The organism is Paenibacillus sp. 2RAB27, assembly GCF_052115445.1.
Lineage (GTDB): Bacteria > Bacillota > Bacilli > Paenibacillales > NBRC-103111 > Paenibacillus_E.
Genome location: NZ_JBFRGR010000003.1, coordinates 1 through 115,343, shown reverse-complemented (window position 1 = coordinate 115,343; position 115,343 = coordinate 1). Strand labels below are relative to the sequence as shown.

Genomic DNA, 115,343 nt, shown 5'->3' with positions numbered 1-115,343 from the left:
CGTGGCCCGAGCCAATGGATACGCTGTAAACGAGGTGAGTATGAGATTGATCAATGTTCCTAAAACGGTTACATATATCGATACTCCGATACTTCTAATCATGGTGTCTGTTGAAAAAATGTATTTATACGCGCTAAACGTAAATTTGGTAGGTATCAAGAGCAATCCGCCTTTGACAACCTCTGAAGGGGCTGCAAAGGATACCGAAACAATATAGACAAACGGTATAATCGTAATCAAGGAAACAAGAGTTAGTAAGGCATAGTTAACCCAATCAAATATTTTATTGCTTAATGTATTGTCATTCGTTGGCATTTGATTACACCTCCTAGTAAACGCCTTCTTCGCCAAACTTCTTCGCTAGCTTGTTCGCACCGAGGACAAGTATCAGCCCCACTAACGATTTGAACAAACCAACTGCAGCACTGTAACTATATTGCGCCTGTGTCAAACCCTTCATATACACATAGGTATCGAACACTTCGCCCACTTCACGGTTCATCGAGTTCAACATCAGGAAGATATGTTCAAAGCCTGTATCCAGGAAACTTCCCAAACGTAGAATAAACAGGATTACAATCGTACTGCGGATCGCAGGTATCGTAATATGCCAGAGTTGACGCCAGCGACCAGCCCCATCCATCCGAGCAGCCTCATATAATTGCAAGTCGACCCSAGACAAAGCAGCTAAGAAGATAATCGTCCCCCAACCTGCCTCTTTCCAAATCGATTGCGCAATAATCATGGGTCTAAACCATTCTTCGCTTAGCATAAAAGGGATTTTCTCAATCCCGAATTGTGCCAGCAACTCATTAACGACGCCACCCTCTGTCGTAAATAACACATAAAATATACCTACAGCAACTACCCACGAAATGAAATGCGGTAAATAGAGCAATGTTTGGACGATTCGTTTGAACATCTCTCTTCGCGCTTCATTAATCATAAGAGCTAATAGGATCGGAAGTGGAAAAAAGAAGACTAAATTATAGATAGCTAACAACAAAGTATTTCGAAATAGTGACCAGAATTGGGGCTCCATAAAAAATCGTTCAAAATGTTTAAAGCCAACCCATGGACTGTTTATAAATCCGGTAAAAGGCTTGTAGTCCTGAAACGCCATGACCAGACCAAGCATCGGAACATATTTGAATACGACAAAATATAAGATCCCGGGAAACAAAAGTAGATACATCCATCGATCTCTTAAGAGATCTCGCACTAGCTGTGATCGTTTAAATGAGCTTAATCGAGCTCTTTGCATTTGTGCTTCCAAGGGTTGCGGCACTCGACTTCCTCCTGACTGGTATGTGTTTGGCTTCCCTCGTATCATAAGTTATGAAATGAATATCAGGCTATCGTACTCATTTAACTTCTTTTACTCAACCTTGAAAACCCTTACATGACGGGCGTTTAGCGGATGTGTAACCTTCAAGTAATCATTCTTTGCTGTCATCGTAATGATTTAGCTTTTAGCTTCATTCCGTTATTGCACAAAAAAGCCCAGTAAATTAACTATCTAATTTACTGGGCTTCGTTATGAACTTTTCCGGTAGTATAGCATTAATTATGTGAAGTTCTCCTTCATTTCTCTACTCATTCAAATCCCGAAGTCGATTGTTTTTCTGCTGTACCGTTCTCATTAGATCCACGTTAACATCCTTATCCTCAGCGAAGCTGATGAGTGCGTTAACATCCTTCGGCAGGCATTTGCCGCCATAACCGCGATTATCCTCATAGACAAATGTATGACTTCGCCCGATTCGAGGGTCCTCGAGCCAAACTTCACGCAATTCATTGTAATCAATGCCGTAAGCACCAGCGATATCATAAAACTCATTGCAAAATGACACCTTCAGCGCAAGGAAGCAATTCTCCATGTACTTCGCCATTTCCGCTGTACGAGCATCTGTCAACCGTATTCTCACTTCCGCGTTATACACCTGCTGATACGCACGTACCACAAGGCTAGCATCGGCAGATGCGCCGCCCAGTGTAAGCCATGTACGGTGACGCAAGTCCGCGAAGTGGTGATCCACGGTTTCACCGTAATATTCAGGCTGGAAAACGATTCTCTTCCCTGTTCGTTCCTTCATCTCATCCGTGAAGCCAACTGGTACAGTAGAACGAATAACAATCACTTCAGATGTCAGCCATACAATAACTTCTTCCACAATAGATGTATCGCATTTACCATTCGGAAGCGAGGGTGTCGGAACACAAACGAACACCATGTCACAAGCGTTCACCTCATCTTGGCTGCCCATCTGTAGAGGTCCATCATATATAACAGCCTTGGGAAATAAAGCATGAATCGCTTTGCCTACATGGCCATATCCAACAATTCCTATCTTCATCGTTATCCTCGCTCCTCATGTTGATAATCAATTAACAGTCGTATCTCCTATGTATTACGCGGCCACTTTATCTTCTTGGATCTGTTGCTGTTCCTGACGCTTCTTCTGAACAGCTAGAAGAATGAATACTAAGAAGTAATATCCCCAGTAACCTACGAACTCTTCCAGCGAAGGATTCTGCGTATAACCAAGGAAAGCTTTAAAGAAAATACCGACTTGGCCGTTAATAAGCGGCTCTTTCCCATAATCACGCAGATATTGTACACCGTCAATAGGATGTTCTGGCATAAAGGCTGTAATATTGTAAATTTCACCTATCTGGTGACCAGCTGTTCGATATAGGCTGCCAATAATCCCTAAATCCTGCATAATCCCAATCGCCTGAACAAACAGTCCAGCCGAAATCATCATGAGGAAGACAGCAGTTATCCGGAAGAACGTACTTAAACGAATCTTCTTGGTCCCTTTGAAAAAGAGAAGTCCCACCACTGCGGCTAGCACCAGACCGAATAAAGCTCCCCAGCTTTCAAGCGCTTTCTGAATGTCGCCACCCGTAATAGCAGCGAAGAAGAATACCGTCTCCACGCCTTCACGCACAACAACCAAGAAGGAATGAACAACCATATTAATAGCGCCGCCAATGGTCAATATATGAGCAACCTTGCTCTGAACCTTGCCTTGCATCTCACTGCTTTGTTTGCCCATGAACATAATCATATGTGTCAATAAACCAGATGAGACGAGCATAATCCCGATCTTCAAATAATTCTGACTACCCATACTTGCAAAACCAGTTAATAAAACCTGGAAGGCAAGAGCCAAGCCGTAACTGACAACTATGGCGAAAAACACGCCAACCCATACCCATTTATGCCAATGGATCGCATCAATTCGAGTCAAATAAGTAAGGATGACACCTACAATGAGAATGGCTTCCAGTGCTTCGCGAAACGTAATGAGAAATGCCTGTAAATCCATGATCTGCCTCCTGTTCTCTTTCCTTGCACTGAACATTGAAAAACACTTGTGCTTTTACAGCACAAGTGTCTCCCTTCCGAACGAGATGATTAACGAAGAACGATGATCTCACCATTTTGATAGAATACGCCATAACTGAACAACTCAGCTACTGCACGCAATGGGATGAATGAACTCCCGTTTTGAAGAACAACCGGCTGATCCAATTTAACTTTCTCGTTTACTTTACCATTCTCAACAACTTGATCGGAACCAGCTTTGATTTCTGTTTTCTTGCCATCTTTCGTGATCACGATCGTTTGCGTTGCTTCAACCCATTCAACTTGCGCATTAATCGCTTGTGCAATAACTCGAACCGGCACTAACGTACGGCCGCTTTCTTGATTAACGAACGGAGCATTCTCAGCTGTGAAAGCAGCGCCATTTACTTTATATCCTTTGTCATTCACTTTTAAGCTGGAACCATCTTTGTCAACGAGGAATTTTACGATATCAAAGATTGCTGCGTTCGTAGCGGCTGCATCGGATTTATCAACAGCTTCATTTAATTTCGTAGCCGCAACACTTGCAGCTGCAAATTTCTCTTTACCCAAGAACACTTCTTGGCTAGCAAGGAACATCGTACCTTCAGCAACATATCCGCGTGCACCTTGCAGGTCACCAGCTTCTTGTTTAACTAGAATTTGGTTAAGATATTCAGATACTTTACCGATCATCGTACGTTGAAGGGCATCGCCGATTTCAGCTTGTTTGATTTTGCTAGCATCACCTGAAGCGAATGCATTCTTCACGAAGTCAGCATCAGCAGGGCTTCCACCTTTGAGGTATGTATAAACAGGCATGTAGAGGAAGTAACCTTCTGTGATTGCTTTGGATTGGTCAGCTGCCGCAGCCAAACCAACATTTTCAGCATATGTATATGTTGCAAGCGCGTAGTTTTTGATCAATGTTTTGTCAAGAATTTGACGGTGGAAGTTAAAGTCATTCACGTTGTTGTCTTTGATATCTTTTTGGATTAGCTCAATTGTTGCTTTCAAAAGTGGTACCATGTTCAAGTTATACTTCGTATCACGTTTTACAACGTTAGCTTGCAGAGCACCTTCATAAATTTGAACGACTTTATCGAAAGCAGCCGTCGCTCCAGCGATGTCGCCTTTCGTCAATGCAGGACGTACTTGGTTGCTCATCAAATCACGAAGTGCGAAGAAGTAATACCATTGCAAACCTTTATCGATTGCTTCATTCGCTGGACCTACTGGCAAGTCACCTTTAATGGCAGCATCCAAAATAAGCAAGATGTTAGCATCCATTTTAGGATCATCTGCTTTGATGTTGACATCCAGACGTTTAACATCGGTTTGGAATTTATCTACATATAATTTCTTAATATCAGCAAGAACGGCTTTATCGGTTTTATCTGTGAAGAGTGCTTTAATATCCGTGAAAGATTTAAGGCTAGCGGAGATCGTTTGATCTTCTTTGATTTGGAATTTCGTTTCTGCAAAAGCAACGGATGAAACAGTAACAACACTAGATAGAGCGATTGAAGCACTTAATACGACAGATAGAAATTTACGCATGATAATTTTCTCCTCTATTCATCTCAATTTTTAGGTTGACCTAACGGTTAAATCCACTTTCTTTTGCGAGCAAACCATACGGCCCCGCCCAGTATAACGATAACTCCACCAATCACGGACACGCTGACCCACGGATTCGTTTTGTCTGTGCGTTGCATAGGTGCATGAGCGGCTGCTTCTTTCGCAGGCTCAGCTTTCACAGCTGTGCTAGCTGTCTCCGTAGCTTTAGCAGGTGCTTCTACTGTTGCAGTAGGATTAGCAGCTTCGGTAGTCGGTGTTGGACTTGGACTCGCTGATGCTGATGCAGACGGTTCAGGAGAACTTGTCGCAACTGTTGCCGTTGCGTCTGGTGCCTTCGTCTCTGCTGGTTTGGCATCCGTTGTTGCAGCAGGCTGTTCTTGCTTAGGGCTAACTTCCGCCTTCACAACGGGGTCTGTCTTTGTCGTCTCTACCGGCTTGACAGTAGGCGTCGGTGTACTTGTGGCAACTGGTGCTGGTGCACTGTAAGCTTTATAAGGAAATAGCGGCTTTACCTTACCAAAAATAAAATCAACCTTTTCCTTAAATACAGCAGGCTGCACGGGTTTCTTCCCAACGCCGAACAATCCTGGATTACCCAGTGCTTCCAAAGCAGCATCAAATGCTTTATCAATTTCCGCTTTACCTGATCCCATGTAAGGCTCTAGGGAATCATAGGTTGCCTTGGCCTTAGCCAACAGAAGTTTTGCTTCCGCATAGTCAGAAATACCTTGCCCAGCATAGGTAAAGCGACGATCTAAGTTCATAACCAGGACAGCTTTGAAATTAGCAATGACTAATTTATTATCCTTCGCCTGGAAATTTGCATCTAATGTCTTACCGACCTCTTCACCAAAGTGTGCTACAAGTTCTGCTCTTCGCTCTTTGTAGGCACCTTCGGCTGCTCCCCAATCATTCGCACCCTCGCCAATACTGGTTTGCACCAGTTTAAAGGTTTCTGCTACATCTTCGGTATTCGCATCACCATAAGAGTAGGCCAGCGCGGAAGTCGGCAGGATTAATAATGCCGCAAACACAAGAGTCAATCCGGCTAGTAGCCATCTTTTCATAACTTCACCTCTGCAATGAATTTGATTCTCAATGTCATTGATAATGATAATCATTGTCCATTTTTATGTCAACCTTTATTTTACAATTTGATCACACATTGTTCATCGTCCGTTCATAGTGGTAACTAACGAACCCATTCAAATAAAGTCACGTGTCCATAGGCAGGGTCAAACAACGTATCGGATGTAAACTCGGCAATCTGTTTTAAATGCGATTCCACCGATTTCCCTTGAGCCGCAAAACCTTGCACAACATGATCGGTTAGAAAAACGCGTCGTTCCGAATTGGCTCCTGCCAATGATTGAAAATACCCATACGTATAGATGCGCTCATGTTCGTAATCTGCTTGTAAGTACTGTAGGACTCTCGTTTCTTCCCATGTAAATAGAATGAGTGGCTCATGCAAGCTACTCAGATAGTCATGCAGCTGATAAATCGCTGGTTCGTCCAAAGCCTGCCTTTTTAATAGCTGCGAGCCATAGAAAACCTGTACGACAATGAGACTAATGAAGAGCGTGTATAGTAACTTTGGTGCTAGTCTCAACAGACGCGACTTAGGATCTGAGGCCTTCACAGCATCTGCCGTTCGAATGATGTAGACAAACAGGAGGCATAAAATTGGCGAAACCACTGGAACAATATGTCGAGGCTTTTCGATATTTTGACCTATTAACGCCCATACGGAATAAAGAACAGCACAACCGACCAACCAAAGTAAGTAATTCCTGTTCTCTTTATTAAGATGCCCTGTCGATGCGGCGAATCCTCGCACGATCAACGTTATGACAGCCAAAATCGCGAGACTCATACCAATAAGAATGGAACCACCGAAAAGGGCAGAACCTAGCAAATTTTGCCCGAATAGCAGGATGATTCGTTCCCCCATGGGCATCGGCGTTGAGATCACGCCACCGCCCCACTCAGAGAAATGCCCCTCTACAAAAGCTAGGGACAACTTCCAGAAGCCAGCCACATTTCCTTCCGAAAGTACCAAGCCAGCTACCCAAATCAATTGAAACAGCCCTGCTGCTAGAGCTGAACCTCCTACTCGGAGCCATCTCCTCCAACGGGTAGCCCCCTGCTGCCAAAGCGAATACCAGAGGGGAACTAAGGCTAAACCGTAAGGAAAGAAAGATAGGCGTATCCCCATTAAGAAGCTGAACATCAGCAGCGCTAGCCCGTGACGCAGCACAGCGTGCGGACGATCCAACGCAAAGCGGATACTCCAAAGAAACCACCACAGCATGGCCATGCCTGCGCATTCCGACATGGGACGCGAGGACATGAGCCAAATGTAGGGGCTGCTTAAAACGAGTGCGGGCAGCAAAAGGCTCCTGATGCCGCTGCCCGTCAGACGATGTGCTAATAAAAACATAGGAATCGCGGAGCTTAATGCCGCTAAGGTATTGAAGACGGATAAGGCTATAGCGGGATTATTCATCCATTGGTTAATAAACCAACCACCCAGAATAAAGTAGGGATATCCAGGAAAATGAGGCTGCATGGCCAGTAAATCATACCGATGCAATGCGAGTGTGAAGTCCACCTCGTCCCATGTGCGCACATAAGGACTCGCATATAGCAGACTAAGGCAGATCACACTAGCTATAACCACAGCTGCAAAAAGCGCCATTACTAACGCGTTACGTGTCATAAGCTCGGTTCATCTCGATGCATTTGGACAGTGGCCTTGCGCTTGCGGGAGACAGGACGTCTCATTTCTTTGTAAATCGCCGGAATTACGGAAGACACATACTGTCTGAACTTGATGAAGGATTGACCCTTGGTCCGTACTTGGTACGATATCGGAATCTCCTCTAAACGGTAGCCCTGACGAACCAGATTAATCGTGAGCACCTGGGCGTAATTGTAGTCATGGATAATGACGGCGTTCTCCATGGCATCGCGTGAGAATCCACGCATCCCTGACTGGCCGTCATAAATCCATCTGCGTAGTAAAATCGCCTGCAGCAGGGTAAAGGTATAGTTGCCTAAGCGGCGATGCAACTTCATCCCTTGAATGTGGCCTTTGAAGCGTGAGCCAAAGGTGTAGTCGGCGCGCCCGCTGATAATGGGCGCAAGGACGTCCGGGATTTGCTCCGGCGGATACTCATTATCCGCATCAATCATGATGCCAATGTCGCCGCCGAGCAGGCAGCATTGCTTCAGCCCTTCGCGAACGGCTGCGCCGAGCCCCTGATTGTGCGGAAACGACACAATGTGGTCGGCCCCCGCTTCGCGCGCAACTTGGACGGTGAGGTCCTTAGACCCGTCGTCGATTACGAGTACTTCCACCTCATACTGCGGGTGGAAATCTCTCGGAACGCGGGCAATGACCCCGCTGATATTCTCTTCTTCATTATGTGCAGGCATGAAAACGATGATTTTTTTCTTAGTCATGATGTTTAATAGCCTCCGTTAGAACAGGTCCACGACTATGGCTTGGGAAGGGTGCTCCCAGCAAATAAGCCAGCGTCGGCGCCATAGAGACGAGTGAATGCTTCTCATCAATGCGACGGCCTGCTTCGATGGTTGGACCGTGCAGGAAGAAAGGCACATAACGCTCGCCTTCGTCGAGATGCCCATGTCCGCCAATGCCGTCTGCTTGTCCGTGATCGGCACAGATGATCAGTGTTGTATTCGCCATCATACCGCGCTCTTCGAGCCAACCGACGAACTCTTCAATAAGTTGGTCCGCTTCGGCAATCTTTTGCGTGTAATCATCGTAGAGAACACCTCGGCTGTGACCTGTTTGGTCAACTCCAATTAATTGGGCAACGAGTAGGTCAGGATTTTGCTCTGCCATAATCTTCTTCGCTCGCTCAATGATATTACGATCGGCAACATCGTTGTGCATGACAGCCGTCACACTCTCCACATCGTCTCCCATGGAGTCAATCAAGTGTGCAATGCCCAGCAAGCGACCTTTTTTGCCCACTTTACGCAGGGAATCGAAAATACTCTCAACCCGAATACCCAGCCTCCACACCATATTGGAGCGAATCCCATGCTCACGTGGATATGTACCTGTAAACATCGAGGAGAAGCATACAACGGTACGCGCTGGATATACGGTTTCCATTTGCGCATACTCGGTTCCTTCTGCTCGCAGTTTCTTCATAAATGGGGCATTCGCTTCCTCAAAGCGTTCTTTGCGCATGCCATCCACAACGATAACGATCACCTTCTGGTTCAATGCTTTACCGCCTGCTTGTACAGGGCTTGAATCACGTGTATACGTTGGAATTTCTGATGGCTTCCAGTCGAATAAGTTACGGTGCAGAATAAAACTGTAGATCAACAAACCGCCTGCAAATAGCAGCCCTGTACCCACATCAGCCGAAACATCCGCCTCGAATTGACCATAATAATGACTCCATACAAACAGCAACAGCAGAAACTTAGGCATCTGCTCCTGCGCATTGCCGCTTGTAGAGTCACTATTTTTCAGGACAAGCTTCCAGAAGCGTGTGAAATTCCACCAGGTCGTTCCAATTCGCAAATGGTAGTAAAACGTGCCCCAGAAATATATCGTAAAGAAATAAAACACCCCTAACGCCAGCACATATAGAGTTAGTTCATTTCGTTCCCAAATAAGAAGTGCGGCAATAAGTGGCAACCATAAATAATTGCGTAAAAAGAGCGGAAAATCGAAGCAATAATATAGTACAAATAGAGGCATGGTTATCACTAGCCCTAGACCCGCCGCGCTCCAAAAGCTAGAATCAGACCATACACCGATATGGTACAGCAGAAAAACGCCGACAACGAAAATTGGTGTAAACGGTTTCCCCTCATTCAATAGGTTCCAACAGCGGGCTGCAACAATCTCAAAAGATGATGCCTTTTTCATATTAATCTTCCTTCCGCACTTTGTTATAGGATTGTGATTTCGTTTGACTTGTGACTCGGCTAATCCAAGCTTTCATTTCTCGAAAGTGCAGCGGCATCCGTAACAAAGAATAGCCACCTAACGCATAGGCAAATAGAAATTTAAACGTATGTGACAATAGCGCCGCTCGATAAGCGTCTTTCCCATCCACACCCAATAAGGCAAGTGAGCCGCTCATCGTACTTTCATAGGTGCCAATGCCCCCTGGTGTAATATGAAAAATTTGCCCAGCAATCGTCATGCTATTGGCCCATACGAGCGAAATGCTTCCTAATTGCACATTAATAATTTGGGAGACTGCGAGAATGACTCCCGCTTCTAGTACCCAACTGAATGTGATGAAGCCCAGAATGGCGAGCCCTTTGCCCGAAAGCATTTTAAGATGAAAATAGGCAGAATGTTTGACGACAAATGGGAATTTGCGAATCACAGGTAAATAATGAGCCGTTGCGAGAATCGCTGTGCCAGAGGCCAGCAGCGTCACCCACATCCAAGAAGAAGGCAGACCCATGCGGACGATACCAATGCCTCCAATGACCGCCAGCACAAGCATATCCAGCAGGCGCATAACCGCTACGGAATGGAGTGCATCCTCCCATGACTTTCCGCCATTTTTCATTAATAGACCGGTTCGAACCCCATCTCCCACCTTGATCGGCAGCACATGGTTTACGAGCAAACTGTAGCTAATCGCATGAAAATAGACCGCGAATTTGACATCTTGTCCCGCGTAAATTCGCCAAGCTGCCGCTTTGAGAAGAAAGGAAACTAGGTATGCAATTACCATAAAGACCAACCACTTGGGCCGGTGGAAGAGCAGCCCTACATCGCGAATCCATTCCTTTGAATCGAACCATTGCCATGTGATAACAATGGAACAAACGACCAGAAAGATCGCTATAGATTGGATCATTCGTTTCTTTGTCAGCATATTTGTTGAGACCTTCTTTGGAATGAAGTTAAATACAAGCATGAGAATGAGAATCATGGTCAGTATAGGTGGTTTACACCTTTACGTCAATCGAAGATTTACCAGAATGCATAAAAAAACCTAAGGGCAGCAATCCCTCAGGTTTCTTGTGCTGTCTATTTTATCCAAAACAGTAACTACTTATCTTCCCTCGTGAAAAACCTTTAATTGCAGCTGTTCCGAAAACACTAACTTATAGATGAGGACACTTAACAGTATGCTAGTAATTGCTGCGGAGCCGGTAAAGGAGAATACGATTAAAATTTGATAACGCACAGCTTCCACTGGCTCAGCACCTGCCACGATCATACCTGTCATCATCCCTGGAAGCTGAACAAGTCCTACTGTCTTCATGCCGTCAATGGTCGGGATCATACTGAACTTAACCGCTCGTTTCCTTACGTCTTGCAGTGCCTGTCCTGCGGAAGCTCCAAGTGACAATAGCGCCTCAATCTCGCCTTTGGACGCAAGAACTTCTCTCTTAAGTTGAGTAATAAACAAGCCCGATACGATCATAGCATTTCCGATGGTCATGCCACTTAGCGGTATGATGTATTGCGGTGTGGCTTCAATGAGATGCAGCCCCAGAAGCATACCCATCATTAGAATCTCCACCGTCATGATCGACAAGGCGATTCGCCATAGAATGCCAGGCATGCCACCGCCGCGTTTGGCCGCATTCCAGGAGGCTACAGAAATCATAAGCGTAATAATGAGCATCAAGTACACAACATGCTGCGATTGAAAAATGTAATGCAGCACATATCCAATAAATAATAATTGCAGAGTCGATCGTATCGTGCCAATTGCGATCTCTTTTTCTAATCCAAGCTTCTGCCAAAATGATATCAACATCGTTGCGAGTATGAATAATAAGGTAAAGCTAAGTGATAACATCGTCATAATTGAACCTCTTCTTTAGTTAACCCTATAAATTTTCTCGCTGCCTCTGTAGATGGCTCGCTAAAGAAAAGCGCTGTTGGCGCATCTTCAAGTATCGTATTGCTTGACATAAACCATACACGTTCACTCGTACGCACCGCTTGTTCAAGCTCATGCGTGACCCCTATCAGGGTAGTTCCTTCTTTCTCATGCCACTTCTGTAGTAATTGCTCGACAGCCCTTGTATTCATCGCATCTAAGGAAGATGTCACTTCATCTAAAAGCAGTACTGATGGGCGCAGTAGCATAGATCTAATTAAAGCAATCCGCTGCATTTCTCCACCAGATAATTCACGGGCATTCTTTTGAAGATCCAACTCGCTCAGTCCCGATGTCTCTAGCAATTCATCAGCTAGCTTCCTTTCATATGACTTGCCATGCAATCGGCTTGCTGTACGTAAATTGTCCTCAACGCTCCCAGGCAGCATGACCGCTTGCTGAGCAACATAGCAAATTCGTTTCCGCCAGTTTCGTGCCCCAACCTCTTGATAGGAGGCTCCCTCCAATAGCATCATTCCTTCATCTGGTGAGCTCAGTAAGGCCAAGATACGTAGAAGTGTACTTTTCCCTTGCCCTGATGAACCGATAAGGGCGATACGTTCCGCTTGCTGAATCTTTACTGTAATACCCGAAAATAGGTAAGGAGATTTGGGATTATCCTGATTATATGAAAGCTTGGCTAACTTATTTAGTTCAAACATAATGGGTATCCTTTCAGGTCCGATGAGATCTTCACTCATTGTAGCACTTGCTCCAATTGGGTCAATACATGAAAGAGAAAGGAGAACCAACCGTTTCACTTGATGAGAAAACGGGAAAAACAAAAAAACAGTTCAATCATGGTGGTATCTGACCATAATTGACTGTTCCATGTGGGGAGCGTTTATCTTATTTTAAATGCAATCCTTCTCTATTCTCATACGCGATATGATCCAAGTTAATTATGCTTGTACCTTCTATTTTTGCGTTTGCATCCATTTCAACAGCATCTGACGGATTGGGATATTGGGTACCATCATGTTTCAGTTGAACGTAGTGGGAGGCAACCCCACCGCCAGACACTTGAAGTATGAGATTATTCCATCCATTCGTTTGTTCCGTACTTACGATAATTGGATTGCGGATTAAGGTAAACTTTTGAAGAAATTTAAAAGTATGATCTTCCTGTTGGAAAAGTAAACCGGTATCTCCGCCCGACCCACTGGTATAAGGTCCAGTCAATTGAACGAATACCTCCTCATTCCCATCGCCATTTAAATCAATATGATTATAGTAGTATTGGGTTTCTTTCGCGTCCTTATCATCCATTTTAAGCGTCGCCATGATCGCCTTTTCCAAATCTGCGTTTTTAACCATTTCAGGTTTCAGCACGTGGAGCCCGTTATTTTTTTGTGCTTGTGATTTGTCAATATATACCGTGTTCGTTTCGCTGTCCCATTCCACCGTTTTACCTAGTGCCTCTGAAATTGCTCTAACCGGGAAATATGTCGTGCCATCCACGTTGAATGGCTCTATGGCGGCGCCTGATTCATCTACCAAATTCAGACTTTTATCTCCCACATTTATTGTTGAATCTCATTTCTCTTTCCTCCTGTAAGTGCTATCTGTATGTTTTATAGAATTTAGACGGACAAGCTCGCATTATGGTTCAATAGGAAAGTTAGGATTGACAGGGATTTCTTTCGATGATACGGTCGGAGAAATGCGTAAGAAGTTAAGGAGGATGTACATGTTTAACGGAAAAATGAAGGCTGTTACATTCAGCTACGATGACGGTGTGACCCAAGATATACGTTTGATTCAAATCTTTAATAAGTACGGACTTAAAGCAACTTTTAATCTTAACTCAGAACTCCTCGGATTGGACAACACCCTTATCAGGGAAGGACAAACCGTTAATCATACCAAAATTCATAGAGATCAAGTAAGAGAAGTTTACCACGGACATGAAGTCGCAGCGCACACCTTAACTCACCCACTTCTTACTCAATTGGATGAAACCGAGATCGTGAAGCAGGTGGTAGAAGATTGTAGAAATTTGGAGGCAATCGTGGGCTATGATGTGGTTGGCATGGCCTACCCAGGTGGGGGCGTGAACAACAATGATTACGTTGCGAATGTCATAAGAAACCAAACAGCCCTTCAATACGCAAGAACAACAACGTCTACCTATCATTTTGACCTGCAAGACAACCTATTTAGATTTAATCCAACCGTTTATCACCATCAACAATGGGAGCAAATGGAGAAGCTTGCTGAAACTTTTATTGCCTTAAAGCCTGATAAGCCGCAAATTTTTTATATATGGGGACATAGTTATGAATTCGATATCCATGATTCATGGGATAAATTCGAACAGTTTTGTCAACGAATAAGCGGACATGATGATACATTTTATGGTACGAACCGCGAGGTTATCTTGCCAGATTACATGAGATAATCGCCCATGCTGGGTGCACAAAAACACAAGCGAGGGCGGCTTACCTTGCGCACAATATTTGTGCGCTAGCGCGCGACGGCCGACGGGGCGGCTTCACTTGCGCACAATATTTGTGCGCTAGCGCGCGATGGCCGACGGGGCCGCTTCACTTGCGCACAATATTTGTGCGCTAGCGCGCGACGGCCGACGGGGCCGCTTCTCTTGCGCACAATATTTGTGCGCTAGCGTGCGATGGCCGACGGGGCCGCTTCACTTGCGCACAATATTTGTGCGCTAGCGCGCGATGGCCGACGGGGCCGCTTCACTTGCGCACAATATTTGTGCGCTAGCGCGTGACGGCCGACGGGGCCGCTTCACTTGCGCACAATATTTGTGCGCTAGCGCGCGATGGCCGACGGGCCTGCTTCTCTTGCGCACAATATTTGTGCGCTAGCGCGCGATGGCCGACGGGGCTGCTTCACTTGCGCACAACATTTGTGCGCTAGCGCGCGATGGCCGACGGGGCTGCTTCACTTGCGCACAATATTTGTGCGCTAGCGCGCGATGGCCGACRGGGCCGCTTCACTTGCGCACAATATTTGTGCGCTAGCGCGCGATGGCCGACGGGGCCGCTTCACTTGCGCACAATATTTGTGCGCTAGCGCGCGAYGGCCGACGGGGCCGCTTCACTTGCGCACAACATTTGTGCGCTAGCGCGCGACGGCCGACGGGGCCGCTTCACTTGCGCACAATATTTGTGCGCTAACGCGCGATGGCCGACGCCATAGGCTAGAGATAAAAAAAGACGGAAGAAAGGGCACGCCATACCGCCCTTTCTTCCGTCTTCTCCTTTGCTTATATGATCACAACTTTTCAGAAATTATTTCTTCTTAATGCTGTTATACCAGTCAGTTTCATATTTGATTCTTTCTGTACCGGCTTGTGCTCTCCATTGCTTCACATACGTATCGAAGTAATCGAGCGGTTGTTTGCCCAGCATGATCTGAGCGGCTGCTTCTTGGAAAAGCGTACCGCTAAATTCCAATTCAGGCTTTGCGGGTAATTTTGTAGGAGGGAGACCCGCTACAATACTCTTCATTCCTTCTGCAGCGGCGACTTTATAAGCCGCATCCATTTTGTCGGCTGCTTCCTTGCTGCCCAATTGAATTTCCAGGAAGTCTCTGTTGTAGGCGACTAGATTGAAGGTACTCGGACGCCAAAGTGCCGTTTTGTCATCTGTATCCTTTTTGATATCATAGGAAATTTTGCCGCCATCCTTCTTGTACGTTACGTTTGGTATCCCAAAATTAACAAACTCTTGACCTTCCTGACTAACGAGCCAATCCAACATTTTCACAATCGCAGCTGGATCTTTCGCGGCTTTGGTGACCATGAACGACTTATTAGATGCACGAACTGAAGTACCAGAACTTTCTACACCCGGCGCTTTCGGAGTTTGAATTGCAATCACATTCGCTCCTATACCCGGAAGAGACTTGTTCAATTTGTCCTGCCAATCCCAAGCAAGCGAAGGTGTGTGCACCCAAGCACCAACCAAGTTATTCTGGATCTTCTGCTCCCAGACATTCCGTTTGTTTGTCAGAAACTCGCTGTCAATCAGCTTCTCTTCAACCAATGTTCGGAAAAATCCAAGCGCTTGCTTCATATTAGGACTAATAACCGATGGCACTACCTCGCCATTAACTAATACACGGTTGAAAGCATCCACACCGAACATGGTCATCACATTGTCAACCCAGCTGAACTTTTCACGACCCGAGATCGGCATCTCATCTTTTTTGCCRTTGCCATTCGGATCCTTATCACGGAATGCCCGCAGCATCGTCAACAATTCATCAGGCGTTTGGGGCGGGGTGGCAATACCAACCTTATCCATCCAGTCTTTACGGACATATAGAACATTATTTCCTAGCTGTCCTTCTGGAATCGCCATGATTTTCCCACCCGTTGTGACTTCGTCCCAAGCGGCTTGCGATATCGCCTTTTTCAGATTGGGGCCGTATTTATCAATATAATCGTTTAATGGGATAATCTGTTCATTTTGCAATAATTCATAATTAATGCCCCAACCTCCGACGACATCAGGGATATCACCGCTGGCAAAATTAATTCTAACCTGCTCCCCATACTGCCCATGCGGAAGGAATACCCAATCCAGATCCGTATTCGACTTTTGAGCCAGGTATTTCATCGTAGGGTCATCCATCGACTTCCCACCTGGAATCGGCTGGTTAACATCGCTTGCGAACACGCGGATTTTGACTGGTGCTGCTGGTGTTGCAGGCGCTTGCGAAGCGCTTGTTTGCGTACTTGTTTGACTCGGCGTTGCGCTAGAACTACTGCCCTCATTACCCGAAGAACATGCAGTGAGAAGCACGATTGTAGACAACGTTAGGCAAACCGTACTGCCCCATTTCTTTTTGAAACTCATATTCTTACCCTCCCTAGGTTTTCTTTCTTAATGATCTATAAAGGCATATGCCTGAATATTCAGTTATTCTTTGACAGAACCTAGCAACGCACCTTTAACAAAATGCTTCTGCAAAAAAGGATATATCAGTACAACGGGCACGGTGGCTAATACAATCGTGGCCATTTGAATGGCGACCGGAGAGAGCTTGATGCCGCCTTCTGCAGCCGCCCCCGCTGTCGAGTCCGAATCTCCATTAGCAATCAGCGAGTATAGGTACATTTGCAGCGTTTGTTTGTTGCGATCATTTATAAACAGGAGCGGACCAAAATAGTTATTCCAATGGCCCACGGCATAAAACAACAGAAGCGTCATGACAATCGGCATCGACAAGGGTACGACGATACGCCATACCATGCCGTATTCGCTCATGCCATCCACACGCGCTGCATCGAATAGATCATCGGGAACCGTACGAAAAAACGTAATACATAAAATCATATTAAAGGCACTAATGGCACCCGGCAGGATGAGAGCCCATATGGAATTTAACAGAAATAAGTTTTTCACAAGCAAATACGACGGTATGATCGGGGCATTAAAAATCATCGTAAAGATGATTAACAGCATAAAATACTTTCTTCCTTTTAAATCCATCTTGGACAACGGATAAGCCGTAATCATCGTGAATACCATATTGACCAAGGTACCTATCACTACGATTTGGACAGTCATCCATCCTGCCTTCCAGAAGGTGCTATTATTCGCGACTAGCTTGAAATTAGCAAGGGTCGCTTCTACCGGCCATAATAGGACTCTATTATGAACAAGAGCGTTCGAGGAACTGAACGAGCCTGCGATAACGTAAAGGATCGGGAGCATGGCTGTAACTGTAATCAGGATGAGAAAACTAACGTTAGAGAAATCGAAAACTTTTTCACCGAATGATTTTCTAATTTTCATATACGACCACCTAGAATAACCCTTCCCCAGAAACTTTTTTACTGATTCGATTTGCCGTGATTAAAAGAGCGAATCCGATGACCGATTTAAACAGCCCTATCGCGGTTGTGATGCTGTACTGACCCCCTAAGATACCTTGCCGATAGGCATAAGTATCCAACACTTCACCTACCCTGATCGTAGTTGGGTTTAAGAATAAATACACTTGCTCGAAGCCAACATCCAGCACGTGGCCAATTTTGAGCAGCAGTAGAATAACAATAGCAGGCAAAAGTCCTGGAAATGTGACATGCACGAACTGCTTCCATCGTCCTGCCCCATCAATTCTCGCTGCCTCATAATAGGAAGGACTGTTCCCTGCCAAGGCTGCCAAGAAGATGATTGTACTCCACCCCATCTCCTTCCAGATGCCAGAACTGATAAGCAAAGTGCGGAAATATTCCGGCATTTGCAGGAAACTGATTGGCTCATGTCCTAGCGATGTCCACACCAGGTTAACTAAACCTGTCTGACTAGAGAACATCATATAAACTAAGCCGTAAACGATTGTCCAGGATAAAAAGTGAGGCAAGTAAAGCAACGTTTGAACCATGCGTTTAAGCGCGAGATGTCTCAGTTCATTCAACAAACAAGCGAGTATTATTGGAGCAGGAAACGAAAATATAATTTGATAAAAACTTAAGATGATCGTATTAGCAATTAGTCGCTTGAATTGTGGATACGTCACTAGCTGCTCGAACCATTGAAATCCAACCCAATCACTCTTAAGGAATCCTTTGTAAATATTGTAATCCTGGAACGCAATGACACTTCCGAGCAATGGAATGTATTTAAATATAACAAAATACAAAATTCCCGGCAGCAGCATAAGGTACAACGGATGATTTCTCCTTAGATATCGGGAAAGCGATGACTTAACAACACCCGTGGAAACATCTAACGCTTCTGTAAGTAAGGCCTCATGCTTTGGTATTGGCAGCAACTTATTGTTCAATCCAATCCATTCCTTTCACTATCTATCTGAATTTATTATAAGGGACTGGAAACTTACCTCATACCGGATAAGCTTTCGTTTATACCTGACGATATTCGGGAGATTGGGCAAAAAAAACACACCGTTCGGTGTGTGGGATAATGATGAATTATGATTCCATTCGCTTTTTGTAATCAAGCGGATTCAAACCGAAATGTTTTTTGAATAATTTCGTGAAATAGTCGACGTCTTCGTAGCCGACACGATTTGCGATTTCGTACACTTTTAATTGGGAGTTCAGCAAGAAGTCACGCGAATGATTCATCCGTTCCACCACGATAAATTGCCAAACGGTCATGTCCGTTTCCTGCTTTGAATAAGGTGCACATATACGTTTTATTGTGCGAAACGAAGTCGGCCAAATCCTGTAAATTGATTTTTTCTCCGTAATGTCCCCGAATATATTGTTTCATCATGTCTACAACCTTACTCGACTGATTATCACGGATGCCGCGCATGACGGACATCAAGCTATTAGCACCCTCTTCCAGCCTTCTAACTGCGCATAAGCGAAAATAACTGCGAATAGCATGAAGGCGCAGCAAATGCTCCCCAAGCCCCAAGTCCTTCCCCTCATCCAGCTCCAGTCGAAGCTTGTCTTTCGCCATCTCTTCAATGACAGTTTGCAGCCATAGATTGGAAAGTACATTTAATAAATAGTAGTTGCCTGCCACCCATCCTTCCAGTAACTCAAGCGTTTCGACAATGAGCAACGGCATCATGTCACTCCGCAGCGTTTGGATATGCTCGATCCATCGTTCCATCCACGATCGGTTCACCGGCAGTTTGCGCAGTATCAATTGGGCAGCCTCGTGATTTCGTTCCTGTATAATGCGATCCGTCGCCGAGCTCAAAGACTCATTAAAGGCTCGTGGATCAATCGGTTTTAAAATATAGTCCAGTGCAAAGAGCTTGATACTGCGTTGTGCATATTGAAAATCATCATAACTGGAAACGACCATGCATTTCATCCACGGATAAAGCCGATTGATTTGTTCAATCAATTCTAATCCATCCATAGCTGGCATTCGGATATCCGTGATACACAAATCCGCGTAATTTTCCTCCAGCCATTCCAACGCCTTAACGCCGTTTGAAGCCGTTCCCGACACGACCGTTGTATCGTTATAGCCTGATACATATTTAGACAAACTGCTGCAGATTAACATGGAATCATCTACAATAAGCACGCGAATCATGTTATAACCCCCTCTAAGGATCGATACGGAAAACGAATAATAATACGCGTCCCGCCTTCTGGCAATAATGGCTCGACAGAAACGCCTGTTTCCGGCTCCATATAAAACATTTTCAACCGATAGTGAACGTTCAGTACACCAATTCGGGAAAAACGCATATAGTCTTGCTCCTTCTCCCCCATGCCCAAAGCCTGCTGAATCGTATTCAGCCTTTCCTCGGAAAATCCGATCCCGTTGTCCTCAATGACGATTTGGACATATCGATCTTTCCAACGTGTTGTCGAAATCCGAATCAGCAAACGATCCCCTGTCACTTCATAAGCATGTTTCACACTGTTTTCAACGAATGGTTGGATAATGGCTTTAAGACATTGCGCATCCTCTACGGAACTATCTTGTTCAAGACTTAACGATATATTGTCACCGTACAAAATACGAATGATAAAAAAGTAATTTTTTAAGTGGTCAAACTCATCCTTTACTGTAACAATGGTTTGCTGATAATTAGACGTGTACCGCAGCATGTTAGACAAGGCAATCGTCGTCTGTTGAATATCGGGTTGTTCGGCCAAATGAGCCATAGAATTGATCGATTCCAGTGCGTTATATAAAAAATGGGAATTAATTTGTGATTGCAGGGCAGACAATACAGCATGCTGCTGGACAAGACGGGTCTCAGCGAGCTGAATAATGGCGTTTTCTATGCGATCTAGAAGTAAATTATAGGCTGATGCAAGCTCGGCCACTTCATCGGTCCCGCTCACCTGAGCACGGACATCGAATTGATCCAATTTCGTCATTTTGATCGTTCTGCGCAGTTGTTTCAGTCTTCGAGTTATGGAATGAGAGGTTAAATACGCAAGAATGGAAGCAATCAACAGCCCCCCAATTGTAAGCGTTATCGTCAAATGACGAATATTAGATATACTTTTAGCCAAATCTCCGTAAGGTACAATAACAATCACTTTCCAGTCGGTACCTGTGATCGTTTGATAAACGATCATTTGTTTCGATTTGGCGCTGTAATAGGAACCAGAGAGGTTGGAACTGATATTCGTAAAAATGCCCGGATCCAGCTTTGTATTGATTTGCCCAGGGTCGGGATAGGACACAATCGTTCCAAATTGATCAACAATCATGCCAAGCCCGTGCTCGCCCAGCTGTATTTCATTTAATATTTCTTGTGTAGCCAGAAGGGAAATATCAATCGCCAAGTAACCGTTTTGTTCGGCAAAACGAAACTTTTGCGCATACGTTAAAATAGGGATGCTCTTCGACCTTCCCGCTTTATCGGTATACTTGTCGTCCATACCATAATAGCGTGAAAACTTCCCTGTCAGCTCCATACTACCCAGCCATGATTCATTCTTCATCGAATAGTAAGGTGCCAGAATCGATTCCCACATGTATTCGTTACGATATGTGCTCTCGTTCCCATTCTCGTTATACAACTTGATGGACAAGGTCTCTGGATGATAGGTGGTGAAGGGGGTAATCCATGTTTTTTCTATTTTTTGGTAGCTATCAAAGAGGCCATATGGATCATCAGGTCCTGTCTTTAACCAATCCTGAAACTCCCTGCTTCCGCTAATTGTGCGAAAGAACTGTTCATTATCCCTGATATATCGGCTCAAGTTCAGGTTCGCTTGCTTCAGAATCTGATTACTGAAACGCACCACATCATTATCGATCGCCTCTGAGCTTTTAATGAAGCTGAATGTGCTGACCCCGGTTACCGTTATAAAAATAGTGGCAAAGATAATTAGAATAAGCTTCCATTCCAATGAACTCCGGATCGCTTGAATCATGCTCATTTCCTCCTCGGACAGATGTCTGCGCTTTCAGACTCCTATTTCAAGGTTTATGTTACCAAATATAACCTTCGATCACCAGATTTTTGTTCCCACCTACAACGACAAAAAAAAGAGAAGTCATGTAACTGACCTCTCTTAGCTTCTGACTGAATCGTCTTTTTGAATGACATTCTCTCTATAACTTTTACCCCAATCGAACATCATCTGCAGTAAAGGCATCAGACTTTGCCCATACCCAGTCAGGGAATATTCCACTTTAGGAGGATTCTCCGCGTATACTTCACGACAAATAAGAAGGTCCTCTTCCAGCTCGCGAAGTTGATTCGTTAACATTTTCTGAGTAATGCCGGGGATGAGCCGCTTTAACTCTCCGAAGCGCTTCGTCCCTTCCAATCCCAGATGCCACATAATGATTAACTTCCACTTTCCTCCGATAACGGCCAGTGTAAGTTCTTTCTCACAATTAATATCCTGTAAATTAATGCGTTCTTTGACTTCTAGTGCCACTTTGTCACGGCCTCCTCTCTACATACTCATTATACAGTAGTTAGGAAGAAGCCTTCTACCTCATGATATTATTCTAAATTTGCATGATTTTCATACATCCTGCTCGTATCCATCTCTAGCATTTGCATGAGGCTTACGATCACTACATCGTAAAATAAAAGCAGCGTTTGCTCATATAAACTCCCCATAGGCTGTATGGAAACATCGGCATCAATTTGATCTTTGCGAGCTCCAGTCAGCGTAATCGTATGATTCGCTGTTCGCCCGATGGTCGAGTGTGCAGTCAGCGTAATCAAGACAACCTCCGCATGAAGCGAAGCGGATTTATTGGCAAAGGCGACTAGCGGGGTAGTCTCCCCTGAGCCTGAGCCAATAACGAGTAGATCGCCGGCTTTTATCGCAGGTGTAACCGTCTCGCCAACAACATAGACGGGAATACCCAGCTGCATAAGTCTCATGGCAAAAGCACGCCCCATTAGTCCCGATCTTCCCGCTCCCGCTACAAAAACCCTGTTCGCTTGGATGATCCGCTCGGCAAGCCCTGTAACTTCATCTTCATTAATTTGCTGAAATGCTTGATAAACCTCAGCTGCTACCTTTGATGACCCTGCCGTTTTAGAAGGAATCATGAACTCACCTTGCCGCTTGCACCAGCCGCTGCATTTCCGCAGCCGCTGCTTGTCGATTTTCTTGCCCCGTAATTCCCCCTCCGACAATGACCAAGTCAGGTCTTGCAGCCAATACCTCGGGGAGCGTGTGCAGCTTAATTCCTCCGGCGATAGCCGTTTTAGCCTGTTTAACCACTCGCTTAATTGTGGCTAAGTCTTCTAACGAGTTCTTTCCAGCCGCTTGGTGATCGTAACCGGAATGAACGCAAATATAATCTACGCCTAGTGCATCAATTTCTTGTGCTCGTTTGGCCATATCGGGCACATTGATCATGTCGACCATAATCTTGGTTCCCTGCTTTCTTGCTTCAGCGACGGCTCCGCTGATCGTCGTATCATCTGAAACGCCCAGCACCGTAATGATGTCGGCTCCCGCTTCAGATGCCTTCATGACTTCATAACCGCCAGCATCCATAATTTTGAGATCTGCCAGTACTTTGACATGAGGATAGGCGGCTTTCAATTCTTTGACAGCTCGTAAACCTTCATTAATAATAACTGGTGTACCAATTTCCACGACATCTACATAGGCTGCTACTTCATTTACAATCTCTTTCGCGCCTTGAATATCTACTAAATCTAGTGCCAATTGCAGTTCCATCTAGAATCTCTCCCTCTATTTGCAATTCTGGTGAATGCCATAGACCCATTGTAGGGCCATGCCGCTCATCAGAAAAGTAGGCACTTCAATGTGCGTAGTTACTTGAAAGTAACTAGATGCGAGGGAATTCGTGCAGATGAAAGTGATTTTTCTTACATAGATGTAGTTTTGTATGAAGATTAAAAAGGCTGTCTCAAAGTCAATTTATGACTTTTCGGAGACAGCCTTTTTCTCGTTATTCACCGATGAGTAAACCTGCTCCCCGCAAACTAACTGGATTTTCTCCATCTAAACATGAATCGACAGTCCAGTGGCTGTCTCACCTGCCGCAACTTCGGCCACGCCGATTATATATTAAGCTATTAATTTCAATCCTACTGCAGCACTGAGCACCATCGCGATGAACACAATTCGCTTCCAATTCTTAGATTCCCCATAGAACAACATCCCTACGACTGCACCTCCAACCGTCCCAATCCCAGTCCAGACCGCGTAAGAGGTACCCATTGGCAAGCTTTTCATCGCTTGGCTTAGAAATCCAAAACTCATAACAATACCTACGATGAAAATAGCAAAGCTACGAATATTCTTCGCTTTATTTATTTGATTCATTCCTACGACACCTACAACTTCAAACATCCCTGCAAAAACGAGAAAAAACCAACCCATTAGACTGCAGCTCCTTTCTCACCGCTTGTCACAAATTTCAATCCAAACACACCGGATAATAGAAGTAGAATTAGGAATACTTTAAGTAACTGGAATGGCTCTCCGAAAAATAGCATTTCCACGATGACCGTTCCCGCTGTCCCCATGCCTGTAAAGACGGCATATACGGTTCCCACCGGCAGTTTGGTAGACGCACTAATAACGAGATGAAATGAAATATACATAGCAATGACCGTAGCGATCCATGTCCATGTCGTATCCGAATGTTTTAATCCTGTCACCCATATCACTTCAAAAATGACACCAACAAAAATATAGATCCAATAACGATTCATGTGTATAACCCTCCTACTGCTTACTTTACTTTTTGATACCACGCCAAAAGACGAACCAGGAAGATTCAATCCTTTTCATCGACCGAGCACAACCTCCAAATAGTAATTCCACAAACATGCCATCTAATACCGCAGAGAAAGCAACTGTGGCCGTATCGCTGCTAACTTCAGGGCTAATGGTCCCATTGTGCAAAGCTTGATCAAATAGCGGCATTATCATGGTTTCAATCGTGTCTATATAGTCGTAACCTTGCTTAACGATCTCATCATAGAGATGGGACGGTGGGAAAAACGCCACCCGCAAGAAAAATTTCGTATTATCATCCTGTTCATAACGATCTTGATATTGAATCAGAAACTCATAAAGTAGTTGATCTATTGAAAGATGCTTGTTGTTGTCGAGATACGTATGAACAAAATGCAATTCTTTCGCCAACACCTCATCAAACAGCGCAAGAAATAATTCATCTTTGCCTTTAAAATGCGTGTAAATGGATTGTTTTTTGATCCCTACATCCGTAGCAATATCTGCAAGCGATGCACCTTCATAGCCATTTTTAGCGAAATGAGTGCGCGCTACTTCTTTGATCCGTGTTGCCGTCATATCATCATTCCTTCCGAACGTTCGTCAGGATAATGATAGCACGTTATCTTTCGGAKGGCAACCTGCGAATCGTTGTACATACATAAGAACCAATATACGAAGCGCTGTCACCTGCAAAAAAGCATCATCATCAGCTTGTTCGCATGCTTTTCCAATTATTGAATACATATGTAAGTATTCGATAACCAGGAGGACACACGTCATGTCACAACATGGGCAATCGTTCATGAAAGGAACGTTCGTCTTGTCTGTCGCTGCTTTCATCAACCGTATTCTCGGTTTTATCAGCGGCATGTATATCGCTCGCGTACTGGGCGCAGAGGGAATCGGCATCTTGATGATGGCTCATCCGCTCGTCCCGCTCGTCATTACGATTACGGAGCTTGGATTGCCGGTGGCCATTTCCAAATTGGTCGCAGAGGCCAACGCTCGTGGCGAACGGATGAAAGTGAGGCGCATCTTGCATGTCTCACTTGCTGTCACAGGCTTCTTGAGTGTAGCGCTCACGACCATATCGTTATTCGGATCGGAGTGGATTGCATCCATTCTGCTAAGCGACCAACGCGCGTATTACGCGATGCTGGCCATTACGCCGATCGCGCCGATTGTCGCTGTTTCCGCTGTTTTAAAAGGCTATTTCCGTGGTATGCAGCAAATGAAAACCATTGCCGCTTCCGATGTACTGGAGCATACTGTTCAAATTGCTTGCGTACTCGCGCTAGTCCACCTCTTGCTCCCTTATGGCGTCGCTTATGCGGCTGCCGGAGCGATGGCTGCCTCTGTCGTCAGCGAAGCGATCAGCCTCCTATTTCTGGTGGCAAGCTATAAGCTTTACGGCGAATCGAAGATGGCTGGCGAGACTTGGGCAAGCCACTTGAAACAAGGAAGAAGCACGCTCGGCGAACTGCTTCAGATCGGATTGCCGACGACCGGTCACGGTGTGATTCATTCGTTGTACAGCACCTTCCAACCGCTGCTTATTACGACCAGCCTGGCACTGGCCGGCATCGGCACGGCGTTAGCCACGAAGCAATTCGGGATGTTGGCTGGCTATGCGTTTCCGCTGCTGTTCATGCCAAGCTTTATCACGCAGTCCTTGTCCACCGCGCTCATTCCTGCAATTGGCGAGGCCGCGGCGAACAAGAACAGTCTGCTCATCCATGAGCGGATGAATCAAGCGATGATCTTGGGACTCCTGATCGGCGCCCCAGCGACTGTTATCTTGTACGTGTGGGCAACTCCACTAACGACACTTGTCTATCATGCGCCGGAAGCAGGCGTGCTACTACAAATACTGGCACCTATGTTTTTCCTGCATTATTTCGACGCGCCACTTCATGCGATTCTACTTGGGCTCGGCCGCGCGAAAGCTACCCTGTGGAATTATGTCATAGCCACCTTATTCAAGAGTGTCGCGATCTTCGTGTTTGGCAGCCAATATGGGATTATTGGCGTTGCTTACGGTATCGGTATCGGTATTGTGATACAAACATTGTTGAACTTCTTTTCCATCTCAAGCTCGATCGGATTTTATTGGAGTATTCGTCCCTATGTCAAGGTTGCGATCTCCATGATACTGATGATGCTTTGCGGAAACTGGACCTATCACTATTTTGTCAGCAATGGTATGCCACAATTATGGTGCGTGATCACTTCCATCGTCTGTTCCCTGTTTCTCTATTTCGCCACACTCGTACTTACGGGTACATTGAGTCGGAAAAGTGCGCGGCACCGATTTTCGTTTCCCTGGTAAGTTTGTCAAGAAAAACAACTCTGCCTATAAACATATTAATGTGATTAACAAACGACACAAAGCCCTGGGATTCATTCCCTAGGGCTTCGTTTTTCATCTAGCGCAAAGATACCGCAATTCTTTTCTTAACTACCTTAACAAATATATACCGAACAAGCGGCCCCACAATAATGAGTTGGAGAGGAAAAGCGAAAATAAAATTTTTAAAGACTAGAGTAAAGTAACTCTCCAGCAATGAATCTCCATGCAAGCTATCAGAAAAATAAGCATTTCCCAATCCATATAAGGACATACAGAGAACCATTCCACTCACCATGAAAAATGCTAAGAAGAGAATCACAAACACCTTTTTAGATTTGTCATAGGGTATTGATAACGCCAATTTTTTGGCCACAGGACCAACAACAAATAATTCCAATAAGGTTGCAATAATAAAAATTTGAACAAGTTGAATGAAAATCTCCGACACTGATAGGCTCCCCATCAAGCCGTGTGTAAATAGATTATACATTGTCATAAATACAACCATTCCAAAGCACATCATCAATCCAAAATAAAATTCTTCTTTCTTCGTTGTTGGCAAGTTCTATCATCCTTTCTTTTTCCTTGTTAGTATAGCGGCTGCAGGACCCTCTTCATAAGTGAACAGTCTGTGAATTTTTGGGGTTCCACGGGTTTATTAGTACACTGCCGTTAAAGGATGAATGTGTTAATGGGGGAGATATAGCCACCATATCCTGTGAAACATTTTAACTGGAAAAGATACCGCTATTTACGCGAAATTTCCTTAAAAACTCGAATTAACTGTAAAACATGTAGGTAAAACTGACTCTTTTTCTCAGATCGGGTAAAATGGTTAAAATTAACTGTACGTTATCCATCTAAACTGCGTTTGATCGAAAAATCCTAAAATTTAACTACAGAAAATCCATCTAATCTCCTTCAACTACTCCTACACCATTCCCACTCCCCACATCCCAACCTAACTCGCAACCCGCATATTACAAAAGCCTGCAAATTAAATTTGCAGACTTAATATATGTTTAATGAGATTTGTACACCATGAGATGCTCAAAAGCGACGGATCTGCTCCATCAACAATAAAATCATCATGGGCTGATTCAAATATATGGAAATCGTTTATATATATTTTATAAAGTTAAAATACATATTACAGACTGGGAGAGTGGTACAGATGAAATTTCTCAAAACAAAATTGGCTTTGCTTCTTGCAACTTCGTGTTTAATGGTTCCGAGCGTCATTAGCGCCGCAACCGAGACAGCAATGGAGGCACCAACCTACACGTATATGAATGGTTATGTTTACACCCTTGTCCATGATATTTATGTGCCGGGCCGTTATTTAATTGATGAGGATACAGTCGCAGTTTACATCCCCGGAGGAGTAGGCATCATTGCGGTCGATAAGGATACTGTTTTACCTGAGGGTTCTGTCTACTTAAACTAGGATAATCCAGTTTGTATTTGCCCCTTGTTATGTATTCAAAAAGCCATAAATAGAAATAAAAAAGGAGCTAAGCGTGTTTGCGCTTAGCTCCTTTGCGTTTTTGCGGATAGCTTCTGACGGGAGCAAATTAGGCCCGTTTCCAACCTTCTCCTCGTGCTTAAAGCTAAATGCCCAACGCGGCCAGCAATTTGTAAATCATAGCAGCTGCTTCGCCTCTCGTTGTTGTTTGGCCAGCGCGGAAAGTGCCATCCTCGTAACCATTCAGGATGCCCGCAGATAGAGCCTTATCGATCGATGGTTTCGCCCAAGACGGAATGTCCGAAGCGTCTTTCAAACTCGGTGCCTTGCTCGTCAAGCCAGCTTTACTGTTTCCGTAGTTCTGCAAAGCTCTCGCCGTCATTATTGCTGCTTCGGCCCGGGTCACGGTGAGCTCACCTTTGAAGCTAGTCGTGCCTGCTTCCTCGTAGCCTTGAATCAGGCCCGCTTCCACTGCCGCCACGATGTACGGCTTCGCCCAAGAAGGGATATCCGTTTCATCCGAGAAGTTCGTTTTGCGGGAAGCTGCTTTAAGACCTAAGGCCGAAACCAGCATCTTAGCGAATTCGGACCTCGTTACGATTGCTTCCGGTTGGAAACTTCCGTCCGGGTATCCGGCTGTGACATTCATCCCTGTGAGGCGACGAACGTAGCTTGCTGCCCAATGATTCGCCATATCTTTCATCTCTGCCGGTTCATAGGAGAAGACAGCAAACTTCGTGAAGTGATCGACGCTCACCCGGATCGTTCCGTCTTCATTTACGGTTCCGCCGATGAAGATCCAACGCTTCTGGCTTTCTTGATAATAGTACACGGCCGGTTGGCTCCCCGGCTTCAATTGCTTGGCTTCGTAGACGAATGAAATCTCAAGCGGTTTTGAAAACCGATCGCCAGTCGTACTTGATAATTCGAAAATCTGGCTAACCGATCGAAGATCGCCATTCGCGGGAATCTGGTCGGGTTCAACGACCGCGATATGAATCGTCCCCTTCGAAGACACGGCGCCGGCAGGAATTTGAATCTTTACTCCGCCTTCCAGCTCCAACTGCTTATTTTCTTCGGGGCTCACATCCGTTTGCTGTTCCTTGCTCCCGGAAGATGGCGGCGCAGTGCTTTCTCCAGCAGGGGTTTCCCCCGTTTGGTTGCCTTCGTCGACAGGCTCCTCGGTTCCGGTAGAATCCTCTTCCTCCCCGACCGTCACCTTGCGTACTACTTCCGCAGCAGCGTTCCCCGCTTGGTCGGACACATTATAGCGCAGCGTATAGGTACTTGCCCTGTTGGTATTCACTTCACCTGTGACAGTAATCTTGCCCACAGGTCCGATATTATCCGTTGCCGTTGCGCCTTGATCGCGATACGTGCTGCCGAATGGCACGGTCACGTTGGACGCTCCATTTAACGCGATGACCGGTGCCGTCTTATCGATGCTGATGGTCAACGTTGCAGTCTCCGTCGTATTCCCAGCCCCATCGTCGGCGTGATAGCGAAGCTCACTTCGACCCTCAGCGGAAATCACAATCGGCTCGCTGTACGCGTGCCATGTGTCCCCCGCATCCAGGCTGTAGGATATGTTAGCATGACCCAAGCCTTCGCCATCTGGACGCAAAGTAACCTGTACATCCGAAACGTACCATCCATTGCTACCTGCTTGGCCTGCCACCTCCGCTTTCACGATCAGAGAATCGCCGCCATTGTCGCTAGCGGAGAGTTGTCCCGATACGTCGAAGCTGGTAAAGGCATTGTATGTCGCCTGAATCCCATCTGAATAAAGGCCTGCCTGTGCGGGTCTATTTTCGAAAGGATCCTCTGCGTCAAAGATCAGATTGTTGTTCACCCAAACGTAGATTTTTCCCTTTGATCGAACAACCTTATAGAAGTTTTGCGCGCTGATCTCTTCACGAAGGGCGAAGGAGAACGGGCGATTCAAATCTGAAGGTACGCTCAGTCGAAGTTGACTAGTTTTTACAGGGTTCGTAAAGTCGGCGATATGATAAGCACCTTTTCCCTTGTCCTGATATGCGAACGGTACCGAGTTCCAACCGTCCTTCTGACTATCGAACTTGAAATTTGCCGATGTCGAATCAGGCAGCTCGAAGTTCTTGTTCATGTACGGGAACAGACCATTGAACCATAGAATCTTGGCCGATGAAACTTCCGCTTCGCCACGCAGATCGTACACATACTCGCGCTGGCCGTTCTCTGCGTAGTTGCTGTGCCCATAGATCGTATCTCTCGCTGTGGGAGCGACGGCCATGAGTTCCTCCTGACCATCCACGATCTTGCGCAACTCGAATTCGTTCGTGGCATAATTCGTACTTGCCGTCACGTAGTTCTGGTCGTCAACATACTCAAGAATGACGCCCGCTTTACCAGTGTCTGGCAAGGCCCMCGTATTTACATTGACCGAAAATTCATGCCCAAGCGTCCGATCACCCTTGACCGTGATCGCTTCCCCGGCCGCAGGGGACTGCAAGCCCTTCTCCGAAACCGACCATGATTCATCCCAACCGTTGATGTACGTACCGTATTCGCTCCAACCGGTCGTTACGGTTACATTATCCATCCGAACCTTCGCCTTGTTGCTGATCAAGCCGATTCGCCCTGGAGCAGCCATTGCCTCCTGCTCAAACACCGGCCGATCGTCGTTAAGCGTGTAGTGATCCAATTCCGCAAACAATTTGGAACCATTCTTGTACACTCTGAGCGTATGATATTGCTCCGCGTAATCTTTAACACGCGAGTCATTCTCCATGAACGCGAACGTCGACGGTAAATCTGTGACCGCGCTTTCCGAATCACCGTCTATGCGGGACTGGACGATAAGCTTCCGGTCATCGCGGTCGATCAACACATTCACATAGTTGTTCTCATCCTGATGCCAGGCAACAATACCCGCCTGCCCCTCATCTCCAAAATCGTTGTCGTCGAATCGAAGATTGGCTTCCACAAACACATTTCCCGCTTCGTATCCGTTCAGCAGCACTTGTTTCGAATCGCCAGGCGCATTAACATACAAAGCCTCGTTATCAATTGATACGCCTGCCTCCGGCATTTCGTAATGGGGCAAGCTGTCTTCCGAATCGAACCTGTCTTGGAACGTTGGTGTCCAGGCCTCCGGATGAATGCCTTCCGAATCATAGGAGGTTGGTCCGTCAACGACCATCTCTTGATCCCAGAAGTAGACACGATCCTTCCCTTGCCCTTCATCACTGTTCCAAAAAGCTTTATAGGTGACCCAATCCTCAAAACCATTCGGCCCCTTAATCATATTCGGTTGCGACGGTCCGATAATGTCGGGTTCCACAGGATGCCCGTTCGTATCATACAGACCAAAATCTAGATGGTAGTAATTCAAGGAGGCCCCGCCATTTTTACTGATCTCTACGGCGATCACATTCTCGCCGGCATGAAGCAAATCAGCGGGAACTTCAACCATTTTGTAGGCGCGCTGCTGACCACCGAAAGTATAGAATGGCTTGCCGTTCACATACAGCTTTCCATAGCCTTCCAGACGGTAGCGAAGGACCGTAGTCTCCGGCACAGCATCCAAATGGAAGGAGCGTTTCGCCCACATAGAGGCTTGACCGCTCGGGTGCGCCCAAATCTCGGATGGCGCCGTTTTCCCGTTGTTGTAAATGGTCGGGATTTTCCCCGTTCTCGTATCCGGCCAACCGAAGCCGCCCTCCCCGGTCATCCAACCGTTCAAATCGGAGCCAATCGCGTTCCAGCCTGCCTGAGGCGCATTAAAGGTATATTGATATGGCTGGCTGCCATGCTCGGCCGTCGGCAGGATGACGTTATATTTCAGGAGCAGCCCCTCAATATTGCGTGCTAGCAGCTTACCCGGGTATTTGGAATCGTTCGTTATTTTATCGTAGCTATCGGCTTGCGCTACCCCGGTCTCATAAAGTCCTGTTTCCGGGAACATCTGATTGCCGACATACAGCATGTAATACTCGCCATTATGGTAAAATAACTCCGGTCCTTCGAAATTGACGAAGTTCACATTGGCCCAGTGGCCCTTCTGTGTATGAACCGTTTCGATCGCTTTGCTTCGGCCCGGATTGCCCTTCTCGTTGAAGAAGGATTGCACGTCCCAGAGCCATGCGCCAGCATTCGCCGGCTTGGCTGCCCCGGTATTAGGGTCCACCTCGTCCGGATTTACCTTGCGCAGTAAGATTAAATCTCCGTTGTGCGCAACGAATAATTGAGGGTCAATCCCATCATCAAACTTCTTATCCTTGAGGGCGTACTCGAAATTCGGTGACGTATTCATCTTGCTAGGGTCCCCGTAGATCAATGAGGTACCATTGTAGATATAGAACATCACCCCGTTATGGAAAAACAAATCGGATGCGCCTAATTCGTTGTGATCGGATGGAGTCACCGCCTGCGGCATCGTACTCGGGTCATTCGAAATTAACCGATACGGGCTTTCCCAGTGGATCATATCCTTCGAGCGATACACTTTCCCCAAAGTTCCGGTGCCCATCGCATAATAGTAACCGTTATACTTCTCGATCGTTCCGTCGTAGAGGGTAGCCTTCTTGCCAAGGTCGGACCCCGAATCGACTCTGAACAGATTATCTACTTTCTCAATGGCGGAAGAAATGACGGTGACTTCACTGCTCGCCGACAAGCCTCCGTCCTCGGTTGTTCCCGTAATGAACGCTCTGCCCAGACCGACAGCTGTCACCCGGCCGTTCGGATCAACCATTGCTACGGAAGCATCGGAGGTTGACCAGGATACATTCCGATTCGTGGCATTCTTAGGCCAGATGACGGCTGACAACAAATGTGTCCCCCCCAACGCTAACTCAACTTTCGAGTGATTTGGTGAGACCGTCAAGACCGAGATCCCTTTAACCGTCACAACCGCAGAAGCCGTATGAGCGCCATCTACTGTCGTGACTGTAATCATCGCTGTACCTGGCTGAAGTGCCGTAACGACACCCGCTTCGTTCACCGATGCGATAGTCGGGTTGTCAGAAGACCAATTCACCCTCTGGTTCGTCGCATTCGTCGGTGTGAATGTCGATGTTAAGGCCTGTGTCGTTCCTATCAGAATTTCTGCTGCCGCAGGTGTAAGACCGACCCCCGCTACCGGAATATTCTCAACGGTCACGCTACTCTGAGCCGAGTATTTCCCATCGACCGTCGTCACGGTGATGGTCGCCGTACCTACCGATACCCCTTGCACAGATGCCTTCAAATTGCTCTTCGACATCACCTTCGCAATGGATTCATTGCTGGAAGTCCAGATCAGATCTTGATTCGTTGCGTGCTTCGGGAAAACCGATGCAGTCAGCTCCTGTGTAAGGCCGGCCCCAATCGTGACCGCAGCCCGATCCAGACTGACGCTTTGCGGGTGGACGGCACCCAAGATAGGCTCGACAGCGGCATTGTACAAACGTACATCATCGATAACCCCGCTAAAATAAGCCCCGGTTGTCGGCCCTTCGAAAGCGTCAACGGCGAATCTTGCACCGAGCGCCCCTTCGTTAGCGGCTGCGGCAACTTTGCCAAAAGACGTTACCGTAGATTTGGCTAATTGTCCGTCAAGGTAGAGCTTGAAGGACTTTCCGCCGAAGGATACGACTACATGATGCCATACGTCCGCACCAGCCAGTTCTGTAGAAAGGATGACTCGATCGAGCGGTGCGTTATTCACAACGGCAGCCTCGAGCTTCCCTCCATTAATTTGAATAGCCAATCCTGCCCCATTGCCTCCGCGCTCGAACAATACCTGTCTGGTATTCAAATCTGTCGGCTTAAACCACATCGCTGCGGTGAATGCGGAAAACTCATCCCTCAAGAAGGGCATAGTATTTGTATTGAGTTGAATGGTGCTTGTCAATCCATTGAAGGAGAAGGCTCCTCCATCAACACCACCATCTGGCAGCCAACTCCCGATAGCGCTTACAGAATGATGCCCATTACCTGTGGAATCCTCTGCAACTTGCTTGCCGCTATAACTGAATGGCGCATCCAGCTTGTACCAAGCGTCTAATCCCTCAAAAGGCATGGAGATCCTTGCAGGAAGCACGGTCACAACGCTTGCAGCCGTATAATGTCCATCCTCCGTTGTCACCGTAACGGTTGCAGTGCCTGCTTTTTTTCCTTCGATCGCTGCTTGTGTTGGACCATAAACAGCAACCGTCACGACAGACTCATCGCTGGACGTCCAGGTGATATTTCGATTGCTAGCGAAAGACGGCTGGAGAGAAGCGTCCAGATACACCGATTCGCCGACCGTCGTGGTCAACCGTGCCTTATTCAAGCTGACCCCGGTCACTTCAATCGACGGTGTAACCGCTTTGTCGTACAAACGCACATTATCGATCATTCCGTTGAACCAAGCTCCAGTCTGGTTATCCCCACCGAATGCATAGACCGCATATTTTGCACCGATGGCCGCTTCGTTAAGCGCCGTGTTTACTTTAGTAAACGGCACAGTTTTCGTCGCTGCGACCTTCCCATCCAGGTACAGCGTGAACACGCCGTTATTGAACGTAATCATCGCATGGTGCCAAGAGGTGGTATCCGTAAAATCGACCGATACAATTCCCCTCACGTCAGCGCTCGCAACTGCAGCTTCCAGCTTGTTCGCATTCAATTGCAACGCCATACCCGACGCATTGCCTCCGCGTTCGTACAGCACCTGCAGCTTTTGCGTGTCGTTGGCCTTAAACCATAACGAAGCCGAATGCTCAGTGAAGGCATCTTTCAGGTACGATTCTGCTGGCGTCGATCCCAAGTTCAGCTGAATTAGATCAGAGACGCCGTTAAACGATAGGGCTCCTCCGTATACCCCACCATCCTCGACCCAAGTGCCGATTGCACTGATGGAATGATGGCCTTGGCCGGAGGAATCCTCTGCCACGTTTTTTCCACTAACTTCATAAGGCGTATCCAGTTTGTACCAAGCCAGTAAACCTGGCTCCTCACTTTTCTCCAAAGCATTAGCTTTGCCACCCGGAATAGCACTGCACACGAGCGCTATGATGAGGATGAATGCGAATAACTGCTGTAAGTTCTTGCTCAATTTTTCCCCTCCCTAAAATGTTGATATCGCCCCAAGTAAGAAAGCGCTTTCTATGACGCTTTTTCATTATATTTTATGATTTTCCCTGGTAGGCTCCAATAATATGACATTTCACTCCAAAATTTTGACTTTTCACATCATGCGTATATAAAAATAAAACCACTCCAATGGAGTGGCTTCTTTGATATGACATACTCTTTTAATTTTCCTTGTCTATTTCTCCGAAAAAGAATAAACAGATTTGGCTGAAAACGTTTGTGTAAACGATCCCCCTGAGAGTGTGACATCCTTCATGTTCGTAAGGTTATCGGTGGCACTGGTTTTGAGCTTGGACGCTGCGGTTGAGGTTGTACTGAACCCGCTCACGGTAGCCGTGATATCCGACGATGAGGTGTTGATGACGACGAGCTGTGCTTTACTAGTTGAGTTGACTTTTGTCGCCACGACCAATAAGGACGGGTTGCTAGATGTCGATTGAATGCGAACATAACCTGGCCTCATCACACGGCTGAAATTCCCCATCGCGTATAAGACCTTACTCGTTGCATACGTGCCTCCGCTCGTATCCAGATTGATCAACTGTTGCGCCAAGCTCTCATTGCTGCCAACACTCCACCAATACAAGAACCCTTTGGCCGCATTCGAGCCGCCGGTTGTCAGTGCACGATGAATTTTGACTGCTAGATCGATTGCTTGTTGGTTATCATAGGTCGTATTGGCAGGATCCCAGAGATTGTTCGTCTCATCCTTAAAATTATATTCCGTCATTAGTTTTGGCTTTGTTTCCGCATAAAGCGTGCTATTGTCATTGCCATAATTATGATAAGCCACATAGTCCACGAGGCTCTTGTTCGTTGGCATATTGTTCAGAAAATTCATCGCGACATTCTCCGATGTGGCCTCTGGGGACGTTAGCTTGACCTGCGACCTAATCCCTTTGTTGCTTAGAGCGCTATCAACCTCACCAATGACACTGTCCATTTCTGCGTTATAGTACCGAGCGGTAGCMCATAGGGGATTCTCATAATCAGGTTCATTTTGAATGCTTAGCCATTTGACATTGTATCCGAAATCTCCCCGATATTTCTGGACCCATCTCGCCACATAGTTGGCATAATCCGTATAGCGAGTTGAAAGCAAATGGCCACCTTTCACTGTAGCTGAGTCTTTCATCCACGAAGGAGGGCTCCATGGAACGGCATAGAACTGCATTGCACTATAACGGGACAAAGCCTGGTCTGCAAACCATCTTTGGTGCGAATCCGTGGTCCAATCTTCTGAGCAATTGTTCCATCCACAGTAGGAAATCTCAATGCCCGATGCGTCCTCGCTTAGCTTGTAGGGATTAATTTCCCAACGAATCATCGTAAGTCCAGCATTAGAGCCACTGTTGAGAAAAAGTTTATCCAGAATAGCGCTTTGATTCACCGTGCTCATAGTGTGCTGCAAGTCGTAGACGGGCTTATTCGCCGCCGCTCCAAAACCATCAATCGATTGGTAAGTCGTCCCTTTCGTAAGGGTAATCGTATCGGCCGCTGCGGCAATCGGAATGCTGAGCGGTAAGCACGTGAAGCCTATCACCACAGTTAAAAGCATCATCACTACCTTGATCAAAAAGCTCGAACGATTCGTGTTCAACTGCGTACCACTCCTCACCTATAAGATGCTCCCTCGGCCGCGCGTACCGCTGAAGACAACGTAATTGTAAGCGGATTCAAACATAGTCGTCTATAGTCATATCTCGACTTTCATCAAAAACAGGCCGTAACCACGACGCGATAGTCGGATTACAGCCTGTCTATTTCATTTATTCAAGGTCCAGCTTATTCGATAGCGCAAGCGGCAAACTTTCGTTCAAGAGATCCAATGAACTAACCACGAAAGCATGCACGTGATAGCCCGAATTCTCAGGATCCGCTACATCGAAGTGTCCGACTACACGATGACCCGCTCCCACTTCGCCTTCCATAGCGACATAAGAGACAGGTGTTGTTCCTTTGAGCAATTGGAAAAAGACAACTTCCGTTCCCGGATGATCAGCTGCATTTGCCGTACTGTTAACAAGTACACTCGCACTTAGACCATTACTTCTGTTCAATTGACCTTGTATGGAAAAAGGTAAAGGTGTATCCACCGGCGGCACGACGACAACGTCATCTGTCAATTCGGTCACGACGAAATCGTCGATTCTGGCTACTTGATTAGCGACTCGGATACCCGCTTTCCCTTGCGTTAAGGCAGGTGGATTCGAGGAGAACAAAGCGCCATTATCGATTTCATCGAAAATGAGGTTATCATCCACATAGCCCTTGAGATGATTGCCATCAACGATCAGTCTCAATTGATACCAGTTCCCGACGATGTACGGATAAGGAATTTTTTTGCTGTCCAGTTCCTTTAGACTGCCATTCACCATACGGCCCAAGGCCACATAGCCTGTACTGCCGCCCGCTAAGCCATTGGTGCCATTATGAATACGCAGCATATAGAAGTTCTTCGCATCTTCGGAAGAGCGCGCAATCACTCCCGGCAGTGAGGTTCCGACTTGCGCTTTGACCCTTGCTCGCACATCGTAATTCTTCCATGCACTTTGACCTACGGTAAAAGCCATGCTTGTCGTTGTATATTTCTCAAGCACCTTACCTTGCTCTTCATCCACGACTCGCAGATGTGAGGAAGCGCCATTCGGCGTTGCCCCATTGTTCCACCCTGTAGTAGGGTCAACATTGAAGCTGCCATTTTCAAAATTTTCCTGGTACAGCACCGCACCAGTCGGAGCTTCAGCATTGGCTACCAAATGCAACGTATATACGGTAGATGTACCAGCCTCTGAGGTAACTGTCACCTTCGCAGTACCTGTTCCATTCACCATAATGGCATCGGAAATCTGTGCGGTTGCCACATTGCTCGCTGTCGGCACAGCCTCAACGACTTTGACATAATTCGTCCTGGAAGGTACGTGAATCGTATAATCCGTTTGCCCTGGGATGAGTGCAATACTCATGGCTGGCAGCTTCTGACCTGGATCTGTCAGTGGGTCAGTGACCACGGACAGCCTTAAGCTGCTTAGCGTCGCATCAGAGCTGGCTTGCTTGAGTCTAAGCGAATAGTAATTCGCCCCATTCCCTTCACTCGATAAGGCCGCAATCGTATAGGTTTTCTCTTGGCCTACCGCATCAAACGTCACTTGCCCTGAGGCTGGCGAAACGGCAATACTGCCAGTTCCATAGGCTGATCCAGTAACCGTCACGGTACTTGTCGTAGAAGGCACAAGCACGGTGTAGCTGTTGATCTTTGGATCAAATCCGTTGATCGCCACGCCGTCTACTTTGATACTGCCAAGCAACGGTACGATCGGATATACCCTCACATCATCGAAGCTTGCTAACGCGTCATGACTGCGTAAGCCGAATTTACCACTCGTACGGCTTGCATCTGTTGTTTCAATGACAAGTTTACCATCGACATAGCCTTTCAATGTTGTGCCAATCGTTTCTAGATTGAGCTTATACCATTTCGACGAATCAATTGCTGTCGGCAAATCAACCGTTGCAAGAACCGTCGTCGTTCCGCTGATTCTTTTTTCCAGAATAGCTTGATTGGTCGTACTCGTTCTCATTATTTTAAAATAATACTGACTATTATACGTGCTCGCTCTAGCCAGCAACCCCATCTGTACTTGACCTGTGTAGCTGCTATTCGCCACCTTAACACGAGCTTCGACCCCATAGTCCTTTAAGTCTTCCCCAAGGATGGCAAAACTAGGTGTTGTGCCGTACGTATTTACCGGAATCGCGTAAGTGTTGTTCGTCACGCTGTCAGTTGCGAATGTCCATGGCGTAGAGGCGCTGCTGTACCCGATCATCGTCCAAGCGGAAGTATCCCGATCAGCGGTGGATTCGAACCCGTTTTTGTACATCCCATCTGCAAATACTTTCACTTCATTGATCGATAGCGGGCCATCGTACGTAGAGCCTGTTACCGTTAGTTTCACATAGCGTGCTTTCCCGGTGAACCAAGCCAGACTATTTCCCAAAGGCGGTACGTAGGCCGGGTTCGAGCTAAATGTCATATCCGATGCTAGTGCAAAATTGACACCGTCCAGGCTGGTTTCGATTTTATACGTGTACCCTCTGGAAGCGCTATTCGTCCAATCGATGCCCATGCCCGCGAGCTGGTAGGACTTGCCTAAATCGACCGTCACCGTTTGCGGATACGTGTTATTCGCAGCAATAGCTGCCGTTGTATCATAGCCATCCACGAGGTTGGCTCCGCCCGTCATGCCTTGAGATAGGGTCACCGTTTTACCTGCGGACACGATATTTTTGATGCTCGGATCCACGGCTTCCAGCTCGATGAGCATGACCGCATTTTTCTCCAGCGTTTGGCTTAGCACGATCGTATCGGTGAGATTGACGATCCCTTCGTCGACCATTTGCAGATCATCTATTTTGTTATAAGCATGATTACTATGGGATTCATCGACCAGCAGCTTTTTGTAGCGCACGCTTTTCCCTTGGAAGCCCGCAGGTAAATTCTTCACACTAATATCCACATTGGCGGATGCTGTCCCGTCACCTTGCTTGTTCCAAACCATCATCGTAGCTTTCGTATCGCTGTTCTTCGTGGCTAACATCCGTGTACCATAGATGTCCGTGCTGCCGCCGCTTGTCTTTACGCGCGTATCCCCCAACTGAGCAAACATGCGCATTGTATTGAAATATGGTGTGAAAAAAGTATGACCGAGCACCTCGTAATATTTCAGCTTATCACTCGTCCCGATGAGTTGGAACGTGTTGATGTCCGTGTTCCCCCATTTGATATCCACTCGCGCGATTGCTGGCGCATTCGAGCCTAAATCAAACTTCAACCACGTCCAATAGTCGGATTGCGTAAATTGTGTTGCATCATCATTGTCTGTTACAGCTGCAATGCTAGGATCATTAAGTGCATTCGGTATTGGAATGGGATTATTGCTGCTGTCAAAGAAGCGAATCTCTTTGATTTTCATCGRCTTCGACGTCGAAGCGGATTCACGCCAACCGCGCAAGTTCAAATACTGTAAGGATCGCGGATCGCTATTGGTAAAAGATTGCCAATTCGTCGTATCCCCGTTGCTTAACGCATAGTCGACATCGAATTGGTTTTTGAAATAGGCGTTGAGCGTATGCACCGCGACCCAATTCATCGGGATGTCGGTGCCTCCACGCGCATAAAAGTAGGCCGAATCCGTCATGAAAGCCGCTTGCTTGGCGAGACCGACATTGTTCGTCGTATCGCTTAAGCCGCCACCGCCTTTCCAACCGTACTCACTCACAATGGTGGTGGCATTCGGATAAAACCTGTGCAGATAGCCTTTCATCTCAATTTCCTGTGTCTCATTCATCCGCACATCCTCTTGGTAGCGGTGCCAAGAAACGAAATCCACTTGATAACCATTCGCATAAGCGATATCGACAAACTGCTTCTGCTTGTCAAAATTATATCCAGATAAAACCGGTCCCCCCACCTTAACGGATTGGCCAGTGAGCCCTTGGGTATTGACCCATTTCACAGCTTCTGACATCCCTTGATACATGCGCATATAACCGGGAATGTCTTCCTTGGTATGCCCGTAAAATGCTGGCTCCAAGTTCGGTTCGTTGCCGACCTCAATGTATTCGAGCTTTGGATTTTTCTCCTTCAACGTATAAATAATTTTCTTCATGGCCTTATCAAATTCCGGCCAATTCATCGTCGTTTCACCTGCGATCAAACGGTTCTTCTCCGGATTCGCGTCGCCGCCATAGGAGTACGCTAGAGAGATCAGCAGGGAATCGGAAAATTGAGACATGAAGTCATACGTTTCTTTGCGTGCGCTCAGCAAATCTGGATTGTTCGCATTTCGCGCATCGTCAATGGAGTAGGCCAAATAATCACTGTTCGCACTATCTTTATTGTAATACCAGTTGATTTTGACAAAATCCCGTACGACCTTCGTTTTAATCCCTTTCAATTCATCCACGACATGAACAGGCAGTGGGGTGTAATTCGTATTGTTAAATTGCTCCGTTCGTACAAGCGGTCCTTCTGAGACCGCATAGTCCGCCTCCATGTTCACGCTCGCTGCATGCGCAGATTGCGGGGCAAAACTTACGGCGGCTGAAGTGAGCATGAGGGCTGCAGTCAGCGCAGCACAATGCTTTTTAAATGATCCCATCCTTACCTACCTCCCGATAAATGATAAATCCGGTACAGCATTACGGCTGTTTCCGCTCTGCTCGTACTAGCCAACGGTTGCAGCAAGCCGTTGCTGCCTTCGATGATCCCTTGCTGAATCAACGCCTTGATGCTCTCTGACGCATAGCTCGCTACTTCAGCTGCATCCTTGAAAGCTGCCAAATCCGTGCCAGTTCCGGCTCCAGTAGGCTTCAGCTTACCAGCGATGGTCAGTGCTCTCGCTGTAAACGTCATCATTTCCTGTCTGGAAATGATTTGGTTCGGCTTGAACTGGTTATCGCCAAAACCTTGCGTAATGCCGAGCGTTCTTGCCGTTTGAACCGCCTCGTGATAGTAATCACTAGCATGAACATCCGCGAAGCTTTCCCCTGCTGACGCATTCATTTCTAGAGTCCGCACGAGCAGCAAGACAAAATCAGCACGTTTAATCGAGTCCGCAGGAGAAAATGCCTGCTCCGATGTTCCTGCTATGATTCCTTTAGCTGCCAGAGCCTCTATCTGCTTCTGAGCCCATGGGAATTTGGCGATATCTCCAAATGTCTTCGACACATAGACGACGGCATATGAGCTAAAATGTGTGGTGGTAAACGTCACCGTCCCTGATCTCTCGTCGTATTTGCCGCTCGTCACAGGTACGGGCTGTCCACTCTCGTCGAGATACCATATCGTGATGTTATCAGGGTGATTCCGCTCCGTTAATGTAGGTTGGTATGGGATTGATACGTTAACTGGCGCTTGGGCATTGGCCCAGGGCACCGGTTTACCATCAAGTTTCACATGAATGTCCACAATGGGCCGATTGCCAATCGCAGTCTTCACTTTCTCCGAGAAGCTATCTGCTTGGACATGGCGCAACGTGATAGACACATTCGCTTTCCCTGCCATGACCTCTGTTGTAAACATGTTGCTCGGCAAGGTTAACGAGCCGAACTCGGTTTGAAGCGTCAGCTGTCGTTTCATGCCTCCTTCGGTTAAGGCTGCCGCCGGAAGGCTCGTTTCATAAGCAACTGCCCCTTCCACTTTCTGCACGTCCAGCGTCAGCTTAGACGAAGCAGTGCCCTGCAAGTTAGCGAAGGCCTGATCTAGCGCTTCCAGTGTCACAGCCGCTTTCGCCACGCCAGCTGCGTCTTGCCCATTCACAGCTTGCAGCGCAAGTTCACCGATGCCAGGCTTCACGGTAGGAAGCTCAGGATTTGTCGGGGTATCCTCCCCCACAGGCGGAACCTCTGTCCCTGGATCTGTGCCAGGATCTGTGCCAGGATCCGTCCCCGGTTCTGTCCCCGGACCACCACCCCCGCTTGCAATAACTACGAACGTTGCCACACAGACATCACTTCCGGAACCAACCTTCACCGTATAGCTCCCCAGTGGTGCATTCGTCGGCAATGTTATCATCATACCCGTGAGCAGCTCCGCCTTCGTCAGTTGGTCCATTTCCAACATTGTATTGTTGGGTCGCATAATCTGAACGATGACTTCCTGCAAGCTCGTTGTTCCTTGGATCGTCAATGATTCGCCTTGCTTTTTCTGTCCGATCGCAGCAAGACTCGTTGACGGTTCAGCTGCATCGACGATGCTTGCCGTGAAAAGCAATACAAAGACCAACAGCATGCTTGTTAAGCGATTTATCAACACCAATATTACCCCCTGTTCCAATGGAAATAGTCAGATATAAATCGAGGAAGCGCTTTCTAATTTTGCTAACGACAACCATCCTACTCGCCATGGGCTGAGAAATGCATAAGTGCAACTTTTTCTAATAAATAAACGATTTCAGCTAAAATTGATGCGAGAAGGCATCAATTTCTGTGTTTTCAGCTCTTTTTTAACTTTTTCGACCCAAATAGATGCTCTTTTGCATTTATTTATAATAATTAAGAGCATTCTCCCGAAAAGGATGCTCTTTTGCATTTTTGCCACGGGTAATTAAGCTTCACTTACCCAAAACTTATCATTCTGATACTGTGAGAAAAACTTCTATCGAAGTCCTCCGAGGATGAGCGACCGCGTTTTAAATGTAGTTTTTTATCGCCAATAAGAATTTGTTCTTCCTAGTACCGGAAACTTATAAATTCTAATGTGGTAAGGTGGACTTTAGGTCCGCATATTACCTGTTCCTAAAGTCCTCTTCTTCACTTCTCTGGTTTCCCCCGATACTGTCCGGGGGTTATGCCTTCCATTTTGCGGAAATAGCGAATGAAATTCGCCGGATTGTTGTATTTGAGCTTCTCCGCGATATCCGTGACCGTCATATTCGTCTCGCGCAGCCAGCGTTTGGCAATATCGAGACGGTATTGCGCCAAATACTCGGCAAAATTAATCCCCGTCTCCTGACGGAACACCCGACTGATGTACTGCGGGTGATAATTAATGCGTGCAGCGCATTTTTCCAACGTTAAATCCGTATCAAACGCTTCCTCAATCAGTCGCTTCACCTCATCCGAAATCGTACGGAATTGCGTATCCCTCCGCTCTTCCAGCAAGCCGATGCTAGGCTCCACAATTTGCTCGTAGAACCAAGCTTCGATCTCCCTGGCAGCATGAAGGTGCAGCAGCTCATCGAACAGGGAGCGCTCCTTCTGATTCAGCGCATATAACGAGATGCCGGAATCTTGCAGCAGACGGATCAAATCGACCAACAAACGCACGAGTGAAAGCTGATAATCGTTGTGATTATCGACGGATTTGGAGGCATTCTCAATGAATATCGCTAACGCCACATGTGCACGTGTCTTATCAGACGACTGGATCGCATCGATTAATTGCGCTGCCGCTTCCTTCGGATATTGACTCTCCTTGCCTTTCTTAGGCTGCACGTCCTCAATGAACAATGCCGCCTCCCTCCCAAGCTGCACGCGATATTTCAGCGCCACTACGCATTCCGCATAACCTTGCTCTGCATCCATCCAATGAGTGAAACTCCGACTGATGCCCACACTCGCTTCTACAGACAGGTAGCCTTTCACTGCTTCTTGAATGGTAACAGCCATATCGAACACCTTATCCTTGAAGGATTCTTCAGAGCCTGTTTGCGTACCCGCAATCAGTAGCACCGCGTCTTGAAAGACGATCGGAGCCAACCGCTCTTGACTCGGCACTAGTTCCGAAACGATATTGCTGATAGCGAAGAGCAGTAAATCACGGTCCTTCTCATCAAACCGACTTTCCGCTAAATCATCGATTTGGAAAAGCAGCACGCGCATTTTATCCCACTCCAAGGTATAGCCATAATACTGGAGTCGCTCTTGAATTTCTGATGACTTCGCCTCACCCGTGAGCATCTTGCGAACGAGCAGCTCGGTCATATGCTCTTGTTGGCCTTCCAACTGAAATTGCATCCGCGATTGATTGGATAAAAGCGATTGAATGCCTTCGCTGATGACGCCTAATTCGTCCTTCGCTTCACGCGAAGTTTTGGCATCGGCAAGGGAGCGATAAATGCTCCTTACAGGTCTATACACACTGCGTGTACCAAGTACCGCGATGATAACGGATGTACACAAAGCGATGACACTAACCCACAAGGATGTCCATGCAATGCTTTTGGCCCGCTTCGTCATCTCACTAATCGGTAGCACAGCTACGTACGTCCAACCATTGTAAGCCGATTTGCGATAAGAAATGGACATGTCCTCGTCCTGCATTTTGGATTTGAACAGCCCGGTTGACTCGTTTGATTCCGCGATGTGACGAATGAACGCCTCTTGCGACATATCTTGACCGATTAATGTTCGGTCCCTATGAGCAACGAGCTTGTTCATTTCATCCAAGATGTAGATCTGTCCCATGTTGTCATCTTCTAAATCGATCAGGTTGTTCGTTTCCTTGCCTGACAACAGTACCGCCATCATCCCCTGAGGCTTCAGGGAGTTGATCGGCCACTTTTTAACATTCATAATCGTGTAGTTATTGCTCACAACCGATGATTCCGCATCATAACGCTCGGATAAGTCCATGCTGACCCACTTGGAGCCAGGCTGCATCGTGGCGAACTCACGCAACAGATCTTTCATTTTCACATGACTATATTCATTAAAACCTGAATTGCTAATTAACCAATCATTCTCCAGGCTAAACAGGAAGACGTCCTTGATTCCCAGCTCGAAGGTCTGTATCCCCAGAAGGTTATCATAGAGATCGTTAATGAGCTCTGAATCCGTGATGGTAAGCCGCTTGCCAATCGCGCTCGTCATGAGCGGAGTATTCAGCAATTGCGATGCTGTGTAATCGATGGTCTTCAACGTTTGCTCGACGCGCAGCTGCGTTTGACGCAAGATTTGTGCGTTGCTTTCGTTCACCTTTTCCAGAACGGTATGAGAGGAATATGTATACGAGTACCATCCCAAAATAAGAACTGGAAAAGCCCCCACAACGAGCGTCAGCACGATTAATTTGCGTAAGTAAGTATGTGTCTTCATGCCCCGGTTGTCTCCTTCAGCAGGCTTGTCTTGGTTACTGTCCGTTCGTCTAGTATAACAAATAGGATCTGTGTCATGGGGAAAAACATAGACCCTGACAGCGGGGCACAAGACGGTTTACTTCTTGGCTGATTTGTTATATTCGGCTGTGTACTCTTCGATTACCTTGCTGCCGCCATTTTGCTTCCATTGTTCCACGACTTTGTTCCAGCCGTTCTCATCCAGCGCACCCATAATAAATTTCGTTCTCGCGTCCTCTATCAATTTATCCAGTTCCTTGCCTTTTTCGCTAGCCGTGTCCGAAATAAAAGCGTTTACTGGATTCTCAATGGCGATTTTCGCATTTTCCTTCCAAACATTGTCCCGTTGATGCACAAGCTCAGGACCGAACGTTGTCACTTGATCTCTCAATACCGCAAGCTGAGAAGAATCGCCCATCCCGTATTCGACGAGTAATTTAGGATCTGCTGTTTTCTTGTATTCACCATTTTCAACCGTGTATTGACGGCCTTCAATACCGTTATAGAGCATATTCTGCATGTCTTTATCGGATAATTTATCAAAATAGTTCAAAATCGCTTTCAGTTCAGTTTCTGTTTTTACAGATGTCTTAGGGATCATGAAAATCCCATAGGATCCTGTTCCAGCAATACTGCGAAGTCCCTTCGGCCCTTCCAATGCACCAATGATGGCGACTTTAGCTTTCGGATCTACCTTCTTCGCTTGCTCTTCAATGCCGTTCGCATCATTCAAGTTAGCAACCCAAGCTCCTGCTGTTCCTTTGTTCATCACTTGACGACCGTCTTTGACGACTGCGAAATCGAGATTGATCAGCTTCTCATCGTACAGCTTTTTGTAGAACTTCATCGTTTCCAAATACGCCGGTGACAGGTGCGCGGGGCTCATCTTACCATCTTTTAATTCCCAGTCTGCTGGTCCACCATGCCAAGCCAACATGTCTCTCCAACCCGCAGGAGTTTGCTGCTCAACGAGTCCGACCGTATCATTTTTACCATTTTTATCTGGATCATTATTCGTAAAAGCTTTCAGCACATTGTAGAACTCATCAATCGTCTTCGGTACCTGTAAGCCCAAATTGTCTAACCAATCCTTACGCAGGGTAATCCCGTCTCTCGCCAAATCACGCTCCCGATAAATCCCGTACACTTTCCCGTCGATAGAAATCGCGTTCAAGGCAATGGGGTTCATTCGGCTCAAGTTTTTGTAATCCTTCAAGTAAGGTCCGAGCTCCCAGAACATGCCTGAGCGAACGGAATTCACAATGAAAGGTACCTTTTGATTCAAAACAGTAATGACACTCGGCAACTCACCTGAGGCAACCGTTGCGCTCAATTTATCCGAATAGGTCGCAGATGGCACCCAATTCAATTTCAGTTCCGTGTTCGTCACGCTTTGAATTTTCTTGAAAATCTCGCCGTCAGTTGCCATTGGCTCCGGATTGAAGCTTGGCATCATGATCGACATTTTATAAGGAGCTGCCGGCTTCGCGGCTTCCGTTGTTGCAGCGGACGGCTTCGGGCTTGCATCGGCGCTTGCCGCTTCCTTGCTTCCTCCGCCACAACCTGCAGCAACCCCAGCAGTCAGTGTTAGAAGAGAAGCTAATGCGATGGACTTGCTCATTTGCGGATGTAACCTTTTTTTCATGATAAACGTCCTCCCTTTTTATATGATACATCTATCGAGAAACTGTGGAAACAGTTTACCCTTTAACGGAACCCAGCAGTACGCCTTTAGCGAAATGCTTTTGCAAAAACGGATACACAATCAGGATCGGCAATGTGGAAATCACGATAACAGCCATCTTCACACTTTGTTCAGGCGGTTGTACGAAATCAGCTGCGAGTGAAGTCGAATCGCCTAGCCCACCGCCATCTGACATGATGACAATCTGTCTGAGCAGCACCTGAATCGGCCATTTGGTGGAATCATTGATATAGAGCACGGCGCTGAAAAAAGTGTTCCAATGGCCCACCGCGTAGAACAGTGAGAAAGTGGCAATGGCCGGCAGGGAAAGCGGAATGACGATGCGGAACAAAATTCCCGGATCCGAGCAGCCATCGATCTTGGCCGATTCCTCCAAGCCGTCGGGCAGCTGCTGAAAGAAATTCCGCATAATAATGAGATTGAACGCGCTAATCGCACCGGGAATCAACAAAGACCAATACGTATCAATCATGCCCAGCTGCTTAATTACCAGAAACGTTGGGATCATACCGCCGCTAAATAACATGGTGAAAATCACAGCGATCTGAATCGGTTTGCGGTAATCCAAATCTTTCCGCGCTAGCGGGTAGGCCATCAAACACGTCATCATAATATTGATCAACGTACCTGCAATCGTAATGAAAATCGTAACGCCCATGCTGCGCATCAACGTACCAGTAGAGAAGATGTATTCATAGGCACTCATCGAAAATTCCGTCGGGAACAGGATGAAGCCTCTTTGCAGTAATTCCTTTTGGGTCGCAAACGAGCCCGCAACGATATAAATAAAAGGGATCAATGTCACTAATGCAAACACAGTTAACAAGGTGATATTGACCGTATCAAACAGTCTGCTGCCAACCGAACGATCTTTAACCATGGGATAACCTCCGTTCCATTGTTTTACACAACACCTTCCTCGCCCATTCGCTTGGCGATAAAGTTCGAAGCTGCCACGAGCACGAGCCCAACAATTGATTTGAACAAGCCGACAGCCGTGCTATAGCTATACTGTCCTTCCGAAATCCCTGTCGAATACACATACGTATCGAACACCTCGCCAACCTCGCGATTCATCGCATTCAGCATGAGCCAAATTTGCTCAAAACCGGTGTCAAGAAAATGTCCAAGCCGCAGGATCAGCAGAATCACAATCGTGGAGCGAATAGCGGGAAACGTTACATGCATCATTTGTTGCATGCGGTTCGCACCATCGATGCGAGCAGCTTCATATTGCTGTGGGTCCACACCCGACAACGCCGCTAGGAAAATGATCGTCCCCCAGCCTGTTTCCTTCCAGATTACCTCTGCTGTGATGAAGGTTCGGAACCAGTCCGCGCTGAGCAAGAAGTTAATCTTTTCACCGCCAAGCGACTTAATTCCCTCGTTCACCAGTCCACCTTCGGTAGTAAAGAATAAGTAGACAATGGATACAATAACGACCCATGACATGAAATGTGGGATGTACACCACGGTTTGAATCGTCCTTTTAAAAAACTCAACACGAAGTTCATTCAGCATTAACGCGATAATAATGGGTAATGGAAAAAAGAACACAATATTATAGATGGCTAATATGAATGTGTTGCTGAGCAGCCGCCAGAATAGCGGGTCTCCGAAGAACCGATCGAAGTGCTTCATCCCTACCCATTGGCTATCCCAGAAGCCGAGGAACGGCTGGTAATTCTTGAAAGCGATGAGAACGCCGTACATAGGTACGTACTTAAAAATGAGAAAATACAAGATGCCAGGGAGCAGCATCAGATACAGCCATCGGTTACGCAGCATGCGTTTCATATGTTGCTTCCGATGTATCCCTCTTGCGGATGTCGCGGATGTCGCGGACGCCTTGGTCGCGGCTACGGCTGATTCCGTGTGCATAACTGCACTTCCTTTCCTATCAGACTGAAGTGGTGATGTTCATGTTCGAACACGTCAATTGCTACCTCTGCATCATAGGGAACACGCGCTATTGCCGTCCATAGTCATTCCTGCACGTGTTTCATAGGAGCGTGTAAAGCCCGTCATACCAAGGGTTTCCGCCGTATTATAGTCATCATCGAACACCGTATAGTCATTGTTATACACGGTGACGAGGGGACGAGGAATAGACGAGGAAAAGCCCTATCCGATGGGCGGTTGGGCCGGTGGATAGAGCTATATACAACAAAAAGAGGAGTTCCGCCGCGAAGCCAAACTCCCCACTATTTATTAACGTGATACCTCTAACGATTTCTTTCCACTTAGACCGAGAATCCGAGAAGTTGACGAATGGATTTCATCAATAAGCTCTGGATGTTTCAGAAGCGACACACCGTAACTCGGAATCATTTCTTTAATTTTCGGTTCCCATTCCTTGATATGTTCTGGGAAACATTTCGATACAAGCTCAAGCATGACCGATACCGCGGTAGAAGCTCCTGGAGAAGCACCGAGCAAAGCCGCTAATGAGCCGTCAGCCGAACTAATTACTTCCGTACMAAACTGCAGCGTTCCTTTACCAGCAGCCGTGTCTTTAATAACTTGTACACGTTGACCCGCTACAACTAACTCCCAATCCTCGGTTTTGGCACTTGGGATAAACTCCCGCAGTTCTTCCATCCGCTTTTCTTTCGACAGCATCACTTGCTCGATGAKGTATTTCGTCAATGACATGTTCTTAGCGCCAGCTGACAACATCGTCACGAGATTATTCGGTTTAACGGAAGTTACCAAATCGAACATGGAACCGGTTTTCAGGAACTTAGGCGAGAACCCGGCAAATGGTCCAAATAACAACGATTTTTTATTATCGATAAATCGTGTATCCAGATGCGGAACTGACATTGGCGGTGCGCCAAGCTTCGCTTTGCCGTATACTTTGGCATGATGCTCCGCGACAACTGCTGGATTATTACATACCATAAAAATGCCGCTTACCGGGAATCCTCCGATATTTCTACCTTCTGGAATACCGGATTTTTGCAGCAGATGCAGGCTTCCGCCGCCGCCGCCAATAAAGACGAATTTAGCTGTTTKGCGCTCAACACTGCCACTATTAATATTGCGTATTTTCAATTCCCATGAGCCATCGCTAGTACGTCTCAAATTATCAACGCTGTGTTTATATTTGATATCAACGTTCTTCTTCTTTAAGTGATCGAATAGTATACGCGTTAAAGCGCCAAAGTTAACGTCCGTACCGGAGTCAATTTTGGTTGCCGCGATCGGTTCATTCGATGGACGATCTTTGATAATCAGCGGAATCCATTCCATTAGCTTTTTAGGGTCATCGGAAAATTCCATCCCTTGGAATAGGGAGTTCTTCGACATCGCTTCATAGCGTTTCTTCAAAAACGATACATTTTGTTTCCCTAGAACCATACTCATATGAGGCAATGGCATGATAAAGTCCTGCGGATCACGGATTAGCTTACTGTTTACAAGATAAGACCAGAACTGCATGGAATGCTGGAACTGTTCATTAATTTGGATAGCTTTACTGATATCTATAGATCCGTCTGGTTTTTCGGAAGTGTAGTTAAGTTCGCACAGTGCCGCATGACCTGTACCTGCATTATTCCATTCGTTAGAACTTTCCTCTCCAGCATTTTCGAGCTTCTCAAAGACTTTAATTTCCCATTCTGGCACTAATTCCTTCAGAAGTGTCCCTAAAGTCGCACTCATGATGCCAGCACCGATTAAGATGACGTCTGTTTTCGTTTGTATGTTACTCATTTTTACCATCCTTATACCCTGAAATTTGCAGAAAGGATATAGGCGCGCCTGCTTAGCGTTACAGCAAGCCAAGTCACGGCCTAGACACACACCTTTTCTGGATCAATTAATAAGCCAATCGATAAAATATTATTACTATTATATGATAGTTATAAGCACTACGACAAGAAGTGTGTCGAAGAAGTCTTGTCGAATAAGCGAATAACTACTAAGAAAGACCTGCAGCATTCAGCTGTAGGTCCATAGATAAGAAATTTCAATACATATTTACTCCGTCGATGACGAAATCCGTTATTTTTTAAGCTCCGATGGGCCTCGAGCCCAACTTCGCGCAATTCATTATAATCGAAACCGTGCCCTACAGCAATACTTCTCCCCATAGTCATACAATGACTTCCTCCATAATTTCCATTATCTCTATATCCTGCTCCTCCTACCTAGAATCCATCCATCGTTTTCCGAGGGCTGTTACGGTTCCTGAAATATAGCTGTTTTGATTTTTGTATAAGTTTCGCTCTGCCTACCGATCAATTCCTGATTATTCTCCTCCCTTTCAGGGCACGCTAAGCCGCATGGTAATGTAAGGGAATTGGGGGGATTGGCATGATCGAACGCATCCGTGCTGAATTGAATAATCCAGCTGACCTATTCTATGACACCCTAGACAATGGCTATATGCAAATGGAAGTGATTTACTTCCCTTCTCTTTGTGACCTCGCTCTAATCAAAAATGGATTGACCGTTCCTTACTCTTACTGCTTTAATCCAGAAGAGTTCGATCGTATGCTTCATTCGAACCCTGCCTTCGGCAGAGCGGATCACTCTGAGCATTGGACGTCTTTGCTGCTCAAAGGTACAGTCCTCTTTCAAATTGAAGAGCAGGTCTACCGATTCGACGTGCAGCGGAAGTTTCAAGACAAACCTGATACCGTTCAGGTTGAAGTTGCCATTCAGGGGCCTCAGAGTGCGCTTAACGAAGATTTGGATTTAAATATTAGCCTCGTTCGGATGCGTTATAATGCGCCCTCCCTTTGCGTGGAAACGCATACGATTGGACAAATTTCGAAAACGCGAGTCAGCGTTCTTTATGACAAGGATCTTGTCAATGAAGAGGTACTTAAACTATTAAACGAGCGGATGTCCACCATTCATATAAAAATTCTCCAAGCTTCCGGCCAGCTCTTGCAGTCGCTCTCGGGACGGAGACATCGATTTTTCCCTATCATCCTCCAAACAGAGAGACCTGACCGTATCGCAGCCATGCTCGAAAGAGGGAAAATTGCTCTCCTTCAGGATGGAAGTCGCTTCGGGCTCGTTCTTCCAGTGCGGCTCTTTGACTTCCTGCATGCCATGGATGATGACTATGAATCCTATTGGATGAGCAAGTGCCTCGTCCTGCTCCGCTATTTCGCTATGTTTTTAACCATTACACTACCTGCTCTTTATATTGCGATTGTCTCTTATAATCCTGAAGTTCTCCGCGTCCAATTGACGCTTTCGATCGCAGGAAGCCGTGTCGTCGTCCCCTATCCGTCCTTTGTCGAAGTCTTCATCATGTTATTCATGATCGAGGCCTTGATCGAGGCTAGTCTCAGGCTGCCGCGCTATGTGGGATCGACCGCAACAACAGTTGGAGGTCTCATCCTAGGTCAAGCCATCCAACAAGCAGGATTAGTCAGCAGCATTATGATTATTGTAACCTCCGTTGTCGCGATTTCTAATTTCGTAATTCCGAATAACGGTTTCGGCTACTCGGTTCGTTTCGTTAAATATATCTTTGTGATAGCTTCAATTTTCTTTGGATTGCTTGGTGTTGTCGTTTTGGGCTTCATCTTAATTTCCTATTGGTGTAGTCTTAGGAGCTTTGGTCAACCTTATTTATCCCTATACGTCCCCAAACTTGAGGCGAAAGCACACCATAACTTCAAAAAGGGGGCAAAGTAAGTCATGTCACGGTATACCTACTATCATGTGCTCTATGTCGGCATGATTAATATCATGATGTTTGTCCCCTCTTTACTGATCCGTGACCGTTTCAATGGCGCCGTATCGGGCATGCTTGTCGCGATGGTTATTGGCTCGATCCTCTCTCTTGGCACCATGGCTTGCTTTGAGCGGTTTCCAGGACTCGGCTTTCCAGAGCTGTGTGACCGGTATACCCCTCGCTGGTTTAGCCAAGCCAACATCATATTTGCTGCGCTGTGCCTTTGGCTGCCTGCTGGCATTATTGTTATTTTTGCTTACTCCGAAACCGTTCGTATGTTTTTCTATCCAGACATCAACCCCTATCTGAATCTATCTCTCATGGCAACAGCCGCTGTGTGGGCATGCAGCAGATCGACACGTACGGTCCAATTCATTCATGAAGTCATGGTGATTCTCAGCTCACCTTTGCTTATTTTATTTATCGTGAAAGCTATTTCCAATGAAAATATTAACTGGGATGCGATTCGTTATGTGGCAGGTTATGTCAATAAGCCACCTTCTTTCGATACGATCGCTGCTTCTACTTTTTTATTCTCTGGCTATCTCAGCCTCCTCATTTTCAATCGGCTATATACGGTGGGTTTTAAATTCCGTTTTCGCTGGGTTGTGCCGATATTCGGCATTGTATTCTTATTGATTACTTTTTTTGTGCCTATCGGCTTTCATGGGACGGTTGGCGTTGAAAATTATGTTTACCTATGGAGCATGACGGCGGATTCCATGATGACGGAATACGGGTTTATTAACCGTGTTTTGTTCGTCTTTCTGCTCCTCTTCATAGGATTATCGCTGTTGTTCGTCATGAATACTTGGCACACGACGATTATGTTGCTCCGCTACGCCATCAATGGCGCGACAGAAGTAGAAGAAGACCCTGTTCCTTGGATGAACGTATGGCTCGGGGTCAGCATCGGTTTAATTGCCCTCCTATTCATGCGAGTTGTCAATCTGGAGAGAAATCAGTATTTCTCCGAAGGCTGGTTAGTGCTTCGATTTTTCGTTGAAATCTACTTCCTTTTCCTGATGATTTACTTCGTTAGAAAGCAAAAAAAGGAACAAAATCACCTATGAAAATAAAACTATTTCTCACCTGTCTATCCCTTCTGCTTATCTGTACAAGTCTTTCCGGATGCGGTTTCAAGGATATTGACAAGCGCTTCTTTGTCGTTGCCATGGGTGTCGATTGGACAGGTAAGGAGGATAAACCTTATCTCGTCACCCTGCGGCTGGCCATCCCCGCTTCGAAGGTAGGTGAGGGGCTGGCTGAAAGCCAGATCGAATATCAAGAAGCCAAGAGCATCGCAGAAGCTGTAAGAAATCTCAAAGCACACGTCGATAAAGAGCTTGATTTCGGCCATTGCCGTATGTTCCTTTTTGGCGAAAGCTTAGCGAAAGTGTCCCTAGAAGAGCCATTGAATTGGCTTACTCGAAGACGTGACATTCAACTCATTTCTTATACAGCCGTGGCTGAACCTACTGCACGTAAGCTTCTTGAAGCGATCCCAACTACCGAGAGACTTGCTGGAAACTCTTTTTTTCTCACCTTCGGGAAGGAAGGAACGGTTTCTCCTTATACGGTAACCGCGCTTTTATTTGACACTTTCCGCCGTTTCAAAGAAACCGGGTTAGACCCCTATTTTCCGATTATTAGCTTTGATGGTAATTCTTATGTCGTTGAGCATCTTGCTTTGCTTAATAAAAAAACGCAACGCACCGTCCTCAACCCGCAGGAGACTCAGCTTTATAATTTGAGTGCGAATAAGTTCAGCAAGGCAGGGATTATGATCACATATAGTGGAGAGCCACTGAGCTTCTATGTAGCGCGTGTCACGAAGCATATTACGATTTCCAAAGAAACTACGCCTGTCGTCAAACTGACACTCAGTCTTACAGGCATGATTGAACAAGGTGCTATAGGTTTGGACATTCACAAAGTTCAGCCGCAACTTGAACAGCAAGTCAATCAGTCCGTAGAGGCACTCCTCTACAAAATCAGGGATGCGAATGTTGATCCATATGGCTTTGGTCTTCATTATTTGGGCCAGCATTTTGGCAAAGAGAAGGATTGGGAGCATTGGCAGTCTGTTTATCCAGAGGTTAAATTCGAAGTGGAAACGCATGTGAAAATCGAGAGTACGGGATTGGTGCATTAAAAAGAGCGCTAGGCCACCTTCAGGGCCTCTGCTTCTCCCGAGTTAGTCGGTTTCATGGACTAACTCCACCTGCTGGGCCTCTGCTTCTCTCGCGTTAGTCGATTTTTTCGACTTACGCGATTGCGGGGGCCCAGTTTTCATCATGTTAGTCGGTTTTTTCGACTTACGCGACTGCACGCCCCCTTATATACCAAAAAGAGGCCCTCCCCCTCACCTCATCGAGTTGTGGGAAAGCCCCTCTGGCAATTCATATATATTTGATCAAAATACTTTCCACATGCTCCAGATGAACACGCATCGCCTCGGATGCCAGCAACGGATCTCCGCTGACGATCGCTTCATAGATGACTTTATGCTCCTTCAGAAGCTGAACCGCTACTTCCTGATTCGCATACAATTCTGCGCGTCGGATATCGCGAATCATCATTTCCATCGCGTTGCGGATCGAGTCGAAGGTTTGCTCCATAATGCTATTATGCGTCGCTTGAACGAGCAACTGATGGAATCCGAGGTCCGTTCTTTCCCCCTCCGCATCATTACCTACGGAGCTCCCCATGTCTTGCATGATGCGCTGCAACTGCGTTAAGTCCTCGGGCGTTCGTTTCCGTGCAGCAATCGAGGCAATCGAAACCTCCAACGATTGACGTACCTCCATGAGCTCCAGGAGCGTGGTTCGATTCATCCGCAGCGATGTCCACTCGGGCAAAGAAACCTCCGCTGGCGTCTGCCGGATAACACGGCAAGCACCGCCTTGCCGAATCTCAATGAGGCCCATCGCCTTCAAGGCGCTGAGAGCCTCACGCATCGTGGAACGGCCGACGCCGAAGCGCTCGGACAGCTCTTTGGTAGAAGGAAGCTTATCGCCCATCTTCAACTGACCCTGAATGATCATCTCTTTGATCTGCTGAGCGATCTCATCATAGTGATTCTGTTTCTGCAGCTTCGTAACTTCCATATGAATACCTCTTCTATCCGATAAGTAGCACGTGCACAATCCCTGGACCGTGAACACCAATCGTCAAATCGTTCTCAATATCCGCCGAGCGGCTTGGACCTGAGATGAAGTGAACGCCAGCAGGCAGATCTTTCCTTGCTATCTGATCGAGTGGGGCGAGAATTTCACCTAGTCTCGTTTTCAATCGTTCAATCGGCAGCAAGACGATCAGTGCTGTAGGGAGCAAGCTCACCGAGCGGCCCTTTTCTTTTGATGATAACACAGTTAGCGAGCCTGTGTAAGCCGCCGCATGATCGGCTAGGACAATCCCCAGATCGGCATTCGCTGCACTGGCCTTCCAGTTCGTATCGTCATCGGTGTTCCAAACCGAGAGGTTCACGCCTGGAAGAGCTTCGTCTAGTCCCAGCGCATGCAATTCCGCTTGATCCTGGTGGATAACTCGTTTGATACTTAACGTGCCCACGAGTTCCTGAATACTTGCCTTCGCCGCTTCCATCGAAGGTACTCGGACGACGTGCCCGCCTGCGGCATGGAAGTTCGCCGTGAAATTCTCAATGCGTTCTTCTGGAGACCAGTTGAACGCTTTCCAGCTATCCGAAGCCCCTTGAAAAGGATGGGCCGGCTTCTCGGTTACACGTGCACGCCCCAGCTTCTGGGCGATGCCCTGGATAAAACGCTCCTGCTGGGCCAGCGATTGCTGGTCAAGCTTCGTTAATTTCTCCTGCCACTCTGGCGTTATGTCGCGTTTAGCCATGATGATGTCCTCCCTTTTTGCCTCGTGCCGCCAGCGCTTCTGCTAACCTTGCTTGAATGGCAGGGTCTGCCTCTGTAAGCCCATGGCGAATTTCCTGCTCGAGTGTTTTCCAGCCATCTCTGAAGGATGCCTTCGGCAAACTTGGCGTCACGCGGTAGGAGTTCCACCCTTTGAGCGGTCCTACTTTCAGACGGATGCCGCCGTCACGAACGACGAGCTTTTGACCTATTCTGCCCAGCTTGAGCACGGCGTTCATACGCTTCGAGTTCCCCATCAAGGCAGCAAAGCCCTTCATCCCCGCGGCCTCGATTTTATCACCATGGCCGCTTTCGACCTTGCGGCGGCGCAGCGACACGAGCATGTCGTGCAGCGGGATCTTCACTGGGCATGCCTCATAGCAGGCACCGCAAAGACTTGAAGCATTGGCGATGTCGTCCCATTCCGCCACGTTTTTCTTGAGCGCTGGCGTAAGCACCGCGCCGATCGGGCCACTGTACGTGCCGCCGTAGGCATGACCGCCGATATGGCGGTACACTGGGCACGCATTCAAACATGCACCGCAGCGGATGCAGTTGAGCAGCTCTTGGAACTCAGGATCACCGAGTTGCTGCGAGCGCCCATTGTCAACGATGATGATGTGCATCTCTTCCGGTCCATCCGCATCTGCGTCTCTTCTTGGACCTGTGATGCCGGACATGTACACGGTCAGCTTTTGCCCTGTTGCTGAACGTGGGAGCAAGGTCGCCATGACCTCAAGATCCGCCCACGTCGGGATTATACGCTCCATCCCCATGAGAGTGATTTGCGTCTTGGGCACCGTTGTGACCATGCGGGCGTTGCCTTCATTTTCGAACAAGACCATCGATCCGCTCTCCGCAATGGCAAAATTACAGCCCGTCATCCCAATATCCGCTTCTAGGAATTTCTCTCTTAATTTCTTGCGAACGTAGCCAGCCAGAATCGTCGTGTCGGGAGCCAACGTCTCCCCAGCGTCTTTGGAGAGCAGGTCGGCGATTTGATATCTATTTTTATGAATCGCTGGAATAATGATATGGGATGGTGTTTCATCCGCCAGCTGAATGATGTACTCGCCTAGATCCGTCTCAATCGCCTCAACCCCAATGGAGGCCAGCGCCTTGTTCAAATGGAGCTCCTCGGTCACCATCGACTTGGATTTAACGACAGTTTTGGCTTGTTTGGCAGCCGCGATTTCCAAGGAAATTTGAACAGCCTCGACATCCGTATCGGCAAAATGCACATGAACCCCATTCGCTCTCGCATTGTTCGCAAACGTCGTTAAGTAATAATCCAAATGTGCGATCGTATGCAGCCGAATTTGTCTGCCGCGTTCGCGCCAATCGTCCCAATTGCCGTGATCAGCCGCTGCTTTCAGTTTGCCGCCGCGAAGCCGCTCTGTCGTGAACTTGACCGCTTTGCGCAGAAACTCGTCGTTCAGCGCGAGGTCTGCCCGCTCCTTAACTGTTGACTTACTCGTCGTGTGACTCATGCTCGCTTCACCCCTTCATATAGCAGCTCAGCCAGATGCATCACCCTCACCGGCTCATTCCGATAGCGCAAATTACCCGCAATATTCATCAAACAAGCCAAATCCAGACCGACCAACACCTCAGCCTCGGTTTCCTTCACATGATCGACCTTCTCCTGCACCATCGCACCAGAGATATCGGCCATCTTCACTGCAAAAGTTCCACCGAATCCACAGCAATCTTCTGCAAAAGGAAGCGGCACGAGCTCCAAATCTTTGACGCCTTGGAGGAGTGCAAGCGGCTCTGACTTCACACCGAGCAGCCTGCTTCCGTGACAGGACGGATGGTACGTTACTTTATGTGGAAACACAGCGCCCAAGTCTTCGATGTTTAGGACATTGACGAGGAACTGTGTAAATTCATACGTTTTGTTCTGAAGCTGCGTCGCTTTCTCCAACCACTCCGGTTCATCCTTAAATAAATTCGGATAGTGATGAATCATATACGTACATGAGCCCGATGGTGAAATCACAAAGTCACTATCATCAAATGCGGTAAGTATCGTCTTCGCTGTTGCTCGCGCCTCATCCCAGTAGCCGCTGTTATAGGCAGGCTGGCCGCAGCACGTTTGCACCGTCGGCAATTCTAACAGGACGCCATAATGCCCGAGCAGACGTGCGATTGCCTCGCCAACCTTCGGATATAGTGCATCACTTAGACACGTAATAAATAAGGAAACCTTCATAAGGAGAAGCCCCACTTTCTTTCGTTAACTTATCAGGTTGTCAGACAAGTTGAGTGTAGCATAAAACCCCTTGTCTTGAGAAGGGGGTTATTGCGGATAAATGAGCATTATCCAAGTTTCCGCTCAAAAATAATCTCATAGGCCATGGGCTTCCCATGACCGTTATAATTGGTTGGCAGTACCTGCACCAATCGCCATCCCTCTTGGGCGTGCTCATCAATGGTTTCGCGATGCTTCGCCGAACTGAAAAATCCACCTAGTGACGTCTCGACATACTTATATTCGTACATGGTAATCCCTCCCTCTAGTACCAATTATACTTGGAGTGTTTGTATAATTATACGTTGGTCCGGTTGACTGAGGTAGAGGAGGAGCGTGGTGTAGCGTAACTTAACTGGGCATTCAACTGGTTAGAGGGAACCTGAGTGCGCTAATTTGTCTAAACAAAGGGTTGGGAGCGCGGAGAGGAACGTCAGTGCACTATTCCCGCTCTACACGCGGTATTTCCTCCCAAAGTAGCAGAATAGCGCACCATCGTTCCCCTTCGAACCCAAAATGCACTAAAATCCCGAAATAGCGGATCCTCGTTCCTACTTTGGCTATTTAACACCATTATAAACTCACACCAGCAGCTCACTCTCTTCTGCACGCAAGCGAATATCACACCTCCAACACAATAGATGCGTCGTTGTTCACTCAATATCTCTGTGAAACTAGTGTAATAACTGGGAATTCAACCGGATACAGAAAACCTGAGTGCGCTAATTTGTTTATTATGAGGGGGTTGGAGCGCAAATGCGTTAGACGTGTTGGGGTGCTGGGGGGTTGGGTGCTGGTCTGTTGGGTTGTCGGTTTGTTGGCTTGTTGGTTGGCTATCATCCGTATCGCCCGAAAGGGCAGCATAGTTGCTCGTAATCTCTGTTTCCGCCATGAACGAGTTCGCAATGGTCAGCGCCATTGGGAACAGAAATCCCGCCATCAGGACGATGAGCACAGTGATGAGCACGATTCGTGCGGACTTCCGCCCTATGCGGACGGTAAGCGGCTTTAAGCGGCTTTCTTGCATGCAGGATCTCCTTTCCAAGCACCAATCCCCCGTTATCCGAGTGATTTGCTGATGCGTCTCTCCACCACGAATAGGGTCAAGACGAGTAAGACAATCACCACTGCCATTAGAAAAGCAGCAGAAGTAAGCTTCTGATAATCCAGCGATTTGAACATGTTGTTCATATAATGCTGCAGCATATAAATGTTTTCATCCGGGTAATTTCCGGCAATTAAGTAGGTTTCTCGGAACATTTTGAAAGAGTTAATAATGGACATGATGAAAACGAAGAAAGCGGTTGGCGTCACATATACCAAGGTAATCGATCGCCATTGCCGGAATTTGCCCGCTCCATCCATCGACGCTGCCTCGTAATAATCGCTTGGAATGTTCTGCAGACCTGCTAGAAAGAGGATCATATTGTAGCCGATGTTTTTCCACAGGTAGACGATAATCAACACATACAAGGAAGCTTTGCTCTCCATCCAGTCATGTGGACGAATTCCCCATCCCGCGAGCCATGCGTTGATGGTCCCATGAAGGTCGAACAGTGCATTCCATACCAGCACCACTGAGGCCACCGGCACAACAAGCGGACTCAAGAACGAAATTCGGAACGTTTGGCGCATCGGCAGCTTTCTATTGAGCAACATAGCCAATCCTAGTGCAATCAACATGTTAAGCGGTACACAGATCGCCATAAATAAACTTGTATTCACGGCTGCCCGGCGAAAAATGGGATTCCCCAGCAGCTCGCGATAATTCGCTATCCCCACAAATGAGCCATCCACAGGGCTGTCCATGAGCGAATAAGTAAACCCCATCCCAAAGGGTATCAAGAAAAACACGGCAAATCCGGCCAGACTTGGCCCTAGAAATAGAAGTGCTGTAAGACCCTCGTTGCCCCGTAACCATCTCATACAAAAGCGTTCCTCCTTCCCTCAGTTCACATTCTCTCATCTGAAAATTAGAAATGGATTAGAAGGTGGTCCCCCATTCCTTGCACGCTGCATCCCCAATTTGCCTCTCGCCGACAATAACTGTATAAAGTACATCTAATTTATTGAAATTTACCTAAAATTTTCAATTAGATGTAAAAAGTACAGCTAATATAGCCAAATTCCACTACGCCCTTCAAACTGAGCTCAATTAGCTGCAGGAAATACAGTTATTTCTTTTAAATGGGAAAAACGTGCAAGATTACCTGTAGAAAATACATTTATTTCGCGCGTTGATACGCCTTCAAAACAAAATAAACCCAAGACGGGTGTCTTGAGTTTTTCATAGAATTCACATAAGATGAACCTTGCCGATTATGGCGTCATTCCTGTATACTTTGGCTGTATCAATCGCCTGCAATCCTACCTGTGGAGAGGGAGTGACCCTGATGTCCTATGATCAAAATATCCGATTGCATGAAATCCAGCTTTATTTTGCCTATCAGAGAAGTACCATAGGAACCGAACAATATCAGGGTACGTTTCACGCCCATCAAGGTATTGAAGTCTTGATCATTCACGAGGGTCGTGGGACACTCATTGTTGATCAGAAGAGTTATGAAATCATACCTAATATGGTATGTGTATTTCAACCTTATCAGCTGCACCATATTCAAATGGATCCGGAGACGCCATTCGTGCGGTCTATTGTGCATTTTGAACCTTCCCTATACGAGCCCTACTTCGAGCCTTGGCCGCGATTGTTGGCTTTTTTCAAACATATGCATACCAGCACGCTGCACGTTCCTTGTCTTTACGACCTAGGTGAGGAGAACCAGTTTCATCTGCTTTTTCAAAGCCTTGCGGAGAAACTGCCGAAACTGAGCAAGCAAGATGAGCTAGAGGAGTACTCCCTCTTTCTCGTCGCTTTTTTCCGCAGCTTCATGCCGCTGTGGGAGCAGCACGATGGCCAGATCCATTCAGGCCCTACACGCAAATCCCATCAAGCCGAGCGCATCCTCAGTTGGCTGGAGGAACATTACACTGAGCCGCTTCGATTGGAGATGATGTCAGCTGATCTGCACCTGTCCCCCTTCCACTTGTCCCATCTGTTTACCGAATGCACGGGTACCAGCATTTCCGACTACGTGACCGCTCGGCGGTTGCAGCAAGCTGTGAAGCTGCTTACGTCAACAGATCAGGCGGTCTCTCGGATTGGCGAGGCGATTGGCGTGACGAATTGCTCTTATTTTTGCAAAATGTTCAAAAGTCATATCGGCATTACGCCTCACCAATATCGCAAACAACTACAGAAGCATCACGAGACAGCCCTTACTCGGCAGTCGTAATGATCATCGCATCGCGCTGTGCGATAAGGCACAGCTCTGCTGCTTTGAAGGCATGCTCCTGCGTCATCGCGACTTCCGTACGGTTCAAGCAATCCAAGATCAACTGACCAAAGTAAGGGTAACCGACTTGGCCACTGACGGCAAAATGCTGCTCCCCATCCTTGTTCACGAGGTACACATGATTACTCGACTGTTCTCTGGCGATATCCACATATTTGCGAAGCTCAATGTACCCATCACTGCCCAGAATCGTCATGCGGCCATCGCCCCATGTACTTAAACCGTCCGGCGTCATCCAATCTACTCGAAAATAACCCGTCGCCCCATTGTCTCCGACCAAAGTAGCGTCACCAAAATCCTCAAAGTTTGGATACTGCGGGTAATTATAGTTCGCGACTTTACTGTGCACAACCTTGGCATCTTTAGCTCCCGTAAAATACAGAAACTGTTCGATCTGATGACTCCCGATATCGCACAGAATACCACCGAATTTCTCCTTCTCAAAAAACCAATCCGGTCTGCTCGACAAACTAATGCGATGCGGCCCTAAACCAATGACTTGATGAACGCGACCAATCGCGCCTTGTTCGATTAATTGGCCAGCATAAATGGCACTTTCTACGTGCAGACGTTCGCTGTAATAGACGGCATATTTCTGTCCTGTTTCCGCAACCTTGGCACGAGCTGCTTCGAGCTGCTCCAGCGTCGTAAACGGTGCTTTATCCGTGAAATAATCTTTTCCGCTATCCATCACGCGCAGTCCGAGCGGTCCACGATCACAAGGAATGGCCGCAGCTGCCACAAGCTTTACCTCGGCATCGCCTAGAATCTCCTCCAACGAGCTTGCCGCACGCACACTTGGGTAGGTGCTCAGGAATTTATCCACTTTGGCCGGATCCGGATCGTACACCCATTTCAATTCCCCACCTGCTTCCCGCAAACCATTGCACATCCCATAAATATGCCCATGATCAAGCGCCGCAGCCGCAAAAATAAACTCCCCTGGCTGACAAACCGTGTTAAAACTTCCTTGTGGTGCGTAATTCATGCCGTCGCTTTTTTGCATTATCCTCAATCTCCTCTAAGGTTATTTAAACGTACTTCCCGTTGTAATCGTCTGTGGCGCGAAATTTTCGATCGACGTGTTCTTCTCGTAAAAATGGGTCGCCTTCGCCATTACACCGCTTCTCGTATAGAACGCGTCTTCCGCATCTAGCGGGAATTTCACTAGCTCGCCTGTGCTCGCTGATTTGTAAATCCCCGTAATAAGCTCCAACGTTTGACGACCGCTAATCCCATCAATCAGCACAGGGGCACCCGTTTCAATCGCGGTTAATACATTGTCGATTTGGCCGACATGTCCTTCATAGACCACTTCTGGCAGCGCATCGTATAAAGCTTGCAGCTCCTCCTCCAGCTCCGTATTCGGCTCTGGGAAGCCATTCGACGTCGAGTTCGACGCCTTCACCTTCCATGGCGCAGATACACGTGCTTTCGCACCTTGGAAAATCAACTGCTGCTCCTCGCCATGATGAACGACTGAGCTCGTGATTTGCCCTAAAGATCCGTTCGCGAAGCGAAGCATGCCGATCGAGAGATCCTCAACCTCGGCGTTATCGTGCGACACGTTGCTCATGAATGCTTGTACTTCCGTCGGACTGCCCATCATCCAAAGCAGAGCATCGATATGATGCACCGCGTGGTTCAACGTCGGGCCGCCGCCTTCTTTCTCCCACGTGCCACGCCACCAGAGATCATAATAGCAATGACCGCGCCACCAGAAGGAATCCACTTGGACGTGGACGACTTTACCCATAAGGCCGCTTTCCAGGACGGATTTCATTTTCATCATTGGCGTCTTGAAGCGGTTCTGTGCCACAACGGATAGAAGCTTACCCGTGCGCTTGGCAGCCGCATTCATCAAGTCGCATTCCTCGAGCGAGGATGCCATTGGCTTTTCCACCATCACATGTGAGCCTGCTTCTAGAAACTCAACCGTCAAGGACGCATGCGTGTACGGCGGTGTACAGATGGAGACGAGATCAATGTCCTCTTGCAGCAGCTCTTTGTAGTCTTTTACCGCTTTCGCTTCATTCAGCCCAAATTGATCAATGCGCTCCTGCGCTTTATCCTCATAAATATCGCTAATCGCGACAATTGTACACCGCTCCGGAAATTGCAAATACGCTTCAATATGCGCCTTCGAGATCGCGCCAGCACCGATAATTGCTACCTTCAGCATCTATATCATCTCCCTGACATTTGTTGCTCCTAGCATATCAAGAATGCGGTTACAATTGTGACGCTATCTTGTGCAAAAATACCGTTACTTTGCGGTTGGTGGTGCTGGATCATGTGATCTAAAGCCCTAGTTTCGAGTAGTTTGGGAGGTTGGAGGGGTTCGTACACCACAAATTTGATTAACTGGAAAATGTACAGCTATTTCCGGGGGATTTCCTCGATAACTCAATTTAACTGGAAAACATGTAGTTAAAACTGCCTTTTTTGTTGAGAGTGGGTAAAATGGTAAAAATTAACTACAGGTTCTCCATCTATTCTGCATTTGATCGGAAAACTCAAAGATTTAACAACAGAAAATCCATCTATTCAACATGTATTGATAAAGATTATCAATAATTTGTGTCAATCCGTGTTTTATATAAGCGATGATCCTTTATCCATTCGGAAACAATTAAATAAACATTGTCTTTCATCAAAGAACTGAATGTGGGGTCATTCATGATCTCAAACTGCTCCGGAATTGTATCTAACAGCATGACACCATTCGTTTCAAATCCAACCGGCAACTCCCTCAGAATACTTGCTTTTGAAATATATATATTTTTTACATATACGAGATGGTCCTTTTCAAAAATCAAATATTGACCAATCGGTTCAATTGAAGCGATTTCTCCTCCAGTTTCTTCATACATCTCCCTTAACGCAGTTTGTATAATAGACTCGCCATTCTCCCTAGTTCCTCCAGGTAATTCCCAGCCGCGAGAGTGATGTCTAACAAGAACTAACTTACCTTGATAGAAGGCGAAAATCAGGACACAGTTAGCTTCTTCAATTAAGCAGTCCTTTGATAATATTATTTTTTGATTTGGCAAAGCACCCGGAAACTCATGATTCACAATAATCACCAACTCGTTTCTTCTCTGACTTGGGCAAGGTCATGTTACACTCTGCTTTCTTGTTTTATTAAATATGCGTTTATCTATATATAAAAAAAGTATTTGATCCAAAGATCAAATACTTTTCCTAACTAAAATCAGTGAATTTAGTAGCTCAAGCCCGGATAAAGCGGGAATTGCGCAGTTAAATCTCTTACCATACCACGTACTTGTTCATGCACAGCTGCATCCGTTGGATTTTTCAAAGTCAAAGCAACGATTTTAGCAATAGTTTTCATCGCTGCTTGATCCATGCCACGGGCAGTAACAGAAGGAGTACCGATACGAACACCACTTGTAATCATCGGTTTAGCAGGATCAAAAGGAATCGCGTTTTTGTTAACCGTTACACCTACTTCATCCAACAAGTGTTCGGCTTCCTTACCGCTAATATTCAGGCTGCGAAGGTCGATAAGCATCAGATGGTTATCCGTACCTCCGGAAACAAGATCAACACCTTCTGCCAGAAGCTCTTCGGACAACGTTTTGGCATTTGTAACCACATTTTGAGCATACGTTTTAAAAGCTGGCTCGAGTGCTTCGCCGAATGCAACGGCTTTAGCAGCAATAATATGCATCAGTGGTCCGCCTTGCGTACCAGGGAATACCGCTTTATCAATCGCTGCCGCCCAAGGCTTGCGGCATAGGATCATACCGCCGCGGGGACCGCGAAGTGTTTTGTGCGTAGTAGTCGTAACAAAATGCGCGTGTGGAACTGGGCTCGGATGTAAGCCTGCCGCAACAAGTCCGGCGATATGCGCCATGTCCACGAAGAACAACGCGCCCACATCATTCGCGATAGATGCCAAAGCTTCAAAATCGATCGTGCGCGGATATGCGCTGGCACCAGCCACGAGCATGCGAGGCTTATGCTTGAATGCCAGTTTACGAACCTCGTTGTAATCAATATGCGAATCGCTTTCGCTAACGCCATAAGGAATAAAGTTATATAAGATACCGGATGCATTAACAGGGCTGCCATGCGTCAAGTGACCGCCATGCGCAAGGTTCATACCAAGAACTGTGTCCCCAGGCTGAAGCGCAGCCAAGTAAACTGCCATATTCGCTTGTGCGCCGGAATGCGGCTGTACGTTAACGTGCTCAGCGCCAAATAATTCTTTGGCACGATCACGCGCAATGTCCTCAACGATATCGACATGCTCGCAACCACCGTAGTAACGTTTACCTGGGTAGCCTTCCGCATATTTATTCGTTAAAACCGTCCCCATCGCTTGCAACACAGCTTCACTTACGAAATTCTCAGAAGCGATCAATTCAATTTTGTCGCGTTGACGGCCAAGCTCCAGATTCATCGCTTCAACAATTTTAGGGTCTTGTTTACGTAATTGCTCCACTTTAGCTAACTCCTTAGAATCGATTTGTTAGTCTTTCGTTCCAAAACGTTTCAAACGATTTAGATGAGAGCAGCATGCTTGTCACGAGCAATTTTCGTCGCATCTACCATGTTGCGCAAGGAAGCAACCGTCTCTTCAAGTCCACGCGTTTTCAAACCGCAATCCGGATTAATCCAGAATAGCTTAGGATCCAATACACGCAGGGCGCGTTCGATCATGGCCGTCATTTCCTCTACACTTKGCACACGTGGACTGTGAATATCGTATACGCCTAATCCAATCCCCAGCTTGTAGGTATTCAATTCGAAGCTATGAATTAATTCACCATGGCTACGTGATGTTTCGATTGAAATGACATCGGCATCCATCGCCTCAATCGAATCAATCATGTCATGAAATTCGCAATAGCACATATGCGTATGAATTTGTGTTGTGTCTTGTACGGTGCATGTTGCGATGCGGAACGCTTTCACTGCCCATGCCAGGTAACCGGCTTGTTCCTCTTCCTTCAGCGGCAAACCTTCACGAACGGCAGGCTCGTCAACTTGAATCATGCCAATACCAGCACTCTCAAGTGCCTCTACTTCTTGTCTAAGCGCATACGCAAGTTGGTAGGCGATATGTTCACGAGGAATGTCATCACGGACAAACGACCAGTTCATAATCGTGATCGGTCCCGTCAGCATGCCTTTAACAGGACGGCTTGTGCGTGACTGTGCATACTTGGTTTCTTCGACAGTCATTTCCCCAGTGAACGCTACATCTCCGAAAATAACCGGCGGTTTCACACAACGGGAACCGTACGATTGCACCCACCCGTTTTGCGTAAATGCAAAGCCTGCAAGTTTTTCACCGAAGAACTCGACCATATCGGTACGCTCAAATTCACCATGCACCAGAACGTCCAATTCGATTTCCTCTTGAAGCTTGATCCAGATATCAATTTGCTCGCGGATAAATGCAGCATATTGCTCATTATTCCACTCGCCTTTACGCCATAATTGACGCGCTTTACGAACTTCTGCAGACTGTGGGAAGCTACCGATAGTCGTTGTAGGGAAAAGAGGCAATTGCCATTTCGCTTGTTGTGCAACATGACGCTGGGCAAAAGGACGGGAACGTTCAGGCTGCTGAACACTTAGTGCAGCTACGGACTGCTGAATATCGCTGCGGTTACGCTCATCCGATTGTTGAAGTGCTTGGATGACGCGATCACTTTGTTCGATTTCTTCAAGTACTCCAGCTTTGCCCGAAGCGATTGCTTTCGTGATAAGAACAAGTTCATCCAGCTTTTCATCTGCATAGGCTAGTGCATTCTTCAGTTCAGAAGAAAGCTTCGTCTCTCTTTCAGTCGTTACTGGAACATGGAGTAAGCTGCTTGACGATTGAATAACAAGATTCTCCGTTGCAACGTGCTTAGTGAGCTCTTCCACCAGTTCGAGCTTCTCCCGAATCGATGCTTTCCAGATACCGCGACCGTCAATCACGCCCGCACCCAAAACTTTATCTGCTGGGAATCCTAGTGATTTAATGTTCTGTACGTTAGCGCCCAGACCATGAACGAAATCCAGACCAAATCCCTTGACCGGCAATGAGATGATGTCAGCATAGCGATCTACGGATTCAAAATACGTTTGAAGCATAATGTTTAGGTTTGGTACAGCTGCTGCGAAAGTTTCATATATGTTTTTAAGTCTCTCAATGTCTGCATCGCTTAACTTCGTTACGAGAATCGGCTCATCGATTTGTACCCATTGAACGCCTTCTGCTGCAAGCTCTTGAAGAATCTGTACATAAAGCGGGATCAATCGGCTCAACCAAGCGTCCGTTTCTGACTGACTGTACCCTTTGGATAGCTTCAAGAAAGTTAAAGGACCAACGATGACTGGCTTTCCTTCGATTCCGAGCTTTTCCTTCGCTTCCCGGTAAGCTGTTAATGGCTTGTTCTCCGTAATGACAGGTGAAGCTCCGTTCAGTTCAGGCACGATATAGTGATAATTGGTGTTGAACCACTTCGTCATTTCACTTGCTGTAGCATCTTTCGTTCCCCGTGCAACTCCGTAATAAACTGACAAGGGCACTGCGCCACCCTTGAAAGCAAAACGTTCTGGAATAATGCCAAACATAGCAGCTGTATCAAGAATATGATCATAATAGCTGAAATCGTTGACCGGAATAAGATCAATGCCTTTTTCCTTCTGCTTGCGCAAGTGATTTAGACGAATCTCCTGCAGTTGTAACTCAAACTCTGATTCTTCCAGCTTGCCTGCCCAGAAGGCTTCAAGTGATTTCTTCCATTCTCTGTCAGCACCAATACGCGGATATCCCAAACTACTACTTCTTACCATTTGACAAAACTCCTCTGCAATCATTTGTTACACCAAAGATATCACAGAGGATTAGTTATAACGTAACTGGAATTATCTATATCTAGATATAGCTTAAAGCTATATGAGAAACACTTCTATCGAAGTACTTCGAGGATGAGCGACCGCTATTCTCCCCCACAAAGTGAAGAGAAGCTTCGAAGTAAATTCCGAATACTTTGTGGGGACCCCGAGATAGGTAGTTTTTATCGCCAATAATAATTTGTTCTTCCGAGTACCGGAAAATTATAAATTCTTATGTGGTTAGAATGCCATGGGGACAATTGCCTGGTGGAGTGCTGCTACGTAAGCTGCACCAAGCTTAGATAGCGGAATATGGCTATGGGAAATCCACCCGACATTAATCATTTCGTCACAATCCAAAGGTACGGGAATTATCTCATTTCCATTCAAATCTGAGCTCAATACCCCGGTTGATATGGTGTAACCATTCAAACCGATTAATAAATTGAATAGTGTAGCCCGGTCATTCACACGGATGCTTTTCTGATGTGACATCGTACTGAGAATTTCTTCGGCAAAATGAAACGAATTGTACTCCCCTTGATCAAATGACAAATACGGATAGTTTTGAAGTTGGTCAATGGTCACGATGGATTGCTTCGCGAGGGGATTTTTAATGCTGATAAAAATATGCGGTTTGGCGATAAATAAACTGTTGAATTGCAGATTCCCGCTTTTAAGCAGCTTGTTTATAACCTTTCCATTAAATTCGTTCAAGTATAAGATGCCAATCTCACTCCGCAAGTTCTTTACATCTTCAATAATTTCATACGTTTTGGTTTCACGCAGTGCTAGCTCATATTCGTCCTGACCATATTCCGAAACCAGACTTACGAAAGCATTTACTGCAAAAGCATAATGCTGAGTCGAAACAGAAAAATGCTGCGATGAAGGCTTCGCATTCAAGTATCGGCTTTCCAATAACTCTGCCTGCTCGACGACCTGCCGCGCATAACTTAGAAATTCAACACCTTCCTTGGAAAGTGATATCCCTTTATTGGATCTTTCAAAGATGGCGATTTGAATTTCTTCTTCCAACTCCCGGATCGCATTTGAAAGGCTTGGTTGAGAAATGAACAGCCTTTTGGCAGCCTCATTAATAGATCCACGATTTGCAACCTCGATTACGTATTTTAATTGTTGTAACGTCATGGATATCCCTCCTCCGACTATAATCCGAACCAGCATCTTACTTGATTTTGAATATTGTAACACACTAAATAAGAACTAATCTTCCATAGACAAACAATTAAACTGACTATATGATTAGACTAATTAAATAATTGATAGTTAAGGTGCATGCTTATTAGGAATAAGTAATGCTTAATTGGGAAGTCTGGTGCAAATCCAGCACGGTCCCGCCACTGTAAATGAAGAGCGACTCTATGAATTGCCACTGGTATGACTATACCGGGAAGGTTAGAGAAGCGTTGACGCATGAGTCAGGAGACCAGCCTTAATGTGTATTCACAAACTCTACGGAAGATGGAGGGGGTGCTTTTTTTGTTGTCTACTACCAATACTGACATCACAGCCCTTGATTCTTTCAAATCAAKGGCTTTTTCTAATGCTCACTAGACCATTTCAAGGAGCAGTCCAATGGACTGCTCCCTATCATTTTTTTAACTAAGGAGGACAAAATGAAACTGTATCGTAGAATCTTCACCTTACTCATTGCTTTGTTCCTTTTTGCAAGCAGCGTAAGCATCGTTCACGTATTTGCGATGTCGAATACCGCTGTAGACGATGCTGTAAAGGATACAGGACAGTTTTTACTTGAAACTGTAAAGAAACCAGAAGTCGGCTCTGTCGGCGGTGAATGGGCCATTATTGGACTTGCTCGTTCCAACTATAACGTACCTCGGAGCTACTACGACGATTATTACAAAGGCGTTGAAACCTACGTCAAAGAATTGAAAGGCAATCTTCACGATAAAAAGTACACCGAATACTCGCGTTTGATTTTAGCCTTAACCGCAATTGGCGCAGATCCTACCCATGTTGCAGGCTATAATCTGCTTACGCCGCTCGGGGACTTCGATAAAACCATCTGGCAAGGAATCAACGGTCCAATATTTGCATTAATTTCCCTGGACAGTGGCAATTACAATATCCCGGTAAATCCAACCGCCAAAACGCAGGCTACTCGAGACATGTATATTGATGAAATCTTATCGAATCAGCTTCCCGATGGCGGATTTGCACTTTCAGGTGTGTCTGCAGATCCTGATATTACGGGTATGGCCTTACAGGCTCTAGCCAAATATCAAAATTACACGAAAGTAAAAACAGCTACGGAAAAGGCCATTAACCGTCTTTCCAAATTACAGGACAACGATGGCGGCTACGCAAGTTGGGGTGCGAAAACTTCGGAGAGCACCGTGCAGGTGCTGACGGCGCTGTGTGAGCTTGGTATTACTATTGAAGATAGTCGTTTTATTAAGAATGGTCATACCATTGTTGATGATTTACTATCCTTTTATTCAAAAGGACAGGGATTTAAGCATACTTCTGACGGCAGCGGTGTAACGGGGATGTCGACTGAGCAGGCATTTTATGGGCTAGTGAATGTGCAAAGAATCCTCGCGAATAAGAGCAGCTTATATCGAATGAACGATGTCAAACAAGCTACCTCAGCTACGCCTGACGACACTAACGGCTTAATGAACAAACACAAGGATATACAAGTTATGCCTGTTACCGATGCGAATAAGACTTTCTCTGATATCGCTAACCATACCAACAAAACAGCCATTGAATCCCTTGCATCTAGAGGAATTATTAACGGTATGACTGACACTGAATTCTCACCAAATCAAACAATGACGCGTGCCGAATTTGCGACCATAGTCACCAAAAGTCTAGGTCTACCTATGCAAAAGCAATCTAACTTCCATGATGTCGCTTCTACAGCCTGGTATGCGGACTATGTAGGCACAGCTTATTCTTATGGCATCGTAAGCGGAACGTCAGAGACCACTTTTACACCGAACAATACGATTACAAGGCAGGAAGCTGCTGTCATGATCGCCAATGCAGCTAAGCTCACTGGCATGGATACAAATTTGAACACAGTTGAAACGAGAGATATGTTAGCTCAATTTGGAGATTACATCCAAACAGCTGAGTGGTCGAGGGATGCGCTAGCTTTTAGCTATCGAGAAGGTATTCTATCGCAAGATATGCTGAATATTGAGCCCACTACAGCTGTCACCCGAGCTGAAATAGCCCAGATGCTCTACCGCTTACTCTCTGCCGCTAAACTTATTAAAGAGGCGAACTAATGCGATTAACGAAAAATAAAATAATTGCTGCGACGATCATAGTGATCGTCTTGGTGGCAGCTTTCTTCAGTAGCGGGATGCCGCGGCAGCAGGCAGATCCTACTTCTACTTCTGGACTTAGAATGAGTAGTCCCACAACGACGACCTCACCTTCAGTATCCAAACCTATGGAGCTAACGACACCTCCTGAAGAACTGAAAGATACTAAGTCTTCTGATCCCGCCGTGACGACGCCAAGCAACACCCCTGTACCTGCTCAACCTACGGAAGAACCCATGCCTATTGCGACTCAAGATGCTACACCGTTGAACAAGGAAACGCCCAAGCCAGCTACACCTGATGGAACCAAACCTACGCCAACCAAAGCGATGGAGCTTGACCCCAAGACAGGTAAAGACCAATACCTTACCGATCCTGTTCCTGAGGGGAAACCACTCCCTATCGAACCACAGAACACCAAAATTTCTGACAAGCAAATGACAGTGACGCTTTCGGTTAGCTGCCTAACGATTCTGGGCAATATGAAATTGCTTGATCCTGAAAAGGTTGAGCTTGTGCCGAAAGATGGCATTATTTTCAAATCACAACAGGTTACTTTTTATGAGGGAGAATCCGTATTTAATGTCTTACAAAGAGAGATGAAGAAGAATAAAATTCATATGGAATTTGTGAATACCCCTATTTACAATTCAGCCTATATTGAAGGTATCCATAATCTGTATGAATTTGATTGTGGGGAGCTATCCGGTTGGATGTATAAAGTGAACGGTTGGTTCCCTAACTATGGAGCAAGTCGGTATCCACTGAAACAAGGCGATGTCATTGAGTGGGTATACACGTGTGATTTAGGCCGTGACGTTGGGGATACGTATAATTCAACTGGCGGTGGCAAGCAATGAGGGATTCCTTTTCAAGCTACCACCCCCTGATTAACTTTTTGTATTTTACATTCGTCATCTTGTTCTCAATGATTTTCATGCATCCAGTAAGCCTAGTTATTTCCCTTAGCTTGGCCTTTGCCTATTCCATCTATCTGAACGGAAAGAAAGCAATCAAGTTCAACTTCGTCTATATGCTTCCTTTTCTTATCCTAACTGCGCTTATTAATCCTGCCTTTAATCACGAAGGGGTTACGATATTAACGTACTTGCATAACGGCAATCCGCTAACCCTGGAATCTATTACCTATGGTCTTGCAGCAGCAACTATGTTCATTTCCGTTATCTGTTGGTTTTCTTGTTATAACGCTGTTATGACATCGGATAAATTTATTTATTTGTTTGGAAAAATAATTCCAGCATTGTCGCTCATTTTTTCGATGGTGCTGCGTTTTGTACCCCGCTTTAAAGCTCAGATTACCATCGTTTCCAATGCACAAAAATGTATCGGTCGGGATATATCCACGGGTAGTCTCATTCGTAGAATCAAGCATGGTATTCGGATTCTATCTATCATGGTGACCTGGATGCTTGAGAATGCCATTGAAACCGCTGATTCGATGAAAAGCCGAGGGTACGGATTACAGGGAAGAACCGCATTTTCAATATTTACATGGGATAGCCGCGACAAAACTGCACTAATCGCTCTAGTTGTAAGCGGAGGTTATCTCCTGATAGGAGCTGTTACAAAGGCTATGTATTTCCGATACTTCCCTTCCATGCGAGGTGTAGGGCTTTCCATTTACAGTATCAGTGTCTTTACGACTTATGCATTCCTATGCGCAATACCGCTTATTATTAATATTTCGGAGGATATCAAATGGAAGTCTTTACAATCCGACAACTAACATTCTCCTATCCTGGATCCCCTGGGAATGCGTTACGTGACGTCACTTTGACTATAAAACAAGGCGAATTTATTACCATCTGTGGTAAGTCAGGTTGCGGCAAATCAACCCTCTTACGTCATTTGAAAACAGATCTTACACCGCACGGAGCACGAAGTGGCGAGATTTTATATGATGGGATGCCCCTTGAACATCTAGATCGACGTATACAAGTCGCTCAAATCGGCTATGTGCTGCAATCTCCAGACAATCAAATTGTGACAGACAAGGTCTGGCATGAGCTTGCCTTTGGACTTGAAAGTCTTGGATACAGTACACTAGAAATTCGTCGACGAGTTGCGGAAATGGCAAGCTTTTTCGGCATACAGGAATGGTTTCATAAATCGGTTACCGAACTATCAGGCGGTCAGAAACAGCTTCTGAATCTTGCTTCCATTATGACCATGCAGCCGAAAATATTGATATTGGATGAACCTACCAGCCAGCTTGATCCTATTGCTGCAGCGGAATTTCTAGCCGCCATTGGGAAAATCAACCGCGAACTTGGAGTCACAATTCTCATATCCGAGCATCGACTTGAGGAAGTCCTGCCGCTGTCAGATCGCGCTATTGTGATGGATAATGGTGAAATCCTCGTTTCTGGAACACCGAAGGAAGTCGGTGAACAACTTTGGGATATGCAGCACGACATGTTTTATGCGATGCCAACGCCCATGCGTGTCTATGCAAGAATTGAGAACCAGCTCCCTTGCCCCATTACAGTCCGTGAGGGAAGAGAATTCTTGCATGTACTTGCTCAGAATCAACCATTCACGAAAGACATACAAACTGCTGACATTCCAGTGCGAAGGGCAGAACCGGCGATTGAGCTAAACGGTGTATGGTTTAAATATGAAAAAATTTCACCAGATGTGGTGAAAGGCCTGAGCTTACGTGCATTTTCAGGTGAGATTTATGCGATTGTAGGCGGAAATGGTACGGGTAAAACAACCACCCTTTCTCTCATATCTGGACTTCGCAAACCTTATCGTGGAACTGTCCTGATGAATGGGAAACCCATTGACAAGTATTCGGACAGTGAGAAATTCAATGGACTCCTTGGCGTTCTTCCTCAAAATCCACAAGCGCTTTTTGTACAAAAAACAGTTAAAGCTGATCTTTTGGAGATGCTATCCGGCAGCAAGCTGGATATGGCGTATAGGCAACAATGTGTGGATGAAGTTTCGGAGTTATGTATGTTACAACAACTTCTCGACCGACATCCTTATGATTTGTCTGGAGGGGAGCAACAACGTGCCGCTCTTGCTAAGATCTTACTTCTTCAGCCTTCCATTCTTCTGTTGGACGAGCCGACGAAAGGTCTAGACGCACATTATAAATTGATATTTGCCGAAATTTTAACCAATTTAAAACAACAAGGAACGACCATTGTTATGGTCAGTCATGATATCGAGTTTTGCGCTAGCTTTGCTGACAGGTGTGCAATGTTCTTTGACGGGGCGATCGTATCCGAGGGCAATCCCCAGGAATTCTTTGCTGGAAATAGCTTTTATACGACATCTGCAAGCCGAATGGCCAGGGATTTGATTCCAAAGGCCACAACGACCAATGACATCATTAAAGCCTTTAATGGCAATGAAGAAATGCAGAATGTTGATACGAAACCAAAGGTGAACATACCTCCATCGTTTCGTAAACATAGCCATAGTTCAACCGTATCCGTCCCTAATGAGCAAACACCAGTCGAACTCAGAAGTCTCTCCAAACGCACATTGACTGCCGTGCTCATGATTCTTTTATTAATTCCGTTAACCATTTGGTTTGGTATTTATTATCTCGACGATCGAAAATACTACTTTATTAGCATGCTTATCATTTTGGAAACCCTGCTGCCGTTTATGATGATTTTCGAGGGACGAAAGCCGCTGGCAAGAGAGCTTGTGGTCATATCCGTGCTATGTGCGATTGGCGTAACTGGCAGAATGGCTTTCTTCATGGTGCCTCAATTTAAACCCGTTGTTGCGATTGTTATTCTTTCCGGCATCGCATTAGGGGCTGAAACCGGCTTTCTAGTCGGTGCAGTCACAGGTTTTGTATCGAATTACTTTTTTGGTCAAGGGCCTTGGACACCCTGGCAGATGTTCGCTTTCGGGATCATTGGATTTCTTGCTGGAGCACTGTTCAAAAAAGGCATTTTACGCAGAAATAGAATTGCTCTTTGTCTATTTGGAGGATCAGCGACATTTCTCATATATGGAATCATCATGAATTTCTCATCCGTCGTGATGACAGGATCCAAACCCACAATTGGCGCAGTTATACTTGCGTGTATCCGAGGAGTTCCCTTCGATTTGATTCATGCCATAGCAACTGTCATATTCCTGTATTTCCTAGCAAGGCCTATGCTTGAAAAATTAGATCGAGTTAAAGAGAAGTATGGGTTGGTTTCGTGAAAGAAAAACAGCACCTCATTGGTTAGTATCTAACCTTTGGGGTGCTGTTTGTTATGTCCAAATGCGCAATTGCATCCGACCGGGAAAGAAGAGGATTTCTCCCCTTCTTCGTTAAAGCTCGTTCTACTTTTTCTGCTGGTGCAGTCTCATAATAACCACTGCGACCATCTCTCTGGTTACAGGAAGCAACGGGTTGAAATATCCGTTATCCTCTGTCAATAATCCGGATTTAATAGCTTGATTAACGTAAGGTAATGCCCAGTCAGCAACAAATGATTGGTCTTTAAGGTCAACCGCTAGCTGTCCCTCCATCGCAACACCTTGTAAACGACCCAGAATTACAGCCATTTCCTGTCTGGAAATCGTTTGATTCGGTGCAAAGGCATGATCTGAAATCCCTGTGATCAATCCCTTCGATTTCGCGGTTACGATATACTTGAAATACCAATCTTCTGTGCTAACATCGTCAAAATCTAACTCACCAGTTACTAACTCACTTCCTGTATAACGGACGATGAGTGCCGCAAACTCTGCTCTTGTTAATTCGCGTTTCGGCTCAAAATTAGTTCCGTTACCTTCCATAAATCCCAACGTAGTGACTTTAGCTACTGCTTCCAGTGCCCAACTGGAAATAGCAACAGCATCTTCATATTTTGTAGCCAGTGTGTTTTTGGTTTCTTCGGTTGGTTCCGTAGGTTCCGCAGGCTTACCAGGGTTATTAGGGTTAACAACGTTACCACTACCCCCTCCTACTGGCGGGGTATATGCCTCACCAATGTCTTTCCCAAGATCTTTCGTGTACTGCCAACGAAGAACGTCGTTATTCTGTAATGTGTAGATACCCGCGCTGTATTTTGGAAAGACCCCGTTCACGGAGTACATCCAGCCACTTAGCTGTCCTTTATCAAACTCCCCTAAGTGATCAATCGATTGTACATAGATGCTTGCACCTGAACCTGTATAAGACAGAGCAGTACTTTGGGTACCAAGTACCCGTTGTAGCAACGTAAACGCTGTATCGCCAGATTGCAAGGTAACCGTTATTGGAGCAATGATATCTCCTTCACCCAGAGAGCGTTTCTCAACAGAAAGTGTAACCTTTTGTGTAGTACTAGGTCCAGATCCACCACCAGGACCAGGCGCTGTTACTAACGTCGATTTAAAGGCTAAGAACTCCGTGAAATGCTTCGTTTTAATAATTAAGTCGCCATTCTCACTGTAAGCATACACATCATCGTTTCGATAGTTGCTGTTGTCATATTTATGTATTGCAGTGAAATTACCGTTTTCATCTATGAAACCGGCGTTACGATCACCCATCCCCTTCAATTTCAGTGTAACGTGTTGATTAAACTGGATGCGGCTATCACCACCCACTTTAATGCGTGAATCGATACTGTCTAGTCTACTACCACTGCCGGTAAGTACTCCACTTACTTTATTCGTCACAGAGTTATCGGTTGTACTCAGAATGCTTGGCAATTGAATCTTATTATTCCACGCAACTGATGTAACTTCTGTATAAGCCGGTATATCCAACTCCGTACTGCCTCGTTTAGCAATAACCTCTGGCAAAAATGGTGTCGTGAATGAAAGAGTAATCTTGTTCGTCGCTGGATCATTATCATCCGTCGAGAAGGATACATTGGACTCATTCGCACCAACATTGACGATCTGATCACTCGTCGTGCTCACATTATGAATGGTCAACTTATTACTTGCCGAGTTACTAACCAAGGCTGCTGGCAATGCTTGGAGCTTAAGAGCTCCTGTTTGACCTTGACCTGCAAAAGTTATAACAAGATCTTGTTGATTGCTTTCTTGCGTAATATGATCAATCGTCAAACCTGTAGTGCCAGGATCGAAACTCCAATTCGCTGCGGTATTAGCACCAGAAGTGAACGTGTCGCCGACTAGTTTAATCTGCAAACTAGGGTTGAGTATTCCGATGTTCGTATTCGAAGCGATCGCAATGGAAGGCCAACGGCCATAATAAAACGTAACGATATCATCGTCGTTTAAAATATAATCTGCTGCACCGACTTGCGGTGATACCCCGTTAACTTTGTACATCCAACCGTCGTATCCGCCAAGAGTTCCTGCAGTTTGACCTGCAATTGAGGAGAGATAGGGACCATAACTACTGTTTTGAATGACAAAGTTGATGTTAGACTTCTCGAGCACTTGTTTCAAAGCATCCATGGCTGTCGGCTGACTGCCATAGACTGCTGCAGTTATCGACTGTTGTGGCAGTATCGGACTATTAATGCCATTAACATTTATTTGTACGGTAGTTAAATTTGGCTTATCTGCTAAACGCTGCCAAACTGATTTACTCTGCTGAATATCTGTTAGTGCGATCAATACTTGTTCTGTTGCCATTAAGTTCTGTTTTAGATCTGTCACTTGCCAGGAAAAAGTGCCATCTGGAAGCACGAAGTTATAAACGGCATCTACAACTGTTTGATTGTTGACGACCCAGTTTGGGGACAATACATCTTCTCTAATAGCCACCAGACCTGATACAGACGTTGCCCAGCTGTTGGAGTTGTCCCCATTGACCCATTGACCTGGGGAATCAAAGCCAGCATTAGTTAATTGTCTTTGCTTCAATAAAGCCTTAGCACGGTTAGCCGCAGTTACTGCAGCACTATTCGATTGATAATTCCCTAAAGCTAGCAGTGCCATCCCTGTAATATCTGTATCTGATTCACTTCCAAAGAAAGCAAACCCGCCATCAGACAATAGTAAGCTAAGTAAGTAACTTAACGCTTTCTCCTTGGCTGCATCGTTCCAGCTCCCGACGTTGTATCCCCTTTTCTTACCTGTATCCAGAGCAAGCATCGTCCATATCTGTCGATTAGATTCTCCGAAGGAACCTGTTGATGGATTTTGCTGAGCTGCTAACTCTGCGTACAAATTACGATTCGTTTCCCATGCATGGGAAGGATCAAGATTCATGGCCAACAATCCGAAGATTAAATTGATGTGGTAAGTACTATGATCGGTTGCTAATAAATCACCAGGATCACTTTGTTCCCAAGAAGGCAGCGTCCACTTACCATTATGCAAATCTTCCCCTGCTCCCCATAGCGCAACCATTTGCCACCATGAGTTGAGATTAGACCGATTTTGCTCATAAAATGAGACCGTATCCGCAATCATTGTATTTAATTTCGTACTTGGATTTGCATCGACTGCTCTCGCAACTTGTGGGACGAGCAATAAAGTTATTAGTGCCAAACTTAGAAGAGCAGAAATCCCTTTTTTCATCATCAAACTGAACAAACTAATCACCTTCATCTTCCTTAAAATAGTGGATAAACGAAAAACACCCTTCCCCGAGTTCCAGAGGAAAGATGTCTTTGTAAGAATCGTGTTAATCTAACGACTAACCACTCTTTTTGGCAAATGCAAAGAAACATCTTCCTCCCATCCTCGTGAGAAAAAAAATACATTACTTATCAGGCAGGTCTCCTGGCTTCGCTTCATCGCTTGTACAATCTCCTTCCCCTCTTGTTATCGAGAGTGGCTATGATTGTTAGCTCAGCGTTACAGTGGCGGGACCGCATCGGAATTGAACCGAACTTCCCTTTTAAGCTTCCGCTAGATTCAGCAGAAAGCACCTATTAAGCTAGTTTATGAAATTGTTTGTAATCATGACGAATTTTACATGACTTCATCGTAATAGACAATCCTTTTTTTCACAAACAAAAAAAGGCAACCCCACCAAGACCCCTAGGCCTCGTGGGATTACCTCTCTTTTTACCCGAGCAATCCGTAAATCAATATTTACAAATGCTGCGCGTAATAATAACTAGTAAAATGAAAAGTACTAAGATACTAGCGGCCGAATTGTTTTTCGGAGGGCAAGCAACTGCTTGCGTGTGAACCGGTTTCGGGAACACAAATTCAGTTTGTTGGTAGGACGCGTGCAGGTGGATATTATTGTGCATCGGTTGTTGCATAATTGGCGCTGGCGCTGGAAGCGGTGTAGGCATTGGCATTGGCATCGGGGTTGGCATTGGCATTGGCATTGGTTGCATTGGGTAATTCGGAACTTTAACATATTCCATGGAAGAGCACCTCCTTCATATTTTCCCAAAAGGGACTTACACAGGCTTACTGTTTAACTCAGAGGTTATTGTTGAAGTTGGGTGAATAGCTTACAACATCAGTCTATGGGGAAGCACCTACGTTGCACACGGTAAATACCCAGTTTATAAATAAATTGGGTGGGTGTCATGGGCGAACGAGCATAATTTGGAGATAGTCGATTATTTCGACTTGCAGCGGCTACTTCTCCACTTGCTCATCCTGTAACTCGATTATTTCGACTTGCAGCGGCTACTTCTCCACTTGCTCATCCCGTAACTCGATTATTTCGACTTGCAGCGGCTACTTCTCCACTTGCTCATCCTGTAACTCGATTATTTCGACTTACAGCGGCTACTTCTCCACTTGTTTCCTGTAACTCGATTATTTCGACTTACTCCTCTTCCCCATCCGTATACACAAAAAGGACCGCCCCCTCATCAGAGGGAGCAGTCCTAATCGCCTTACACGTATGGGTTATTCTCACGTTCGAAGCCAATCGTCGTCTTGGCGCCGTGCCCTGAGTAGACGATGACGTCGTCATCCAGCAGGAACAACTTATCCTGGATGGAATCCAGCAGGGTATTGTTGTCTCCACCAAGCAGGTCGGTACGACCGACCGATAGTTTAAACAACACATCACCACTGAACAGGTGTTTGTCATACAAGAAGCTCACGCTTCCTGGCGAGTGGCCTGGGGTGTGGAACACCTTGAGCTTAATGCCCAGGAACTCCAGCACTTGCCCCTCATCCAGCGCGAACTCTGCCGGGTCCGTCTCAACTAAAGTCCCAAGTTCTGGCCAGCGAGCGGAGCCATTCTTCTTCGGATTCGTCAGCCAATCGGCTTCTAGGTCGTGAATATACACCGGACAGCCCTTGAGCTTACGAATCTCGTCAACGCCCCCAATGTGATCGAAATGCGCATGCGTCAGTAGAATCGCCACGATATCCATGTCGGCAATTTTCTTAATCAGCGACTTCGGATTCATACCGGGATCGATAATAATACCTTGATTCGTCTCTGGATTCGACAGTAAGTACGCGTTCGTCTGAACCGGACCCAGGACGAAGGATTGAATGTTGATCATCGTGATGCCACCCTCACCTTTTAGAACGACTCGATCAATGAACGAAGTTCCTTCACAATAACAGCATGATATCCGTTACCTTCGCCATATTGACGGCCCATTTCGGCTCTGGCTACTTGAATTTTTTCGTTATAATCTGCCGCATCGCGATCTGGATTTTCTTTCTTGAACTGCGTCATAACCGCTTGCACGTTTTTCGGACGAGGCCCCCAGTGCCCAAGCGAGAATCCGCCTGTATCTGTGAATACGACGATCGGAATCCCACGTCCGCCGCCTGTTAAGAACTGATCAATTACATCATAATTTTGCTCAATAATGAGAACCTCGGTTGGAACGCCGCTATCTTCCAAAGCCTTGAATACAACAGGCACGTTGCGAACAACGTCGCCACACCAGTCAGCAGCAATAATCAAGCAGCGAAGATCATCGCGATTGTTAAGAGATTCGAAATATTCCTTATCCTCTTCATTGTCCCAAGCAAAGCCATCATAATAAGCTAAAAATTGCTCTTTATTTTTTTCCATACTTTCGATAAACTGTTTCGGCTTGAGGCCAGTACCCAGCTTACTAGCAAGATTTGCACCCATCGTTGTCATCCTCCCAGGATCATCCTATTTCTCATTCATTGTATCAAAAGCAGGCGAAACCGCCAAATCAACCTTACTAGATTTTCTTTTTTCTTTTGAGATAAAATTGATAGCCCGCATACAGGATTGTCAGCACGATCGCAGCGATAATCAAAGGTTTAATATAAGGCCCTGCGTACTCGCCAATCGTCTCCCAGTTGTCCTTCAATTTCATGCCCAAATAAATATACAGAAAGGAGTAAGGAACCAAAGCTAATGCCGTGTAAAGGGAGAATTTCCCCAAAGGCATCTTCGCCATACCGCCTGGCAATGAGATCGCATGACGCACAATCGGAATAAATCTCGCTGTAAAAATCATACCCGTGCCGTACCGGTTAAACCAGCTTTCCGCCACATCGATATGATGCTTGCTGATCAGCAGGTATTTGCCATATCTCTCCAGAAATGGCCTGCCGCCATAACGTCCGATCCAATATAGCACGATTTGGGCCAAAGTTCCCCCGACGACCGCGCAAACCATACCACCTACGAAGTTAATTTGACCTTTGGATACGAGATACCCTGCGTAGGCTAAAAGCAATTCGTTCGGAATGACCTCCAGCATAAGTCCAAGGAATATTCCCCAGTACCCCAAACCTTCCAAATACACCAAAACACTTTGAATCAACTCATGCATACGTAACCCTCTCTTCGTTTCACTTTCCCATACATTGGCAACTTACTTAGCTGGAAAAAGTACATCTAATTGGGCCCATAGGGTCAAAAGAAAGAAAATAGCTGGATTTTATCCATCTAAATTCGCCTATTCCACTCGAAATTACCTATAATCCGCAAATTAGCTGGATATTTTCCATGTATTCTAATTCTGCCGTTGAAATCCTCATATTTAGCTGTAGTTTTTCCTATTAAATGCCTAATACTTCCCCTATGAGGTCTAACTTGTACCCATTGCCTAATCTAATCTAATCTAATCCCATCCACATTCTATCATAGACATGCCGCTATCCTCTACTTGTATGCAACTCATTGCTGAAATAAGCCAAGATATGCGATTTGCAAGCTTCCACAGGTGCGCTGAGCTCTTTGCCGGCACGGTGAATCAGCCCATGTTCCAACGGAATCGCTGTCTCCGACTCAACGCGAAGCAACTGACCCGCTTCCAGCTCTTTCTGAACGGAAGTGACAGGCAGCAAGGAGAGGCCCATGCCGCACATCATCGTCTGTTTGAGCATTTCCGTGCTGTCGAAGGCCATTTCGGTAAAAGTAGCAAGCCCTTTGTCCGTCATCAGTACCTGAGAGGCCAATGATTGATAAATGCAGCGGCTGCCAAAGCCGATGACCTGTGTCTGTGCCAGCGCTTCCCAGCCTTCCAGCTCGATGCGCTTCACTAGCGCCGGAGCCCCCACCCACACCAATTCATCCACGAGCAACGGGATAAAAGTGAGATTTCGCACCTTGGGATCACGCGGCACAATGCCTAAATCTACACGGTACGCCGATACCTCCTGAACAATGTCGCGTTGAAAGCCCGTTTCCAGCTGCAGCTGGATGTGCGGAAACTGCTCGAACAACGTCGGCAGCATCATCGGGAGATGCGGCACGCAGAACGATTCCAGCGCGCGCAGGCGCACCACACCTTTGGGCTCTTGCAAGCCCGTTAGTTTCTCCTGTAAGGATTCTCCCAACTGTAAGAATCGATAGGCAAAAGGCGCCACCTCTCGGCCCGCTGCTGTCAATTCAACCCCGCGCGGCAACCGTGTAAAAAGCGCCTGTCCTAAGGTCTGCTCCAACTGAAGAATGTGCATCGTCACCGTGGATTGAACGTAACCGAGCTTCTGAGCGGCTTTACTGAAGCTCTTCTCCTCCATGACCGTAACGAAGGTTTTCATACTTCGTCCATCCAGTTGTTCCAGCATAACCAACATACCACCCATCGGATTATCAAATACTAGATATCATAATCATTCGTTATTCAAATACATAAACTCATGATACCATCAGGGATATCACGATGAAAAGAGGCACACCCCACATGTTCACTCGTCTTCGACTACGACTCTCTCCCCTGTTCATCAAACTCATCCCCGGCATCGGCGGCTTCATCGCCATCCTGCTGTGCAGCTTGCTCGGCGACCTCGCCCACACCTCGCTGCTGATGGCGCCCTTCGGCGCCTCCTGCGTCATCGCCTTCGCGCTCCCGCAGAGCCCGCTCGCGCAGCCCCGCAGCCTCATCGGCGGCCACGTGCTGAGCACGCTCGTCGGGCTCTGCGCCCTCCACGCGATCGGCGTGCACGCGTGGAGCCTCGCCCTCGCGGTCGGCGCCGCCATCACGCTTATGCAGCTGACGCGCACGCTGCATCCGCCCGCAGGCGCCGACCCGCTGCTCGTGATGCTCACAGGCGCCGGATGGAGCTTCCTGCTCACGCCGGTGCTGCTCGGCGCAGCGCTGATCGTGCTCGTTGCCTGCGGGTACCACCGGGCAACACGCACCTCCTACCCTACAGATTGGTGGTAGGAGCACTGCACTTGCACTTGCACTTGCACTTGCACTTGCACTTGCACTTGCAATTCCAATTCCAATTCATGCGCTGACAAGCCCCCGCATAAGATGTACAAGACCCTTGTACAGGAGGCGGACCCTATGTCCCGAGTATGGATTGTCAAACGCAAGCATTTCTATCAGCTAGCAGCCGCACTTCTAATCCTTCTTATTGGATGGCTGTATGTGAATCGAGCAAGCATTTTGCCCACCTTCGCCGAACCCACGGCAGAACGCACCATTCACATGGTTGTTGGGGAGTTCAAATCCACCACAGCTGATGGCAAAACCATCGAGGCTTACCGCTGGGACCCTGGCACCATTGCCGTTAAGAAAGGCGAGCATATCAAGCTTAGCATCCTTGGCATCAATGGCGAGAGCCACCCCTTTTTCATCGAAGGACTCAATATCTCCGGTGAGATCAAAAAAGGCAAAGAAACGATCGTTCATTTTACCGCCAACCAAGCGGGGACGTATCGCCTCATCTGCATGACGCATACGGATATGGCGCATAATGGTCCGATGATCGGCTATATCGAGGTCTATTAAATGGCCGCACTGGTTCTGATGTTATTCGAGCATTACCTTAAGCTTCTTCTGCTCCTCGAAACGTCCTCTGCAGACGCCTCGATATCAGAAGTGGCATTAAGGTTTTTTTTCGTTTACACTGATGCCAAGCTCAATTGATTCCTTATGAAGAAGGTGCTTCCCCAATGAAAACACATATACTCGTCGCCGATGACGATGCCCATATTCGCGAACTCATGCGCTTCCTTTTTTCCAAAGAAGGGTATGCGGTCTTTGAAGCAAGTGACGGTGAGCAAGCTTCGAGGCTGTTGGAAACCGAACAAATTCATCTCGCCGTTGTCGATGTCATGATGCCGCTGCGGGACGGCCTGGAGCTATGCGCGGAAATCCGCGAGCATTACGATATTCCAGTTCTTCTTGTGACAGCCAAAGGTGAGATTGAAGATAAAGAACGAGGCTTTGCTTCAGGCACCGATGATTACGTGGTCAAGCCGTTCGAGCCCAAGGAGCTCCTCTTCCGTACGCGTGCGTTATTGCGCCGATATCAGCTGGTTTCCTCAGAGATGATTACACTTGGTCAAACGGTCATCAACCGCAAAAGCTATGAAGTCACGATCGCAGGTGAAACACTGCTGCTGCCGCTCAAAGAATTCCAGCTGCTCGCCCAATTAGCGAGTCATCCAGGTCGCATTTTCACGCGTGAGCAACTGATTCAAATGCTATGGGGCACGGATTATGAGGGTGACAGCCGAACCATCGATGTTCATATCAAGCGACTGCGGGAGCGTTTTTATGAGAAAACTAGTGACTTTATGATTACGACGGTGAGAGGACTTGGTTACAAGCTTGAGGTGACGGAAGGATGAAAACATTATATTTTCGCATCGTTGTTACGTTTATTCTCATCGCGATGGTCAGTTCTGTGCTCGCTCTCTTTCTTTCGAATTGGTATTATCTAGCCAAATTAAGGGATCAGAACGAGGAACAAATTTGGAAAATAACGACGGAGATTCGCACACTTTATGAAGAAGTGCCTCAGGTCGAGCCTGCAACATTCTTCACACATATTGCCAATATGGGATTCCAGCTTTATGTCGTGAATGAGCAGATGGCGGGGACCTTCTATGGAACGCCGTATAAACATACGCAGTTGGATCCAGAGCAAATTCAGCGTGTTTTAGCGGGAGAAACGTACCGCGGGATGCTGCAGGAGCGTCATCTTCTGATGGTTATCGGCTATTTTGAAAATAGCCTGCGCAACAGTATCGGTGTTCCCGTTCAGGTACAAGGGAAAACGTATGCCTTGTTTGTACGGCCTAATCTGGAACAGCAGATCGGCGGCGTGCGCGTCCTGATGGCTTTCCTGCTCGGACTTACCTTCCTATTCAGCATCGTTCTCATCATTATTTTTTCCCAATTCATCGTCAGGCCTGTCAAAAAATTGCGAGAAGCTACGAAACGGATTGTTGGCGGCAGCTACGAAATGAAGATGGACGTTTCCCGTCAGGATGAAATCGGGGAGCTTGCGCGAGATTTTACCTTCATGGCGCAATCGCTCAAACAGGTAGAAGCTATGCGGCAGGAATTCGTGGGCAATGTCTCCCATGAAATCCAGTCTCCGTTAACTTCGATTCAGGGCTTCGCCCAATCCATACTGGATCAGACGACCTCCGAGGAGGAGAAGGAGCGCTATCTTCATATCATTTTAGACGAAAGCAAACGATTGTCCTCCCTCAGTAAACAGCTGCTAACGCTAGCCTCATTAGATAAAGAGAGTCTTGTAGTTAAGCGCACGATGTACCGGCTGGATGAACAAATCCGCCAAATTCTGATTCATACGGAGTGGCAATGGTCGGAAAAGGAGCTCGACATCGAACTGGATCTACCGGAAACCGACGTCTCGGCCGACCACCAATTGCTGCATCAAGTTTGGCTGAACCTCATTACGAATGGTATCAAATATGCTCGTCCTCATGACGCGTTACACATTGCGATTCGGTCATCAGAGACGGAGGTCACTGTCGTGGTGCGAGATACAGGGATTGGTATGTCAGAGACGGAGCTGCCTCATATTTTCACCCGCTTCTACAAAGCGGATCGCGCACGGAACCGCGCCAGTGCTGGCACTGGCCTTGGTTTATCCATTGTTCAGAAAATCATTGAGCTGCACGGTGGCAGCATTCATGTGCAAAGTGAGCTCGGCAAAGGGACGACGTTCACTGCCCGCCTGCCCCGAATGTAATCTTGCATTCATCATCCGTTCATATTCCTCTCCTACTATTTGAAGTAGATTTAGGAGAGGGGAATGAACCTGCCATGAAACATGCATTAACACGTCTTGCCCAGTTCGTTAGCAGTGCCAAAGGCGTCAAAATTGTACTCATTAGCTGGCTAGCTGCCATCCTTTTATTAAGCGCATTTGCACCATCTTCCAAAGAAGTCGCCCAAAGCGGCGGTGAAGGCAGCTTAGCTGGCCATACATTATCTGAAGAAGCTAAACAGTTATTACAAGAGGCCTATCCTTCCACGGACGGCTTAACTGCCATCCTCGTGTTCCATTCCGAGCACCCTATCACGACTGCTGAACGAGGCGCTATAACTGGCATCAGTTCGTGGCTGGCTTCTGATCAGAAACCGGCATACGTCACACGTTCTCTTCCTTTTCATCAAATGCCCGCGGCGCAACAAGAGCTCTTATTTTCCGCAGATCGTACAACGCTCTTGTTAACCGTCTCTCTCCAAAAGGATCTGGCATCTGGTCCTGTTTACGATACACTTGAACAGATTCGTCATAAGTCCGAGCAGCAAGGTTTGGGGGCTATGAAGCTTGACATCACAGGTCCTGCTGGCATTTCATCCGATACCATTATGCTCTTCAAAAAGGCCGATTTTGTGCTAATGCTCGCCACACTGGGGATCATTCTTATCATTTTAATCATCATATACCGATCACCGCTGTTGGCTTTGTTACCCTTGGTTATCGCAGGCATGGTGTATGCAGTTGTCGATAGGGTCATAGGCTTAGCAGGCAAAATGGGCTGGATTTTCGTCGAGAAGCAATCCCTCTCCATCATGATGATCTTACTTTTCGCTGTGCTGACCGATTACTGCTTATTTATTATTGCGCGCTATCGTTCCGCTCTGCGGACAACGGATTCTAAGTACGATGCGATGTCGAAAGCTTTCTCCAACGTGGCTGAACCGATTTTCTTCAGCGGCGGCACCGTGCTCATTGCCATGCTCACGTTATTCGCTGCTGTATTCAAGCCCTATCATAACTTTGCGCCTGTCTTCTCCATCGCGATGGTGGTTATTCTGCTCGGTGGACTGACGCTGATTCCTGCAATGTTTGCCTTGATTGGGCGAAAAGCTTTCTGGCCGTTTATTCCACGTACGGATGATGCAGTTCTTGTGAATGACGAGCCTCGCGGCTTCTGGGCTTGGGTAAGTACTCGCGTTACCTCAAAGCCGCGGATAACCGCTCTTGTTCTCATTATCGTTCTGGTGGCACCTGCGATATCTACACTAGGCATGCGCTACTCGTTTAATCTTATGAAATCCTTCCCTAGCGATATTTCTTCTAGACAAGGTTTTGACACGTTGGAGGCGCAGTTCCCTCCTGGGCAATTAGCGCCAGTTACTGTTCTTTTGGACGCGAAGAAAGAAATCGTTTGGGATGAGGCTTTTATTAGCAAAATGGATAAGCTAACTGGACTGATCCGTGGATCTGAGGGGATTAGTTCGCTAACACCGGGGGTCAATCAAGCTGAGTTAACTCCTGGGAATGCCAATTTACCTAAGCATACGATGAAGTTCCAGCTGATTCTGACAATGAATCCCTATGATCAAGCTGCGCTAGAAGTGATCTCTAGCTTACGTAAGAATAGCGATGCCTTGCTTGGGCAGAGTGGCTTCGAGGCCGGCCAGTTCACCCTGCATTACGCAGGCCAAACGGCGGAGCAGCTTGATGTCCGTTCGATGAATCAACGGGATACATGGGTTATTTTCTCACTCATTACCTTATTGATTACCGTTATGCTGATCTGGCAGGCCCGCTCCCTGCGATTGGCGCTTACCATGATGGCTACCATGCTGCTGTCCTACGCGGCTACGATGGGGGTTGTCTGGAGTGTGTTTCATTTCGGATTTGGACACGATGCCTTCAGCTACCGTCTGCCCGTGTACACGTTTATCTTTCTCATCTCGTTAGGCGTAGACTATAACATCATTTTGGTGTCTAGGGTGCAAGAGGAAGCGCGGCGCCATCCTTGGCGAGAGGCTGTGCAACGTGGCGCGGCGTTAACGGGCGGCGTCATCTCCTCCGCTGGCATCGTGCTGGCGGCGACCTTCTGTGTCTTAATGACGCAGCCGTTGCAGGAGCTGCTGCTGTTTGGTTTCGCCATGGCGGCAGGTATTCTCATCGACACCTTCCTCGTTCGAGGCATGCTGCTTCCTGCGCTGATGACCCATATGGGGCCGCGTGAGACTAAGACGACACATGCTCCACGAACTTGGGCGCAATAGGTCCTTGTCTCGAGTCGCTCTCCGCCCTCTCTGTGCATACACATAACAGAGAGAGGAGCGTCGATCCCTGTATGGTGTATCAGAAACAAAGTGAACGACATAAACAGCAGCTTCCCAACGCTCGTGCCATTCGGAGAGCATGCAACAAGGAGCTATATCGAACAGTGAAGCGGCTCAAGATTTGGCTMACCCCAGAGCAACTCAAGTCCGCTGAAACGATCTACGTGAAAAAAGTGATGCTGAATCTCCCCTTCATCGTCGAGAATGGCAGCAATCGTCGATTGCTTGCTGATTGGTTCGGCGAACACGTTGGCCCCGAGATCGCTCCTATATGGAACGTCGAGTTGGAAACTTTAAAAGAAGCATTTCGCGATGCGTTTGGTGGGTAGCGCGATTCAGCTGAGCAAATCGAACTAGTTCGAGCATGCGTGATAAGAGCGGTAACCCGCTCTTATTTGCGTTGCTGAAGCTTGTTTCCGTTCCTACCAGCTCACTTCTTGCTACTTTCCCACTCTGCTCCTGCTCACTTCCTGCTTCTGTCCTCCCCAGTCCTCCCCAGTCCTCTCCTATCCCATGCCGCTACTGCTCACTTCCTGCTACTATCCACTTCAGTCCTCTCCTATTCCATGCCGCTCCTACTGACTTCCTTCTCCTATCCACTTCAGTTCACTCCTATCCACTCACTCCTAAACCTATCCTACTCTACTCCTATCACTCTCTTCACACACACTCCTCCCACTCTCCACTTTACTCCTATCTCACACCGCTCCCCTTTTCTGCCGCCTCCATACCGCTATGACGAGGGCCAAGTTCTACCCAAGCAGCTAATAAATGGAAAAAATACAGTTAAATTCGCATTTCCCCTCCGATATTTTGAAATAAATGTAAAATACGTAGTTAATTTCACCCATTTTCAGCTAAACTGGCGGATACGTCAAAAATAACTACCGTTTTTCCATCTAATCGTGGTTTTCACCAACGAAGCGTAAAATTAGCTGTAGATTTTCCAGTTAAACAATGCGCCCAGCCCCGGTGAGTTCATTTAGCTCTTCTATCAAAGCGGTAGCTAAATCAAAATAAAAAAGGCCGCGGGGACCATCATCCCCACGACCAAATTTCTTACTTATACTCTGGCAACCACTTGCCATGAGCCTCAATCAACTCATCGCACATCGCGACGATATCGTCCATCGACAACTCAGCTGATGTATGCGGATCCAGCATCGCCGCGTGATAAATATGCTCACGCTTGCCTGTAATTGCCGCTTCAATCGTCAACAACTGCGTGTTGATATTTGTGCGGTTCAGCGCCGCCAGCTGTGGTGGCAGATCCCCTACGTAAGTAGGTGTTACACCGTTACGATCAACCAAACACGGCACTTCAACAACAGCTTCACGTGGTAAGTTCGTGATCAAGCCGGTATTCATGACGTTCCCGCCGATTTTGAACGGTACATCCGTCTCAATCGCTTCGAAGATATACGAAGCATACTCATGTGAACGCACATGCGTCAAATTCGCATCGTTCACGAGATCCTCGCGCATTTTCTTCCAGCGGCTGATTTGATCAATACAACGACGCGGATACTCATCCAATGGAATGTTGAAGCGATCCACGAGCTCTGGGTAATTCCGCTTGATGAAATACGGATGGTACTCGGCGTTATGCTCAGAGGATTCCGTAATATAATGGCCGAATTTCAGCATCATTTCGTAGCGAACCATGTCTTTGTGTTTCTCTTTTTGCTTCTCAGCCGCGCGTTTCTTAATCTCCGGATAGAGATCGACACCATCCTTGGACACTTCAAGCAGCCATGCCATATGATTGATCCCAGCGATTTTCGCTTTCACACCAGTTTGATCAATTTCCAAGTGTTTAAATAGCTCCGGTACACAAGTTTGCACGCTATGACACAAACCAACTGTGTTCACACCGCCATACGTGTTCATGACATTTGTCAAAACAGCCATCGGATTTGTGTAGTTAAGGAAAAGCGCATCTGGACACACTTCACGTATATCCGCAGCGAAATCCAGCATAACTGGAATCGTTCTCAAGTTCCTGAAAATACCGCCAATTCCAACCGTATCAGCAATCGTTTGTCGCAATCCGTACTTTTTCGGAATTTCAAAATCCGTAATCGTACATGGATCATAGCCACCTACTTGAATCGCATTTACCACAAATTTGGCGCCATTCAAAGCTTCTTTACGGTTCGTATACGCTTTAATAATCGACGTACTTCCACTCGTTTTCTTGATGTTATTCAGCATGTTAGCAGAATCTTGTAATCGTTCGTGATCAATATCAAAGAGAGCGATTTCATAGCCTTGTAATGCGGGGGTAAGCAAACAATCACCAAGTACGTTTTTTGCAAAAACCGTGCTTCCTGCACCTAAAAAAGTAATTTTGGACATGTGATAATCTCCTCCAATAAACAATCTATTATTATATCCTTACTATAGCGCAAGCTCGCTTTGAAAAATATGGATTGAAACAACTCCAATATGGACATTTGTAGTTTTTTAGATTACGCTCAGAATAAAAACAAAGCGAGGCCCCTATGAATCAAGATCATACTTACTTCGACATCAGCATTAATCCTTTACATAGCAATCCAGACTTATCTGTCCTTTTCAGTGGCGAAGGCAAGCCACACCCCCAGCACAAAATGGGGCCTGCCGTTCACGATTATTACTTGATGCATACGGTTCTCTCGGGGAAAGGCACCTTCGAAATGGGGCAGCGAACCTATGCTTGCTCCACTGGAGATACTTTTATCATTTATCCAGGTGAGTTATTTTCGTATACAGCAGATAGCATTACGCCTTGGCATTATGTCTGGGTTGCTTCCACTGGGCGCTCCGTCGATTCGCTTCTTTCACAAATCGGGGTCTCCCCACAGCAAGCTGTGGTATCGGGGAATAATCCTCGAACCATTCGTCACTTTTACCGTCATCTGCGCGCATGCTTCAACCAGACCTCTTTCCCCCAGTTAGAGGAACTGGAAGCTGAGGGCTGGCTGCGCCTGCTTTTTCGCGAGCTTGGACGTGTGAACACGCACCATATTTCTGCCAAGCCAGCAGCTGAAACCGATATCCAGCGCCAAATCGGACAAGCCATCCGCTATTTAGAGCTGCAGTACACACAAGCGGTCTCCATCGAGCATCTCGCTCGCAATTTGGGGTATCACCGCACCTATTTGTGCAAAATGTTCAAACAATACACCGGATTATCCCCGATGCAGTATCTTTTCAATATCCGGATGGAACGGGCCAAGCAGCTACTAATGACAACCGCCATGACCATCGATCAAGTCGCCTCCTCCGTCGGCTTCAATGATGCGCTCTACTTTTCGAAGCAGTTTCACAAGTGGAGCGGTTCTGCGCCGTCTGTGTATCGGAAAGAGCTTAGACAGCTTCCCTAATAGGCACTCACGCGGAAGAGCCTCCGCCACCCTGGCGAAGGCTCTTCCCACTTCCTCTACTTCTTCGAATCCACCAGCTTCTGAATCTTATCTTGCGCCGTTTTGATCGTCGTATCGATATCCTGATTTTTCAGCATCATTTTATCGAATTCCTCTTGCATCACTTTATCGAATTCAGCTTGATACGTCAGCGGTGTAGCTGCTTTGGCAGCCACCGTGTTTTTCAACACATAGAGTAAGGATTCTTTATCTACCATGGCAGGTGTTTTCGTTTTGGAGACAATCTGATCAACGACTTGTTCCAGGTTTGCCTTTTTCCAAGAAGGAATGAAACGTCCCTGCAGCAGCAGCCCTTACTTAATGAGTCCGAATGGGCAGAGAAAGCCGCTTCCTTCGGCATTCATCTTGGCGAGGGCAGCTGCTATCTCCCTGTCCTAGCCTTACCCGAGCGAATCGTCGATGTGGAATCACGCTTTGGTGGAGCTCATTTGGTGCAGTTCGTGCTTGATAACACCTTGAATGAGTCCATATCTACCGAGGGCTGCGTTAATCTGTCTCTGGATGAACGACATGCGATCCTGCTGTTCCCCTTCCACATAACGTTAAAAAGAAACGTGCACGAGGAAATCCGTACCGCGCTCCGCCAGGCGCAGCAAGCCTTCCATCAATACATGCGTATCGATCTTTCCCTTTATATCGGGGAGCTCTGTAACGATCTGCCGTCACTGAAAAAGCAAATCCTAACATTCTGGATGGTTAATCTCGTGATGGAGCTGGAACTCAAATATATCGTGATGCAGCACTTTGTTTCGAATTTCAAGGCGGAGCTGCTGCATCTGGGCGAGCGAATCAGTATGGAGGAAATGGCAGGACGGCTGAACCTGAACGCTTCTCATTTTAGCCGGCTGTTCAAGAAAGAAACCGGCGAAACTTTCGTCGAGTTCGTCACTCGCTCCAAAGTGGAGCGCGCACGCGAGCTGCTGGACACCTCCGATGCGAGTATTGAACAAATCGCAGAACAGCTTGGTTTTGAGCACACAAGCTACTTTATCAAGCTGTTTCGCGGGTTTACCCAGTTGTCACCTTCCGAATATCGAAGGAAAATGTAGGCGAACTTGGTAATGGCACCTGACCACCATTAGACTGAATAAGAGCAGAAGCAGCCCGCCCTCTGACGAGGACGGACTGCTTCTGCTTGATTTCATGCTTTTCCATCTCGGAAGGGAACGTAGATCCCTTATTTCCCGAATTTCGTGCAAATATCCAAAGTTGCGGAACGTGAGTACGCTATTCTCTCCAACCTCGCTGCCCAGAGGCCCAAAATGTTGAAATAGCGGAACCAGGTTCCGTTTCCTCCAGATTTCGTCCATTTTCGCCAAAATAGCGGATCTACGTTCCTTTACCTCGTTAACCCCATGCCTCTAAATCTCGATATCCACGATTAAGCTGTCTACACGGCCAACTTCACGAATATACGCGGCTACCGCTTGATGCTCCGGGTTCGGACCGTAAGCTGCCAATGCCGCTTTATCTTCAAAACGAACGGAAAGTACAACTTGGAAGCCTTGATTTTTCTCGGAGAAGTTAATTCCCGCTTGGATATCAACGATACCTGTCAGATGGGAGCGCAGCGCTTTGAAACGGTCAACTACCTCTTGCAGCTGCTCTTGCGTAGTTGTTTCAGCAAATTTAACAAGGACGATATGATCAATCATKATGTGAACCTTCTTTCTATACTCATTTAGGACATTAATAATGAACGACACTAATCTTAACAAAAACGCAAGCCGAGTACCACTCTCATTTTCGAGGAAAAGAGGCAGACACGCGGCTGTACAAGCTGATCATCTACCAGCAATAGAGGCAATCCGATCGGAGCTTAGCACCTGAACGCCCGTTTTCCCCGACTTGGCTGCTCTTATTAAGCCTGTAGCAATCGTTCGTGCATGAATGGGACGATACTTGCGAAGACGACCCGTCATCAGCGGAGCAATGGCCCGTGAAACGATGCCTCCCAGTTTCTCACCTAATCGGAATTCCCCACGGTTACCCAGAATGAGAGAAGGCCGAAGCAAGTGAAGTGAGCGAAGTCGCATCCCTCGCAGCTTATCTTCCACTTCGCCCTTTACCTGATTGTAGAAAAAGGAGGATGTGCGGTCTGCTCCCATGGCTGTTACAATGGCGAAGCTATCTGCTTGTCCCTTGCTCGCCACTTCAGCTAGCATGAGGGGATAGTCTCGGTCTACTCTGCGGAATTGCTGTTTCGAGCCTGCTTTTTTGATCGTTGTTCCTAAAGTACAGTAGACATGAGCATGCGCGAATTCCGAGGACTTCAGACTCTCACCCAGCTTAGCGAAATCAATCACGCGCTGCTCTAGTTTCCCCAGTCCATTCGGCTGATCGAGATCCATTTTCTTACGAACTAAGGCAATGATCTTATCATAATCCGGATCGTTCACTAGCTGTTTGATCAGTTCCTTGCCGACTAAGCCCGATCCTCCCGCAACAATCGCCGTTCTCCCTTTCATAGCACACCTCCGCGTCATATTTATACATGATCATCTTCATCATACAACCTTTTGGTGTCAACTTCGACACGATTTCTTCCACCTGATTTCGCGCGATACAGCGCATGGTCTGCCCTAGAAACCATATCTTCCAGCACCATCGTTCCGTATTCCAACGTCGGTGAGTATTCGGCAACTCCGATGCTTGCGGTTATTTTGACCGTTAACGACTCTTTGCTGTAAGGTTCATCTATTAAAATATTTCGTATTTCCTCAGCTACTGCAGCGCTCTCTTGCGCATCCTTCCGCAGTAATAACAGAATGAACTCTTCACCGCCATACCTCGCCACAATCGCATCCTCTCCCGCATACCGTCTTAGGATACTCGCGACATGATGGAGAACACCATCACCAACCAAGTGACCATACGTGTCATTAATTTTCTTAAAATGATCAATATCCATCATCAAGACAGAGCAGGTCTGTCCGGAGTAAATACACGACTGCAATTGCTTATTGCCTTCTAGCATCATATAGCGTCGATTATGAACATCTGTCAATTGATCCATCCATGCTGAATGCTCCAATAACGAAATGTTGGACTTCAAACGATCCGACATGAGATTGAATGTGGCCACTAATTGTCGCAGCTCCACAGGAGCTTTTCTAATTTTATCCACATTGATCTGATAATCGTAATTCCCCTTCTGAATGATCTTCGTGGCTCGCAGCAAATAGCGAATCGGCCGCTCAATCTTGGAGGCAATCATCACCGCAGCCGCGATACTGAGAAGCAGTGCAATCAAGGAAATGATAATAATCGTTATACTTAATTCATTTAACTTTCGAAAAACTTCTTTCTGGGTAATTTCCCCAACAACAAGCCAGTTTTTCCCTTGGGACCATTGGTATTGACCATACACGCTCTCCCCTCGGAAGCCAGTATACGCACTATGATCCGTACTGCTCGATACGGCACGAAGATAGATTTCCGATGCCACACTTTGGGTAATTGCACCATTCTCGGAGCAGTTAGAGGCCGTTACAATATTGCCTTCTGCATCCAGCACATAGACTTCACCCGTATCTCCGAAGCTAAGCTGAGCCATCAGTTTATTCAACATTTCAAGTGTAATAATCCCCAGCACAATCCCCTTGAATTCACCGTGATCGCCAAGTACGGGAGAAGAAAATGTAATAACAGGTGCTCCATTATCTTTGGAGATCACAACACCCGAAACAAAACTTTTCTTTTCCTTCCCGAGCCTGTAGTACTGACGATCACCCACATAAATCGAAGTCGTATCTGTGCGAATGTTACCATCCGGCTCAACGAAAGTAATCGATAAAAATTCCGAATTCACCTTGGCATAATCCTGAAACTCCCGTTTCAAATCACCTATGCGGTGGAACTTGGCATTATCTGAAAGTGCAAAACGTTTAATCGCATCCAACTTTTCCTGATTCCAACGTTCGATATATAAGCTCTGTAACGAAATCACTTGTTTGAGTTGAACTCTAGCCTCTTCTAACCGATTACTCTTCTCTATAAAGTAAAAAGGAACGATGATCGAAAAAGCCAGTACCACTATAATTGCGCTTATCCAGAGTTGAAGTCTTGTTTTAATGGTATGATCGGAAAAAAGAGAAAACATGTGCCCCATCGAGGTTTCCCCCCTTTTATTCTATATATCACCATTATACTTTATATTAGGGTGAAAATAGACAAATTCCGCTGATTTTCGGCATAAACGTACAAATATTTCGAAATATTACCCGTTTGAAAAGTAGGACCCTTTCGCTTATGCTAATTGGTATGTAGAAAAGAGGTAATTGCCCCCATGAAAATTCTCGTACTGACTGAAAAACCAAGTGTAGCCAAAGAAATTGCTCGTGTACTGGGCTGTAGCAAAAACACCACTTCGAAGGTGCCAAATACGTCGTTACCTGGGCACTAGGCCACCTCGTCACGCTCGCTGAGCCCGATGATTACGATCCCAAGTTCAAGACTTGGAACCTTGAAGATCTGCCCATTATCCCTGGCAAAATGAAGCTCAAAGTCATGAAAGAAACCTCGCAGCAGTTTCGTGCGATCGAGCATCTCAGCCGCCGTGGCGACCTGTCGGAGCTGGTCATCGCAACTGATGCGGGGCGCGAAGGCGAGCTCGTCGCGCGCTGGATTATGGAGCTGATCCGCTGGAAGAAGCCGTTCAAACGGCTTTGGATCTCGTCGCAGACGGATCAGGCCATTCGCGAGGGCTTCGCGCAGCTGAAGCCCGGCACCGACTACAACCGGCTGTATCAAGCAGCCGTCTGTCGTTCCGAGGCCGATTGGCTCATCGGCCTCAACGTAACCCGCGCGCTGACCAGCAAGTTCGGCGCGTCATTATCCGCTGGGCGCGTGCAGACGCCCACGCTGGCGATGATGATCAACCGTGAGGCGGAAATCCGTGATTTCCGGTCCGCCGACTACTGGTTGATCGAAGCCGAGCTCGGGTCCTTCCGCGCCCAGTGGCGGGACCCGAAGACCGGCGACTCGCGCATATTTGACCGCGAGCGCGCCGATAGCTTGAAAGCAAAGCTGCAAGGCCAGAGCGGCCGCATCGTGCAGGTGAATAAGACCGAGAAGCAAATCCCGCATCCGCTGGCTTATGATTTGACGGAGCTGCAACGCGACGCGAACCGCAAATTCGGCTTCTCTGCCAAGCAAACGTCGAATGTCCTGCAACGACTGTATGAGCAATACAAGTTGGTCACTTACCCGCGAACCGATTCGCGGTATTTGACCTCCGATATGGTACCGACCTTGCTCGGCCGTTTGAAAGGAGCTGCTATCGGCCCTTATGCGCCGCTTGCAGCACCATTTATTCGTAAGCCTCTGACGATTACGAAGCGAATCGTCGACGATTCCAAAGTCAGCGATCACCATGCCATCATCCCGACTGGTGAAGCCATCTCACTCGCTACGCTAAGCGCAGATGAACGTCGACTCTATGACCTGATTCTTCGCCGTTTCTTAGCTTTATTCAGCGGTCCTTGCCGCTATGATGAAACGAAGTTAACCATTGAAATTGCTGGAGAGAAGCTCTATGCCTCAGGCAAAGTCGTGAAGCAAGCAGGCTGGAAAGACGTCTACGGCGCCACCGATTTCACCGATCCCGATCGGGAAGACAATGAATCCGAGGAAGATACAGGACAGCTGCTGCCCCAAGCGTCTGAGAAGGACGCAGTTACCGCTCGCAATGTTCGGCAAGTTAGCCGCCAAACGAAACCGCCTTCTCGCCATAATGAAGCTTCCTTACTGTCGCAGATGGAGAAATTCGGTCTTGGCACACCTGCAACTCGTGCAGATATCATCGAGAAGCTTGTGTCCTCCGACACGATTGAGCGTCAAGGCTCCTTGCTCATCCCTACTGGCAAGGGCACACAGCTCATCGAGCTTGCTTCTGAGGAGCTTCGTTCACCCGAGCTTACAGCACGCTGGGAGCAGGAGCTTGAACGCATCTCCAAAGGCAAAGGAAGCATGGAAGCTTTCCTCAGTGGAATCCGCAAGAAAGCAGCCGAGCTCGTCGATGAAGTCAAACGCAGCTCCGCAGCGTATAAACCGCACAATTTAACCGGCAGTAAATGCCCCGATTGCGGCGAGTTCCTTCAGGAAGTCAAGGGCAAACGAGGACGTTATCTGGTTTGTTCCAGTCGGGAATGCTCGTATAAACGTGAAGCTGACGGGCAATTAACGAACCATAGATGCCCACAGTGCCATAAGAAGATGGAAATACACACGGGAAAAGCAGGCAAATATTTTCAATGCCGTCCCTGCAATGTCGTTGAGAAAATCGACGGTGAGTCTAAAGGTGGCGGTCGCAAGGCTACAGCCAAAGTCAACCGCCAGCTGATCGAGCAATTCTCCGATTCTGCCGGAGTAGGGAACTCACTCGCAGACAAGCTGCTTGCAGCCCTTCAGCAGAAAAAAGAAGACTAATACCAAGAATAAAGCCCAAGCGACTTGCTTCTTCGCTTGGGCTTGATTTTACACTATGAGAACAACTTCTATACCGGCATCTGCTTGCTTGTTACTATTCATGACGACTCTTTATGCTTTGGTTAATATCCTGCCTTTAACTGCTAATTCGAGATCTTCTAGCGTTGTGATCCCCAAGCTAACCAGCGCATCTCCTGCCTCCATGTGAACATTGGCTAAGATATGCATACTTGTATGAGGCACTAGTGATTTCCGAAACTCATGAAAAAGCACCGCATTATAAGCTTTGAGAACCGTCATAAACTCAACATTTGGCGGGATAAATCCGCGAATTTCAGACGATCGCCAGAAAAACTCCCTCACATGCATAATATCCGATCCCGTGCGGTTCAGCTTTCGAATCATCGCAAAAAACTCATCAACAAGATCTTGTCGATCCGCTTTCATGTGACCATCCCTCCAATGACGTATTCCTACTTGAAGGATACCATAAATAGTTCTTTAGATCTATACCAACTCTTCATTTGAGGGCTTAAATACCTAGGAAATTTGTGGATTCTTCCCATTTCCTTTCCATCTGCCTCTCTGCGATAGAAGCATGTCCACTACATACAGCACAACACCCAAATTAATCGCAATATCCGCTAGATTCATAATCCCATTCCCGGAGTTAATGACGATGAAATCGGTGACCTTCCCGAAAAGAAGCCGTTCAATTCCGTTGCCAATCGCCCCACCCACAAGGAATGCAGCTGCACTTTGTTTTAACGTCCCTGGGAAGCCCCCTTTTTTACGATACCACCAAATCCCTGCGACAATGAGAACCGCGAGAACTCCAAGTATAGGAGCCCAGCCTTGCAACGAACTGCCAGCTGCCCCACTATTTTGATAATACGTGAAGGAAATGAAATCTTTATAAAAGGGCATGGATTCGCCAACCGTCATCACCGAACGTATCCAATACTTAGTCAGCTGATCGACAGCTGTAATCACAACAATGATTGAATAAAATAGCATGCTATCACTCCCATCGACTCTCAAACTTTAACCTCACTCTTATTTTACTTGAAACGGATGGTTACCTGTTAATTCTGCGATTCTCGGTTTTCTTGCATGATAAAAAGCCCCCTCAGTCCCTCCCTGTGGCGGCTCTTGACTATTCCTGCTGTAGTCCTCAACTTAGGCTAATTAGTGTTCGATATAGCTCACCAGGCGTGTTTGCCATGTAGTCAGGACTTCCACTATGGAGTAGCTGAGGTGAATCATATCCCCACGTCACAGCTACGATTGGCACACCTAACTTCTTACAGGATTCAATATCTCGCAATTCATCACCGACATAAATCATCCGTGTAGGCGTGGTTCCCCATTGCTTCATCACTTTGCGAATCGAATGATGTTTGCCGAAAATATGTTTCGCAGAAATGATCTCCTTAAATGCACCTTCCAACTTATTTTTTCGTAAAAAAAGCCGAATATTTGCTTCTGAATTGGAAGAAAGAATCGAGCTCTTAACCCCTTGTGTGGAAAGCTTCGCAATAACCTCTTTCATACCAGGCACGATTTGCAGTGATCGGATATTCTCGTGGTAGAGCTGCCGTCCTGCCACCATCAGCTTAGGAATTTGGAGCACGGGAACCCCTAAGCGATCTACGCGTTCAGATATCGACATCGAGCGCAACGGACCCAAATCCTGTTCGCTGATGGGACGGAAGCGATGTTGAATGGCCATTTCATTATAAAGCTTTACCAGGAGCGCCCTGGAATCGACAAGTGTCCCGTCAAAATCAAATAGGATGTGTTTTACCATCTGGGTGTATATACAAATAAGGCCGGACCCTCGGGCGGCACTTGGCGAATTTGGTTATGTTTAAACTCTTGGGCTGGGTCTAGGACCACATGCGGATTACTTACGGTTCGCAAATCCTCCCACGTACAAGAAACACCGTGGTCATAACCCGTTGCACCACCTGCGAACATTTTACAGCCATTGCAGTATTGCTCCTTTTGCTGCGCGTCGAGCTTCACAACTTTATTACGAAGACAACAGTAAATTTCATTAACTGTATTACATACATTAATATGAGTGATCATAGCCATTTACCGTCAACTCCTTGCGGCACTTTGAGTGTGTAATAGTAAGTTTATCGAACTACTATTAAGTGTATGACACAATTTTGTAAACGGAATAACATTTCTCACGATGAGCCGTCCAAATTTGCTACAATTAGGAAATACACTAACAGGTTTGGAGGTACTTCCCCATGCAGGACTCTTTGCATTATGTAATTCCGTTTCTTATCTTTGGCTTTTTTATTTATCGACGGGTGAGGCGCACCATTGGCTTTCAAAAGCTTTCACGTGGCAGGCTCACCTTTCGTCTGTCGCTGTTCAGCCTCTTGGGAGTGGTCATCTTCCTCTTGGGCTTCGTTCATCCCATCCATTTCATCGGCTACTTGATCGGACTGGCTGGCGGCGCCTTGCTCGGGCGAACGGCAATTCGCCATACCCGCTTCGAGCATCGAAGTGATGGCTGGTACTATCGTACACATCTCTGGATTGAGATCACCGTCCTTGTTCTCTTCCTAGGTCGCATCGCGTATCGCTACGCTAGCGTGGCTATTTCCACGGGGGCAACAACTTCCTTCAACCCTGCTGAATTCTCACAATTTACAAAGGATCCCATCACCGCTGGCGTTTTCTTCATCATCGTGTCGTACTACGTTTTGTTTTTCGGCTACTTACTGCGCGAAGGAACCAAACTGGATCCGGCAGGATTGGCGGATAGCGATGATGGCGTGATCGGGAACCATGGGGCTCCCGGAACAGGGGTTTCTAGCCCTCAGGCGAATGTTCGGGTGGAGTAACGGAACATGAGGGCGTTAATTGGAGGATTCCACCAATTCCAGTGAAGTTGCGGAACGTGAGGACGCTATTTCAGCGTGATATGCCGATTTGTGGCTGAAAATTCGGAGATAGCGGATCTACGTTCCGTTTTGCTCCGCCACTCGACTGCCACTGTCTATACCCATTGGATATATCCACTGTAACTTCCTGATCGGGGCTGAAATTAGGCTTATCATTGGATTAATCCAGTCTACTAACTCCTTTCGAGCCAATAAAAGACCCTTTTCTGTGATTTGAGTGGATTTGTCCAATCAAATTAAACAATTGGCTACATGTAAGAGCACTACATTGGATTTATCCAATGGGCAGAATGGTGGTGGGATGGGTATGTAATTATTTTCCTCTTTTGGTGGTGTATAGTAATTTCTCTCCCTCTACTCCTACGTTAATTGGTACGCTTACGCACACACTATATCATTTAAACAAATTAGGTAGTTACAAGAAAGGGATATTCCCCTAGGTCAATTGACCTAGGGGAATATCCCTTTTAATCACCCGTAGGTGGAGTAACCTGTCTGTCGCCGCACATTCAGTGGCAGTGCTCACAAATAACGCCCTTTGGGGGCGTTATTTGCTACGCCGCGGAGACGCGGCTAGCCTAATCCGCCCTTCGCTGCCTCCTCGGCAGCCTTCGCGAACTGCGTGCTGTACAGCCGTGCGTACAGCCCTTCAAGCGCCAGCAGCTCGCTGTGCGTGCCCCGCTCCACGACGCTGCCCGCTTCGATCACCAGAATGTGATCGGCGGCCAGCACCGTGGAGAGCCGGTGCGCGATCACGAGCGTCGTGCGCCCTTGCATCAGCTCCTCGAGCGCCGCCTGCACATAGGACTCGGATTCCGAGTCCAGGTGCGACGTCGCCTCATCGAGGATGAGGATGCGCGGGCGCTTCAGGATCGCGCGAGCAATCGCGATCCGCTGGCGCTCGCCACCGGAGAGCCGGTGGCCGCGCTCTCCGACCATCGTGTCGTACCCTTCGGGAAGCGACACGATGAAATCGTGGATGTAGGCCTGCCGACAAGCGGCCTCCATCTCCTCACGCGTAGCGTCCTCCCGCGCGAAGCGCAGGTTGTCGCCAATCGTCGCGTGGAACAGAAAGGACTCCTGCGTCACGTACGCGATCTGCGCGCGCAGCGACGCTAACTCCACGTCGCGGACGTTCACGCCGTCGACCTCAACAGCACCGGCTGTCGGGTCATATAGCCGCGCGATCATCCCGATCAGCGTCGACTTCCCTGCGCCGCTAGGTCCAACAAGCGCGACCATCTCACCAGGCTGCGCCTCGAAGGTGATGTCGCGCAGCGCATACTGCACCTTCTCCCTTGCCTTTTGTTCCCCCGGTGTAGCCTTTTGCCCTGCTTCCGCAAGCTTCCCTTTCTCCCTCGCTCTGCTCTGCTCCCCAACCTTATAAGCAAAAGACACCTGCTTATACCTCACATGCCCCGCCACAGGCCCTAACTGGCGCGCGCCTTCTGCATCCATCACATCAGGCACCATGTCCTGATACTCGAAAATCCGCTGGAATACCCCCAGCGCTGTCGCTACCTCGACATGTAGATTCAGCAAGGTCCMTACTGGCATATACAACCGTCCCAAATACGCCGTAAACGCGACGATCGAGCCTAAAGTCATATCACCCTGAATGACGGAGTAGCCGCCATAGATATAAATAATAGCCGTGCCTAACGGTCCTAACGTGCTCGTTGCCATTCCGAACCAGCGGCCGACCAGATTGAGCCGCAGCTCGAGATCCATCACCTTTTGATTCATCGTTGTGAATTCTTGTTCTTGCTGCTTCTCTCTGCCAAAAATCCGCGTCAACAACGCACCCGAAATGCCGAAATTTTCATTCAGCTGCGAAGTGATGTCTGAGCGCACTTTCTGGGTTTCGATCCGTAGCTCTTTCCGCAGCTTGGATACCTTTTTCACAGGCAAGACGAAAAGTGGCAGGATAAGCACTGATATAATCGCCAGCTTCCAATCTAACGCAAACAAGATACCAATTGTCGTGAAAACGACGACGATTTGCGTGATCGAAGAGACGACAATGGACGTAACCACACTCTGTACCGACTGCACGTCCCCTGTGATCCGCTGAACAATTTCGCCAGAGCGCGCGTCCGTGAAGAACGACATCGATTGCCGCTGTAAATTATGAAACAACGACTGCCCCAAATCCCGAATAACCCCTTGGGTTACTTTGGTATTGAGATGGTTCTGCCATACGCCCACTACTCCGCTCAACACAGGCAGCACGATTAACAGCAGCGCCATTACGGACAATAGCTGAACACGTCCCTGCGGAATTGCGGTATCAATAATTTCCTTCATGACTAGAGGCGGGATCAACCCCATCACTGCCGCAAGCAGTGCCAAGCCGATAATGACCAAGAGCTGTCCCCAATATCTTTTGAACAATAACAAAATCCTGCGTATCGATACATCCTTTAACTTGGCCTTTGGACGATTCCGGTCGGAAAGCCGCCCCATTCCCCCTGGCCCACCTGCTCCACCTGGTCCGATCACTCACCCATCACTCCGATCTTTCTCCTCTTTGCTGCCCCTCAGCTACAAAGGAATGGCATAAACAATTGCCCGGATTACTTCTTCTGCCATCTGCATAACACGAAATAACGAAGTCGTTTGCAGGACGTTATACTGTCTAGGTCCATCCACATTCACGATCGCTGCAATCGTGTAATCACCAATTGGAGGTAAATCTTTACCTACTGATTTCCCTGGAGCCAGTGGCTGGTTCGACAATTGGTACAAACCCACACTTAATTTCCGTCCCAAACAAGCATCTATCGCAATAACGACAACATTCGGTGGGATTTCCTGCAAGCGCACGGCCAAATTAGTAGCATCACACGGTGCTGCAAGCGTGCCAATGACGTACGGATAGCCCAGCTCTGCAAGCCTACTCCCCACAAGTGGACCTAGTGCATCGCCAGTTGAGCGATCTGTCCCTATACATACAAAAGCAATCCGACTAGGCTCCAGCCCCTTGCTCAAAGCAATCATTTGCAGAAGCTGCCCTAACTGCTCGCCATCTACTTTTTTCCAAAACTGCTCCTGCAGCCCCATCGGTTCTTTCTCCATCTTTGCCTCCCTTTCAGGCATGTACACCTAACCTTTCACCTGATGCATAATAGTTCCATTCTTTCACATGGAGGCGGGCTGTGTCCACTTGTATACTTCCATATTCGCATACACCAAATAAGCGTTACTCGACGACCGAGCAAAGCCTATTCATGCCGCTTATAGAGGTTGTTCAAAAACTCCACTTTTGATCACGAAGTAGTCCATGAAGCGTATTCAACCTTCTTAATGTACGCGATTCATTCGAACAATGCGATAATAGAGCTGATCGCTGACCTCTTGCTCCACTTCCAGATAACCTTCTGAGTGAACATAATCCCCTAACATGAACGTGGAAGCATCCGCCGAATCGGCATGTGTAAGAAAGAGCAGCGCTACCTTATCATCCCCAACCACAAATCCAACCTGTTCCTTCACCTGAAATTTCTCTAGAATTTTGCCATGATGTGATCTCACGATATGATGGAACCGCCAAATGCCTTCTTCCTGAATGATAAAATAAAGCACACGATTGCGATGCGCATTGCTAAACTCCCGCGTCACACCGATCATACACACCTTCTCACCAACACGTAAATATTCATCAATCACATAAGATTTCAGTCGTAACCGATTCACATTCTTGCTCTGAATATAAGTTTCCATCTCATCTATTGAGCGCTGATCTCTCGGATCTTGTTTTGTTGCATAAAATACTTCTTTAATAAACGTATCTGTTTGGAATTGCCTAGCCCCTTTGAAATGGTTATACGTATGAAAAAATTGCTTAATCACGACCCGAATGTCTTCTGGTATGGCAGGACCTGTTTCCACGTTATACATGCGATCTGTTCGACCCGACAATTTAATTTTATGAAACAAGCTTTTCCAGACACTGACTTGCATGCCGTACGCGCCACCTACTTTCTTCCAACCATTGTTCCATTATAGGCTATAATTCTCAAAAATTCGATAAGAATCGCACAAATTCGCGCAAAAAATAGAGCATCTGCCGCTTTGCTTTCAATAAAGAAAGACTTAGCGAACATACGCTCTTAGATCGATGATTTACTTGATTTCGTAACTACCTATAACACGCGTTTAGCACCTACATATCTGGAGCCCCAATAGGAGCTAGCGAGACTATCAACCGTTACACCAACGGATGTTGTCGAGGAAATGAATTGATTATTTCCGATGTAAATGCCTACATGGTTGACGATACCAGAAGCAAAGAAGACGAGGTCTCCCGCTTTCAAATCCGTCACTCTCGCCCCCGCATTATCGTACATTTGCACGGAGGTGCGTGGCAGCTCGATACCTTTGGCCTCGTATACATAACGAACGAATCCAGAGCAATCAAAACCCTTAGGTGTAGTTCCTCCCCATCGGTACGGTGTCCCTTTGAACGTCGTTGCAGCTTGAATAATTTGAGCTGCAATGGATGACTGAACGACCTTGGCCACTGGGGCTGCTAGAGCTGCTGGTGGCGGTGCAATCCAGGCTGGCTTATGAGTCTTGCCGTCCTCTTCCACGATGGCAATTTTATTCGCATCGTTCCACGCAATCGCAGATCCAAACGTCTCTGTAACAAAGCGTAGAGGGACATAGGTACTCCCTTTAACCAAAGTTGGACTGCTCTCTAATTCAACTAACTTACTGTTCACGATCGCTTGCTCTTCGTCCGTTGTGAGTTGAATCGCCTGCTCCTTGTTCATCAGCGTGACGACGACTTCATCGCCTTGCTTCGCCCATCCCACTTGATAGCCTAACTTCTCCGATAGCACACGTAATGGCACCTGAAGTGTACCCTCCGTATCAATAAACGGCTGTACTTCCGGGAACTGCACCAAGTCATCATTGACTTGAACCTTCACCGAAGAGGTGTCTGGGGCAGCAGCATGCGTGGATGGAGCGGCGAACAGGAAAAAGGCTGCGCCTACAAGAGCGCATGAACAAATAAAGCTTTTGGTAAAAAGTTTCAAAACGTTGTGCCTCCTTGAAGCCTCCGAGGTTAGTTGACGGGTTCGGGAAGAGGTTTTCCCTAGCGCACCCATTAGCCTATGGCTAACTGAGCATTCATTCACCCCAAGTAAAGAAGTCCCCCGTACCAGAGCTTTCGATGCTCCGAGATTCGGCATTTTTTGTCTATATTAGACTAGCATAGTTCGTTTTAGGATGACAACTTTTGCGAGATGGTAAGTGTTTCCTTTCCTATGTAAAGCACAAAAAAAACAGCCACTCTTTTCAGAGCAGCTGCTTATACACCTCGGTAAATAGGATATGCTTACAGGGATTAAACTCATTTTCTGTCATCGGACTAGGATAACTCATGATGTTGAGAGGCAATTTCAGTTGCCCTTCTCTGAGTGGTGGCTGCGCATAAGGAAATAGGTTCAAATGGAAGCCGCAGCGCTTATAGAATTCAATTCTCCGCGTAGCATCTGAGGCAGTCGGAGGCTCGACTTCAAGTACGATAGGGGTACTTGCACGGCTCATATACGTCGTCAGCATTTGCTTGCCAATCCCACCGCCTCTTATGGCAGCGTTGACGGCGATATGTTCCACAAATCGAAACGTACTAAAGTTCCAACTGGCCAAGAAGCCAAGTAGCTGCCTTTGAGGATCTTTCTCGACATCGATGCTGTAATTAGGATGAGATAACAGTGCTCGTTGACCTTCATACGTCCTTATTTCAGTTACAGGAAAAGCGGCTTCCATCAGCTTAAATACCTCTTCAAATGAATCCATTTTTTCCATTTGTCAGCACCTCCCTTCAAGTTAGTAATAGGTTATCCAAGTGTGAAGCCTCTTACTTCAGACCTTACCATTTTGAGAAAAAGGCATGTGCCGCTGCATGAGAGCCAGGAGGTGTCGCGTGCCCCATGAAGGGGTACACTTCAATCGATTTGTGTGCTGATTCGATTCGGTTATACGCAGCGAAAATCGCTTCTGGCAAGCAGCACGTATCCTTCAATCCTACCGTAACGTGAACAGGCTGCTCAATTCGATCGCCCAAATTCACGATATCGAAATAGGAAACTGTTCGCAGTACATCTGGCAGATATTCTGGGAACCGGGTAACGAATTCCGCTGCCTCACTAAGTGAGCTGACCGATTGCAACAAGCCCAAATCCATGTGGCATAGATTCGGTACATGGGCAATGGTTGACCGAATACGCTTCTCAAGCGCGGTTACGAGTAGGGCAAGCCCTCCGCCCTGGCTTCCGCCGTATACGAATACCCGCTCACTGTCGATTTCTGGCTGCTCTAACGCGCAGTGTACAGCACGTAATGAATCGATCGCAACTGCACGATAGTAGCTCGTCTCCGCGTCGAGAATCCCCTGTGTAATCCAGCCCCTCGTCATGCCAGTCTCCTGTGGCAGCAGGTTACCGCTTTCGCCGCCTTGCCCGCGTACATCAACCGCAAGTACCGCATACCCCATAAGCAACCAAGCAGCATGATCCTCGGGTCTTCCCTTGGAGCCCGTATAGCCTGGGAATGTAACAATACAAGGTACCTTCTTAGACTTGCTCTCAGCATTAGGCAGTAACAACCAAGCATGAATCGGTGTTTCCGCAGCACCCTGCAAGACGATCTTATTCACTTCCGCTTGTATAAAAGGTGATGCTACCGGCTCTCTTGTATAGGATGCATCTTGCGTAGCTTCCGTATATGCACGCTCCCAGAATGCAGCCAGATCAGCAGGCGCCGTTAACTGCGATTGATACTGGTGTAACCCCTGAATACGATTTTCAATAGCGTTCATTTCGGTAAGTCCCCTTTGCATGTTTTTCCCATTTTAACCTAGATACACGTGTATGACTATTGGAAAATATGAATATGAAACGGAAGGTCGATGCTCTATGTCGATGAATCTGTCGGTTCTTTTGCGAACGCAAGAAGACTCCCGATTCGTGTTTAGATGTATAAACTACAGCTAATTTACTCGAATCTGATGTATTTTCGTGATTACATGGAGAAAGTACATTTAATTTATATGAAATTTGAAGAATCGACCAAATCGAAGGAATTTAACTACAGGAAATACAGTTAAGCTTTCGAATTCGAGAAATACGCTTCAAATAGATGGAGAAAATCCAGTTAAATTGCGGGAAGTAGGTTTATTACTCATCGAGCCCTAAAGGGTTCAATTCCCTAATAATGAAGAAAGAGACCACCCGAAGGTGGTCTCTTTCTTCTGTAAGCGGGCGGCGGGAATCGAACCCGCGCGATCAGCTTGGAAGGCTGAAGTTCTACCATTAAACTACGCCCGCATATAAAAAATTCTAAAATGGTCGGGACGACACGATTTGAACATGCGACCCCCTGCTCCCAAAGCAGGTGCTCTACCAAGCTGAGCTACGTCCCGTAGTGAATATAAAGTGTAAATGGCGCGCCCTGAGAGATTCGAACTCCCGACCTTTTGATTCGTAGTCAAATACTCTATCCAGCTGAGCTAAGGGCGCAAATATTGGAGCGGAAGACGGGGATCGAACCCGCGACCCTCGCCTTGGCAAGGCGATGCTCTACCGCTGAGCCACTTCCGCACGGTGTAATTTCTCTTTCGCTCATCAAGTGATTCTCTGAGGCGACAAGGAATAATATATCAGGTATTCAAAACAAATGCAACTTTTTTTTATATTTTTTTATTATTTTATGAAAACGCCCCCAAATGGCAGCACTTCCCGTGCTATGCGGCGCAGTAAGCTATCCGATTTCATATGCTCGTCCAACTTGGGATCTGGCTTACAAGGCTGCATAAGCACATGCCCATGCCCCGTAATCTCCCAGTGATAATTCATATGCTGACTTGCCAGAGTGTTGCCGTATACACAGAGGCGCAGCTTAGCTTGCCGCGGATAGGCAACAAGGCAACTCACATCAACATACAAAGGCTCCACAGCATCCAGGGCCATGTGATGTATAGGGCCAGCTGTTAGCAAACCTAGACTGCCGGGACCGTGAAACTGCATTTTAACTAAATCTTGCGTGATCAACGTGTTCTTCACACTCTGTAGATGCGTTGTAAAGGTCACACCTTCCGTATAGAACAGCACATGTCGAAATTCAAACAATAGATCATCTTCGGCTTCCAAAGGCACGACAGCCAAACTATACGCTTCTGGCAATCCCATTAACACACGCCCAGGACCGAGTATACGTGATTGGATCAACCGCTTCTTCCTATACATGCTGGGAAGCTTCATCAGTGCATCTTCACGCTGCTCAGGCCTTCCCTGAAATGCAACAATTTGGTTGGGATGCAGTACATGCACAGCCTCTCCCTTTAGAAGCTGCAGTGTAGCCATCCTAGCTTGTGAGCTTGCATTTTCATAGATGATCTCCAAACCACACAACCTCCTCACCAATGCTGTTAGCGCATTCCACGCTTCCTTCTCTGCCAAACGAAGAAGCGAAACACACGTCCAAGCAAGAAATAGCCTACAACCAACGCGGCAGCAGTAATCACCATGTAGGTTATTTTGCGATTTCGTTTATCCTTATCCAGCGCAACTTGTTCCATCGCCTTCAAACGTTCTTGTAACTGCTCGTTGTCCTTCTTAAGTGCCTCATTCTGACTGAGGAGACGATCCTCGATTTCTTGCGACTGCCTGACGGCTTCCGACAACTTGTCTTTCTGCTCTTCTAATTGCTGCTTCGTAGCCTCATAATCCTTCTGGATTTGTTCTACATTGCTTGGCAATTGATAGATTTCTTTTACCCGATCCAACCAAGATGCGTGGGCCGCGGGCGTGGGATACATGAACCCGACGATGATGATAAGGACACCAATAGCTCGTCCAAACCTAGATATGCTACGTATTCGCACCCGCTATCCCTCCCCATGGTTGGCTGCTCGACATTATGTTCTATTTTACAGCAAAATTCACCCCATCACCACTTTTACCGCTTCAACAGGATATCTCAAAATCGTTTTCATTTTATCAGGCTCTATCTTCCTCAGATCCGATAAGTAGATCTCATGATGAAGACCACAGATCCTTAGCTGGTTCTGCTCTATATATGGATACATTTGAGAAAGTGTTTCCGGTTCAGTCGCATATGGTCCAACGTGCAGCATCTGGACACAGGTTCCCTCGTTCAAGGATTCATAGCCTACATTAGCTATTAGCTTCAGTTCCTTTTTCTTTACCATTGCAGCTGTACGTGCTTCTTCCACAACCTCACCCGCCACATACGTTGGCATGCGAATCAATAACTTCCAATGCCATTCTTCCCTCGGTACCTCCAAGGCCGTTCGGGGATCCCCATCTACCCACCATTGCCCTTCCAGCTTCGCTACTGTGAAATCTTTCTCCAGCTTCTTGTAATGCCCTTTAACGCCGTAGGCGACCGAATACAGCGCTTCTGTAGCGTTAGCGAAGATGGTACCGTTGGGATCTCCTTTGCCAACAATACTTACATAGGAGATAGGTTCAAAAACAACGAGTTCTGGCTTCGTTGAAGCTGTGTAATATGCTTTATAGGTCTTGGCTAGATCTAATTTCTCCATGATGCACTTCCTTTCTTTTTCTATTACTATACAAAATAAACCCTGACAACCTTATGTCAACAAACAGAAAAAACTTACCCTTCGCATAATTGCGAACAAGTAAGTTTTTGTCTCATGAAAAGGATATGTAATTATTCCGCAGCTGGCGGTGTGAAAGAACGTTGTGCAAATTCCGCATCCAACATGTAGAACGCATTGCTATCTTTATCGATACGTTTCAGCTTGTTGATAATGCTATCGAACATAGCCTCTTCTTCAACCTGCTCGTCAATGAACCATTTCAAGAACTGCATAGTCGCATGCTCTCTATCATTCAATGCCAAATCGGATAGGTGATAAATCCGTTTCGTTACTTCTTGCTCATGCAGATAAGCATGTTCAAATGCGTCCAAAATTGATTCGTACTGATTCACAGGCGTGTTCATGCCATCAAAGCTGACCTTTTTCCCACGGTCATTAATAAATTTAAAAATCTTCATGGCATGAAACTTCTCTTCTTCTGCTTGTACTTTAAAAAAGTTCGAAAATCCATCCAAGCTTTCCGCAGCGCAATAACCAGCAATAGCTAAGTAGACGTGCGCGGAATAAAACTCATAATTCATCTGCTCATTGAGCGCTTGTGTTAGTGTATCGTTTAGCATCTGTGCACACACCTTTCTGTATGGTTATCTCTTGCGTATTCCCCATACATACAAGATTAACAGAATTGTACATGCAAATACAAACGGAAGTAATAATTTTAGCAGATTTAGGTTCAAGCCGTCACACTTTTGGCCTTCGACGCCGATATGATTTCTTTAATCTGAGCATATAAATGGTCCGGTGACTCCGCGCAAAGCAGCTTCTTCTTCCCGATCATGGCGATACATTCTTTCTTGCAATGCCGGCAATTGCCTAAGCATTCCTTCTTCTTTTGTTTCAAGTCTGGATACTCGTGCTTCAACGACTTATATATTTGTTTCGATCCGAATTTCTCATTTCTGCAGCAGTATTTAATCGTTTTCAAAATGCGATCTCCTCCCGCCATTTCGCGTCAATCACTACTCTTGATATTAGTGATAATAATAATCAATGTCAACCATATTTTAGATATGCATGTACGAAAAAAAAAGCTTTCTTCTATCCCCGTTAAAGGATGAAAGAAAGCTCTTTTTGTTTGGATGCGCGTAGAGGGACTTGAACCCCCACGGTCGCCCGCTAGATCCTAAGTCTAGTGCGTCTGCCAATTCCGCCATACGCGCATGCTAGTAAATCTGAGAGACTTTAGTCTTCGCCTAAAGATCCCTATGAATGAAATGGTGAGTCATGTAGGATTCGAACCTACGACACCCTGATTAAAAGTCAGGTGCTCTACCAACTGAGCTAATGACTCATATTGTATACATAAAAAATGGCGGAGCTGACGGGATTCGAACCCGCGGTCTCCTGCGTGACAGGCAGGCATGTTGGGCCACTACACCACAGCTCCACACTATGTAAATCTCCTCTTAGTAAGAGGTTGGTTGCGGGGGCAGGATTTGAACCTGCGGCCTTCGGGTTATGAGCCCGACGAGCTACCGGGCTGCTCCACCCCGCGACAATACTAGCATGATATTTTATTATTCCCAGAGAAAATTCAAGACATCCTAACTTTCTTCTGAGAAGATAAAATGGTGGAGGCTGACGGGATCGAACCGCCGACCCTCTGCTTGTAAGGCAGATGCTCTCCCAGCTGAGCTAAGCCTCCATGGGATTGTTCATTGGGGCCCACGCAAAGTATTCGGAATATGCTTGTCAGCAATACGTCACTTTGTGGGGAATTTTTGGTGGTGACCCGTAGGGGACTCGAACCCCTGTTACCTCCGTGAAAGGGAGGTGTCTTAACCACTTGACCAACGGGCCTCGTATACAGGCTTTTCTAATTTGAAAGCTCTTATGGCGGAGAGAGAGGGATTCGAACCCTCGAGACGCTTGTGACGCCTACACGATTTCCAATCGTGCTCCTTCGGCCAGCTCGGACACCTCTCCATAAAAAAGGCCTGGTATTTAAAAATAAATGGCTCCCCGAACAGGACTCGAACCTGTGACAACTCGATTAACAGTCGAGTGCTCTACCAACTGAGCTATCAGGGAACAATGCTTGGCAACGTTCTACTCTCCCAGAACCCTGCGGTTCAAGTACCATCGACGCTGGAAGGCTTAACGGTCGTGTTCGAGATGGGAACGCGTGGATCCCTTCCGCCATCATCACCAAACGTTGATGCTTCTGCCAGGAAACATCGAAAAACTAAACT

At 46.8% G+C, this 115,343-nt stretch carries 94 protein-coding genes, 12 tRNA genes, 1 rRNA gene, 1 pseudogene and 3 riboswitches (1 of these 111 running past the window's edge); of the genes and pseudogenes, 21 read left to right on the top strand and 87 right to left on the bottom strand.

The features are described from left to right. From AB4114_RS05745 to AB4114_RS05685, 13 genes are all read right to left on the bottom strand, one after another. Nucleotides 1–315: the start of a carbohydrate ABC transporter permease gene (locus AB4114_RS05745; RefSeq protein ID WP_441987564.1), read on the bottom strand. 567 nt of this gene lie to the left of the window's left edge; 315 of the gene's 882 nt are visible here — the first part of the coding sequence; its start codon is at nt 313–315; the stop codon falls past the left edge of the window. A gap of 13 nt (nt 316–328) precedes the next feature. Beyond that, nucleotides 329–1,264 carry an ABC transporter permease gene (locus tag AB4114_RS05740; protein ID WP_441987833.1) on the bottom strand — a complete coding sequence of 312 codons (936 nt, stop codon included), beginning with the start codon at nt 1,262–1,264 and terminating at the stop codon, nt 329–331. Between the two features lie 328 nt (nt 1,265–1,592). After that, a complete protein-coding gene (locus AB4114_RS05735) occupies nt 1,593–2,357 on the bottom strand; it encodes a hypothetical protein (RefSeq protein WP_441987563.1) in 765 nt (254 codons plus the stop codon). Between the two features lie 54 nt (nt 2,358–2,411). Next, nucleotides 2,412–3,335, bottom strand: a complete 924-nt coding sequence (locus AB4114_RS05730) for an FTR1 family iron permease (RefSeq protein WP_441987562.1) — start codon at nt 3,333–3,335, stop codon at nt 2,412–2,414. 89 nt (nt 3,336–3,424) lie between these two features. Further along, nucleotides 3,425–4,915 (bottom strand): copper amine oxidase N-terminal domain-containing protein, encoded by a 1,491-nt coding sequence (locus AB4114_RS05725; RefSeq protein WP_441987561.1) that lies wholly within the window; start codon nt 4,913–4,915, stop codon nt 3,425–3,427. A gap of 47 nt (nt 4,916–4,962) precedes the next feature. Continuing rightward, entirely contained in the window at nt 4,963–6,003 is a 1,041-nt protein-coding gene (locus AB4114_RS05720) for a hypothetical protein (protein ID WP_441987560.1), read from the bottom strand. Between the two features lie 125 nt (nt 6,004–6,128). Then, nucleotides 6,129–7,658 (bottom strand): nucleoporin-interacting protein, encoded by a 1,530-nt coding sequence (locus AB4114_RS05715; RefSeq protein WP_441987559.1) that lies wholly within the window; start codon nt 7,656–7,658, stop codon nt 6,129–6,131. Then, nucleotides 7,655–8,404 carry a glycosyltransferase family 2 protein gene (locus tag AB4114_RS05710; RefSeq protein WP_441987558.1) on the bottom strand — a complete coding sequence of 250 codons (750 nt, stop codon included), beginning with the start codon at nt 8,402–8,404 and terminating at the stop codon, nt 7,655–7,657. The genes AB4114_RS05715 and AB4114_RS05710 overlap by 4 nt, the downstream gene beginning before the upstream one ends. After that, nucleotides 8,397–9,857, bottom strand: coding sequence for an alkaline phosphatase family protein (locus tag AB4114_RS05705; protein ID WP_441987557.1), 1,461 nt, complete (start codon nt 9,855–9,857; stop codon nt 8,397–8,399). Before AB4114_RS05705 ends, AB4114_RS05710 begins: the two co-directional genes overlap by 8 nt. Before the next feature lies 1 nt (nt 9,858). After that, complete coding sequence (locus AB4114_RS05700) at nt 9,859–10,827, bottom strand: lysylphosphatidylglycerol synthase transmembrane domain-containing protein (RefSeq protein ID WP_441987556.1); 969 nt, start codon at nt 10,825–10,827, stop codon at nt 9,859–9,861. A 180-nt stretch (nt 10,828–11,007) separates the two neighbouring features. Further along, nucleotides 11,008–11,769: an ABC transporter permease gene (locus tag AB4114_RS05695; RefSeq protein WP_441987555.1), complete on the bottom strand. Its 762-nt coding sequence runs from the start codon at nt 11,767–11,769 to the stop codon at nt 11,008–11,010. Beyond that, a complete protein-coding gene (locus AB4114_RS05690) occupies nt 11,766–12,548 on the bottom strand; it encodes an ABC transporter ATP-binding protein (protein WP_441987554.1) in 783 nt (260 codons plus the stop codon). Before AB4114_RS05690 ends, AB4114_RS05695 begins: the two co-directional genes overlap by 4 nt. A gap of 148 nt (nt 12,549–12,696) precedes the next feature. Next, complete coding sequence (locus AB4114_RS05685) at nt 12,697–13,347, bottom strand: stalk domain-containing protein (RefSeq protein ID WP_441987553.1); 651 nt, start codon at nt 13,345–13,347, stop codon at nt 12,697–12,699. Nucleotides 13,348–13,537: 190 nt separating this feature from the next. Between AB4114_RS05685 and AB4114_RS05680 the strand changes: the two genes are divergently transcribed. Continuing rightward, complete coding sequence (locus tag AB4114_RS05680) at nt 13,538–14,248, top strand: polysaccharide deacetylase family protein (protein WP_441987552.1); 711 nt, start codon at nt 13,538–13,540, stop codon at nt 14,246–14,248. Between the two features lie 859 nt (nt 14,249–15,107). Here AB4114_RS05680 and AB4114_RS05675 read toward each other — a convergent pair. The 12 genes from AB4114_RS05675 to AB4114_RS05620 form a co-directional block, all read right to left on the bottom strand. Then, a complete protein-coding gene (locus tag AB4114_RS05675; RefSeq protein ID WP_441987551.1) occupies nt 15,108–16,679 on the bottom strand; it encodes an extracellular solute-binding protein in 1,572 nt (523 codons plus the stop codon). Nucleotides 16,680–16,742: 63 nt separating this feature from the next. Continuing rightward, nucleotides 16,743–17,621, bottom strand: a complete 879-nt coding sequence (locus AB4114_RS05670) for a carbohydrate ABC transporter permease (protein ID WP_441987550.1) — start codon at nt 17,619–17,621, stop codon at nt 16,743–16,745. A 10-nt stretch (nt 17,622–17,631) separates the two neighbouring features. Beyond that, nucleotides 17,632–18,615: an ABC transporter permease gene (locus tag AB4114_RS05665; protein ID WP_441987549.1), complete on the bottom strand. Its 984-nt coding sequence runs from the start codon at nt 18,613–18,615 to the stop codon at nt 17,632–17,634. 148 nt (nt 18,616–18,763) lie between these two features. Beyond that, nucleotides 18,764–18,919: a helix-turn-helix domain-containing protein gene (locus tag AB4114_RS05660; RefSeq protein ID WP_441987548.1), complete on the bottom strand. Its 156-nt coding sequence runs from the start codon at nt 18,917–18,919 to the stop codon at nt 18,764–18,766. After that, on the bottom strand, nt 18,903–19,853 hold the full coding sequence (locus tag AB4114_RS05655; protein ID WP_441987547.1) for a response regulator: 951 nt from the start codon (nt 19,851–19,853) through the stop codon (nt 18,903–18,905). Before AB4114_RS05655 ends, AB4114_RS05660 begins: the two co-directional genes overlap by 17 nt. Beyond that, nucleotides 19,850–21,661: a sensor histidine kinase gene (locus AB4114_RS05650; protein WP_441987546.1), complete on the bottom strand. Its 1,812-nt coding sequence runs from the start codon at nt 21,659–21,661 to the stop codon at nt 19,850–19,852. Before AB4114_RS05650 ends, AB4114_RS05655 begins: the two co-directional genes overlap by 4 nt. Before the next feature lie 141 nt (nt 21,662–21,802). Continuing rightward, on the bottom strand, nt 21,803–22,174 hold the full coding sequence (locus AB4114_RS05645; protein ID WP_171631661.1) for a winged helix-turn-helix transcriptional regulator: 372 nt from the start codon (nt 22,172–22,174) through the stop codon (nt 21,803–21,805). 68 nt (nt 22,175–22,242) lie between these two features. Continuing rightward, nucleotides 22,243–22,803, bottom strand: a complete 561-nt coding sequence (gene hxlB / locus AB4114_RS05640; RefSeq protein WP_441987545.1) for a 6-phospho-3-hexuloisomerase — start codon at nt 22,801–22,803, stop codon at nt 22,243–22,245. A gap of 4 nt (nt 22,804–22,807) precedes the next feature. Beyond that, the gene (gene hxlA / locus AB4114_RS05635; protein ID WP_441987544.1) at nt 22,808–23,443 is read right to left on the bottom strand and encodes a 3-hexulose-6-phosphate synthase; all 636 of its coding nucleotides are present in this window, start codon (nt 23,441–23,443) and stop codon (nt 22,808–22,810) included. Nucleotides 23,444–23,797: 354 nt separating this feature from the next. Then, the gene (locus AB4114_RS05630; RefSeq protein WP_441987543.1) at nt 23,798–24,112 is read right to left on the bottom strand and encodes a DMT family transporter; all 315 of its coding nucleotides are present in this window, start codon (nt 24,110–24,112) and stop codon (nt 23,798–23,800) included. Further along, the gene (locus AB4114_RS05625; RefSeq protein WP_171631668.1) at nt 24,112–24,447 is read right to left on the bottom strand and encodes a DMT family transporter; all 336 of its coding nucleotides are present in this window, start codon (nt 24,445–24,447) and stop codon (nt 24,112–24,114) included. Before AB4114_RS05625 ends, AB4114_RS05630 begins: the two co-directional genes overlap by 1 nt. Before the next feature lie 25 nt (nt 24,448–24,472). Continuing rightward, nucleotides 24,473–25,051, bottom strand: a complete 579-nt coding sequence (locus AB4114_RS05620; RefSeq protein ID WP_441987542.1) for a TetR/AcrR family transcriptional regulator — start codon at nt 25,049–25,051, stop codon at nt 24,473–24,475. A gap of 202 nt (nt 25,052–25,253) precedes the next feature. Here AB4114_RS05620 and spoVB point away from each other — a divergent pair, with 202 nt between their 5' ends. Beyond that, nucleotides 25,254–26,804, top strand: coding sequence for a stage V sporulation protein B (gene spoVB / locus AB4114_RS05615; RefSeq protein ID WP_441987541.1), 1,551 nt, complete (start codon nt 25,254–25,256; stop codon nt 26,802–26,804). 97 nt (nt 26,805–26,901) lie between these two features. Here the strand turns inward: spoVB and AB4114_RS05610 are convergent, their stop codons facing one another. Next, nucleotides 26,902–27,387 carry a hypothetical protein gene (locus tag AB4114_RS05610; protein ID WP_441987540.1) on the bottom strand — a complete coding sequence of 162 codons (486 nt, stop codon included), beginning with the start codon at nt 27,385–27,387 and terminating at the stop codon, nt 26,902–26,904. Nucleotides 27,388–27,999: 612 nt separating this feature from the next. On the opposite strand from AB4114_RS05610, the gene AB4114_RS05605 reads away from it, so the two are divergent. After that, nucleotides 28,000–28,272: a hypothetical protein gene (locus AB4114_RS05605; RefSeq protein ID WP_441987539.1), complete on the top strand. Its 273-nt coding sequence runs from the start codon at nt 28,000–28,002 to the stop codon at nt 28,270–28,272. 163 nt (nt 28,273–28,435) lie between these two features. Here the strand turns inward: AB4114_RS05605 and AB4114_RS05600 are convergent, their stop codons facing one another. The 9 genes from AB4114_RS05600 to AB4114_RS05560 all read right to left on the bottom strand — a co-directional run bounded on the left by AB4114_RS05600 (nt 28,436) and on the right by AB4114_RS05560 (nt 51,432). After that, nucleotides 28,436–35,353, bottom strand: coding sequence for an Ig-like domain-containing protein (locus tag AB4114_RS05600; protein ID WP_441987538.1), 6,918 nt, complete (start codon nt 35,351–35,353; stop codon nt 28,436–28,438). A gap of 213 nt (nt 35,354–35,566) precedes the next feature. Further along, entirely contained in the window at nt 35,567–36,991 is a 1,425-nt protein-coding gene (locus AB4114_RS05595) for a glycoside hydrolase family 30 (RefSeq protein WP_441987537.1), read from the bottom strand. Between the two features lie 169 nt (nt 36,992–37,160). Beyond that, nucleotides 37,161–41,552 (bottom strand): family 16 glycoside hydrolase, encoded by a 4,392-nt coding sequence (locus AB4114_RS05590; protein ID WP_441987536.1) that lies wholly within the window; start codon nt 41,550–41,552, stop codon nt 37,161–37,163. Nucleotides 41,553–41,554: 2 nt separating this feature from the next. Further along, nucleotides 41,555–43,207 (bottom strand): S-layer homology domain-containing protein, encoded by a 1,653-nt coding sequence (locus AB4114_RS05585; RefSeq protein ID WP_441987535.1) that lies wholly within the window; start codon nt 43,205–43,207, stop codon nt 41,555–41,557. A 497-nt stretch (nt 43,208–43,704) separates the two neighbouring features. Beyond that, the gene (locus AB4114_RS05580; RefSeq protein ID WP_441987534.1) at nt 43,705–45,990 is read right to left on the bottom strand and encodes a helix-turn-helix domain-containing protein; all 2,286 of its coding nucleotides are present in this window, start codon (nt 45,988–45,990) and stop codon (nt 43,705–43,707) included. Between the two features lie 117 nt (nt 45,991–46,107). Further along, nucleotides 46,108–47,655 (bottom strand): extracellular solute-binding protein, encoded by a 1,548-nt coding sequence (locus tag AB4114_RS05575; protein ID WP_441987533.1) that lies wholly within the window; start codon nt 47,653–47,655, stop codon nt 46,108–46,110. 55 nt (nt 47,656–47,710) lie between these two features. Further along, nucleotides 47,711–48,595: a carbohydrate ABC transporter permease gene (locus tag AB4114_RS05570; RefSeq protein WP_441987532.1), complete on the bottom strand. Its 885-nt coding sequence runs from the start codon at nt 48,593–48,595 to the stop codon at nt 47,711–47,713. 23 nt (nt 48,596–48,618) lie between these two features. Next, a complete protein-coding gene (locus AB4114_RS05565; RefSeq protein ID WP_441987832.1) occupies nt 48,619–49,512 on the bottom strand; it encodes an ABC transporter permease in 894 nt (297 codons plus the stop codon). Between the two features lie 414 nt (nt 49,513–49,926). After that, the gene (locus tag AB4114_RS05560) at nt 49,927–51,432 is read right to left on the bottom strand and encodes a malate:quinone oxidoreductase (RefSeq protein WP_441987531.1); all 1,506 of its coding nucleotides are present in this window, start codon (nt 51,430–51,432) and stop codon (nt 49,927–49,929) included. A gap of 603 nt (nt 51,433–52,035) precedes the next feature. Between AB4114_RS05560 and AB4114_RS05555 the strand changes: the two genes are divergently transcribed. The 3 genes from AB4114_RS05555 to AB4114_RS05545 are packed head-to-tail and all read left to right on the top strand — an operon-like array spanning nt 52,036 to nt 55,571. Next, nucleotides 52,036–53,376, top strand: coding sequence for a spore germination protein (locus AB4114_RS05555; RefSeq protein WP_441987530.1), 1,341 nt, complete (start codon nt 52,036–52,038; stop codon nt 53,374–53,376). A gap of 3 nt (nt 53,377–53,379) precedes the next feature. Further along, on the top strand, nt 53,380–54,489 hold the full coding sequence (locus tag AB4114_RS05550; RefSeq protein ID WP_441987529.1) for a hypothetical protein: 1,110 nt from the start codon (nt 53,380–53,382) through the stop codon (nt 54,487–54,489). Further along, on the top strand, nt 54,486–55,571 hold the full coding sequence (locus tag AB4114_RS05545) for a Ger(x)C family spore germination protein (RefSeq protein WP_441987528.1): 1,086 nt from the start codon (nt 54,486–54,488) through the stop codon (nt 55,569–55,571). Before AB4114_RS05550 ends, AB4114_RS05545 begins: the two co-directional genes overlap by 4 nt. 247 nt (nt 55,572–55,818) lie before the next feature. Here AB4114_RS05545 and AB4114_RS05540 read toward each other — a convergent pair whose 3' ends face one another. The 7 genes from AB4114_RS05540 to AB4114_RS05510 form a co-directional block, all read right to left on the bottom strand. Next, the gene (locus AB4114_RS05540) at nt 55,819–56,526 is read right to left on the bottom strand and encodes a FadR/GntR family transcriptional regulator (RefSeq protein WP_441987527.1); all 708 of its coding nucleotides are present in this window, start codon (nt 56,524–56,526) and stop codon (nt 55,819–55,821) included. 13 nt (nt 56,527–56,539) lie between these two features. Next, on the bottom strand, nt 56,540–57,280 hold the full coding sequence (locus tag AB4114_RS05535; RefSeq protein WP_441987526.1) for a LutC/YkgG family protein: 741 nt from the start codon (nt 57,278–57,280) through the stop codon (nt 56,540–56,542). After that, nucleotides 57,273–58,787, bottom strand: a complete 1,515-nt coding sequence (locus AB4114_RS05530) for a LutB/LldF family L-lactate oxidation iron-sulfur protein (RefSeq protein WP_173114571.1) — start codon at nt 58,785–58,787, stop codon at nt 57,273–57,275. Before AB4114_RS05530 ends, AB4114_RS05535 begins: the two co-directional genes overlap by 8 nt. Continuing rightward, complete coding sequence (locus tag AB4114_RS05525; RefSeq protein WP_056618519.1) at nt 58,784–59,512, bottom strand: (Fe-S)-binding protein; 729 nt, start codon at nt 59,510–59,512, stop codon at nt 58,784–58,786. Before AB4114_RS05525 ends, AB4114_RS05530 begins: the two co-directional genes overlap by 4 nt. Nucleotides 59,513–59,619: 107 nt before the next feature. Then, entirely contained in the window at nt 59,620–59,802 is a 183-nt protein-coding gene (locus AB4114_RS05520) for a DUF4177 domain-containing protein (RefSeq protein WP_056618562.1), read from the bottom strand. Between the two features lie 443 nt (nt 59,803–60,245). Continuing rightward, nucleotides 60,246–60,596, bottom strand: a complete 351-nt coding sequence (locus AB4114_RS05515; protein ID WP_441987525.1) for a hypothetical protein — start codon at nt 60,594–60,596, stop codon at nt 60,246–60,248. A gap of 14 nt (nt 60,597–60,610) precedes the next feature. Then, on the bottom strand, nt 60,611–61,477 hold the full coding sequence (locus tag AB4114_RS05510) for a carbohydrate ABC transporter permease (RefSeq protein ID WP_441987524.1): 867 nt from the start codon (nt 61,475–61,477) through the stop codon (nt 60,611–60,613). Nucleotides 61,478–61,944: 467 nt separating this feature from the next. Between AB4114_RS05510 and AB4114_RS05505 the strand changes: the two genes are divergently transcribed. Next, complete coding sequence (locus tag AB4114_RS05505) at nt 61,945–62,844, top strand: helix-turn-helix domain-containing protein (protein WP_441987523.1); 900 nt, start codon at nt 61,945–61,947, stop codon at nt 62,842–62,844. Here AB4114_RS05505 and AB4114_RS05500 read toward each other — a convergent pair. From AB4114_RS05500 to AB4114_RS05475, 6 genes are all read right to left on the bottom strand, one after another. Next, complete coding sequence (locus AB4114_RS05500; protein WP_441987522.1) at nt 62,828–63,910, bottom strand: Gfo/Idh/MocA family protein; 1,083 nt, start codon at nt 63,908–63,910, stop codon at nt 62,828–62,830. The genes AB4114_RS05505 and AB4114_RS05500 overlap by 17 nt on opposite strands. Nucleotides 63,911–63,931: 21 nt before the next feature. Beyond that, a complete protein-coding gene (locus AB4114_RS05495; protein ID WP_441987521.1) occupies nt 63,932–65,086 on the bottom strand; it encodes a Gfo/Idh/MocA family protein in 1,155 nt (384 codons plus the stop codon). A gap of 388 nt (nt 65,087–65,474) precedes the next feature. Then, nucleotides 65,475–65,990 (bottom strand): NUDIX domain-containing protein, encoded by a 516-nt coding sequence (locus tag AB4114_RS05490; protein ID WP_441987520.1) that lies wholly within the window; start codon nt 65,988–65,990, stop codon nt 65,475–65,477. A gap of 137 nt (nt 65,991–66,127) precedes the next feature. Beyond that, nucleotides 66,128–67,375, bottom strand: coding sequence for a serine hydroxymethyltransferase (glyA, locus tag AB4114_RS05485; RefSeq protein WP_441987519.1), 1,248 nt, complete (start codon nt 67,373–67,375; stop codon nt 66,128–66,130). 59 nt (nt 67,376–67,434) lie between these two features. After that, nucleotides 67,435–69,723 (bottom strand): 5-methyltetrahydropteroyltriglutamate--homocysteine S-methyltransferase, encoded by a 2,289-nt coding sequence (gene metE, locus AB4114_RS05480; protein ID WP_441987518.1) that lies wholly within the window; start codon nt 69,721–69,723, stop codon nt 67,435–67,437. Between the two features lie 282 nt (nt 69,724–70,005). After that, a complete protein-coding gene (locus AB4114_RS05475) occupies nt 70,006–70,917 on the bottom strand; it encodes a LysR family transcriptional regulator (RefSeq protein ID WP_441987517.1) in 912 nt (303 codons plus the stop codon). 124 nt (nt 70,918–71,041) lie between these two features. Further along, nucleotides 71,042–71,238, top strand: a riboswitch (cobalamin riboswitch). Nucleotides 71,239–71,405: 167 nt separating this feature from the next. Here AB4114_RS05475 and AB4114_RS05470 point away from each other — a divergent pair. From AB4114_RS05470 to AB4114_RS05455, 4 genes are read left to right on the top strand one after another with little or no spacing between them, the layout of a single operon-like run. Further along, entirely contained in the window at nt 71,406–73,049 is a 1,644-nt protein-coding gene (locus AB4114_RS05470) for an S-layer homology domain-containing protein (RefSeq protein ID WP_441987516.1), read from the top strand. Continuing rightward, on the top strand, nt 73,049–73,948 hold the full coding sequence (locus tag AB4114_RS05465; protein ID WP_441987515.1) for a DUF4430 domain-containing protein: 900 nt from the start codon (nt 73,049–73,051) through the stop codon (nt 73,946–73,948). Before AB4114_RS05470 ends, AB4114_RS05465 begins: the two co-directional genes overlap by 1 nt. Continuing rightward, on the top strand, nt 73,945–74,835 hold the full coding sequence (locus AB4114_RS05460) for an energy-coupling factor transporter transmembrane component T (RefSeq protein ID WP_441987514.1): 891 nt from the start codon (nt 73,945–73,947) through the stop codon (nt 74,833–74,835). The genes AB4114_RS05465 and AB4114_RS05460 overlap by 4 nt, the downstream gene beginning before the upstream one ends. Then, nucleotides 74,808–77,288: an ECF transporter S component gene (locus tag AB4114_RS05455; protein ID WP_441987513.1), complete on the top strand. Its 2,481-nt coding sequence runs from the start codon at nt 74,808–74,810 to the stop codon at nt 77,286–77,288. Before AB4114_RS05460 ends, AB4114_RS05455 begins: the two co-directional genes overlap by 28 nt. A gap of 123 nt (nt 77,289–77,411) precedes the next feature. Here the strand turns inward: AB4114_RS05455 and AB4114_RS05450 are convergent, their stop codons facing one another. The 6 genes from AB4114_RS05450 to AB4114_RS05425 form a co-directional block, all read right to left on the bottom strand. Further along, nucleotides 77,412–80,585, bottom strand: coding sequence for a DUF4430 domain-containing protein (locus AB4114_RS05450; RefSeq protein ID WP_441987512.1), 3,174 nt, complete (start codon nt 80,583–80,585; stop codon nt 77,412–77,414). Between the two features lie 153 nt (nt 80,586–80,738). Continuing rightward, nucleotides 80,739–80,933, bottom strand: a riboswitch (cobalamin riboswitch). Nucleotides 80,934–81,073: 140 nt separating this feature from the next. Beyond that, complete coding sequence (locus AB4114_RS05445) at nt 81,074–81,364, bottom strand: hypothetical protein (RefSeq protein ID WP_441987511.1); 291 nt, start codon at nt 81,362–81,364, stop codon at nt 81,074–81,076. A 483-nt stretch (nt 81,365–81,847) separates the two neighbouring features. Next, entirely contained in the window at nt 81,848–82,471 is a 624-nt protein-coding gene (locus AB4114_RS05440) for an MBL fold metallo-hydrolase (protein WP_441987510.1), read from the bottom strand. A gap of 20 nt (nt 82,472–82,491) precedes the next feature. Further along, complete coding sequence (locus AB4114_RS05435) at nt 82,492–83,058, bottom strand: thioredoxin family protein (protein ID WP_171634474.1); 567 nt, start codon at nt 83,056–83,058, stop codon at nt 82,492–82,494. A gap of 76 nt (nt 83,059–83,134) precedes the next feature. Continuing rightward, nucleotides 83,135–83,734 (bottom strand): DedA family protein, encoded by a 600-nt coding sequence (locus AB4114_RS05430; RefSeq protein WP_441987509.1) that lies wholly within the window; start codon nt 83,732–83,734, stop codon nt 83,135–83,137. Nucleotides 83,735–84,059: 325 nt separating this feature from the next. After that, nucleotides 84,060–84,974: a LysR family transcriptional regulator gene (locus tag AB4114_RS05425; protein WP_441987508.1), complete on the bottom strand. Its 915-nt coding sequence runs from the start codon at nt 84,972–84,974 to the stop codon at nt 84,060–84,062. A 116-nt stretch (nt 84,975–85,090) separates the two neighbouring features. Between AB4114_RS05425 and AB4114_RS05420 the strand changes: the two genes are divergently transcribed. The 6 genes from AB4114_RS05420 (at nt 85,091) to AB4114_RS05395 (ending at nt 91,038) form a co-directional block, all read left to right on the top strand. Then, the gene (locus AB4114_RS05420; protein ID WP_441987507.1) at nt 85,091–85,573 is read left to right on the top strand and encodes an HPP family protein; all 483 of its coding nucleotides are present in this window, start codon (nt 85,091–85,093) and stop codon (nt 85,571–85,573) included. Nucleotides 85,574–85,699: 126 nt separating this feature from the next. Continuing rightward, the gene (locus AB4114_RS05415) at nt 85,700–86,146 is read left to right on the top strand and encodes a cupredoxin domain-containing protein (protein WP_171634480.1); all 447 of its coding nucleotides are present in this window, start codon (nt 85,700–85,702) and stop codon (nt 86,144–86,146) included. Nucleotides 86,147–86,310: 164 nt separating this feature from the next. Further along, nucleotides 86,311–86,991, top strand: a complete 681-nt coding sequence (locus tag AB4114_RS05410) for a response regulator transcription factor (protein WP_441987506.1) — start codon at nt 86,311–86,313, stop codon at nt 86,989–86,991. Beyond that, the gene (locus AB4114_RS05405) at nt 86,988–88,367 is read left to right on the top strand and encodes a sensor histidine kinase (protein ID WP_441987505.1); all 1,380 of its coding nucleotides are present in this window, start codon (nt 86,988–86,990) and stop codon (nt 88,365–88,367) included. The genes AB4114_RS05410 and AB4114_RS05405 overlap by 4 nt, the downstream gene beginning before the upstream one ends. A gap of 74 nt (nt 88,368–88,441) precedes the next feature. After that, complete coding sequence (locus AB4114_RS05400; protein WP_441987504.1) at nt 88,442–90,649, top strand: MMPL family transporter; 2,208 nt, start codon at nt 88,442–88,444, stop codon at nt 90,647–90,649. Nucleotides 90,650–90,720: 71 nt separating this feature from the next. Next, nucleotides 90,721–91,038, top strand: coding sequence for a dehydrogenase (locus tag AB4114_RS05395; protein ID WP_171634486.1), 318 nt, complete (start codon nt 90,721–90,723; stop codon nt 91,036–91,038). A gap of 730 nt (nt 91,039–91,768) precedes the next feature. On the opposite strand, the gene AB4114_RS05390 is transcribed toward AB4114_RS05395, so the two are convergent. Further along, nucleotides 91,769–93,067 (bottom strand): alpha-glucosidase/alpha-galactosidase, encoded by a 1,299-nt coding sequence (locus AB4114_RS05390; protein WP_441987503.1) that lies wholly within the window; start codon nt 93,065–93,067, stop codon nt 91,769–91,771. A 146-nt stretch (nt 93,068–93,213) separates the two neighbouring features. On the opposite strand from AB4114_RS05390, the gene AB4114_RS05385 reads away from it, so the two are divergent. Next, the gene (locus AB4114_RS05385) at nt 93,214–94,077 is read left to right on the top strand and encodes an AraC family transcriptional regulator (protein ID WP_441987502.1); all 864 of its coding nucleotides are present in this window, start codon (nt 93,214–93,216) and stop codon (nt 94,075–94,077) included. Between the two features lie 56 nt (nt 94,078–94,133). On the opposite strand, the gene AB4114_RS05380 is transcribed toward AB4114_RS05385, so the two are convergent. Next, the gene (locus tag AB4114_RS05380; RefSeq protein ID WP_441987501.1) at nt 94,134–94,334 is read right to left on the bottom strand and encodes a hypothetical protein; all 201 of its coding nucleotides are present in this window, start codon (nt 94,332–94,334) and stop codon (nt 94,134–94,136) included. Between the two features lie 39 nt (nt 94,335–94,373). On the opposite strand from AB4114_RS05380, the gene AB4114_RS05375 reads away from it, so the two are divergent. Further along, nucleotides 94,374–95,186, top strand: a complete 813-nt coding sequence (locus tag AB4114_RS05375) for a helix-turn-helix domain-containing protein (protein ID WP_441987500.1) — start codon at nt 94,374–94,376, stop codon at nt 95,184–95,186. Nucleotides 95,187–95,498: 312 nt separating this feature from the next. Here the strand turns inward: AB4114_RS05375 and AB4114_RS05370 are convergent, their stop codons facing one another. The 3 genes from AB4114_RS05370 to AB4114_RS05360 form a co-directional block, all read right to left on the bottom strand. Beyond that, nucleotides 95,499–95,792: a Dabb family protein gene (locus AB4114_RS05370; protein WP_441987499.1), complete on the bottom strand. Its 294-nt coding sequence runs from the start codon at nt 95,790–95,792 to the stop codon at nt 95,499–95,501. A gap of 129 nt (nt 95,793–95,921) precedes the next feature. Continuing rightward, nucleotides 95,922–96,605 carry an oxidoreductase gene (locus AB4114_RS05365; protein ID WP_441987498.1) on the bottom strand — a complete coding sequence of 228 codons (684 nt, stop codon included), beginning with the start codon at nt 96,603–96,605 and terminating at the stop codon, nt 95,922–95,924. A gap of 20 nt (nt 96,606–96,625) precedes the next feature. Beyond that, nucleotides 96,626–98,248 carry a sensor domain-containing diguanylate cyclase gene (locus tag AB4114_RS05360; protein ID WP_441987497.1) on the bottom strand — a complete coding sequence of 541 codons (1,623 nt, stop codon included), beginning with the start codon at nt 98,246–98,248 and terminating at the stop codon, nt 96,626–96,628. Nucleotides 98,249–98,425: 177 nt separating this feature from the next. Between AB4114_RS05360 and AB4114_RS05355 the strand changes: the two are divergent. Further along, a pseudogene (locus AB4114_RS05355) lies at nt 98,426–100,566 on the top strand (DNA topoisomerase III). Nucleotides 100,567–100,677: 111 nt separating this feature from the next. Here AB4114_RS05355 and AB4114_RS05350 read toward each other — a convergent pair. The 4 genes from AB4114_RS05350 to AB4114_RS05335 form a co-directional block, all read right to left on the bottom strand. Further along, the gene (locus AB4114_RS05350) at nt 100,678–101,013 is read right to left on the bottom strand and encodes a hypothetical protein (protein WP_441987496.1); all 336 of its coding nucleotides are present in this window, start codon (nt 101,011–101,013) and stop codon (nt 100,678–100,680) included. Nucleotides 101,014–101,106: 93 nt separating this feature from the next. Beyond that, entirely contained in the window at nt 101,107–101,583 is a 477-nt protein-coding gene (gene lspA / locus AB4114_RS05345; protein WP_441987495.1) for a signal peptidase II, read from the bottom strand. A gap of 157 nt (nt 101,584–101,740) precedes the next feature. Further along, entirely contained in the window at nt 101,741–102,376 is a 636-nt protein-coding gene (locus tag AB4114_RS05340) for an HAD-IA family hydrolase (protein WP_441987494.1), read from the bottom strand. After that, entirely contained in the window at nt 102,370–102,666 is a 297-nt protein-coding gene (locus tag AB4114_RS05335) for a hypothetical protein (RefSeq protein ID WP_441987493.1), read from the bottom strand. Before AB4114_RS05335 ends, AB4114_RS05340 begins: the two co-directional genes overlap by 7 nt. A 164-nt stretch (nt 102,667–102,830) precedes the next feature. On the opposite strand from AB4114_RS05335, the gene AB4114_RS05330 reads away from it, so the two are divergent. Beyond that, a complete protein-coding gene (locus AB4114_RS05330) occupies nt 102,831–103,433 on the top strand; it encodes a hypothetical protein (RefSeq protein ID WP_441987492.1) in 603 nt (200 codons plus the stop codon). Nucleotides 103,434–104,066: 633 nt separating this feature from the next. Here the strand turns inward: AB4114_RS05330 and AB4114_RS05325 are convergent. From AB4114_RS05325 to rrf, 24 genes are all read right to left on the bottom strand, one after another. Continuing rightward, nucleotides 104,067–105,959 (bottom strand): ABC transporter ATP-binding protein, encoded by a 1,893-nt coding sequence (locus tag AB4114_RS05325; RefSeq protein WP_441987491.1) that lies wholly within the window; start codon nt 105,957–105,959, stop codon nt 104,067–104,069. Nucleotides 105,960–106,037: 78 nt separating this feature from the next. Beyond that, nucleotides 106,038–106,571 carry a spore protease YyaC gene (gene yyaC, locus AB4114_RS05320; protein ID WP_441987490.1) on the bottom strand — a complete coding sequence of 178 codons (534 nt, stop codon included), beginning with the start codon at nt 106,569–106,571 and terminating at the stop codon, nt 106,038–106,040. A gap of 225 nt (nt 106,572–106,796) precedes the next feature. Beyond that, nucleotides 106,797–107,456 carry a hypothetical protein gene (locus AB4114_RS05315; protein WP_441987489.1) on the bottom strand — a complete coding sequence of 220 codons (660 nt, stop codon included), beginning with the start codon at nt 107,454–107,456 and terminating at the stop codon, nt 106,797–106,799. Nucleotides 107,457–107,638: 182 nt separating this feature from the next. After that, complete coding sequence (locus tag AB4114_RS05310) at nt 107,639–108,535, bottom strand: C40 family peptidase (RefSeq protein WP_441987488.1); 897 nt, start codon at nt 108,533–108,535, stop codon at nt 107,639–107,641. Between the two features lie 3 nt (nt 108,536–108,538). Further along, a riboswitch (cyclic di-AMP (ydaO/yuaA leader) is annotated at nt 108,539–108,700 on the bottom strand. Nucleotides 108,701–108,797: 97 nt separating this feature from the next. Further along, entirely contained in the window at nt 108,798–109,310 is a 513-nt protein-coding gene (locus AB4114_RS05305) for a GNAT family N-acetyltransferase (protein WP_441987487.1), read from the bottom strand. Nucleotides 109,311–109,374: 64 nt separating this feature from the next. Beyond that, the gene (locus AB4114_RS05300; RefSeq protein ID WP_441987486.1) at nt 109,375–110,322 is read right to left on the bottom strand and encodes an acetylxylan esterase; all 948 of its coding nucleotides are present in this window, start codon (nt 110,320–110,322) and stop codon (nt 109,375–109,377) included. 437 nt (nt 110,323–110,759) lie between these two features. Beyond that, nucleotides 110,760–110,830: transfer RNA gene (locus AB4114_RS05295), tRNA-Gly, on the bottom strand. 18 nt (nt 110,831–110,848) lie between these two features. After that, nucleotides 110,849–110,925: transfer RNA gene (locus AB4114_RS05290), tRNA-Pro, on the bottom strand. A gap of 20 nt (nt 110,926–110,945) precedes the next feature. Further along, nucleotides 110,946–111,022, bottom strand: a tRNA-Arg gene (locus AB4114_RS05285). A 6-nt stretch (nt 111,023–111,028) separates the two neighbouring features. Then, nucleotides 111,029–111,103: transfer RNA gene (locus AB4114_RS05280), tRNA-Gly, on the bottom strand. Nucleotides 111,104–111,205: 102 nt separating this feature from the next. Further along, a complete protein-coding gene (locus AB4114_RS05275; RefSeq protein ID WP_441987485.1) occupies nt 111,206–111,904 on the bottom strand; it encodes an AIM24 family protein in 699 nt (232 codons plus the stop codon). Between the two features lie 26 nt (nt 111,905–111,930). After that, nucleotides 111,931–112,386, bottom strand: coding sequence for a hypothetical protein (locus AB4114_RS05270; protein WP_441987484.1), 456 nt, complete (start codon nt 112,384–112,386; stop codon nt 111,931–111,933). A gap of 57 nt (nt 112,387–112,443) precedes the next feature. After that, a complete protein-coding gene (locus AB4114_RS05265) occupies nt 112,444–113,070 on the bottom strand; it encodes a GyrI-like domain-containing protein (protein ID WP_441987483.1) in 627 nt (208 codons plus the stop codon). A gap of 131 nt (nt 113,071–113,201) precedes the next feature. Next, nucleotides 113,202–113,711 carry a ferritin gene (locus tag AB4114_RS05260; RefSeq protein WP_171634520.1) on the bottom strand — a complete coding sequence of 170 codons (510 nt, stop codon included), beginning with the start codon at nt 113,709–113,711 and terminating at the stop codon, nt 113,202–113,204. A gap of 113 nt (nt 113,712–113,824) precedes the next feature. Next, nucleotides 113,825–114,076: a DUF1450 domain-containing protein gene (locus tag AB4114_RS05255; protein WP_171634521.1), complete on the bottom strand. Its 252-nt coding sequence runs from the start codon at nt 114,074–114,076 to the stop codon at nt 113,825–113,827. Between the two features lie 155 nt (nt 114,077–114,231). Continuing rightward, a tRNA-Leu gene (locus AB4114_RS05250) sits at nt 114,232–114,311 on the bottom strand. Nucleotides 114,312–114,366: 55 nt separating this feature from the next. Further along, a tRNA-Lys gene (locus tag AB4114_RS05245) sits at nt 114,367–114,442 on the bottom strand. 19 nt (nt 114,443–114,461) lie between these two features. Beyond that, nucleotides 114,462–114,538 (bottom strand) — tRNA-Asp (locus AB4114_RS05240). Nucleotides 114,539–114,569: 31 nt separating this feature from the next. After that, nucleotides 114,570–114,646, bottom strand: a tRNA-Met gene (locus AB4114_RS05235). Nucleotides 114,647–114,720: 74 nt separating this feature from the next. Then, nucleotides 114,721–114,796, bottom strand: a tRNA-Val gene (locus AB4114_RS05230). 80 nt (nt 114,797–114,876) lie between these two features. Next, nucleotides 114,877–114,951 (bottom strand) — tRNA-Glu (locus AB4114_RS05225). A 34-nt stretch (nt 114,952–114,985) separates the two neighbouring features. After that, a tRNA-Ser gene (locus AB4114_RS05220) sits at nt 114,986–115,077 on the bottom strand. Between the two features lie 29 nt (nt 115,078–115,106). Next, nucleotides 115,107–115,182, bottom strand: a tRNA-Asn gene (locus AB4114_RS05215). 5 nt (nt 115,183–115,187) lie between these two features. Beyond that, nucleotides 115,188–115,304, bottom strand: a 5S ribosomal RNA gene (gene rrf, locus AB4114_RS05210). Nucleotides 115,305–115,343 lie beyond the last annotated feature (39 nt).

What these genes read in the sequence shown, in the direction of transcription:
- AB4114_RS05735 (WP_441987563.1), bottom strand. Translation starts at nt 2,357, where the DNA reads ATGAAGATAGGAATTGTTGGATATGGCCATGTAGGCAAAGCGATTCAT.
- AB4114_RS05730 (WP_441987562.1), bottom strand. Translation starts at nt 3,335, where the DNA reads ATGGATTTACAGGCATTTCTCATTACGTTTCGCGAAGCACTGGAAGCC.
- AB4114_RS05725 (WP_441987561.1), bottom strand. Translation starts at nt 4,915, where the DNA reads ATGCGTAAATTTCTATCTGTCGTATTAAGTGCTTCAATCGCTCTATCT.
- AB4114_RS05720 (WP_441987560.1), bottom strand. Translation starts at nt 6,003, where the DNA reads ATGAAAAGATGGCTACTAGCCGGATTGACTCTTGTGTTTGCGGCATTA.
- AB4114_RS05715 (WP_441987559.1), bottom strand. Translation starts at nt 7,658, where the DNA reads ATGACACGTAACGCGTTAGTAATGGCGCTTTTTGCAGCTGTGGTTATA.
- AB4114_RS05710 (WP_441987558.1), bottom strand. Translation starts at nt 8,404, where the DNA reads ATGACTAAGAAAAAAATCATCGTTTTCATGCCTGCACATAATGAAGAA.
- AB4114_RS05705 (WP_441987557.1), bottom strand. Translation starts at nt 9,857, where the DNA reads ATGAAAAAGGCATCATCTTTTGAGATTGTTGCAGCCCGCTGTTGGAAC.
- AB4114_RS05700 (WP_441987556.1), bottom strand. Translation starts at nt 10,827, where the DNA reads ATGCTGACAAAGAAACGAATGATCCAATCTATAGCGATCTTTCTGGTC.
- AB4114_RS05695 (WP_441987555.1), bottom strand. Translation starts at nt 11,769, where the DNA reads ATGACGATGTTATCACTTAGCTTTACCTTATTATTCATACTCGCAACG.
- AB4114_RS05690 (WP_441987554.1), bottom strand. Translation starts at nt 12,548, where the DNA reads ATGAGTGAAGATCTCATCGGACCTGAAAGGATACCCATTATGTTTGAA.
- AB4114_RS05680 (WP_441987552.1), top strand. Translation starts at nt 13,538, where the DNA reads ATGTTTAACGGAAAAATGAAGGCTGTTACATTCAGCTACGATGACGGT.
- AB4114_RS05670 (WP_441987550.1), bottom strand. Translation starts at nt 17,621, where the DNA reads ATGAAAATTAGAAAATCATTCGGTGAAAAAGTTTTCGATTTCTCTAAC.
- AB4114_RS05660 (WP_441987548.1), bottom strand. Translation starts at nt 18,919, where the DNA reads ATGAATCATTCGCGTGACTTCTTGCTGAACTCCCAATTAAAAGTGTAC.
- AB4114_RS05655 (WP_441987547.1), bottom strand. Translation starts at nt 19,853, where the DNA reads ATGATTCGCGTGCTTATTGTAGATGATTCCATGTTAATCTGCAGCAGT.
- AB4114_RS05650 (WP_441987546.1), bottom strand. Translation starts at nt 21,661, where the DNA reads ATGATTCAAGCGATCCGGAGTTCATTGGAATGGAAGCTTATTCTAATT.
- hxlB (WP_441987545.1), bottom strand. Translation starts at nt 22,803, where the DNA reads ATGATTCCTTCTAAAACGGCAGGGTCATCAAAGGTAGCAGCTGAGGTT.
- hxlA (WP_441987544.1), bottom strand. Translation starts at nt 23,443, where the DNA reads ATGGAACTGCAATTGGCACTAGATTTAGTAGATATTCAAGGCGCGAAA.
- AB4114_RS05630 (WP_441987543.1), bottom strand. Translation starts at nt 24,112, where the DNA reads ATGGGTTGGTTTTTTCTCGTTTTTGCAGGGATGTTTGAAGTTGTAGGT.
- AB4114_RS05625 (WP_171631668.1), bottom strand. Translation starts at nt 24,447, where the DNA reads ATGAATCGTTATTGGATCTATATTTTTGTTGGTGTCATTTTTGAAGTG.
- AB4114_RS05620 (WP_441987542.1), bottom strand. Translation starts at nt 25,051, where the DNA reads ATGACGGCAACACGGATCAAAGAAGTAGCGCGCACTCATTTCGCTAAA.
- spoVB (WP_441987541.1), top strand. Translation starts at nt 25,254, where the DNA reads ATGTCACAACATGGGCAATCGTTCATGAAAGGAACGTTCGTCTTGTCT.
- AB4114_RS05605 (WP_441987539.1), top strand. Translation starts at nt 28,000, where the DNA reads ATGAAATTTCTCAAAACAAAATTGGCTTTGCTTCTTGCAACTTCGTGT.
- AB4114_RS05580 (WP_441987534.1), bottom strand. Translation starts at nt 45,990, where the DNA reads ATGAAGACACATACTTACTTACGCAAATTAATCGTGCTGACGCTCGTT.
- AB4114_RS05575 (WP_441987533.1), bottom strand. Translation starts at nt 47,655, where the DNA reads ATGAAAAAAAGGTTACATCCGCAAATGAGCAAGTCCATCGCATTAGCT.
- AB4114_RS05570 (WP_441987532.1), bottom strand. Translation starts at nt 48,595, where the DNA reads ATGGTTAAAGATCGTTCGGTTGGCAGCAGACTGTTTGATACGGTCAAT.
- AB4114_RS05565 (WP_441987832.1), bottom strand. Translation starts at nt 49,512, where the DNA reads ATGAAACGCATGCTGCGTAACCGATGGCTGTATCTGATGCTGCTCCCT.
- AB4114_RS05555 (WP_441987530.1), top strand. Translation starts at nt 52,036, where the DNA reads ATGATCGAACGCATCCGTGCTGAATTGAATAATCCAGCTGACCTATTC.
- AB4114_RS05550 (WP_441987529.1), top strand. Translation starts at nt 53,380, where the DNA reads ATGTCACGGTATACCTACTATCATGTGCTCTATGTCGGCATGATTAAT.
- AB4114_RS05545 (WP_441987528.1), top strand. Translation starts at nt 54,486, where the DNA reads ATGAAAATAAAACTATTTCTCACCTGTCTATCCCTTCTGCTTATCTGT.
- AB4114_RS05540 (WP_441987527.1), bottom strand. Translation starts at nt 56,526, where the DNA reads ATGGAAGTTACGAAGCTGCAGAAACAGAATCACTATGATGAGATCGCT.
- AB4114_RS05535 (WP_441987526.1), bottom strand. Translation starts at nt 57,280, where the DNA reads ATGGCTAAACGCGACATAACGCCAGAGTGGCAGGAGAAATTAACGAAG.
- AB4114_RS05530 (WP_173114571.1), bottom strand. Translation starts at nt 58,787, where the DNA reads ATGAGTCACACGACGAGTAAGTCAACAGTTAAGGAGCGGGCAGACCTC.
- AB4114_RS05525 (WP_056618519.1), bottom strand. Translation starts at nt 59,512, where the DNA reads ATGAAGGTTTCCTTATTTATTACGTGTCTAAGTGATGCACTATATCCG.
- AB4114_RS05520 (WP_056618562.1), bottom strand. Translation starts at nt 59,802, where the DNA reads ATGTACGAATATAAGTATGTCGAGACGTCACTAGGTGGATTTTTCAGT.
- AB4114_RS05510 (WP_441987524.1), bottom strand. Translation starts at nt 61,477, where the DNA reads ATGAGATGGTTACGGGGCAACGAGGGTCTTACAGCACTTCTATTTCTA.
- AB4114_RS05505 (WP_441987523.1), top strand. Translation starts at nt 61,945, where the DNA reads ATGTCCTATGATCAAAATATCCGATTGCATGAAATCCAGCTTTATTTT.
- AB4114_RS05500 (WP_441987522.1), bottom strand. Translation starts at nt 63,910, where the DNA reads ATGCAAAAAAGCGACGGCATGAATTACGCACCACAAGGAAGTTTTAAC.
- AB4114_RS05495 (WP_441987521.1), bottom strand. Translation starts at nt 65,086, where the DNA reads ATGCTGAAGGTAGCAATTATCGGTGCTGGCGCGATCTCGAAGGCGCAT.
- AB4114_RS05475 (WP_441987517.1), bottom strand. Translation starts at nt 70,917, where the DNA reads ATGACGTTACAACAATTAAAATACGTAATCGAGGTTGCAAATCGTGGA.
- AB4114_RS05470 (WP_441987516.1), top strand. Translation starts at nt 71,406, where the DNA reads ATGAAACTGTATCGTAGAATCTTCACCTTACTCATTGCTTTGTTCCTT.
- AB4114_RS05465 (WP_441987515.1), top strand. Translation starts at nt 73,049, where the DNA reads ATGCGATTAACGAAAAATAAAATAATTGCTGCGACGATCATAGTGATC.
- AB4114_RS05460 (WP_441987514.1), top strand. Translation starts at nt 73,945, where the DNA reads ATGAGGGATTCCTTTTCAAGCTACCACCCCCTGATTAACTTTTTGTAT.
- AB4114_RS05455 (WP_441987513.1), top strand. Translation starts at nt 74,808, where the DNA reads ATGGAAGTCTTTACAATCCGACAACTAACATTCTCCTATCCTGGATCC.
- AB4114_RS05445 (WP_441987511.1), bottom strand. Translation starts at nt 81,364, where the DNA reads ATGGAATATGTTAAAGTTCCGAATTACCCAATGCAACCAATGCCAATG.
- AB4114_RS05440 (WP_441987510.1), bottom strand. Translation starts at nt 82,471, where the DNA reads ATGATCAACATTCAATCCTTCGTCCTGGGTCCGGTTCAGACGAACGCG.
- AB4114_RS05435 (WP_171634474.1), bottom strand. Translation starts at nt 83,058, where the DNA reads ATGGGTGCAAATCTTGCTAGTAAGCTGGGTACTGGCCTCAAGCCGAAA.
- AB4114_RS05430 (WP_441987509.1), bottom strand. Translation starts at nt 83,734, where the DNA reads ATGCATGAGTTGATTCAAAGTGTTTTGGTGTATTTGGAAGGTTTGGGG.
- AB4114_RS05425 (WP_441987508.1), bottom strand. Translation starts at nt 84,974, where the DNA reads ATGCTGGAACAACTGGATGGACGAAGTATGAAAACCTTCGTTACGGTC.
- AB4114_RS05420 (WP_441987507.1), top strand. Translation starts at nt 85,091, where the DNA reads ATGTTCACTCGTCTTCGACTACGACTCTCTCCCCTGTTCATCAAACTC.
- AB4114_RS05415 (WP_171634480.1), top strand. Translation starts at nt 85,700, where the DNA reads ATGTCCCGAGTATGGATTGTCAAACGCAAGCATTTCTATCAGCTAGCA.
- AB4114_RS05410 (WP_441987506.1), top strand. Translation starts at nt 86,311, where the DNA reads ATGAAAACACATATACTCGTCGCCGATGACGATGCCCATATTCGCGAA.
- AB4114_RS05405 (WP_441987505.1), top strand. Translation starts at nt 86,988, where the DNA reads ATGAAAACATTATATTTTCGCATCGTTGTTACGTTTATTCTCATCGCG.
- AB4114_RS05400 (WP_441987504.1), top strand. Translation starts at nt 88,442, where the DNA reads ATGAAACATGCATTAACACGTCTTGCCCAGTTCGTTAGCAGTGCCAAA.
- AB4114_RS05390 (WP_441987503.1), bottom strand. Translation starts at nt 93,067, where the DNA reads ATGTCCAAAATTACTTTTTTAGGTGCAGGAAGCACGGTTTTTGCAAAA.
- AB4114_RS05385 (WP_441987502.1), top strand. Translation starts at nt 93,214, where the DNA reads ATGAATCAAGATCATACTTACTTCGACATCAGCATTAATCCTTTACAT.
- AB4114_RS05380 (WP_441987501.1), bottom strand. Translation starts at nt 94,334, where the DNA reads ATGGTAGATAAAGAATCCTTACTCTATGTGTTGAAAAACACGGTGGCT.
- AB4114_RS05370 (WP_441987499.1), bottom strand. Translation starts at nt 95,792, where the DNA reads ATGATTGATCATATCGTCCTTGTTAAATTTGCTGAAACAACTACGCAA.
- AB4114_RS05365 (WP_441987498.1), bottom strand. Translation starts at nt 96,605, where the DNA reads ATGAAAGGGAGAACGGCGATTGTTGCGGGAGGATCGGGCTTAGTCGGC.
- AB4114_RS05360 (WP_441987497.1), bottom strand. Translation starts at nt 98,248, where the DNA reads ATGGGGCACATGTTTTCTCTTTTTTCCGATCATACCATTAAAACAAGA.
- AB4114_RS05350 (WP_441987496.1), bottom strand. Translation starts at nt 101,013, where the DNA reads ATGAAAGCGGATCGACAAGATCTTGTTGATGAGTTTTTTGCGATGATT.
- lspA (WP_441987495.1), bottom strand. Translation starts at nt 101,583, where the DNA reads ATGCTATTTTATTCAATCATTGTTGTGATTACAGCTGTCGATCAGCTG.
- AB4114_RS05340 (WP_441987494.1), bottom strand. Translation starts at nt 102,376, where the DNA reads ATGGTAAAACACATCCTATTTGATTTTGACGGGACACTTGTCGATTCC.
- AB4114_RS05335 (WP_441987493.1), bottom strand. Translation starts at nt 102,666, where the DNA reads ATGGCTATGATCACTCATATTAATGTATGTAATACAGTTAATGAAATT.
- AB4114_RS05330 (WP_441987492.1), top strand. Translation starts at nt 102,831, where the DNA reads ATGCAGGACTCTTTGCATTATGTAATTCCGTTTCTTATCTTTGGCTTT.
- yyaC (WP_441987490.1), bottom strand. Translation starts at nt 106,571, where the DNA reads ATGGAGAAAGAACCGATGGGGCTGCAGGAGCAGTTTTGGAAAAAAGTA.
- AB4114_RS05315 (WP_441987489.1), bottom strand. Translation starts at nt 107,456, where the DNA reads ATGCAAGTCAGTGTCTGGAAAAGCTTGTTTCATAAAATTAAATTGTCG.
- AB4114_RS05305 (WP_441987487.1), bottom strand. Translation starts at nt 109,310, where the DNA reads ATGGAAAAAATGGATTCATTTGAAGAGGTATTTAAGCTGATGGAAGCC.
- AB4114_RS05300 (WP_441987486.1), bottom strand. Translation starts at nt 110,322, where the DNA reads ATGAACGCTATTGAAAATCGTATTCAGGGGTTACACCAGTATCAATCG.
- AB4114_RS05265 (WP_441987483.1), bottom strand. Translation starts at nt 113,070, where the DNA reads ATGGAGAAATTAGATCTAGCCAAGACCTATAAAGCATATTACACAGCT.
- AB4114_RS05260 (WP_171634520.1), bottom strand. Translation starts at nt 113,711, where the DNA reads ATGCTAAACGATACACTAACACAAGCGCTCAATGAGCAGATGAATTAT.